This is a genomic window from Pedococcus sp. P5_B7 (genome assembly GCF_054049895.1).
The window spans coordinates 173,014-285,135 of sequence record NZ_JBFULM010000008.1; the positions used below are offsets into that span (position 1 = coordinate 173,014).

The 112,122-nt window shown below is 70.7% G+C and carries 107 protein-coding genes, 2 tRNA genes and 1 other RNA gene (2 of these 110 cut by a window edge); 68 read left to right on the forward strand and 42 right to left on the reverse strand.

All coding sequences use genetic code 11. The features are described 5' to 3' along the window. From ppsA to ACXJKD_RS17900, 3 genes are all read left to right on the forward strand, one after another. A protein-coding gene (ppsA, locus tag ACXJKD_RS17890; protein WP_457256119.1) for a phosphoenolpyruvate synthase crosses the window boundary here: on the forward strand, nucleotides 1-560 show its end. 1,885 nt of this gene lie to the left of the window's left edge; the window shows 560 of its 2,445 coding nt (coding positions 1,886-2,445); the start codon falls outside the window, past its left edge; the stop codon is at nucleotides 558-560. Nucleotides 561-750: 190 nt separating this feature from the next. Beyond that, nucleotides 751-2,292 carry a DEAD/DEAH box helicase gene (locus ACXJKD_RS17895; protein ID WP_457256121.1) on the forward strand — a complete coding sequence of 514 codons (1,542 nt, stop codon included), beginning with the start codon at nucleotides 751-753 and terminating at the stop codon, nucleotides 2,290-2,292. 83 nt (nucleotides 2,293-2,375) lie between these two features. Beyond that, nucleotides 2,376-5,525, forward strand: a complete 3,150-nt coding sequence (locus tag ACXJKD_RS17900) for an alpha-mannosidase (protein ID WP_457256123.1) — start codon at nucleotides 2,376-2,378, stop codon at nucleotides 5,523-5,525. Here ACXJKD_RS17900 and ACXJKD_RS17905 read toward each other — a convergent pair. Continuing rightward, nucleotides 5,497-7,410 carry a glycoside hydrolase family 15 protein gene (locus ACXJKD_RS17905; RefSeq protein WP_457256125.1) on the reverse strand — a complete coding sequence of 638 codons (1,914 nt, stop codon included), beginning with the start codon at nucleotides 7,408-7,410 and terminating at the stop codon, nucleotides 5,497-5,499. The genes ACXJKD_RS17900 and ACXJKD_RS17905 overlap by 29 nt on opposite strands. Nucleotides 7,411-7,634: 224 nt before the next feature. Between ACXJKD_RS17905 and ACXJKD_RS17910 the strand changes: the two genes are divergently transcribed. The 4 genes from ACXJKD_RS17910 (at nucleotide 7,635) to ACXJKD_RS17925 (ending at nucleotide 10,411) form a co-directional block, all read left to right on the forward strand. After that, nucleotides 7,635-8,825, forward strand: coding sequence for a sensor histidine kinase (locus ACXJKD_RS17910; RefSeq protein WP_457256126.1), 1,191 nt, complete (start codon nucleotides 7,635-7,637; stop codon nucleotides 8,823-8,825). Then, nucleotides 8,822-9,496: a response regulator transcription factor gene (locus ACXJKD_RS17915; protein WP_457256127.1), complete on the forward strand. Its 675-nt coding sequence runs from the start codon at nucleotides 8,822-8,824 to the stop codon at nucleotides 9,494-9,496. The genes ACXJKD_RS17910 and ACXJKD_RS17915 overlap by 4 nt, the downstream gene beginning before the upstream one ends. 117 nt (nucleotides 9,497-9,613) lie before the next feature. After that, a complete protein-coding gene (locus ACXJKD_RS17920) occupies nucleotides 9,614-9,898 on the forward strand; it encodes an SHOCT domain-containing protein (RefSeq protein WP_457256128.1) in 285 nt (94 codons plus the stop codon). Nucleotides 9,899-10,051: 153 nt separating this feature from the next. Then, nucleotides 10,052-10,411 (forward strand): SPW repeat protein, encoded by a 360-nt coding sequence (locus ACXJKD_RS17925; RefSeq protein ID WP_457256413.1) that lies wholly within the window; start codon nucleotides 10,052-10,054, stop codon nucleotides 10,409-10,411. Between the two features lie 7 nt (nucleotides 10,412-10,418). Here the strand turns inward: ACXJKD_RS17925 and ACXJKD_RS17930 are convergent, their stop codons facing one another. From ACXJKD_RS17930 to ACXJKD_RS17955, 6 genes are all read right to left on the reverse strand, one after another. Beyond that, nucleotides 10,419-10,811, reverse strand: a complete 393-nt coding sequence (locus tag ACXJKD_RS17930; RefSeq protein WP_457256130.1) for a hypothetical protein — start codon at nucleotides 10,809-10,811, stop codon at nucleotides 10,419-10,421. 101 nt (nucleotides 10,812-10,912) lie between these two features. After that, entirely contained in the window at nucleotides 10,913-11,356 is a 444-nt protein-coding gene (locus ACXJKD_RS17935; protein ID WP_457256131.1) for a DUF779 domain-containing protein, read from the reverse strand. A gap of 4 nt (nucleotides 11,357-11,360) precedes the next feature. Beyond that, nucleotides 11,361-12,884 (reverse strand): acetaldehyde dehydrogenase ExaC, encoded by a 1,524-nt coding sequence (gene exaC / locus ACXJKD_RS17940; protein WP_457256133.1) that lies wholly within the window; start codon nucleotides 12,882-12,884, stop codon nucleotides 11,361-11,363. A gap of 147 nt (nucleotides 12,885-13,031) precedes the next feature. Further along, nucleotides 13,032-14,231, reverse strand: a complete 1,200-nt coding sequence (locus ACXJKD_RS17945) for a GAF domain-containing protein (protein ID WP_457256414.1) — start codon at nucleotides 14,229-14,231, stop codon at nucleotides 13,032-13,034. 127 nt (nucleotides 14,232-14,358) lie between these two features. Continuing rightward, nucleotides 14,359-14,880, reverse strand: coding sequence for a LytR C-terminal domain-containing protein (locus ACXJKD_RS17950; protein WP_457256134.1), 522 nt, complete (start codon nucleotides 14,878-14,880; stop codon nucleotides 14,359-14,361). A 45-nt stretch (nucleotides 14,881-14,925) separates the two neighbouring features. Continuing rightward, complete coding sequence (locus ACXJKD_RS17955) at nucleotides 14,926-15,222, reverse strand: type II toxin-antitoxin system VapB family antitoxin (RefSeq protein WP_344135994.1); 297 nt, start codon at nucleotides 15,220-15,222, stop codon at nucleotides 14,926-14,928. Nucleotides 15,223-15,353: 131 nt separating this feature from the next. On the opposite strand from ACXJKD_RS17955, the gene ACXJKD_RS17960 reads away from it, so the two are divergent. Beyond that, on the forward strand, nucleotides 15,354-16,970 hold the full coding sequence (locus tag ACXJKD_RS17960; RefSeq protein WP_457256136.1) for a helicase HerA-like domain-containing protein: 1,617 nt from the start codon (nucleotides 15,354-15,356) through the stop codon (nucleotides 16,968-16,970). Nucleotides 16,971-17,084: 114 nt separating this feature from the next. Here ACXJKD_RS17960 and ACXJKD_RS17965 read toward each other — a convergent pair whose 3' ends face one another. The 5 genes from ACXJKD_RS17965 to ACXJKD_RS17985 all read right to left on the reverse strand — a co-directional run bounded on the left by ACXJKD_RS17965 (nucleotide 17,085) and on the right by ACXJKD_RS17985 (nucleotide 21,315). After that, on the reverse strand, nucleotides 17,085-18,008 hold the full coding sequence (locus tag ACXJKD_RS17965) for an AEC family transporter (protein WP_457256138.1): 924 nt from the start codon (nucleotides 18,006-18,008) through the stop codon (nucleotides 17,085-17,087). Nucleotides 18,009-18,017: 9 nt separating this feature from the next. Further along, entirely contained in the window at nucleotides 18,018-19,925 is a 1,908-nt protein-coding gene (locus ACXJKD_RS17970) for a propionyl-CoA synthetase (RefSeq protein WP_457256416.1), read from the reverse strand. Nucleotides 19,926-20,043: 118 nt separating this feature from the next. Then, nucleotides 20,044-20,589 (reverse strand): hypothetical protein, encoded by a 546-nt coding sequence (locus tag ACXJKD_RS17975; RefSeq protein WP_457256140.1) that lies wholly within the window; start codon nucleotides 20,587-20,589, stop codon nucleotides 20,044-20,046. Between the two features lie 95 nt (nucleotides 20,590-20,684). Next, nucleotides 20,685-20,772 (reverse strand) — tRNA-Ser (locus ACXJKD_RS17980). Nucleotides 20,773-20,853: 81 nt separating this feature from the next. Continuing rightward, entirely contained in the window at nucleotides 20,854-21,315 is a 462-nt protein-coding gene (locus ACXJKD_RS17985; RefSeq protein ID WP_457256142.1) for a DUF3817 domain-containing protein, read from the reverse strand. 87 nt (nucleotides 21,316-21,402) lie between these two features. Between ACXJKD_RS17985 and ffs the strand changes: the two genes are divergently transcribed. Continuing rightward, an RNA gene (ffs, locus tag ACXJKD_RS17990) (signal recognition particle sRNA small type) lies at nucleotides 21,403-21,501 on the forward strand. A gap of 121 nt (nucleotides 21,502-21,622) precedes the next feature. On the opposite strand, the gene ACXJKD_RS17995 is transcribed toward ffs, so the two are convergent. Together ACXJKD_RS17995 and ACXJKD_RS18000 are read right to left on the reverse strand one after the other, a co-directional pair. Further along, complete coding sequence (locus tag ACXJKD_RS17995; protein WP_457256144.1) at nucleotides 21,623-23,029, reverse strand: hypothetical protein; 1,407 nt, start codon at nucleotides 23,027-23,029, stop codon at nucleotides 21,623-21,625. Further along, complete coding sequence (locus tag ACXJKD_RS18000) at nucleotides 23,026-23,721, reverse strand: ABC transporter ATP-binding protein (protein ID WP_457256146.1); 696 nt, start codon at nucleotides 23,719-23,721, stop codon at nucleotides 23,026-23,028. Before ACXJKD_RS18000 ends, ACXJKD_RS17995 begins: the two co-directional genes overlap by 4 nt. Before the next feature lie 118 nt (nucleotides 23,722-23,839). On the opposite strand from ACXJKD_RS18000, the gene ACXJKD_RS18005 reads away from it, so the two are divergent. The 5 genes from ACXJKD_RS18005 to ACXJKD_RS18025 all read left to right on the forward strand — a co-directional run bounded on the left by ACXJKD_RS18005 (nucleotide 23,840) and on the right by ACXJKD_RS18025 (nucleotide 28,656). Further along, on the forward strand, nucleotides 23,840-26,185 hold the full coding sequence (locus ACXJKD_RS18005; protein ID WP_457256147.1) for a DNA polymerase III subunit gamma and tau: 2,346 nt from the start codon (nucleotides 23,840-23,842) through the stop codon (nucleotides 26,183-26,185). Between the two features lie 8 nt (nucleotides 26,186-26,193). Further along, nucleotides 26,194-26,748, forward strand: a complete 555-nt coding sequence (locus ACXJKD_RS18010) for a hypothetical protein (protein WP_457256148.1) — start codon at nucleotides 26,194-26,196, stop codon at nucleotides 26,746-26,748. A 108-nt stretch (nucleotides 26,749-26,856) separates the two neighbouring features. Further along, nucleotides 26,857-27,456 carry a recombination mediator RecR gene (gene recR / locus ACXJKD_RS18015; protein ID WP_457256149.1) on the forward strand — a complete coding sequence of 200 codons (600 nt, stop codon included), beginning with the start codon at nucleotides 26,857-26,859 and terminating at the stop codon, nucleotides 27,454-27,456. Beyond that, nucleotides 27,449-28,000: a DUF5063 domain-containing protein gene (locus ACXJKD_RS18020; protein ID WP_457256151.1), complete on the forward strand. Its 552-nt coding sequence runs from the start codon at nucleotides 27,449-27,451 to the stop codon at nucleotides 27,998-28,000. The genes recR and ACXJKD_RS18020 overlap by 8 nt, the downstream gene beginning before the upstream one ends. A gap of 95 nt (nucleotides 28,001-28,095) precedes the next feature. Continuing rightward, nucleotides 28,096-28,656 carry a hypothetical protein gene (locus tag ACXJKD_RS18025; RefSeq protein WP_457256152.1) on the forward strand — a complete coding sequence of 187 codons (561 nt, stop codon included), beginning with the start codon at nucleotides 28,096-28,098 and terminating at the stop codon, nucleotides 28,654-28,656. 70 nt (nucleotides 28,657-28,726) lie between these two features. Here ACXJKD_RS18025 and ACXJKD_RS18030 read toward each other — a convergent pair whose 3' ends face one another. Next, nucleotides 28,727-29,878, reverse strand: coding sequence for an ABC transporter permease (locus ACXJKD_RS18030; protein ID WP_457256153.1), 1,152 nt, complete (start codon nucleotides 29,876-29,878; stop codon nucleotides 28,727-28,729). Further along, the gene (locus ACXJKD_RS18035; protein WP_457256155.1) at nucleotides 29,875-30,789 is read right to left on the reverse strand and encodes an ABC transporter ATP-binding protein; all 915 of its coding nucleotides are present in this window, start codon (nucleotides 30,787-30,789) and stop codon (nucleotides 29,875-29,877) included. Before ACXJKD_RS18035 ends, ACXJKD_RS18030 begins: the two co-directional genes overlap by 4 nt. A gap of 154 nt (nucleotides 30,790-30,943) precedes the next feature. On the opposite strand from ACXJKD_RS18035, the gene ACXJKD_RS18040 reads away from it, so the two are divergent. Both ACXJKD_RS18040 and ACXJKD_RS18045 read left to right on the forward strand, forming a co-directional pair. Further along, on the forward strand, nucleotides 30,944-32,215 hold the full coding sequence (locus ACXJKD_RS18040; protein WP_457256156.1) for an aspartate kinase: 1,272 nt from the start codon (nucleotides 30,944-30,946) through the stop codon (nucleotides 32,213-32,215). Beyond that, nucleotides 32,212-33,303 (forward strand): aspartate-semialdehyde dehydrogenase, encoded by a 1,092-nt coding sequence (locus tag ACXJKD_RS18045; protein ID WP_457256158.1) that lies wholly within the window; start codon nucleotides 32,212-32,214, stop codon nucleotides 33,301-33,303. The genes ACXJKD_RS18040 and ACXJKD_RS18045 overlap by 4 nt, the downstream gene beginning before the upstream one ends. Nucleotides 33,304-33,306: 3 nt before the next feature. Here the strand turns inward: ACXJKD_RS18045 and ACXJKD_RS18050 are convergent, their stop codons facing one another. Then, nucleotides 33,307-33,828 carry a hypothetical protein gene (locus ACXJKD_RS18050; RefSeq protein WP_457256160.1) on the reverse strand — a complete coding sequence of 174 codons (522 nt, stop codon included), beginning with the start codon at nucleotides 33,826-33,828 and terminating at the stop codon, nucleotides 33,307-33,309. A gap of 139 nt (nucleotides 33,829-33,967) precedes the next feature. On the opposite strand from ACXJKD_RS18050, the gene ACXJKD_RS18055 reads away from it, so the two are divergent. Further along, nucleotides 33,968-34,822, forward strand: a complete 855-nt coding sequence (locus tag ACXJKD_RS18055) for a LytR C-terminal domain-containing protein (protein ID WP_457256161.1) — start codon at nucleotides 33,968-33,970, stop codon at nucleotides 34,820-34,822. A 54-nt stretch (nucleotides 34,823-34,876) separates the two neighbouring features. Here ACXJKD_RS18055 and ACXJKD_RS18060 read toward each other — a convergent pair whose 3' ends face one another. Beyond that, nucleotides 34,877-35,557: a hypothetical protein gene (locus ACXJKD_RS18060; protein ID WP_457256162.1), complete on the reverse strand. Its 681-nt coding sequence runs from the start codon at nucleotides 35,555-35,557 to the stop codon at nucleotides 34,877-34,879. 247 nt (nucleotides 35,558-35,804) lie between these two features. On the opposite strand from ACXJKD_RS18060, the gene ACXJKD_RS18065 reads away from it, so the two are divergent. The 9 genes from ACXJKD_RS18065 (at nucleotide 35,805) to ACXJKD_RS18105 (ending at nucleotide 45,017) form a co-directional block, all read left to right on the forward strand. Further along, a complete protein-coding gene (locus ACXJKD_RS18065; RefSeq protein ID WP_457256163.1) occupies nucleotides 35,805-36,728 on the forward strand; it encodes a M15 family metallopeptidase in 924 nt (307 codons plus the stop codon). A gap of 11 nt (nucleotides 36,729-36,739) precedes the next feature. After that, nucleotides 36,740-37,585, forward strand: a complete 846-nt coding sequence (locus ACXJKD_RS18070) for a L,D-transpeptidase family protein (RefSeq protein WP_457256164.1) — start codon at nucleotides 36,740-36,742, stop codon at nucleotides 37,583-37,585. Nucleotides 37,586-37,752: 167 nt separating this feature from the next. Further along, nucleotides 37,753-38,952 (forward strand): pyrophosphate--fructose-6-phosphate 1-phosphotransferase, encoded by a 1,200-nt coding sequence (locus ACXJKD_RS18075; protein WP_457256166.1) that lies wholly within the window; start codon nucleotides 37,753-37,755, stop codon nucleotides 38,950-38,952. Nucleotides 38,953-38,965: 13 nt separating this feature from the next. Continuing rightward, complete coding sequence (locus tag ACXJKD_RS18080) at nucleotides 38,966-40,696, forward strand: AMP-binding protein (protein WP_457256168.1); 1,731 nt, start codon at nucleotides 38,966-38,968, stop codon at nucleotides 40,694-40,696. Nucleotides 40,697-40,880: 184 nt separating this feature from the next. After that, nucleotides 40,881-42,137 carry a hypothetical protein gene (locus tag ACXJKD_RS18085; protein WP_457256170.1) on the forward strand — a complete coding sequence of 419 codons (1,257 nt, stop codon included), beginning with the start codon at nucleotides 40,881-40,883 and terminating at the stop codon, nucleotides 42,135-42,137. Continuing rightward, on the forward strand, nucleotides 42,137-42,613 hold the full coding sequence (locus tag ACXJKD_RS18090) for a hypothetical protein (RefSeq protein WP_457256172.1): 477 nt from the start codon (nucleotides 42,137-42,139) through the stop codon (nucleotides 42,611-42,613). The genes ACXJKD_RS18085 and ACXJKD_RS18090 overlap by 1 nt, the downstream gene beginning before the upstream one ends. A gap of 7 nt (nucleotides 42,614-42,620) precedes the next feature. Next, nucleotides 42,621-43,361: a hypothetical protein gene (locus ACXJKD_RS18095; protein ID WP_457256173.1), complete on the forward strand. Its 741-nt coding sequence runs from the start codon at nucleotides 42,621-42,623 to the stop codon at nucleotides 43,359-43,361. A gap of 5 nt (nucleotides 43,362-43,366) precedes the next feature. Next, complete coding sequence (locus ACXJKD_RS18100) at nucleotides 43,367-44,311, forward strand: hypothetical protein (RefSeq protein WP_457256174.1); 945 nt, start codon at nucleotides 43,367-43,369, stop codon at nucleotides 44,309-44,311. Between the two features lie 10 nt (nucleotides 44,312-44,321). Further along, entirely contained in the window at nucleotides 44,322-45,017 is a 696-nt protein-coding gene (locus ACXJKD_RS18105; RefSeq protein ID WP_457256175.1) for a hypothetical protein, read from the forward strand. On the opposite strand, the gene ACXJKD_RS18110 is transcribed toward ACXJKD_RS18105, so the two are convergent. Both ACXJKD_RS18110 and ACXJKD_RS18115 read right to left on the reverse strand, forming a co-directional pair. Continuing rightward, the gene (locus tag ACXJKD_RS18110) at nucleotides 44,965-46,098 is read right to left on the reverse strand and encodes an NAD-dependent epimerase/dehydratase family protein (RefSeq protein WP_457256177.1); all 1,134 of its coding nucleotides are present in this window, start codon (nucleotides 46,096-46,098) and stop codon (nucleotides 44,965-44,967) included. The genes ACXJKD_RS18105 and ACXJKD_RS18110 overlap by 53 nt on opposite strands. Then, nucleotides 46,095-48,047, reverse strand: coding sequence for a DUF362 domain-containing protein (locus tag ACXJKD_RS18115; RefSeq protein WP_457256179.1), 1,953 nt, complete (start codon nucleotides 48,045-48,047; stop codon nucleotides 46,095-46,097). The genes ACXJKD_RS18110 and ACXJKD_RS18115 overlap by 4 nt, the downstream gene beginning before the upstream one ends. A 58-nt stretch (nucleotides 48,048-48,105) precedes the next feature. Between ACXJKD_RS18115 and ACXJKD_RS18120 the strand changes: the two genes are divergently transcribed. Together ACXJKD_RS18120 and ACXJKD_RS18125 are read left to right on the forward strand one after the other, a co-directional pair. Next, complete coding sequence (locus tag ACXJKD_RS18120) at nucleotides 48,106-48,354, forward strand: DUF2630 family protein (protein WP_457256181.1); 249 nt, start codon at nucleotides 48,106-48,108, stop codon at nucleotides 48,352-48,354. Nucleotides 48,355-48,492: 138 nt separating this feature from the next. Further along, a complete protein-coding gene (locus tag ACXJKD_RS18125; RefSeq protein ID WP_457256183.1) occupies nucleotides 48,493-48,657 on the forward strand; it encodes a hypothetical protein in 165 nt (54 codons plus the stop codon). A 4-nt stretch (nucleotides 48,658-48,661) separates the two neighbouring features. On the opposite strand, the gene ACXJKD_RS18130 is transcribed toward ACXJKD_RS18125, so the two are convergent. Next, nucleotides 48,662-49,315 carry an MBL fold metallo-hydrolase gene (locus tag ACXJKD_RS18130; RefSeq protein WP_457256184.1) on the reverse strand — a complete coding sequence of 218 codons (654 nt, stop codon included), beginning with the start codon at nucleotides 49,313-49,315 and terminating at the stop codon, nucleotides 48,662-48,664. A 37-nt stretch (nucleotides 49,316-49,352) separates the two neighbouring features. Between ACXJKD_RS18130 and ACXJKD_RS18135 the strand changes: the two genes are divergently transcribed. After that, nucleotides 49,353-49,703 carry a DUF2200 domain-containing protein gene (locus ACXJKD_RS18135; protein ID WP_457256186.1) on the forward strand — a complete coding sequence of 117 codons (351 nt, stop codon included), beginning with the start codon at nucleotides 49,353-49,355 and terminating at the stop codon, nucleotides 49,701-49,703. Further along, nucleotides 49,693-50,049: a gamma-glutamylcyclotransferase family protein gene (locus tag ACXJKD_RS18140; RefSeq protein ID WP_457256187.1), complete on the forward strand. Its 357-nt coding sequence runs from the start codon at nucleotides 49,693-49,695 to the stop codon at nucleotides 50,047-50,049. The genes ACXJKD_RS18135 and ACXJKD_RS18140 overlap by 11 nt, the downstream gene beginning before the upstream one ends. A 38-nt stretch (nucleotides 50,050-50,087) precedes the next feature. Here ACXJKD_RS18140 and ACXJKD_RS18145 read toward each other — a convergent pair whose 3' ends face one another. Further along, the gene (locus tag ACXJKD_RS18145) at nucleotides 50,088-50,867 is read right to left on the reverse strand and encodes a maleylpyruvate isomerase family mycothiol-dependent enzyme (RefSeq protein WP_457256189.1); all 780 of its coding nucleotides are present in this window, start codon (nucleotides 50,865-50,867) and stop codon (nucleotides 50,088-50,090) included. 154 nt (nucleotides 50,868-51,021) lie between these two features. After that, nucleotides 51,022-52,062, reverse strand: coding sequence for a helix-turn-helix domain-containing protein (locus ACXJKD_RS18150; protein WP_457256191.1), 1,041 nt, complete (start codon nucleotides 52,060-52,062; stop codon nucleotides 51,022-51,024). Nucleotides 52,063-52,322: 260 nt separating this feature from the next. On the opposite strand from ACXJKD_RS18150, the gene ACXJKD_RS18155 reads away from it, so the two are divergent. From ACXJKD_RS18155 to ACXJKD_RS18180, 6 genes are all read left to right on the forward strand, one after another. Beyond that, nucleotides 52,323-53,678: an ABC transporter substrate-binding protein gene (locus ACXJKD_RS18155; RefSeq protein ID WP_457256194.1), complete on the forward strand. Its 1,356-nt coding sequence runs from the start codon at nucleotides 52,323-52,325 to the stop codon at nucleotides 53,676-53,678. Between the two features lie 162 nt (nucleotides 53,679-53,840). Beyond that, nucleotides 53,841-54,779, forward strand: a complete 939-nt coding sequence (locus tag ACXJKD_RS18160) for a carbohydrate ABC transporter permease (protein ID WP_457256196.1) — start codon at nucleotides 53,841-53,843, stop codon at nucleotides 54,777-54,779. Then, a complete protein-coding gene (locus ACXJKD_RS18165; protein WP_457256197.1) occupies nucleotides 54,776-55,591 on the forward strand; it encodes a carbohydrate ABC transporter permease in 816 nt (271 codons plus the stop codon). The genes ACXJKD_RS18160 and ACXJKD_RS18165 overlap by 4 nt, the downstream gene beginning before the upstream one ends. Nucleotides 55,592-55,612: 21 nt before the next feature. Beyond that, nucleotides 55,613-57,115 carry a mannitol dehydrogenase family protein gene (locus tag ACXJKD_RS18170; RefSeq protein WP_457256198.1) on the forward strand — a complete coding sequence of 501 codons (1,503 nt, stop codon included), beginning with the start codon at nucleotides 55,613-55,615 and terminating at the stop codon, nucleotides 57,113-57,115. Nucleotides 57,116-57,327: 212 nt separating this feature from the next. Continuing rightward, nucleotides 57,328-57,984, forward strand: a complete 657-nt coding sequence (locus tag ACXJKD_RS18175; RefSeq protein WP_457256200.1) for an NADPH-dependent F420 reductase — start codon at nucleotides 57,328-57,330, stop codon at nucleotides 57,982-57,984. 405 nt (nucleotides 57,985-58,389) lie between these two features. Beyond that, the gene (locus ACXJKD_RS18180) at nucleotides 58,390-58,683 is read left to right on the forward strand and encodes a hypothetical protein (protein ID WP_457256202.1); all 294 of its coding nucleotides are present in this window, start codon (nucleotides 58,390-58,392) and stop codon (nucleotides 58,681-58,683) included. A gap of 56 nt (nucleotides 58,684-58,739) precedes the next feature. Here ACXJKD_RS18180 and ACXJKD_RS18185 read toward each other — a convergent pair. Together ACXJKD_RS18185 and ACXJKD_RS18190 are read right to left on the reverse strand one after the other, a co-directional pair. Further along, nucleotides 58,740-58,816 (reverse strand) — tRNA-Pro (locus ACXJKD_RS18185). A gap of 117 nt (nucleotides 58,817-58,933) precedes the next feature. After that, complete coding sequence (locus ACXJKD_RS18190; protein WP_457256203.1) at nucleotides 58,934-59,878, reverse strand: metallophosphoesterase; 945 nt, start codon at nucleotides 59,876-59,878, stop codon at nucleotides 58,934-58,936. Between the two features lie 65 nt (nucleotides 59,879-59,943). On the opposite strand from ACXJKD_RS18190, the gene ACXJKD_RS18195 reads away from it, so the two are divergent. Further along, nucleotides 59,944-60,408 (forward strand): GatB/YqeY domain-containing protein, encoded by a 465-nt coding sequence (locus tag ACXJKD_RS18195; RefSeq protein ID WP_457256205.1) that lies wholly within the window; start codon nucleotides 59,944-59,946, stop codon nucleotides 60,406-60,408. Nucleotides 60,409-60,519: 111 nt separating this feature from the next. On the opposite strand, the gene ACXJKD_RS18200 is transcribed toward ACXJKD_RS18195, so the two are convergent. Continuing rightward, nucleotides 60,520-62,946 carry a transglycosylase domain-containing protein gene (locus ACXJKD_RS18200; protein WP_457256207.1) on the reverse strand — a complete coding sequence of 809 codons (2,427 nt, stop codon included), beginning with the start codon at nucleotides 62,944-62,946 and terminating at the stop codon, nucleotides 60,520-60,522. A gap of 273 nt (nucleotides 62,947-63,219) precedes the next feature. On the opposite strand from ACXJKD_RS18200, the gene ACXJKD_RS18205 reads away from it, so the two are divergent. Continuing rightward, on the forward strand, nucleotides 63,220-63,555 hold the full coding sequence (locus tag ACXJKD_RS18205) for a WhiB family transcriptional regulator (protein ID WP_457256209.1): 336 nt from the start codon (nucleotides 63,220-63,222) through the stop codon (nucleotides 63,553-63,555). Between the two features lie 205 nt (nucleotides 63,556-63,760). Here the strand turns inward: ACXJKD_RS18205 and ACXJKD_RS18210 are convergent, their stop codons facing one another. From ACXJKD_RS18210 to ACXJKD_RS18220, 3 genes are read right to left on the reverse strand one after another with little or no spacing between them, the layout of a single operon-like run. Next, a complete protein-coding gene (locus ACXJKD_RS18210) occupies nucleotides 63,761-65,041 on the reverse strand; it encodes an ArsA family ATPase (protein WP_457256211.1) in 1,281 nt (426 codons plus the stop codon). Then, nucleotides 65,041-66,042 carry an ArsA-related P-loop ATPase gene (locus ACXJKD_RS18215; protein ID WP_457256213.1) on the reverse strand — a complete coding sequence of 334 codons (1,002 nt, stop codon included), beginning with the start codon at nucleotides 66,040-66,042 and terminating at the stop codon, nucleotides 65,041-65,043. Before ACXJKD_RS18215 ends, ACXJKD_RS18210 begins: the two co-directional genes overlap by 1 nt. Before the next feature lie 9 nt (nucleotides 66,043-66,051). Further along, entirely contained in the window at nucleotides 66,052-66,810 is a 759-nt protein-coding gene (locus tag ACXJKD_RS18220; RefSeq protein ID WP_457256214.1) for an alpha/beta hydrolase family protein, read from the reverse strand. A gap of 68 nt (nucleotides 66,811-66,878) precedes the next feature. On the opposite strand from ACXJKD_RS18220, the gene ACXJKD_RS18225 reads away from it, so the two are divergent. From ACXJKD_RS18225 to ACXJKD_RS18240, 4 genes are all read left to right on the forward strand, one after another. Beyond that, nucleotides 66,879-67,034, forward strand: a complete 156-nt coding sequence (locus tag ACXJKD_RS18225) for a DUF4177 domain-containing protein (RefSeq protein ID WP_179421095.1) — start codon at nucleotides 66,879-66,881, stop codon at nucleotides 67,032-67,034. Beyond that, entirely contained in the window at nucleotides 67,034-67,510 is a 477-nt protein-coding gene (locus ACXJKD_RS18230; protein WP_056921635.1) for a RidA family protein, read from the forward strand. The genes ACXJKD_RS18225 and ACXJKD_RS18230 overlap by 1 nt, the downstream gene beginning before the upstream one ends. 16 nt (nucleotides 67,511-67,526) lie before the next feature. After that, nucleotides 67,527-68,366 (forward strand): NUDIX hydrolase, encoded by an 840-nt coding sequence (locus tag ACXJKD_RS18235; RefSeq protein WP_457256217.1) that lies wholly within the window; start codon nucleotides 67,527-67,529, stop codon nucleotides 68,364-68,366. A 106-nt stretch (nucleotides 68,367-68,472) separates the two neighbouring features. Then, nucleotides 68,473-69,312 (forward strand): MBL fold metallo-hydrolase, encoded by an 840-nt coding sequence (locus tag ACXJKD_RS18240; protein WP_457256219.1) that lies wholly within the window; start codon nucleotides 68,473-68,475, stop codon nucleotides 69,310-69,312. On the opposite strand, the gene ACXJKD_RS18245 is transcribed toward ACXJKD_RS18240, so the two are convergent. Then, nucleotides 69,293-69,970: a Crp/Fnr family transcriptional regulator gene (locus ACXJKD_RS18245; RefSeq protein WP_457256220.1), complete on the reverse strand. Its 678-nt coding sequence runs from the start codon at nucleotides 69,968-69,970 to the stop codon at nucleotides 69,293-69,295. The two genes, ACXJKD_RS18240 and ACXJKD_RS18245, sit on opposite strands and share 20 nt — an antisense overlap. Before the next feature lie 120 nt (nucleotides 69,971-70,090). Here ACXJKD_RS18245 and nth point away from each other — a divergent pair, with 120 nt between their 5' ends. Genes nth through ACXJKD_RS18260 form a run of 3 tightly spaced genes read left to right on the forward strand, consistent with a single transcriptional unit; the run spans nucleotide 70,091 to nucleotide 72,707 of the window. Continuing rightward, nucleotides 70,091-70,807, forward strand: a complete 717-nt coding sequence (nth, locus tag ACXJKD_RS18250) for an endonuclease III (protein WP_457256418.1) — start codon at nucleotides 70,091-70,093, stop codon at nucleotides 70,805-70,807. Next, complete coding sequence (locus ACXJKD_RS18255; protein ID WP_457256221.1) at nucleotides 70,804-71,496, forward strand: NUDIX hydrolase; 693 nt, start codon at nucleotides 70,804-70,806, stop codon at nucleotides 71,494-71,496. Before nth ends, ACXJKD_RS18255 begins: the two co-directional genes overlap by 4 nt. Further along, nucleotides 71,496-72,707, forward strand: coding sequence for a MarP family serine protease (locus tag ACXJKD_RS18260; protein WP_457256223.1), 1,212 nt, complete (start codon nucleotides 71,496-71,498; stop codon nucleotides 72,705-72,707). The genes ACXJKD_RS18255 and ACXJKD_RS18260 overlap by 1 nt, the downstream gene beginning before the upstream one ends. A gap of 124 nt (nucleotides 72,708-72,831) precedes the next feature. Here the strand turns inward: ACXJKD_RS18260 and ACXJKD_RS18265 are convergent, their stop codons facing one another. From ACXJKD_RS18265 to ACXJKD_RS18310, 10 genes are all read right to left on the reverse strand, one after another. After that, the gene (locus tag ACXJKD_RS18265; RefSeq protein WP_457256225.1) at nucleotides 72,832-73,743 is read right to left on the reverse strand and encodes an alpha/beta fold hydrolase; all 912 of its coding nucleotides are present in this window, start codon (nucleotides 73,741-73,743) and stop codon (nucleotides 72,832-72,834) included. A 94-nt stretch (nucleotides 73,744-73,837) separates the two neighbouring features. Beyond that, nucleotides 73,838-74,242 (reverse strand): phage holin family protein, encoded by a 405-nt coding sequence (locus tag ACXJKD_RS18270; protein WP_457256226.1) that lies wholly within the window; start codon nucleotides 74,240-74,242, stop codon nucleotides 73,838-73,840. A gap of 47 nt (nucleotides 74,243-74,289) precedes the next feature. Further along, entirely contained in the window at nucleotides 74,290-75,732 is a 1,443-nt protein-coding gene (nhaA, locus tag ACXJKD_RS18275; RefSeq protein WP_457256227.1) for a Na+/H+ antiporter NhaA, read from the reverse strand. Nucleotides 75,733-75,812: 80 nt separating this feature from the next. Beyond that, a complete protein-coding gene (locus ACXJKD_RS18280) occupies nucleotides 75,813-76,373 on the reverse strand; it encodes an NADPH-dependent FMN reductase (RefSeq protein WP_457256228.1) in 561 nt (186 codons plus the stop codon). A 70-nt stretch (nucleotides 76,374-76,443) separates the two neighbouring features. Next, nucleotides 76,444-76,923: an acyl-CoA thioesterase gene (locus ACXJKD_RS18285; protein ID WP_457256229.1), complete on the reverse strand. Its 480-nt coding sequence runs from the start codon at nucleotides 76,921-76,923 to the stop codon at nucleotides 76,444-76,446. Then, nucleotides 76,920-79,373 (reverse strand): bifunctional salicylyl-CoA 5-hydroxylase/oxidoreductase, encoded by a 2,454-nt coding sequence (locus tag ACXJKD_RS18290; protein WP_457256231.1) that lies wholly within the window; start codon nucleotides 79,371-79,373, stop codon nucleotides 76,920-76,922. Before ACXJKD_RS18290 ends, ACXJKD_RS18285 begins: the two co-directional genes overlap by 4 nt. After that, nucleotides 79,370-81,055: an AMP-binding protein gene (locus tag ACXJKD_RS18295; protein WP_457256233.1), complete on the reverse strand. Its 1,686-nt coding sequence runs from the start codon at nucleotides 81,053-81,055 to the stop codon at nucleotides 79,370-79,372. Before ACXJKD_RS18295 ends, ACXJKD_RS18290 begins: the two co-directional genes overlap by 4 nt. Then, a complete protein-coding gene (locus tag ACXJKD_RS18300) occupies nucleotides 81,055-82,002 on the reverse strand; it encodes an acyl-CoA thioesterase (RefSeq protein ID WP_457256234.1) in 948 nt (315 codons plus the stop codon). Before ACXJKD_RS18300 ends, ACXJKD_RS18295 begins: the two co-directional genes overlap by 1 nt. After that, nucleotides 81,999-82,439, reverse strand: coding sequence for a cupin domain-containing protein (locus ACXJKD_RS18305; protein WP_457256420.1), 441 nt, complete (start codon nucleotides 82,437-82,439; stop codon nucleotides 81,999-82,001). The genes ACXJKD_RS18300 and ACXJKD_RS18305 overlap by 4 nt, the downstream gene beginning before the upstream one ends. A 109-nt stretch (nucleotides 82,440-82,548) precedes the next feature. Next, complete coding sequence (locus ACXJKD_RS18310; protein WP_457256236.1) at nucleotides 82,549-83,382, reverse strand: fumarylacetoacetate hydrolase family protein; 834 nt, start codon at nucleotides 83,380-83,382, stop codon at nucleotides 82,549-82,551. A gap of 97 nt (nucleotides 83,383-83,479) precedes the next feature. Between ACXJKD_RS18310 and ACXJKD_RS18315 the strand changes: the two genes are divergently transcribed. Further along, nucleotides 83,480-83,908 carry a RidA family protein gene (locus ACXJKD_RS18315; RefSeq protein ID WP_457256238.1) on the forward strand — a complete coding sequence of 143 codons (429 nt, stop codon included), beginning with the start codon at nucleotides 83,480-83,482 and terminating at the stop codon, nucleotides 83,906-83,908. Here ACXJKD_RS18315 and ACXJKD_RS18320 read toward each other — a convergent pair. Next, a complete protein-coding gene (locus ACXJKD_RS18320) occupies nucleotides 83,874-84,731 on the reverse strand; it encodes a PaaX family transcriptional regulator (protein ID WP_457256239.1) in 858 nt (285 codons plus the stop codon). The genes ACXJKD_RS18315 and ACXJKD_RS18320 overlap by 35 nt on opposite strands. Nucleotides 84,732-84,841: 110 nt before the next feature. Between ACXJKD_RS18320 and ACXJKD_RS18325 the strand changes: the two genes are divergently transcribed. The 21 genes from ACXJKD_RS18325 to ACXJKD_RS18425 all read left to right on the forward strand — a co-directional run bounded on the left by ACXJKD_RS18325 (nucleotide 84,842) and on the right by ACXJKD_RS18425 (nucleotide 109,944). Further along, nucleotides 84,842-86,287 carry a malic enzyme-like NAD(P)-binding protein gene (locus ACXJKD_RS18325; RefSeq protein WP_457256241.1) on the forward strand — a complete coding sequence of 482 codons (1,446 nt, stop codon included), beginning with the start codon at nucleotides 84,842-84,844 and terminating at the stop codon, nucleotides 86,285-86,287. Next, nucleotides 86,284-87,540, forward strand: coding sequence for a DUF6986 family protein (locus ACXJKD_RS18330; RefSeq protein WP_457256243.1), 1,257 nt, complete (start codon nucleotides 86,284-86,286; stop codon nucleotides 87,538-87,540). The genes ACXJKD_RS18325 and ACXJKD_RS18330 overlap by 4 nt, the downstream gene beginning before the upstream one ends. Before the next feature lie 103 nt (nucleotides 87,541-87,643). Further along, nucleotides 87,644-88,156: a helix-turn-helix domain-containing protein gene (locus ACXJKD_RS18335; RefSeq protein ID WP_457256245.1), complete on the forward strand. Its 513-nt coding sequence runs from the start codon at nucleotides 87,644-87,646 to the stop codon at nucleotides 88,154-88,156. Nucleotides 88,157-88,436: 280 nt separating this feature from the next. Further along, on the forward strand, nucleotides 88,437-89,345 hold the full coding sequence (gene pucL / locus ACXJKD_RS18340; protein ID WP_457256247.1) for a factor-independent urate hydroxylase: 909 nt from the start codon (nucleotides 88,437-88,439) through the stop codon (nucleotides 89,343-89,345). A gap of 235 nt (nucleotides 89,346-89,580) precedes the next feature. Continuing rightward, nucleotides 89,581-91,509, forward strand: a complete 1,929-nt coding sequence (gene uraD, locus ACXJKD_RS18345; RefSeq protein WP_457256249.1) for a 2-oxo-4-hydroxy-4-carboxy-5-ureidoimidazoline decarboxylase — start codon at nucleotides 89,581-89,583, stop codon at nucleotides 91,507-91,509. Beyond that, nucleotides 91,509-92,003, forward strand: coding sequence for a 2-oxo-4-hydroxy-4-carboxy-5-ureidoimidazoline decarboxylase (uraD, locus tag ACXJKD_RS18350; RefSeq protein ID WP_457256250.1), 495 nt, complete (start codon nucleotides 91,509-91,511; stop codon nucleotides 92,001-92,003). Before uraD (ACXJKD_RS18345) ends, uraD (ACXJKD_RS18350) begins: the two co-directional genes overlap by 1 nt. Continuing rightward, complete coding sequence (gene uraH / locus ACXJKD_RS18355; protein WP_457256251.1) at nucleotides 92,003-92,329, forward strand: hydroxyisourate hydrolase; 327 nt, start codon at nucleotides 92,003-92,005, stop codon at nucleotides 92,327-92,329. The genes uraD (ACXJKD_RS18350) and uraH overlap by 1 nt, the downstream gene beginning before the upstream one ends. Nucleotides 92,330-92,561: 232 nt before the next feature. Beyond that, nucleotides 92,562-93,371 carry a hydroxypyruvate isomerase family protein gene (locus ACXJKD_RS18360; protein ID WP_457256422.1) on the forward strand — a complete coding sequence of 270 codons (810 nt, stop codon included), beginning with the start codon at nucleotides 92,562-92,564 and terminating at the stop codon, nucleotides 93,369-93,371. Continuing rightward, entirely contained in the window at nucleotides 93,368-94,294 is a 927-nt protein-coding gene (locus tag ACXJKD_RS18365; RefSeq protein WP_457256424.1) for a 2-hydroxy-3-oxopropionate reductase, read from the forward strand. The genes ACXJKD_RS18360 and ACXJKD_RS18365 overlap by 4 nt, the downstream gene beginning before the upstream one ends. 131 nt (nucleotides 94,295-94,425) lie before the next feature. Beyond that, nucleotides 94,426-96,204, forward strand: a complete 1,779-nt coding sequence (gcl, locus tag ACXJKD_RS18370) for a glyoxylate carboligase (RefSeq protein WP_457256253.1) — start codon at nucleotides 94,426-94,428, stop codon at nucleotides 96,202-96,204. 8 nt (nucleotides 96,205-96,212) lie between these two features. Beyond that, on the forward strand, nucleotides 96,213-97,343 hold the full coding sequence (locus tag ACXJKD_RS18375) for a glycerate kinase (protein ID WP_457256254.1): 1,131 nt from the start codon (nucleotides 96,213-96,215) through the stop codon (nucleotides 97,341-97,343). Continuing rightward, nucleotides 97,340-98,209, forward strand: a complete 870-nt coding sequence (locus tag ACXJKD_RS18380) for a fumarylacetoacetate hydrolase family protein (RefSeq protein ID WP_457256255.1) — start codon at nucleotides 97,340-97,342, stop codon at nucleotides 98,207-98,209. The genes ACXJKD_RS18375 and ACXJKD_RS18380 overlap by 4 nt, the downstream gene beginning before the upstream one ends. A gap of 16 nt (nucleotides 98,210-98,225) precedes the next feature. After that, entirely contained in the window at nucleotides 98,226-99,602 is a 1,377-nt protein-coding gene (allB, locus tag ACXJKD_RS18385; protein ID WP_457256256.1) for an allantoinase AllB, read from the forward strand. Beyond that, a complete protein-coding gene (locus tag ACXJKD_RS18390; protein ID WP_457256258.1) occupies nucleotides 99,599-100,447 on the forward strand; it encodes a bifunctional allantoicase/(S)-ureidoglycine aminohydrolase in 849 nt (282 codons plus the stop codon). The genes allB and ACXJKD_RS18390 overlap by 4 nt, the downstream gene beginning before the upstream one ends. Before the next feature lie 40 nt (nucleotides 100,448-100,487). Continuing rightward, on the forward strand, nucleotides 100,488-101,174 hold the full coding sequence (locus ACXJKD_RS18395) for a GntR family transcriptional regulator (protein ID WP_457256260.1): 687 nt from the start codon (nucleotides 100,488-100,490) through the stop codon (nucleotides 101,172-101,174). A 144-nt stretch (nucleotides 101,175-101,318) separates the two neighbouring features. Continuing rightward, nucleotides 101,319-102,869, forward strand: a complete 1,551-nt coding sequence (locus tag ACXJKD_RS18400; protein ID WP_457256261.1) for an NCS1 family nucleobase:cation symporter-1 — start codon at nucleotides 101,319-101,321, stop codon at nucleotides 102,867-102,869. Further along, complete coding sequence (locus ACXJKD_RS18405; RefSeq protein ID WP_457256262.1) at nucleotides 102,857-103,600, forward strand: aspartate/glutamate racemase family protein; 744 nt, start codon at nucleotides 102,857-102,859, stop codon at nucleotides 103,598-103,600. Before ACXJKD_RS18400 ends, ACXJKD_RS18405 begins: the two co-directional genes overlap by 13 nt. Before the next feature lie 200 nt (nucleotides 103,601-103,800). Continuing rightward, nucleotides 103,801-105,366, forward strand: a complete 1,566-nt coding sequence (locus ACXJKD_RS18410; RefSeq protein ID WP_457256264.1) for a xanthine dehydrogenase small subunit — start codon at nucleotides 103,801-103,803, stop codon at nucleotides 105,364-105,366. Then, nucleotides 105,363-107,819, forward strand: coding sequence for a xanthine dehydrogenase molybdopterin binding subunit (gene xdhB, locus ACXJKD_RS18415; RefSeq protein ID WP_457256266.1), 2,457 nt, complete (start codon nucleotides 105,363-105,365; stop codon nucleotides 107,817-107,819). Before ACXJKD_RS18410 ends, xdhB begins: the two co-directional genes overlap by 4 nt. Before the next feature lie 2 nt (nucleotides 107,820-107,821). Continuing rightward, nucleotides 107,822-108,637, forward strand: a complete 816-nt coding sequence (gene xdhC, locus ACXJKD_RS18420) for a xanthine dehydrogenase accessory protein XdhC (RefSeq protein ID WP_457256267.1) — start codon at nucleotides 107,822-107,824, stop codon at nucleotides 108,635-108,637. Then, nucleotides 108,634-109,944: a guanine deaminase gene (locus ACXJKD_RS18425; protein ID WP_457256269.1), complete on the forward strand. Its 1,311-nt coding sequence runs from the start codon at nucleotides 108,634-108,636 to the stop codon at nucleotides 109,942-109,944. Before xdhC ends, ACXJKD_RS18425 begins: the two co-directional genes overlap by 4 nt. Before the next feature lie 119 nt (nucleotides 109,945-110,063). On the opposite strand, the gene aceB is transcribed toward ACXJKD_RS18425, so the two are convergent. Beyond that, on the reverse strand, nucleotides 110,064-111,683 hold the full coding sequence (gene aceB, locus ACXJKD_RS18430; RefSeq protein ID WP_457256426.1) for a malate synthase A: 1,620 nt from the start codon (nucleotides 111,681-111,683) through the stop codon (nucleotides 110,064-110,066). Between the two features lie 138 nt (nucleotides 111,684-111,821). On the opposite strand from aceB, the gene ACXJKD_RS18435 reads away from it, so the two are divergent. Then, nucleotides 111,822-112,122, forward strand: partial view of an IclR family transcriptional regulator gene (locus ACXJKD_RS18435; RefSeq protein WP_457256270.1) — the start only. Its footprint extends 500 nt past the window's final position; only the first 301 of its 801 coding nucleotides appear in the window; it begins with the start codon at nucleotides 111,822-111,824; its stop codon lies off the right edge, out of view.

Consider the following 112,122-nt stretch of genomic DNA (forward strand, 5'->3'; position numbering starts at 1 on the left):
CCGCGCGGTACCTGTCCGACGACTTCGCCGAGTGCTTCGCCATGGAGTGCGAGGCGCTGCGGCTGGTGCGCGACGAGATGGGGCTGACCAACGTCAAGGTGATGATCCCGTTCGTCCGCACGCTCAAGGAGGCCGAAGGCGTCATCGACCTGCTCGGGCAGAACGGCCTGAAGCGTGGGGAGAACGACCTGCAGGTCGTGATGATGTGCGAGGTCCCCTCGAACGCCGTCAATGCCGACGCCTTCCTCGACCACTTCGACGGCTTCTCCATCGGGTCGAACGACCTCACCCAGCTGACCCTCGGGCTCGACCGTGACTCCGCCTTGGTGGCAGGTGGCTTCGACGAGCGCGACCCCGCGGTGAAGAAGATGCTGACCATGGCGATCGAGGCGTGCCGGGCGAGGGGCAAGTACGTCGGCATCTGCGGCCAGGGACCCTCGGACCACCCGGACCTCGCGGACTGGCTCATGGACCAAGGGATCGAGTCGATGTCGCTCAACCCCGACACCGTCGTCGAGACCTGGCTGCGCCTCGCCCGGAGGTCGCCGGAGCCCGCCTAGCCAGGTCTGGCCGAATGGGCGATTCGGGAATGAACGCCCGGGCCGATAGGGTTGCAACCACTGCGTGCGCACCGTCGTGCACGCCAGGTCGTCTGCTCCGCGCCCCAACTACTGGTTGGCGCCGTCAGCTCACAGGTTCGTGAGTGGTCCAGCATCTTCGGCCACTCCCTACTGCTGATGAGAGTTTTCCGTGTCCTCGCACACCGTGTCCTTGAACCGCGCCCCCGCGCCGCTGCCCTTTGCCGACCTCGGCATCCACCCCCGCGTCATCGCGGCCCTGAAGGAACGCGGCATCGACACGCCGTTCCCGATCCAGGCCGCGACGCTCCCTGACTCGCTTGCCGGTCGCGACGTCCTCGGCCGCGGCCGCACCGGCAGCGGCAAGACCGTGGCGTTCGCGCTGCCGATGGTCTCCGCCCTGGCCAAGTCAGGTCGTCGTCGCGCGCCGCACACCCCGCGTGCCCTCGTGCTGGTCCCGACCCGTGAGCTGGCGATCCAGGTCGCCGAGACGGTGACCCCGCTCGCCGCCGCGCTCGAGCTGCGCACCATGACCATCTTCGGTGGCGTGGGCCAGAACCCGCAGGTCTCCGCGCTCCGCCGCGGGATCGACATCGTCATCGCGACCCCGGGTCGCCTCGAGGACCTCATCGGCCAGGGCCACGTGCGCCTGGGTGACATCGAGGTCACCGTTCTCGACGAGGCCGACCACATGGCCGACCTCGGGTTCCTCCCCGCGGTGAAGCGCCTCCTCGACGCGACTCCGCGCGACGGGCAGCGACTGCTCTTCTCCGCGACGCTCGACAACGCGATCGACCAGCTGGTCAAGCGCTACCTGCACAACCCCGTCACGCACAGCGTCGACAGCGCCGCGTCGCCCGTCCCCGCGATGACCCACCACCTGTTCAACGTGAGCCGCGACAACAAGCCGGCCGTCGTGCGCGAGCTCGTTGCAGGACAAGGCCGCACGCTCGCCTTCACCCGCACCAAGCACGCCGCCAAGAAGCTGGCCAAGCAGCTCACGGCCTCGGGCATCCCCGCGGTCGACCTGCACGGCAACCTGTCCCAGGCCGCCCGCCAGCGCAACCTCGCCGCCTTCAGCGAGGGCCACAGCCGCGTCCTCGTGGCGACCGACATCGCGGCCCGTGGCATCCATGTCGACGACGTCACCCTCGTCGTGCACGTGGACCCGCCGGCCGAGCACAAGGCCTACCTGCACCGCTCGGGCCGCACCGCCCGCGCCGGCGCCGAGGGCGTCGTGGTCACCGTCAGCACCCCCGAGGAGCGCGGCGACACCCGCACCCTCATGCGTCAGGCCGGGATCAAGCCGACCGCCGTCGACGTCACCCCCGGCCACCCGGCCATCGGCGACCTGACCGGACCGGCGGCCGACCTCGTCACGCCGGCCCCTGTGGTCGAGCAGTCGAACAGTGGCAACGGCGGACGCTCGCAGCGTGGTCGTGGCGGCTCCAGCCAACCTCGCCAGCAGGGTGGCGCCGGCCGCGCCTCGGGCGGCGCCGGTCGCGCCTCGGGCGGCAGCGCTCGTGGTCGTCGCGGTGGCTCGCAGTCGTCGAGCACCGAGTCCTACCGCACCGAGACTCCGAGGTCGGGCGGCTCGCAGGGCGCCCGCTCGCAGTCGTCGCGCGGCGGCGCGCGGCAGGGTGGCGGCTCGCAGGGCACCTCCCGTTCCGGTGGCGGCATCGCCGCCTTCTCCGCGGGTCGCCGGGGGCGCTGAGCCCGCGCACGCCGGGGCACACGGCATACCGGTTGGTGTGACCCTGGGTCGCACGTCGTCCATCCGCACGCAAGGGTGGACCCATGCACGACGACACCACCCTGACGACCGGTCGCGTCACCCGCGTCCTCACCGAACGCATCTGGCCCGCGGTCCACGCGGTGTCCGTGCCGTTCACCGTCGAGGCACACACCCTCCCGGGTGAACCGGTGTCACCCTCCGAGGGCCTCGCCCTCCACTTCGAGCCGTATGCCGTGGGCTCACCGTGGGGTGCGGCCTGGGGCACCACGTGGTTCCGGTTGACCGGTGCGGTGCCGGCCGAGTGGGCTGGTCGCCGCGTGGAGGCGGTCGTCGACCTCGGGTTCGACGTGCCCGGGCCTGGATTCCAGTGCGAGGGGCTCGTCTACCGCCCCGATGGCTCACCGGTGAAAGCCGTGAACCCGCTCAACCACTGGGCGCTCGTGGCTGCGGCGGCCGACGGCGAAGAGCAGGTGGAGCTCTATGTGGAGGCGGCGTCCAACCCGGTCGTGTTCGGCCCGGTTCGGTTCAAGCCGACGACCCAGGGTGACCTGCTCACCGCATCACCCGACCTGCTCTACACCACCAGGCGGATGGACCTCGCGGTCTTCGACGAGGAGGTCCATGCCCTCGCGCTGGACCTCGACGTGTTGCTCGGGCTCCAGGCGGAGCTGCCTGCGGGACAACGGCGCAGCCGCATCCTCGAGGCCCTCGACGATGCGCTCGACGAACTCAACCTCCGCGACGTCTCCGGCACCGCGAGTGCAGCCCGGCAGCAGCTGGTCGAGGTGCTGGCCCGCCCCGCGAGCGCGTCCGCCCACCTGGTGTCGGCGGTCGGCCACGCCCACATCGACTCGGCCTGGCTGTGGCCGGTGCGCGAGACCGTGCGCAAGGTGGCCCGCACGACGGCCTCGATGGCCGCGCTCATCGACGAGACCGAGGACTTCGTCTACGGCATGTCGAGCGCCCAGCAGTACGCCTGGGTCAAGGAGCACCGTCCCGAGGTGTGGTCGCGGATCGTCGCGGCGGTGCAGTCCGGACGCTTCCTCCCCCTGGGTGGGATGTGGGTGGAGAGCGACACCGTGATGCCGTCCGGCGAGTCGATGGTGCGCCAGTTCCTCTACGGGCAACGGTTCTTCGAGGAGGAGTTCGGCCTCCGCTCGCAGGGCGTCTGGCTCCCCGACAGCTTCGGCTACTCACCGGCACTGCCCCAGCTCGTGCGGCGGGCCGGCTTCGAGTGGTTCTTCACCCAGAAGATCTCGTGGAACCAGGTCAACACCTTCCCCCACCACACCTTCCTCTGGGAGGGCATCGACGGCTCGCGGGTGCTCACCCACTTCCCCCCGATGGACACCTACAACTCCGAGCTGTCCGGAGCCGAGCTCGCCCTCGCCGACCGGCAGTTCCGCGACCACCGCATCGCGTCGGGATCGATCGCGCCGGTGGGCTGGGGCGACGGCGGAGGAGGGACCACCCGCGAGATGACCGGTCGCGCCGAGCGCCTCGCCGACCTCGAGGGCAGCCCGCGGGTGCGGTGGGAGCACCCCGACGACTTCTACGCGCGCACCCGCGACGAGCTGGTGGGGGACGACGGGCAACCTCGTCCAGGGGCCCCGGTCTGGGTGGGTGAGCTCTACCTCGAGCTGCACCGCGCCACCCTCACCTCGCAGCACCGCACCAAGGCGGGCAACCGGCGGTGTGAGCACCTGCTTGTCGAGGCCGAGCTGTGGGCCACCACTGCCGCGATCCGGACGGGCACGGCATACCCGCACGACGAGCTCGACGCGCTCTGGAAGCAGGTGCTGCTGCAGCAGTTCCACGACATCCTGCCCGGCACGTCCATCGCCTGGGTGCACCGCGAGGCGGTGGAGCAGTACGCGCGGGTCGAGCGCGCCGCCGAGGAGCTGGTGCGCGGCTCGCTCGCGGCCCTGGTCGGTGAGGGGCGTGAGCGGATCGCGGTCAATGGCGCGGGATCCGAGCGTCAGGGCGTCATAGCGGGGGCAGCGGTCGTCCGCGGAGAAGCGGGGGCCAAACCCGTGCAGGTCACCCGGGATGGTGCGGACCTCGTGCTCGACAACGGCGTGGTGCGCGTGACCCTCTCGGCGCAGGGCCTGGTCACGTCCGCCGTCGACCTCACCTCGGGACGCGACGCCATCGCGCCGGGCGGGTCTGCCGGCCTGCTGCAGCTGCACCCAGACCTGCCGAACAAGTGGGACGCCTGGGACGTCGACCGCTTCTACCGCAACCGGGTCCGCGACCTCCGCGAGGCCGACAGCCTCGAGGCATCGGTGGACGAGCGCGGCGTCGCGCACGTTGTCGTCCAGCGCACCATCTCGGCGGATTCGACTGTGCGACAAGCATTCTCACTCGCTCCGGGATCGCAGACGGTGCACGTCGAGCAGGTCACCGACTGGCACGAGGTCGAGACCTTCCTCAAGGTGGCCTTCCCCCTCGACGTGCGCGCGGAGCACACCAGCGCGGAGACGCAGTTCGGCCACCAGCGCCGGGCGACCCATGTCAACACCAGCTGGGAGGTGGCACGCTTCGAGACCTCGATGCACCGGTTCGTGCACGTCGACGAGCCCGGGTTCGGCGTCGCCCTCGTCAACGACTCCACCTACGGATACGACGTCACGCGGGACTGGGTCGAGGACGGCGCGCTCGCGACGACCGTGCGGCTCTCGCTCCTGCGGGCGCCGAGGTTCCCCGACCCCGACACCGACCACGGACCGCACACGCACCGCTACGGGCTCGTCATCGGCACCGGCCTGGAAGGGGCCGCGCGGGAGGGTGTCTGGCTGAACACCCCGGCGCGCGACGTGGAGGGCGCCCACGGGTTCGAGCCCCTCGTGCGGGTCGAGGGTCTGGGCGTCGCGCTCTCGAGCGTCAAGCTCGCGGCCGACCGGTCCGGCGACCTCGTCGTCAGGGTGCACGAGGTGCTGGGGGGCAGGGCATCGGGCTCCGTCCGCGTCGACGCCGATGTGGCGTCGGTCTCCGCGGTCACCCTCCTCGAGGAACCCCTGGGTCAGCCGGCTCGCGACGTGGCGACCGCGGATGGTCCCGGTGTACCGGCGGCCGGCGGCGCCAACTCGCCTTTTGCATGGGATAGCTCCGCGTGGTCAGGCGATGATGGCACTGCTGTCGTGGAGGTGGAGCTCGGACCGTTCGAGGTGCGGACCCTGCGCTTCAGTCGTCCTCAGCGGCAATCACCCTGAGCACCGCGTTGATCAGCCCGAGGTGGGTGAATGCCTGGGGGAAGTTGCCGAGGTGACGGCCGCTCTTGGCGTCGATCTCCTCGGCGTAGAGCCCCAGCGGGGTGGCCAGGCTGAGGAGCCGTTCGCACAGGGACCGGGCGCGCTCCATCTCGCCGACGATGGCCAGACACGACACCAGCCAGAACGAGCAGATGGTGAAGCTGCCCTCCTCGCCGGCCAGCCCGTCGTCGGTCTCCTCCACGCGATAGCGCAGCACCAGGCCGTCGTCGGTCAGCTCGTCAGCGATCGCCAGCACTGTTGCGTGCAGTCGTGGGTCGTCCGGGGGCAAGAAGCCCACCAGCGCCAACAACAGGTTCGATGCGTCCAGTGCGTCCGTCTCGTAGTGCTGGGTGAACACCCCTCGGTCGTCGGTGCCGCGCTCACAGATCTCCGCGTGCATCTCGTCGGCGGCGGTCTGCCACCGTTGGGCCAGCTCGTCGTCCTCACGTACCCGGGCGAGCTTGGCCCCACGGTCAGCCGCGACCCAGCACATGACCTTCGACGAGGTGAAGTGCTTGGGCTCGCCCCGCACCTCCCAGATGCCCCGGTCCGGGTCGCCCCAGTGCTTGATGGCCGACTCGACGAACCCGGTCAGGATCGGCCAGAGCCGCTCGTCGAGGGTGTCGCGCGACTTGGTGTGGATCCACACCGAGTCCAGGATGGCGCCCCACACGTCGAGCTGCTTCTGGTCGAACGCGCCGTTGCCGATCCGCACCGGCCGCGCTCCGTCGTAGCCCGTGAGGTGGTCGAGGAAGGACTCGGTCAGGTCCGTGGCGCCGTCGATGCCGTACATGATCTGCACGTCGTCGGACGACTCGGCGAGGTCGGCGATGAACCAGAAGAAGTCGTTGGCCTCCCAGTCGAAGCCGAGGGTGTCCAGCGCCCACAAGGCCAAAGTCGAGTCGCGCACCCACGTGTAGCGGTAGTCCCAGTTCCGTTCGCCCTTGGGGGTTTCCGGGAGCGAGGTGGTGGAGGCGGCCACGATGGCACCGGTCGGTGCATAGGTGAGTCCCTTGAGGGTCAACGCACTTCGCTCGAGGTGGGTGCGCCACGGGTGGTCCGGGAACCTTCCCCGGGCCAGCCAGTGCTGCCAGTGGTGGGCGGTCCAGACCTGTCGCCGGTAGGCCTCCTCGTAGCTCTGGGGTGCCTCGTGGTCGCTCCACGACAGGGCGATGAAGTGGGTGTCGCCCTCCTTGACCAGCGTCCGCAGGCCGGCCTGTGGGCCCTCGAAGCCCAGCCGGAAGTCGGTGGTCAGCCAGACCTTGTGGTCCTCGCCGTCGGCTTCCGCCACGGCCGAGTGGTAGCCGTCACCGGTGTAGGACCAGGTCGGTTGCTGCCGCCCGTAGTCGAAGACCGGCGTGCAGTTCATCACCAGCTGCACCTCGCCGTTCACGCAGCGGATGGTGCGCAGCAGCACGTGCTCGGCGTCGTAGTCGGTCGGCGTCCGCCGGTAGCGGTAGGAGCGCTCGGTCTCGTGGTGCCACGGTCCCATCAGCAGGGCGTCCCGGACGATGACCCAGCCGGTCGGCGTCCCCCATGAGGTCTCGAGGATCAACGTCCCCGGCAGGTATCTCCGGGCGGTGGGCACCATCATGTCCGCGGGGCCGAGCCGGAACCCCCCGGCGTCGCGGTCGAGGATCGACCCGAACACGCTCGGGGAGTCCATGCGGGGCAGGCACATCCACTCCACGTTGCCGCTCGGCGCGATCAACGCCGTCACCTGGCAGTCGGAGATGAACGCGTAGTCCGCGATCGGCGGGAAGGGCGACCGCGGGAGGTGCCACTTCGGTGGTGGCTGGTCGCCGGTCTCGCCGTGCGGCTCAGGGGTGCTGAGGGTCGAGGTCATGGCAGCTCCTCACGAGGCGCCGTCGCCGAGCGCGCGGCCCGACTCCAAGCGTCCCGCAGATGGTCGCCGTCCGCCATGGGTCGCCCGAGTGGTCCGGGGTGACAGCACGCGGCATGTCGCGTCCTGCCTCCCGCGGGCGGTGCGGGCCTACGTCCGCGGGAGTATGCCGCGCTGCCACCGTCGTGGGACGCCACGCCCTGACGGGGATGCCTACGCTGGCAGGCATGCGCGAGCCCGACGACCTGGCCTGGGGTCCCCCGTGGATGCGAGGTCCGCGGGGCCGATCCGGCAGCGCACACCCCGCCGCGCGCTACCTCCTCGCCTTCGCCGTCGCCCTGATCCAGGTCGGTGGCAGCTTCGGTGCCTCCCACGGGCAGCCCGACCGCCGCCCCCTCGACGCCCTTGCCGTCGTCCTGCTCCTGGTGGCGCCGGTGGCCATCACCGTGCTGCGGCGGCTTCCGCTGTTGGCCCTGGGGGCGACCGCGCTCGCGGCCTCGGTGTACCTCGCGCGCGGATACGCCTACGGTCCCGTGTTCCTCGGCCTCGCGATCGTGCTCGTCGTGACGGTCGTGCGTGGCCACCGGACAGCGGCCTGGTCGGGCGCCGTCGCGGTGCTGGCCGGTGACGCCGTCGGGCGCCTCGTCTTCGACTCGGCAGCGTGGTCGTGGCAGGCCATCGGCGGGCTGCTGGCCTGGACCCTGGTCGTGCTGGCCGTCGCCGAGGTCGGGCGGAGCTGGCGCGACCGGGCCGCGACCTACCGGCAGGCCGCCCGCGAGACGAGGCTGCGGCAGGCCGGGGAGGAGCGCCTGCGCATCGCCCAGGAGCTGCACGACGTCGTGGCGCACCACATGTCGCTCATCAACGTGCAGGCCGGAGTGGCCCTCCACCTGGCTGACCGGCGGCCCGAGCAGGTCGAGCCGGCGCTCGTCGCCATCCGCGACGCCAGCAAGGAGGCGCTCACCGAGCTCCGGTCGCTCATCGACGTCCTGCGCCTCGACGGCGCACCGGCCCCGCGCTCACCGGTCGCCAACCTGGCTGGGCTCGACGACATCGTCGAGCGCAGCGGCCATGCGGGCCTCCAGGTCACCAAGACGGTGAGCGGGCAGGCGCGGGCCCTTCCCGCGGCAGTCGAGCTCGCGGCATACCGGATCGTGCAGGAGGCGATCACCAACATCGTCCGGCACGCGCACGCGACCCGGGCCGCCGTGACCCTCCACTACGGTGACGAGGTGCTCTCCCTGACGATCGAGGACGAGGGCAACGGCGCAGCCGGGCTACCGAACCTCAGGCAGGGCAACGGGATCAGCGGCATGCAGGAGCGGGCGCGAGCGCTCGGCGGCGAGCTGCGGGTCGAGGCGGCGGCCGGCGGAGGCCTCCGGGTCGAGGCCGACCTCCCGACCGGCGGTCCACGATGATCCGGGTGGTGCTGGCCGACGACCAGGCCTTGCTCAGGGCCGGGATCCGGGCGCTGCTCGACGCCGAGGACGACATCGAGGTCGTGGGCGAGGCGGCCGACGGTGCCGAGGCGGTGGCGCTGGTCCGGCAGACCGTGCCGGACGTCGTGCTGATGGACATCCGGATGCCCGGCACGGACGGGCTCGAGGCGACCCGGCAGATCGCGGCCGACGAGCGCCTCTCAGGCACGCGGGTGGTCGTGCTCACGACGTTCGACCTCGACGAGTACGTCTTCGAGGCGGTGCGCATCGGGGCCAGCGGGTTCCTCGTCAAGGACACCGAGCCGGCCGAGCTCCTGCGAGGCATCCGCGCGGTGGCCGCGGGCGACGCCTTGCTGTCGCCCGGCGTCACGCGGCGCCTCATCGGCGAGTTCGCGACCCGCAGCCGCCCCCACGTGGCCCCGGCCGCGGACCGGCTCGGCGAGCTGACCGAGCGAGAGCGTGAGGTCGTCGCCCTCGTGGGCGAGGGGCTCAACAACGACGAGATCGCCCAGCGGCTCTTCCTCAGCCCCGCGACCGCCAAGACCCATGTCAGCCGGTCGATGATCAAGCTGCACGTCCGCGACCGCGCCCAGCTCGTGGTGCTGGCCTACGAGTCCGGTCTGGTGCGCCCGGGGTGGTCGCAGGAGTAGCTGCCGTCCGTGGCGTACGCCCGGGGGAGCAGCTGAGGTGCCGCCCCCTGTGGGATTCGGAAAGCGTTCTCCCGCCGAAGGATTGAGGAGTCAGCTCAATCCGACCAAGGAGTCACCATGACCACCGTCATCGCCACTGCGAACACCCTCGCCGCCCACGACCCCTCCTGGAACGGACCCGGTCCCTGGTGGCCGATCTTCCCCTTCCTGTGGCTGCTCTTCATCATCGGGATCTTCGCCAGCTTCCGCTTCTTCGGCATCCGTCGGTGGCGCCAGGTGCAGGGCTACGCCGGCACCCGCGCCGGCGAGGCCAAGCTGGCTGAGCGCTACGCGGCCGGTGAGATCGACGAGCAGGAGTACGAGCGCCGGCTCGCCACCCTCAAGCGGATGGGGTCGTCATGACCCGGACCGGAAGCGACTCGCGACAGGGCGTGCGCGCCCCGTCCTACGGAGACGGCCGAAGATAGCCAAAAGCGTTGGGCGGGAGGACAATCAAGGTGTTCGGCCCGCCTCGGATCGACGGACCGCCTTCAAGGAAAGGTGGTTGTGACCACCATGAAGCGATGGAACCATCCACAGGATCTCATTGCTCTGATCGCCGGCGCCTACGCAGCCCTCTCGCCGTGGTGGACCACCACGACTGACCGGGCGACCATGACCATGGTCGTGCTGGGTGCCGTCACCGCAGTCCTGGCTCTGATCGAGCTGTTCAGGCCGGACATGATGTCCGTCGAGGGACTCACGGTCCTCCTGGGCGCCTGCATGATCGCGGCTCCCTGGGTCATGGGGTTCAGCGGCACCCGGCCGATGGCGTGGACCGCCTGGATCGTCGGCGCGGTCGTCCTCGTGGTCGGTGCAGCCGACCTCCAGGTGACCCGGTCGCACCACAAGGGGACGATGGCGACCTCCCACTGAGGCGCCCTCAGGTGAGGCTGAGGAGGGCCAGCGCGTAGGCGCATTCGGGGTCAGGATCCGTGTAGGTCTCGCGCCCCTCCTCGGTCTCCACCGTCACGAGCCACTGCCCGTCCTCGCGACTCAGCGACACGAGCCGCTCGCCGATGAGGTCGCGCAGCTGGTCCTCGCGTGGCATCCAGAGCGCGGTGTCGAGCGTGACCGAGTCGAGGGCCCACTCCGTCGTGCCGTTGAAGCCGAGCAGGGGCTGCCCCTTGAAGGTGTGCACGTCGATCGTCAGGTGGCTGATCCAGAACACCTCGCCGACCACGTTGGGCTGGTCGATGGTGAACCGGTCGCCGGGAGCGGGTTCCCACAGCACACCGCCGTGGTTCAGGCTGCGCGACAGCTCCACCGTGATCATGCAGCGAGCCTACGGTGCGCCCCGTGGGGGCGCCGCTCCGCGAACCGGAGGTATGCCGCGCGGCCAGTGGCCCACGCGGCATACCTCGGTCTGTGGTGGCGTCAGAGCAGGTCGAAGGCGCGCAGCTCGTCCTCGCTCATCAGGCGTGACCGGATCAGGAACCGGACCCCCTCCGGCGCCTCGACCGAGAAGCCGCTCCCGCGTCCCTTGACGACGTCGACGGTGAGGTGGGTGTGCTTCCAGTACTCATACTGCGAGACCGACATCCAGAACTCGATCGGGTCGAGCAGCCCGCCCACGGTCAGGTTGTCCAGGTGGACGTCGGCGTCGCCGGTGATGAACTCGCCTTCGGGGTAACACATCGGGGCGCTGCCGTCACAGCAGCCGCCGGACTGGTGGAACATGAGCGGGCCGTGCTTCACGGTGAGGCGGCGGAGCAGGTCCGCCGCCGCACCCGTGAAGTCGACCCGGGTGAGCTGCGGGTCCGGCGCCGAGACCGAGCTGGGATCGGTGTCGGCGTCGGGGGCAGCCTCCGGTGACGTCATCGATCTAGAAGAAGCCGAGGGCGTCGGGGGAGTAGGAGACCAGGAGGTTCTTGGTCTGCTGGTAGTGGTCGAGCATCATCTTGTGGTTCTCACGCCCGATGCCCGACTGCTTGTAGCCGCCGAACGCAGCGTGCGCGGGATACTGGTGGTAGCAGTTCGTCCAGACCCGACCCGCCTTGATGCCGCGGCCCATCCGGTAGGCACGGGCGCCATCGCGGGTCCACACGCCTGCGCCGAGGCCGTAGAGGGTGTCGTTGGCGATCGCGAGGGCGTCAGCCTCGTCGGTGAAGCTCGTGAGCGACACGACCGGTCCGAAGATCTCCTCCTGGAAGATCCGCATCGAGTTGTTGCCCTCGAAGACGGTGGGGGTGACGTAGTAGCCCTCGGCGAGGTCGCCGTCGAGCACGTTGCGCTCGCCACCGGTGAGCACCTTGGCGCCCTCCTGACGGCCGATGTCGAGGTAGGACAGGATCTTCTCGAGCTGGTCGTTGCTGGCCTGCGCGCCGATCATCGTGTCGGTGTCGAGCGGGTTGCCCTGCTTGACCTTCTCCACGCGCTCGATCGCGTCACCCACGAAGTCGCTGTAGATCGACTGCTGGACGAGGGCGCGCGACGGGCAGGTGCAGACCTCGCCCTGGTTGAGCGCGAACATCGTGAAGCCCTCGAGCGCCTTGTCGTAGAACGCGTCGCTGCTCTGGGCCACGTCGTCGAAGAAGACGTTCGGGCTCTTGCCGCCGAGCTCCAGGGTGACCGGGATGATGTTCTGGCTGGCGTACTGCATGATCAGTCGGCCCGTGGTGGTCTCACCGGTGAAGGCGACCTTGGCGACGCGGTTGGAGCTGGCGAGCGGCTTGCCGGCCTCGACGCCGAACCCGTTGACCACGTTGAGCACCCCGGCCGGGATGAGGTCGCCGATCAGCTCGAGCACCTTGAGGATCGACCACGGGGTCTGCTCGGCCGGCTTGAGGACGACGGCGTTGCCGGCCGCGAGCGCGGGAGCGAGCTTCCACGTGGCCATCAGGATCGGGAAGTTCCACGGGATGATCTGGGCGACGACGCCCAGGGGCTCGTGGAAGTGATAGGCGACGGTGTTCTCGTCGATCTCCGAGCTGCTGCCCTCCTGGCCGCGCAGCACGCCACCGAAGTAGCGGAAGTGGTCGATCGCGAGGGGCAGGTCGGCGGCCAGGGTCTCGCGGACCGGCTTGCCGTTGTCCCAGGTCTCGGCGATCGCCAGGGCCTCGAGGTTCTCCTCCAGGCGGTCGGCGATCCTGTTGAGGACGAGCGCGCGCTCGGCGAGCGAAGTCTTGCCCCAGGCCGGCGCTGCGGCGTGCGCTGCGTCGAGGGCTGCCTCGATGTCCTCGGCGGTGCCGCGACCGACCTCGGTGAAGGCCCGGCCGGTCACCGGTGAGATGTTCTCGAAGTACTCGCCCTTCTTCGGCTCGACCCAGTTGCCGCCGATGAAGTGCCCGTAGCGCGGCTCGACCGTGACCTTCGAGCCTTCGGTTCCGGGGGGTGCGTAGACCGTCATCGCTGTTCTCCCAACGTCTTTGGTGGTGCCCCGCGTGTGGGGGTTGCCGTGACGGTAGGCAACGCAACGTTGCGACCACGTTGCACGCCCCCCCAGCAGCAACCTTTGCTAGCAAAGGTTGCTCGGAGACGTCGAGTCGCGGACGGGTCAGGCGCCGAGCTCGCGGTCGAGGCGCGCGATCTGGCCGACGACCAGCGGCCGCAACGGGGAGGTGTTGCCGAGGTTGGCGAGCTGGGCGGTCCACATCTCGTGGTCGTCGGTGCCCCACGCCGAGCGCGTCCAGGTCGACATCAGGTCTGGCTCACCACTGGCGAGCAAGGCGCGTCGCAGCTGGCCCTCGACGCTGCCCCGCAGCCGGCGGACCCCCGGTGAGGTCGAGGCAGGCAGCAGCGGTCCCCGATAGGTGCGCAGTGCGGCGCCGACTGCGCCCGCCGCGAGATGGGCCTCGACGGCCAGCCAGTCCGCCGTGACCTCGGCCGCGAGCCGGTAGGGCCGCGAGGCCAGCAGGTCGTCACCGAGGAGCGACCGCAGCCGGTTGAGCTCGGCCCGCAACGTCGACGACGTCACGTCCTCCTCGTACAGCAGCACCCCGAGCTCGTCGCCCGAGAGGCCGCGGGGTGCGGACGCCAAGAGGAGCAGGATCTCGCTGTGCCGGCGGCTGAGCCGCACCGTGCGCGGGTGGCCGCGACCGTCGTCCACGGTCAGCAGGGCCTCGTCGCGACCGAGGGCGTGGACGGCTGCGGTCAGCCGTGACGACGACTGGTGCGGCTGGTCGGCGCCCCGGGTGAGCAGCTCGCGCGCGAGCTCGGCCTCGGCCATCCGGGCCGCAGCCCGGACCATCGCCATCGTCTGCGGGACGACGATCTGGTCGCCCCCGGTGATGTCGAGGACGCCGAGCAGGGACGCGGTGGTCGGGTCGTGGATCGGTGTCGCGGCGCAGCTCCAGCGCTGGACGGAGCGGCGGAAGTGCTCGGCCCCGATGATGTTGACCGACTGGTCGAGGGCCAGCGCCATGCCGGGGGCGTTGGTGCCGGCGAGCCGCTCGTCCCAGTTGCTGCCCTCGACGAACCCGATGCTCTCCGCCCGCCGCAGCACGCTGGGCGTGCCGCAGACCCAGAGGAGCTGCCCGGCGGCGTCCGACACCGCCATGATCGCGTCGCACTCGCGGGCGGCCCGGCCGAGCACGTCGTCGAGAAGCGGGAACACCTGGGCCAACGGGTGTGCCTCGCGGTGGTCGCGCAGCGCGTCGGCAGGCAGCGTGATCGGCGCCTCCACGCAGTCGGCCTCCACCCCGGCTGCGGCGGACCTGACCCAGGAGTCGGCCACCTGGGCGCGCACCGCCGTCATCGGTTCCACCGCATCAGTGTGCGTGGGGCTCAGGCACCTGTCCACGGTCGTCCGGACTGGGTCAGCCCAGCGGCGACCTGCCGCGCCGAGCGGTCCGGGTCAGCGGACCGGCGTCAGCGGACCGGCATCAGCAGGTGGGGGTGGTGGCCGACGCCGCCGGCTTCTTCGGCGGGGCCGTCAGGGCGGTGAACTTCGCACCGAGGACGAGGTCGACCGAGGAGTCGGTGCGGCTGTCCTTGACCGCCTTCGCCCCCTTCACCAGGGCCAGCACCAACTTGCTGGAGGACGCCCCGGTCGGCCCGTACCGGACCTCGGCCGCCACCGTGACGTCGCGCTGCAGCGGGTCGTTGCTGACCGTGGAGATCTTGAATCCACGCTTGCGCACGTCGGCTGCCGTCTTGGCCGCGAGGCCGCTGCGCTCGGTGGCGTTGTAGACGTTCACGGTGACCTGGGCCGGTGTCTTCACGGTCGAGGTCGCGGTGCAGGTGGGCGCGGGCGACGCCTTCGCCTTGTTGCTGTCCTGGTAGTAGGAGTAGGCGTACCAGAACGCGAAGAACAGCATCAGCGCGACGACGCCGAGGGTGATGAGCGCCCTGCGGCGGCGCGCCCGGCGGGCGCGCGACGACCCCGACTCGACGACGTAACTCATGTACCCACCTCCGCCCGCGTCAGCGCGGCCCCGACATGCCTGGGGTCAGTCAAGCACGAGGACGCGCGCGTGGAGGGTAGGTCGCTGCTGAAGCGCGGCTCGCAGCGCGCGGTGCAGACCGTCCTCGAGGTAGAGCGTGCCCTTCCACTCGACCACGTGGGCGAAGAGGTCGCCGTAGAACGTGGAGTCCTCCGCGAGCAGGTGGCCGAGGTCGAGCGTGCGCTTCGTGGTGACGAGCTCGTCGAGCCGCACCATGCGCGGAGGGACGTCAGCCCAGTCGCGAGGGGTCTGCTTCCCGTGCTCCGGGTACGGACGCCCTTCGCCCACCTTCTTGAAGATCACCCCGCCACCATAAGGGTATGCCGCGTGCGCGGCCCGAGGCGTGCCCGCACGGTGGCGTGGGTCGAGGCGTCGCCGGCAGGGTCTGCCGTACACCTGCCCGGGTGCGTGGACGCGCCACTAGAGTGCCGAAGGTGACCGAGACGACACCTTCGCAGACCCCCTCAGAGCCGGCTGGCGCGAACAACGCGCAGCTCGACGAGATCCGCGCCGGGTACTCCTTCGAGGGTGGGGCCCTCCACTTCGGCGCCACCGTGATCGACGGCAAGGCGTATCCCGATGCCCCCGTGCGCATCCCGTTGTCCACCCTCAACCGGCACGGCCTGGTGGCGGGCGCGACCGGCACGGGCAAGACGAAGACGTTGCAGCTCATGGCCGAGCAGCTCTCGGGCCAAGGCGTGCCCGTCTTCCTCGCCGACATCAAGGGTGACCTCTCCGGTCTCGCGACGGCCGGGCAGGCGAACGACAAGGTCGCCGCCCGCGCGGCGGACGTGGGGCAGCAGTGGGTCGGCACGGCATACCCGACCGAGTTCCTGTCGCTGGGCGGCCTCGGCAACGGCATCCCGATTCGCGCCACCATCACGTCCTTCGGGCCCACGTTGCTCTCGAAGGTGTTGGGGCTCAACGAGACCCAGGAGTCCAGCCTCGGACTGGTCTTCCACTACGCCGACAAGAACGGCCTCGCGCTCCTCGACATCAAGGACCTCCGCGAGGTCATCGCGTTCCTCAGCTCCGACGAGGGCAAGGCCGACCTCAAGTCGCTCGGTGGACTGTCCTCGGCGACGGCCGGCGTCATCCTGCGCGAGCTCATCGCGTTCTCCGACCAGGGCGCCGAGGCGTTCTTCGGCGAGCCCGAGTTCGATACGCAGGACCTGTTGCGAACGGCCGCCGACGGCAAGGGCCTCGTCACGTGCCTCGAGCTGCCGGCCGTCCAGGATCGACCGGCCCTCTTCTCCACCTTCCTCATGTGGATGCTGGCCGACCTCTTCCACGACCTGCCTGAGGTGGGCGACGTCGACAAGCCGAAGCTGGTCTTCTTCTTCGACGAGGCGCACCTGCTGTTCAACGATGCGAGCAAGGCGTTCCAGGACGCGATCGAGCAGACCGTGCGGCTGATCCGGTCGAAGGGCATCGGCGTCTTCTTCGTGACGCAGTCGCCCAAGGACGTGCCCTCGGACGTGCTCGCGCAGCTCGGCAACCGCGTGCAGCACGCCCTGCGCGCGTTCACGCCCGACGACGCCAAGGCGCTCAAGGCCGCCGTGTCGACCTACCCGCACAGCGGCTATGACCTCGCCAAGCTGCTCACCTCGCTCGGCACCGGTGAGGCAGTCGTGACCGTGCTCTCCGAACGCGGCGCCCCCACGCCGGTCGCCTGGACCCGCATGATCGCCCCGCAGTCGCTGATGGCGCCGTCGGACGAGGCGACCGTCAAGCAGGTCATCGCCGCGTCCGCGATCGGCTCGAAGTATGCCGCGATGGTCGACCGCGAGTCCGCCTACGAGAAGCTCCAGGCCAGGCTCCAGCAGGCGCCGACGCCCGAGCAGGCCCCCGCGCCCGCTCCGAGCGGTGCCGCGACGCAAGCCAGCACGTCCAGGCCGACTCAGGCACGGCAGTCCTCCAAGCCTGAGCCGGGGATCGTCGAGCAGGTGGTGAAGTCGAGCGCGTTCAAGTCGATGGTTCGCTCGGCCGGGACGGTCATCGGTCGCGAGATCACCCGCTCGATCTTCGGCACCGCGCGCCGCTCGCGCTAGCACGCGGCATACCGGACGACCCATCCTCCACCCGTCGCCATCTCATGCATAAGGCGAGTTAGCGCCACCCGCACCGGCGCTAACTCGCCTTTTGCATGAGATAGCGCCGACGCCTCAGCCGAGGAGGGCGGCCACGAGCAGGATGACGGGGACGGCGCCGATCGTGGTGATGAGGATGGTGTCGCGGGCCAGGACCGTCGCCCGGTCGTAGCGGGTGGCGTGCACGAAGATGTTCTGGGCGGTCGGCAGCGCCGAGGTGACGACGATCGCGAGCAGCGCGTGGCCGTCGACTCCCAGCACCACGCTGGCGACGAACCACGCGACCAGGGGCTGCACGAATAGCTTGAGCGACGACGTGGTGACCAGCTCGGCCACCGAACCGGTGCGCCCGAGCCCGGGGCCCAGCCGCAACGCGATGCCGTAGGCGACCAGCATCGAGGGCACGGCCATGTCGCCGAGCAGCCCCAGTGGCGCGGAGACCATCGTGGGCAGGGTCCACCCGGTGAGTGACAGCCCGAGGCCGATGAGGGAGCCGACGGTCAGGGGATTCAGGAACGGCTTGGTCAGCAGCTGCCACCAGGACGAGCGACCACCGCGGGCATCGGCGTCGAGGAAGCCCAGGGCCACGGGCTGGAACACGAGCAGCTGGAAGAGCAGCGTCGGCGCCACGAAGGCCGCATCGCCCAGCACGTAGCTGGCAACCGGGATCCCGAGGTTGCCGGCGTTGACGTAGGACGACGAGAGGGCGCCGATGGTCGTGTCACCCATCGAGCGGTGCCAGAGCGTGCGCGCCAGCACGACGTACACGCCACCGGCGACCACCACGCCGGCAGCAGAGGCGCCCAGGTTCGCGGAGAGCACCTGGTGGACGTCGGCCCGCGAGAGCGTGACCACCATGAGGGCCGGGCTGGCGACGAAGAAGGCCAGCCGTGACAGGACCTGCTGCGCGCCGAGGTCGACGATCCTCAGGTGGGCCAGCAGGGCGCCCACGGCAATGACCAGGCCGATGGTGGTGAAACCGTTGAGGACTCCCTGCACCCCGTCAGGCTAGGCGGGCGAGGACAACACGGGTCCGAGGGTCTCAAGGACCGAGGCATCCTCGATCGTGCCGGGGACCGTGGGTGTCCTGCCGTCGGCCATCTCCCGCATGGTCTTGCGCAGGATCTTGCCCGACCTCGTCTTGGGCAGCGCGGCGACGACGTCGACCCGTTGCAGCGACGCGATGGCACCGACCTCGTCGCGCACCCGTTGCTTGAGCTCGGTGCGGATGCGCTCTCCGTCGGATTCGCCGTCGACGCCGGCCTTGAGCACCACCAGCGCCCGCGGCACCTGTCCCTTGAGGTCGTCGTGGACGCCGATCACCGCGCACTCGGCCACGGCGGGATGCCCGGCCAGTGCCGCCTCGATCGAGCCGGTCGAGAGCCGGTGGCCCGCGACGTTGAGCACGTCGTCGGTGCGACCCATCACGTAGAGGTAGCCGTCCTCGTCGACCAGGCCGCCGTCGCCGGTGAGGTAGTAGCCATCGAACGCCGACAGGTAGCCGGACACGTACCGGTCGTCGTCACCCCAGAGGGTCGGCAGGGTGCCGGGGGGCAGGGGCAGCCGGATGCAGATGGCGCCTTCCTCGCCGGCCCCGAGCTCCTGGCCGGCCTCCCCGAGGATGCGCACGTCGAAGCCGGGGGTCGGCACGGTCGGCGACCCCGGCTTGATCGGCATCGGCTCGAGCCCGCGCAGGTTCGCGGCGATCGGCCAGCCCGTCTCGGTCTGCCACCAGTTGTCGACGACCGGCACCCCGAGTCGATCGGTCGCCCACGCGTAGGTGTCGGGGTCGAGGCGCTCGCCGGCGAGGAACACCGTCTCGAGCGTGGAGAGGTCGTGACCCTTCATCAGCTCGCCGTCTGGGTCGTCGCGCTTGATCGCCCGGTATGCCGTGGGCGCGGTGAACATCGCCTTCACCCCATGGTCGGCGATCACCTTCCAGAACGCGCTCGCATCCGGCGTGCCGACCGGTTTCCCTTCGTACAGAACGGTTGTCGCGCCGGTCAGCAGAGGCGCGTAGACGATGTAGGAGTGCCCCACCACCCAGCCGACGTCGCTGGCGGTGAACCAGGTGTCGCCCGGCTCGATGCCGTAGACGTTGCCCATCGACCAGCGCAGGGCGACCGCGTGACCGCCGTTGTCGCGGACGATCCCCTTCGGCCGCCCCGTCGTCCCTGACGTGTAGAGGATGTAGAGCGGGTCGGTGGCCCCCACCTCGACGCAGTCGGCGGGCTCGGCGTCGGCGACCAGCTCGTCCCAGTCGAGCTCCTCCCAGTCGGTGTCGCGCTCGCCGACGGCGGCACGAGCCTGCTCGCGCTGCAGGACGATCACCGACTCCGGCTTGTGCGAGCTGCGGTCGAGGGCGGCGTCGAGCAGCGGCTTGTACTCGACCACTCGCGTCGGCTCGACACCACAGCTCGCGGCCACGATCACCACCGGCTTGGCGTCCTCGATGCGGGCCGCGAGCTCGGCCGGCGCGAAGCCGCCGAAGACCACGGAGTGCACCGCCCCCAGCCGGGCGCAGGCGAGCATCGCGACGACCGCCTCGGGCACCATCGGCATGTAGATGACGACCCGGTCGCCCTTGCCGACCCCCAGTGACGCGAGCGCGCCGGCGAACGTCGCGACGCGGTCGAGCAACGCGGCATACGTGATGGTCTGGTGGGTGTCGGTCACCGGGGAGTCGTAGTGCAGCGCCGGCTGGTCACCACGCCCCGCGGCCACGTGCCGGTCCAGCGCGTTGAAGCAGGTGTTGAGGGTGCCGCCGGTGAACCAGCGGTAGAACGGCGGCCGGTCGTCGTCGAGCACCCGCGGTGGGGGAGTGATCCAGTCGATCGCCTCGGCGGCCCGGCCCCAGAACGCTTCGGGGTCCTCGAGGCTCTGCCGGTATGCCGCGTGGTAGTCACCGTTGCCCATGTCGCCATCGTGGGCCACCACGCCGCGACCCGCCAGAGCGAACGGGCCACCGTGCCTCTAGCTGCCTCGTGGCCGAGCCGGTCGGGGTGATCGGCGCGGCGCCCCGGTGGTCGGTGGGTCAGTCCTTCGGGGTGCTCTGGTAGCGGATGTAGGCGCTGGAGTCGCGGTGCCACAGGCGGACGAGCGTCCAGGCGCCGACGAGGAGCAGCCCGAGGGCGAGGGTGCGCGCGAACAGCCCGGCGGTGGGCAGCAGGGCACCCGCGAACAGTCCGAGCGACAGGGGGAACAGCACGCTGGCGATGATCCGCGCCCACCGTGACCCGCGGGCCGTGGCCCGGGCCATGGCGAGCCAGATGAGGCAGCTGACGATGGCGACCGCGGTCGTCAGGCCGAGGGTGAACCGCAGCACGCCCTCGATGTCGGCGTTGGTGGCCGGCAGCTTGCCCACCGCCACCTCGTGACGGATCGCGTCGCGCAGCTGACCACGGGTGAGGAAGCCGCGCACCACCTCGAGCACCTCGAGCGCCGCACCGAACTGCATCAGGCGCACCGCGTCGATGATCGACCGTGGCGGGACCAACGGTGAGCCGGGACGCCACGTGGTGTCGTCCGGACGCCCGTCGTCGGGACTCAGGACTCCGCGCCAGTTGATCTGTCGGGCCATGCGGTGCGGCTCCTCCGGACGACGCCGGTGCCTGACGGGTCGGCCTCGTCGAGCGTGGTCGACCCGTCACGCACCCGAGCACGGGACCTGGTTTGTGGCGGAGGATAGGGGATTCGAACCCCTGAGAGCTTTCACTCAACACGCTTTCCAAGCGTGCGCACTAGGCCACTATGCGAATCCTCCGCCGAGGAGGCTACCTGAGCCGAAGCCCACCACTGAAATCGCTCCCGGATGGCCGGGTCGAGACCGCTCCGACGACGGTCGTCAGCTCGGCGACGACGGGGGCGGACCGACGAGCAGGGCCAGCAGGGTGAGGGCGCCGACCGCGAGGGCAGCGGCGCCCGCCGCGGCCACCGGTCGCGCCAGCATCCACGCCTGCACCCGCTCCGGGGCACTCTTCGGTGCCTCACCGCCAGGGGCCAGTCGCCACGGGCCGTCGAGCTGACCACGCCGCTCGGCCCGGCGGTCGAACCACACGGTCATGAAGGGCGGCACGGCGCTCGCCAGGGCGAGCACCGTGGTGCCGAGCCGCCACCGCTGGTTCACGGCGACGAAGACGGCGCCCAGGCAGTAGGCGATGAAGACCACTCCATGGACCATGCCGAAGACCCGGACGCCCAGCTCGGTCGTCTCGGTGACGTACTTGAGGAACATCCCGACGAGGAGCAGGGCCCAGGTCACCGCCTCGGCGATGGCGAGACGACGGAAGAGGTGCAAGGGGGACATCGCGTGCTCCAGGCGGTGGTCGGGCGGGTGGCCCATCGTCGCAGGACGGGGATTCGCTGAGTCGCCCGGGGCCCGTCTACACTTGTCGCAGGCACCCCGTGTGGTGGTACCTCTCCGAACTCCCCCAGGGCAGGAATGCAGCAAGGGTAGGAGAGCTCTTCCAGGTACGCGGGGTGTCCCTCTATGTCCCGACGGCTTGTGTCCCGACGGCTTATGTCCCGACGGCTTTGTCCCAACGCCGCGGGGGTATGCCGCGTGGCCGGCTCGCGACCTCGGCCGACTGGCCGAAGGGCCGGCGCCGCACGCCTCAGGTGCGGTGGCCCTCGTCGAGCAGCCTGACGCGTCGCCGCCCGAACGCCACCGCGGCATACGAGGCGAGCACGAGGACCATGAGGGCGTTCGAGGCGCTCGACCTCGTCAGCAGCGCGGTCGCGGCGACGCCGCCGATGATGGTGAGCAGCAGGGGCCGGGAGTACCAGAACGCCACCGACACCACGGCCGAACCCGGTGAGAAGAGGCTGACCGGCGGCAGCCCTCGGAACGCCGCCATCAGGTGGGCCCCGGCCACGAGCGCCACCATCGCGAGCGGCCAGACCACTGCGGCGAGGCCGGCGCCCGGCGCGGTGAGCACCACGGTGGCCCCGGACAGGAGCGCGACCACGGAGTACAGCACCGAGGGCGTCACCAGGTGGGCCAGCGCCTCCTTGCCGTAGGCGAGCCCGATCAGTGGCGGGGTGCCGGCGTTGTCGCCCTGGAGCCGAAGCCCCTCGGCCCAGGCGCCGTAGCCGAGGTAGCAGGACAGGGTCCCCACGAACGCGACGATGTTGGGCACGCCCGGGATCGTCGCGTGGGCGAGCGACCAGCAACCGGCGCCGACGAGCAGCAGGCCGACGACCAGCGCGCCGGGTGAGCGGCGAAGCCCCAGCAGGTCGCGCTCGGCGACGACGGCGACCGGACCCCTGGCGCGGAGCCGGGTTCGGCGTAGCCGGGTGGACGGGGAGGCGACGTCGAGTCGGGCCGCGCGCAGGTCGCCGGCCAGCACAGCACCACCCATCGTCACCGCCCGTGAGGACTGCGTGCGCAGCCCGACGTGGTGCAGCGCCCGCAGCGAGCGAGCGCCCCGGAGCACGGTCGAGGCACCCCGGGGTCCGGTCGGCCACGACCGCACCTGGCCCCACAGCCACGACCCCGCGAACCCGAGCCCGACCGCCAGCCCACCCAGGCTCGACGGCAGCAGGGCCCACGGCGACGACACGTCGGCGACGACCATCCCGGTGCCGATGACGGCACCGGTGAGCAGACCACCGATGAGGCAGCCGAGCAGGCTCAGCCGCCACCAGCGACGCAGCACGACTGCGCGGTCGAGCGAGCTGACGGCGATGTGGTCGAGGTAGGGGAGGTCCGGCACGACCGGCCCGCGGAGCGACCCGAGCCGGTGCCCGACGAGCCACACGGCGACGACGAGGACGCCGACGACCAGCACCCCCTGGATCCCGGTCAGGTGTCGGGAGAGCCAGGCCGGGTCGACGAACTCGAAGAAGGCCCGTGACGCCGGCACGCCGTAGGTGAGGGAGGCGATCACGGCGACGTACGCGGCATACACGACGTTGCCGTTGCCCTCCTCGGGCAACCCGCCGCGGATCACCCGACGCGCCTGGTCGAGGCGCTCCCGGTCGCTCGTCGGGCCGACTTCGCGGGCAGGCTCCGCAGTCACGGGGCGACCACGTCGATGACGCGGTCGGCGATCGCGGCCGTCATCTCGGGGTCGTGGCAGGCCACGACGAGCGCGTCACCAGCAGCCTTGCGGGCCACCAGGATCTCGGTGAGCAGGCCGCGCTTGTGGGTGTCGAGCCGCTGCTCTGGTTCGTCGAGGAGCAGCACCCGCGACGGGCGGAACAGCACCAGTGCGAGGTGGAAGAGGTGCTGCTGGCCCGACGACAGCTCGTGCGGGAACCGCTCGGAGAGGTGGTCGATCTCGAGGCTCACGAGCAGGTCGTCGGCCCGCTCGTCCGCGGTGCCGATCGCGCCGCCCCACGTGGAGTCGATGAGGACGAGGTGGTCGACGACCGTCAGGTCGCGGTATGCCGTGGGGTAGCCGATCAGCGCGGCGACGCGAGCGCGGGTGGCCCGGTCGCGTTCGTCGACACGGCCGCCGTCGAGGGTCGCGCTCCCCTCGGACGCCGCGAGCGTGCCCGCGAGGATGCGCAGGAGGGTCGTCTTGCCACTGCCGTTCTCCCCCCGGACCACGACGCACTCGCCCGAGGAGACCGCGAGGTCGATGGGGGAGAGGAGCACGTTGCCGTCGATGTGCTTGCCGACCCCGGCTGCCTCGAGGCGGATGGGTGCAGCGTCCTCGGACCCGCCGGGGGGCGGCTCGGTGGTGTCATGTCTGCGGCGCGCGAACATCTGCCTCCCTCGTCCGCGCCAGTCTGCCACCGAGGACTTCGCGGGCCCGCCGGGGCCCGCGGGAGGGGCCCGCGGGAGGGGGACGCGGATGTCCGCGGGGGCGACTAGGGTTCCCGAGGTGAGCACCGCCCTGTACCGCCGCTACCGGCCCGAGTCCTTCGCCGACGTGATCGGCCAGGAGCACGTCACCGAGCCGCTCATGCAGGCGCTGCGCACGGGCCGGGTCAACCACGCCTACCTCTTCTCCGGTCCGCGTGGCTGTGGCAAGACGACCAGCGCCCGCATCCTGGCCCGCTGCCTCAACTGCGAGCAGGGCCCGACCCCCACCCCCTGCGGCACCTGCGACTCCTGCGTCGCGCTGGCTCGCGGCGGCGCGGGCAGCGTCGACGTCATCGAGATCGACGCGGCGAGCCACGGTGGTGTCGACGACGCCCGCGACCTGCGCGAGCGCGCGTCCTACGGTCCGGCCCAGAGCCGCTACAAGATCTACATCATCGACGAGGCCCACATGGTCACCCCGCAGGGTTTCAACGCCCTGCTGAAGATCGTCGAGGAGCCGCCGGAGCACGTGAAGTTCGTCTTCGCGACGACCGAGCCCGAGAAGGTCATCGGCACGATCCGCTCGCGCACCCACCACTACCCGTTCCGCCTCGTGCCGCCCGGCCAGCTGTCCGACTACATGGCCTCGCTCTGCCAGCAGGAGGGGGTCGCCGTCGCGCCGGGAGTCCTGTCCTTCGTGACCCGCGCGGGTGGGGGGTCGGTGCGTGACTCGCTCTCGGTGCTCGACCAGCTCATCGCCGGCTCGGGCGACGAGGGCCTCACCTACGAAGGGGCCGCCGCGCTGCTGGGGTTCACCGACGCCGAGCTGCTCGACGCCATCATCGATGCGTTCGCGGCCGCCGATGCCTCCGGCGTCTTCCACCAGGTCGACCGGGTGATCGAGACCGGGCTCGACCCCCGCCGGTTCGTCGAAGACCTGCTCGAGCGCCTGCGTGACCTCATCGTCGTGGCCGCCGTCCCCGACGGGGCCTCCTCCGTGCTGCGCGGGGTGCCTGAAGACCAGCTCGAGCGGATGCGCCAGCAGTCCGCAGCCTTCGGCGGCGGTGCCCTCTCGCGGGCCGCCGACATCGTCAACGCCGGGCTCACCGAGATGACCGGCGCCACCGCGCCACGGCTCCAGCTCGAGCTGATCTGCGCGCGCGTCCTGCTCCCTGCCGCCTCCGGCGAGAGTGGGTATGCCGCGCGGCTCGATCGCCTCGAGCGTCGCCTCGACGTCGAGGGAGTGCCGTCGGCGGCACGCGCGGCCGCACCGCCCGCGTCGACTCCTGCCCCCGCGCCTGCCCCGGTGGCCGCTCCTGTGGCCGCGTCGGCTCCTGCTGCCGCGCCGGCTCCCGCTGGGGTCCCGGAGCCCGCCGCTCCTTCCTCCAGCGCCCCGTCGGACGCGAGCCACCGGCCATCGGACTCCCCCTCCGAGCAGGGTGCAGGCAGGTCATCAGACCCGGTCGACGACGAGCCAGCGGCAGCTGCGCCCGCTGCGGTGGCGCCCCAGCCGGTCGCCGAGCCCGCCGAGCCGGTGGCAGCGCCCACCGCGCCGGACGCCAGCCCGGTCGAGGATCCCGCGCCGACCACTGCGGTCGCGCAGCCGGGCGCCATCGCCGGCGGCATGGACGTCGCGGCCATCCGCCGCGCCTGGCCCGACATCCTCGGCTGGATCTTCAAGCACAAGCGCACGACCTGGACCCTGCTCTCGGAGCACGCCACCGTCCACGACTACGACGGCTCCAAGGTGGTGCTCGGCATCTCCACCGTCGGCATCGCGAACACCTTCCGCCACGGTCCGCACGCCGACCTCGTGCGTCAGGCCCTGATCGACGTCCTCGGCGTGGACGCCCGGGTCGAGGGCATCCCGACCCCCGACGCAGGGCAGTCCGCCCCCAGCGGGGAGTCCCACCCGACCGTCGTCCCGGCCAACCGCTACCCGTCCGACGACCCGGCGGTGAAGGGTGACAACCCCGCGCCGTCACGCCCGCGCGGCACCACCGATGACGGTGCGGCGGGCAGCGGAGGCGGTGCGGCAGGCGGCGGAGGCGGCACCGCGGCATACGCAGGCATCGCGGCCTCGAGCCCCCCGCCGGAGACCGGCGGCGGCTGGGCGACCGCGTCGTCGGGTCCGTCGAGCGGTCCGAGCTGGGCCACTGACGATGCCCCGGGAGGCGCGGCGCCGTCGGCCGGCACACCTGCCACGCCCGCGCCCGGTGCACTCGCCGAGCCGGGCACGGGCTCGAGACTGGCCGCCGCGAAGGCTGCGGTGGCGGCGGAGGAGCCGGCCCGCACCCCTGACACCTACGTCGCCGACGACAGCGCGGCCAGCGCCGACGACGAGGACATCGCCGAGCTCGGCGAGGTGGGCCGTCCGGTGATCGAGCGGCTCCTCGGCGGCAAGGTCATCGACGAAGGACCCTGACCGCCGCGATGAGGTCCGCCGAGCTGCTCACCCGCCCGACCTCGGCCGAGCGCTCCTCCCCGATGCCGGGCGACGAGGTGGTCGCCCCCGCCGATGTCGTCATGGACCGCGCCTGCACGCTCGACGCCCCGCCCGACGCCGTGTGGCCGTGGATCGTGCAGCTCGGCAAGCGACGGGCCGGCTGGTACTTCCCCGCGTGGTTCGAGCGGTTGGTCCCGCCCTCCCGCCGTGGGCTGCGCCGGGTCGAACCACGACACCTGGCGCTCGCGGTCGGCGACGTCGTGCCGGACTGGGGTGGTGCCGACGCGACCTTCACGGTGGTGGAGCTGGCGCCCGCCGAGCACCTGCTCTACGGGTCGACGCGGGGCCGCACCCACCTCACCTGGTGCCTCCAGCTGTCGGCCGTCGAGGGGGACCGCACCCGCCTGCACCTGCGGCTGCGACTGGCGCCGGTCAAGCACCCGTGGGTGGCGGAGCACCTGGGCGGGTTGGTCGACCGGCTCACCGTGATGGGGCTGGCCGCCGGGTTGCGTGAGCGGGTCCGGGGCGGCGACAGATCCTGAGCCAACCCCGGTAGTTCGGAAGATCCCCCGGGCCAGGACCCGGCGGTTGTTCCGAACGACGGGGCGGCGTCGCCGGCGGTGACACCCCGAGGGCATAGGCTCACGGACGTGTATGAAGGTGTGGTCCAGGACCTGATCGACGAGCTCGGCCGGCTGCCCGGCGTGGGTCCCAAGAGTGCCCAGCGGATCGCCTTCCACCTGCTGCAGGCTGACGCGATCGACGTCAAGCGCTTGGTCGAGGTGCTCACCGAGGTCAAGGCCAAGGTGCGGTTCTGCGAGACCTGCGGGAACGTTGCGGAGTCCGAGCAGTGCCGCATCTGCGCCGACCCGCGCCGCGACAGCACTGCGATCTGCGTCGTCGAGGAGCCCAAGGACGTGGTGGCCATCGAACGCACTCGTGAGTTCCGCGGCCGCTACCACGTGCTCGGCGGGGCGATCAGCCCGATCGACGGCGTCGGTCCCGACGACCTGCGCATCAAGGAGCTGATGACCCGGCTCGCGTCGGCCGAGGTCACCGAGGTCATCATCGCCACCGACCCCAACCTCGAGGGCGAGGCGACCGCGAGCTACCTCGCGCGGTTCCTGCGCCCGATGGGTCTGCGGGTCACGCGGCTCGCCTCAGGTCTGCCCGTGGGTGGCGACCTGGAGTATGCCGATGAGGTCACCCTTGGTCGCGCGTTCGAAGGCAGGAGACTTCTCGATGTCTGACGATCTGCAGGTGCTGGCCGACGAGTCGGCTGCTGACGCCCGCGCCTACCTCACGACGCTGACCGAGGTCGCGTCCGGCTCGGCCCCTGACGCCGCCATCCCCATGACCTTGCTGGCGCTCTCACAGGTGCTCGTCATGGGCGCGCGTCTCGGGGCGATCGAGGACATCGTGCCGGCCGAGCGGTTCGAGACCGACACCGTGGAGGCCGAGCTCGACCCCCTGCGCACTGGGGTGGCCAACCTCTTCGAGGGCCTCGACGAGTACGCCGACCTGGTCGACCCGGTCACCTCGACCGAGCTGACGACGGGGTCGCTGTCCAACGACATCGCCGTGGTTGCCGGCGCGCTCGCCCACGGCCTGCGTCACTACGACCAGGGGCGCATCTCCGAGGCGCTGTGGTGGTGGCAGTTCAGCTACCTGTCCGACTGGGGCGAGCGGGCGGCCTCCGCCCTGCGGGTGCTCCAGTCCCTGCTCGGCCACATCCGGCTCGACGCCGACGAGGAGACCATCTCCGAGGCCGAGTTCGACGCCCTCCACCCCTGACCCGGTTCGACGCCCGGATTAGTCCAATCGAAGGTTCGCAGCCGGGGCCGCCCAAGGGATCGTAGGCACCGCAGGGACGACTGAAGGGAAGTCCCATGAGGAAGTTGCTGATCTCTGCCTGTGGCGTCCTGGCTCTGGCCTTCACGATGGCCCTGCCGGCCCAGGCCGCACCGTTGGAGCGCGAGCACTACAGCGGCTCCGACTCCTTCGACTTCGACGACTGTGGCCCGCTCATCCACAACGAGACGACGTTCGAAGGCGTCTTCATGCTCAAGGCGCCCACGAAGCCTGGTGCGCCGCCCCGCTACTTCGACAACTACGAGGTTCACGAGGTCCTGACGGCCAACGACAGGAGCCTGACGATCGACCACAACGGTCTGTACAAGGACCTGCACGCGACGCTGGTCTCGGGCACGACGTACCGGTTCGAGGCCCAGGAGTCGGGTCAGCCGTTCGTCGTGCGGGACGACACCGGTGCCGTCCTCTTCCATGACCGCGGCGTCCTCAAGACCGCCTTCCTCGTCGACACCATGGGTGACAACGACCTCGACAACGACGTGTTCATCGAGGGCAGCTTCGAGCTGCTGGCCGACCACGGCAGCCACCCGGGGTTCTACCTCGACTTCTGTGAGGTGCTGGCCGACTACTTCGGCTGACCCCGCGAGCGATGGGTATGCCGCGTGGCCGAGGCGGCCACGCGGCATACCTGTGTCGAGCGGTGAGCCGTCAGGCGATGCGGGTGCCGTTGGGCAGGCGGCGGATCGGCGTCCGCAAGCGGCTGCCGGCCAGGACCGTCGCGCCGGCGCCGGCGACCAGCAGGAAGGCCAGGCCGTAGGGCCACACCGGGGCGGTGTCGAGGGCACTCTCCAGGGGGTCCCCGGAGTTCTCCTCGCTGAAGCCGCCGCGACTCCCCGACACATAGCCGGTGCACTCGTCGTGCACGTCGCTCGGCCCGTTGCGGGCGGCCCGCACCCCGGCGCTGATCCACCGCATCGGGGTGAACCCCATGGAGTACATCCCCTCGTCCTTGGGCGGCTGTGACGGGGCTGCGTCGGCCACCACCACGAACGGGTTGAGCGGCAGCATCCACCAGATCCGCTCGGTGTGCGCGACTGTCGCCGTGCGGGTGAAGGTCACGCAGTCGGCCCGGGTGGGCTCGGCCTGGCTCTTCTGGATCTGTTCGAGCTGCTCGGGGGTCAGGTTGGGGTCGGCGGGGTCGAAGGCCGGCGCCTGGTGCTCCTCGTACCACGAGTCCGGGACGCCGAAGACCTGCTGCTGCTCCTCCTGCGTCACCAGGAAGGCGCTGAGCCCGAACCCGATGGTCGTGCCGAAGACGAGCGCGCCCATCGTCAGGTAGGTGAGCACCGCCGAGGAGACCGGGCGTGCCGTGAGCGTCGAGAACATCAGGCCGACGGCGCAGACGACCGCGAGCACGAGCACCAGCACGAGCAGCGACAGCGCGATCCGGCCGCCGGAGATCCCGCCCTCGGCCCACGCCCACGCCAGGAACGGCAAGGCGGTCGCCAGGAACGCCAGCGCGACCACCCACGCGGACAGCAGCTTGCCGAGCGCGATGTCCCACTCCGTGAGCAGGGTCGTCTGGAGGGTGGCGAGCACGCCGTGTTCGCGGTCACCGTTCACCGAGGTCGCGGTGAGCGACGGGACGATCAGCATCGACAGGCCGAGCACGAAGAAGACGACGATGTCGTACATCGCGGAGCCGGACCTGAGGTCGGGGTCGTTGGTGGCCCAGTAGGAGAGGAAGCTGATGCCTGCGATGAGCAGCACCCAGATCCCGAAGACGATCGGCCACCGCGACGTGCGCAGGCGCTGACGCAGCTCGAGGGCGGCGATGGTCTTGATCCCGTGCCAGCTCATCGTCGGTCCTCCGTCGCTGCGAGGTAGGCGGACTCGAGGGCGCCCTGGCTCGGGGCGAACGCGATGACGCGGATGCCGTCGCCGACCAGGTCGGCCAGCAGGCGGGCTGCGTTCTCCTCGCCGGCCACCTCCACCTCGGTGAGGCCACCACCGACCTTGGTGGCAGGGACGTGTTTCTCCTCGAGCCAGCTCGCGAGCCGTTCGGGGTCGAGCGAGTCGATCCGCCACGACGCGGTGGCCGTCGCGATGAAGCCGGCGTCGAGGCTCTGCGTCTCGAGGCTGCGTCCGCGCGCCACGATGACGGCGCGGTCGGCCACCTCCTGCAGCTCGGTGAGGATGTGGCTCGAGACCAGGACGGTCTTGCCCTGGGCAGCCAGTCCTCGGAGCACGTCACGCAGCTCGATGCGGCTGCGCGGGTCGAGCCCGGATGCCGGCTCGTCGAGCAGCAGGACGGAGGGGTCGTTGATGAGCGCGCGGGCCAGCCCGAGACGCTGCTTCTGCCCCCGCGACAGGACCCGGGCGCGGCGGTCCGCGAGGTCATCGAGGTGCACGGTGTGCAGCAGCTCGTCGGCGCGAGTGCGCGCCTGGCCAGGCGCGATCCGGTATGCCGCGGCGATGGTCAGCAGCACCTCGCGCACGGTGAGCGCGTCCCAGGTGCCGAAGCCGTCGGGCATCCAGCCGATCTTCGCCCGGACCTCGGTCGGCTGGGTGACCGGGTCGAGCCCGTCGACCCGGATCTGCCCGTGGTCGGGCACCAGCAAGGTCGCCAACATCAGCAACAGCGTGGTCTTGCCGGAACCGTTGGGACCGATGAGGGCGGTGACCTCGCCCGGCTCAGCCGTGAGGCTGATGTCCTCCACGGCGAGCACGTCCCCGAATGCCCGCCGCACCCCCTGCACCTCGATGCTCATGCGCGAAGGCTAGCGGCGCGCGTCCCCCGGGACCTCCGCTTTCGTATTCACCTGCGCGTCCGGCATACGGCACTCGCGTCCCACGATGAGGACGGTAGATAGACTGACCGCCCGATCCACCCGCACTGCCCGCCGTGGTCCCAGGAGAAGCACCGTGCCCATCGTCGTCCAGAAGTACGGCGGCTCCTCGCTCGCCGATGCCGCGAGCATCAAGCGCGTCGCCAGGCGGATCGCCGAGTCGAAGAAGGCCGGCAACGACGTCTGCGTGGCGGTCTCGGCCATGGGCGACAGCACCGACGAGCTGCTCGACCTCGCCAACCAGGTGAGCCCGCAGCCACCCCCGCGCGAGCTGGACATGCTCCTCACCGCAGGCGAGCGCATCTCGATGGCGTTGGTGGCCATGGCGATCGCCGACCTCGGCTACACCGTGCGCTCCTTCACCGGCAGCCAGGCGGGGGTCATCACCGACTCCAGCCACGGCAAGGCGCGCATCATCGACGTCACCCCGGGCCGCGTCACCGACGCGCTCGACAAGGGGCACATCGTCATCGTGGCCGGGTTCCAGGGCGTCAGCCAGGACACCAAGGAGATCACCACCCTCGGTCGAGGGGGCACCGACACCACCGCCGTCGCGCTCGCCGCTGCCCTCAACGCCGACGTGTGCGAGATCTACACCGACGTCGATGGCGTCTTCACCGCCGACCCGCGAATCGTCCCGTCCGCCAAGAAGATCCACCGCATCTCCAACGAGGAGATGCTCGAGCTGGCGGCCTCCGGCTCCAAGGTCCTGCACCTGCGCAGCGTCGAGTACGCCCGCCGCTTCGACATCCCGATCCACGTCCGCAGCTCCTTCTCAGCGAAGGAGGGCACCATCGTCACGGACAAACCAGCTGAAGGAGACACCGTGGAAGCCCCGATCATCGCCGGTGTCGCACACGACCGCAGCGAGGCCAAGATCACCGTCGTCGGAGTCCCGGACCACCCGGGCAAGGCTGCCGCGATCTTCCAGACCTGCGCCGACGCCGAGATCAACATCGACATGATCGTCCAGAACGTGTCGGCGACCGAGACCGGCCTGACCGACATCTCGTTCACCTGCCCCAAGACCGACGGTCAGACCGGCGTGCACGCCCTGAAGAAGGTCCAGGAAGCGGTGGGCTTCGCGTCCATCCAGTACGACGACCAGATCGGCAAGCTGTCCTTGGTCGGGGCCGGCATGCGGTCACACCCCGGTGTCTCCGCGACCTTCTTCAAGGCGCTGGCCGACACCGGCGTCAACATCGAGATGATCTCCACCTCGGAGATCCGCATCTCGGTCGTGACGCGGGCCGACGTGCTCGACGACGCCGTCCGAGCCGTGCACTCGGCGTTCGGGTTGGACTCCACGGAAGGCGAAGCCGTGGTCTACGGAGGCACCGGCCGGTGACCTCACTCGCCTCGAAGGCCCCGCGCCCGACCCTCGCCCTGGTCGGTGCCACCGGAGCCGTGGGGGCGGTGACCCAGCAGGTGCTCGCGATGCGGGCCGACATCTGGGGCGAGATCCGCGCCGCCGCCGCGCCCGAGGACGCCGGCACGGTGCTCACCGTCTGCGGCCGTGAGGTCGTCGTGCAGGAGCTGTCGCCGGAGTTCTTCGACGGCGTGGACATCGCCCTGGTCGACGTGCCGCCTCCCGTGGCTGCGCACTGGGCGCCCATCGCTGCCGCGCGCGGCGCGGTCGTCATCGACAACAGCTCGGCCCTGCGTGGCGACCCCGACATCCCGCTGGTCGTGCCCGAGGTCAACCCGCTGCAGATCCGCAACCGGCCCAAGGGGATCATCGCCAACCCGGGCGCCACGACCCTGACGATGATCGACGCCCTCGGGGTGCTGCACGCCGGGTGGGAGCTCACCGAGCTGGTCGTCGCCTCGTACCAGGCCGCCTCAGGAGCGGGTCGCGTCGGCATGGCCCGGCTCTACGACGAGCTCGAGGTCGTGGCCGGGCACCGCGAGCTGGGACACCAGTCCGGCGACGTGCGTCGACTCATCGAGCACGAGCTCGGCACGATGTCGCCCTTCCCGGCGCCGCTGGCCCTCAATGTCGTGCCGTGGATCGGCACCGCGGCCGAGGACGGCTGGACGTCGGAGGAGCTCAAGATCCGCAACGAGACGCGCAAGGTGCTGGGGCTGCCTGACCTGCGCGTCTCCGCCACCTGCGTGCGCGTGCCCGTCATCACCACGCACTCGGTTGCGGTCCATGCGACGTTCGCGCGACGCATCGACGTCGCCGAGGCGCGTCAGGCCCTCGTCGAGGCCCCGGCAGTGGTCGTGCTCGACGACCCCGGCAGCCTGGAGTTCCCGACGCCGTCCGACATCGTGGGCTCCGACCCGCGGTTCGCCGGGCGCCTGCGACAGGCGCTCGACTTCCCGAACACGCTGGACTTCTTCATCTGCGGCGACAACCTGCGCAAGGGCGGCGCGCTCAACATGGTGCAGGTCGCCGAGCTCGTGGCGAAGGACCTGGCCGTCGTCCGCTGATCCTCAGTCGTCGAGGGTGGCCCGCAGGCCTGCCTCGCCCACGGAGAGCTGGAGCCTGCCCTTCGCGGGCAGGTCGACCACGGCGCAGCCCTTGAGGATGTCGACCTGGGGCGCCTCGACCAGCCGGCACACGGTATGCCGTCCGGTCGCCGTGAGCGTGAACGTCCCGTCCGCGTCGATGGTGGCCAAGGTCCCTCCGGCGCGGGTGACGTCGTCGTGCAGGACGCGCCCGCCCACGTAGGGCAGGTCACCGGTGCTCGGCACGTCGAGGCCGGCCCCGGAGAGGAACCCCAGGAGGGCGTCGTCCCCGAAGGCCGCGACCCAGCCGCCGCCGAGCGGTCGGTCGCCCTTGCCCGTGTCGTCGACCGCGACGACCTTGCCCTCGAGGCGGTCCGGGCCGCCGCACCCCGCGAGGGCCGCCACCGGGACGGCGAGCAGGACGGCCGTGGCAGCGCCGACGAGCCGGCGGCCTCCCGGGGCTCGGACGGGCAGCGCTCGCGCGGGCGTGCGGTCGGAGGCGGTCATGGGGCGACATCCTCGCGCACGGCCGCCCCGGCGATCACGGCTCGGTGACGAAACGGGTCGTCAGCGTGTCGCTTGACCTGTGACAGATGCGACTGATGTGACTATTGGGACTCGACGGAGCACGAGCCAGGGGGCAGCCATGAAGGACGAGAACCTCACACCGACGCAGCTGTGGCGCAAGCACCGGATGCGCCAGGTGATGCTGTTCGTCACGATCCCCGGCGTGATCCTCGGCACCGCGAGCATCACCGCTGCCTACTCGGCCGGGTGGATGACGCCGCCGGCTCCGAAGCCTGTGTGCAGCCCCGTCGTCGTGCCCGCGCCAGCGAGGGCGTCGTTCACCGTGAACGTCATGAACGCCACTGGCCGCACCGGCGTCGCCGGGCAGGTCGCGTCCGGCCTGGGCAAGCGGAAGTTCACCGTCGGTGGCATCAGCAACGCCCCCGAGTCCTGGTACGTCACCCAGTCGGCGGTCGTGCACCACGGACCCGACGGTCTCGATCAGGCCCTGCTCACCGCGTCCCAGATCCCCGGCGCGAAGCTCTTCGCCGACTCGCGCAAGGGCACCTCGGTCGACGTCGTCGTCGGGCTCGCCTACAAGGACATGGTCGCGATCCCGCCCCGGCTCAAGCCGATCCCGAGCGAGGTCAAGGTCAACGTCTACAACACCACGTACAAGACCGGGCTGGCCAAGACCGTCGCCGACGACGTCGCGGCCCGCGGCTTCAAGGTGAAGGACGTCTCCAACGACCCCCAGCGCACCATGCAGCTCGGCACCGCCGTGATCCGCTACGGCGAGCAGGGCGACCTCGCGGCAGCCCTGCTCAAGGGCCACGTGCCGGGCGCGCAGCTGGTGAAGGACGACCGCCTCGATGCGACCCTCGACCTCGTCATCGGCAACGCCTACACCGCGCTGACCCCCACCAGCGATCTCCCTCCCCTGCCGCCCCGTCCCAAGCAGCCGACGCCCACCATTGCCCGACCCTGCACGTGACACTCGTGCGGGTTGTTCTGTCGAATGGTTGGGGCGCGCTCCGATGGCGTGGGTTCAGATGGCCTGGATGACCGACTGGAGCAGCCGGTCCCAGTGACCTGTCGCAACCAAGCCGGCGACGATGAGCAGCAGTGCCCCGGTGCCCCCCTGCAGGCCCCGACTGACCTGACCGATGAATGTGCGTATGCGCGGCAAGCTCATCAGACCGAGCAGGACAGCGCAGAGTGGAGCGACCACACCAAGCACATAACTCGTCAGAACGAGGCAGGCAAGGCCGAGGGAGTGGATATGTGATGCAGCGACAACGCCCAGGCCCACCGCGGGACCTGCGCACGGTGTCCATCCGACGCCCACCGCCAGTCCGGTCAGGAGTGGCACCGCTCGGCCCCCTGCTCGTGCTGCTCGGTAGGTCAGCGTGCCCCCGCGGTTCGGCAGGACGCCAAGGACCAGGAGCCCAGCAAGCGCCAGCAAGGCGGCGGGGACCAGCGACCAAGGCGGCCGGAGCAGTGACACACCCGTCGAAAGCGCCGCCCCCACGGCCACCACGGCAGCCAGGCCGAGGGCAATGGATGATGCAAACACCACCACCGCGATGACCTTGGACCATCCGGTGCGCGGATCGGCGGAATAGGTCTTCGCGACCACCGCGAGCAGTCCAGGAACGACAGGCAGCGTGCATGGTGACAGGACGACCAGCGCTCCCGAGAGAAAGGCGAACGCTGCCGGGGTCAGCACCGGGATACCGCTGTTCGACCTTGGGCCATGGCAGTCACCAGTCCAACTTCTGCTCAACGCGTGTCTCCGTGAAAGGACTCGCTACCCGTCAGGACGTCGAACTGCGATGTTGATGACGCGAGGTCTTCGTCTTGCGGGTGTTACTCGGTCGAGCCTGCTGCCGGCGCCCACTGGGTGACCAGCTGTTGAGAGCGCGGCGCGCCCGGACTGGATTCGAGGGGGACGAACAGGGCACAGTGGGTGCCCGATGACGCCTCGCCCTGTGTATGCCGTGCCCCTGGTGTCCCTCGTGTGTCTCGCCCTCGCGGCGTGCGGGGGTGACCCGGGCGGCTCCGTCGCCCCCACCTCGGTGGCCACCACCACCCCGAGCGGCGCGACCACCACGGCCACGTCCACGACTGCGACGACCAGCCGGACGACGAAGCCCTCGACGACCACGACCACGACCAAGGCCGCGCCGCGCAGCACCACCGTGGCGCCACCGAAGCCCAAGCCGGTCACTGCACTCGCTCCCGTGCCGCGGGCCGGGGCCGAACCGACCGTCCGCTTCCCGAGGAACGAGCCCGCTGTCGGCTCGGGGGCCAACGCCTCGATCGCGCGGGTGCCGGACTCGGTCTGGAACCGCATGGTCGGGGTCTCGTGGACCCAGGGCTGCCCGGTCGGCCGCTCCCAGCTGCGCTACGTCCGCGTGAACTTCTGGGGCTTCGATGGCAAGCGCTCGCGGGGCTCGCTCGTGGTCAACGCATCGATCGCCGACGAGACCGCCGCAGCCTTCGCCCGGCTCTACTCCCTGCAGTTCCGGATCCGTCAGATCAAGCCGATGGACTCGACGTGGGGCAAGAACCCCAAGGGTCCGGGGGCCAACGACTACGCCGCGATGGAGGCCGACAACACCTCTGCCTTCAACTGTCGCTACGTCGGCGGGGAGGAGGCCAGCAAGGTCTACAGCAAGCACGCCTACGGCACGGCGATCGACGTCAACGACTTCGAGAACCCCTATGTCGCTGACGACGGCACGGTCTACCCCGACCGCTACTGGCTGCACCGTCGCGGCCCTGCTCCGGGGGTCTTCTCCTCCAGCGGGAGCGCTGCCGTGCGGGCGTTCACGAGCCAGGGCCTGCGCTGGGGCGGGCTCTGGAACAACCCCGACTACCAGCACTTCGACCGATGACCCGGCGACCGATGACCCGGCCCCCGACGACCCGGCTGCGGCTCCAGCTGGTCGGCGCGCTCGGCGTCGCAACGGCCCTCGTGGCCGGCTGCGGTGGGGGCGACCCCGAAGCAGCCGCCCCCACGTCTGCCACGACCGCAACCACGCCCTCGTCGACCACCACGAGCGCGACGACCACGAGCACGACCACGGCGACGACCACGACCAGGCCGGTCCCCAAGCCCAGCACGAGCACGCGCAAGGCGACCCCCACGTCGAGGCCCAAGCCGAGCCCGAAGCCCACGTCCAAGCCCACCGGCGCGACCTGCACGGTGCCGTCGGGGGTCAGGGCGGCGCAGGTCGTCCTCGTGACGTCGTCCGGCTCCAGCGCGACCGTCCGGGCCTGCCGCCGCACCTCGAGTGGCTACGTCCGCGACCTCGGTCCCTTCTATGGCCACGTCGGGCGCAACGGCGTGAGCTGGTCGAAGCGCGAGGGCGACCTCAAGACCCCCGCCGGCACCTACCCCCTGCGCGGCGGCTTCGGCGCCAGGGCCAACCCGGGCCTGGCCCAGGGCTGGTTCCGCGTCGACAGCAACGACGTCTGGGTCGACGACAGCCAGTCGAGCCTCTACAACACCCACCAGCGCAAGCCGGTCTCCGGTCGGTGGGACTCGGCGGAGAACCTGCTCAACACACCCGCCTACAACTACGCCCAGGTGATCGGCTACAACGAGTCGCGCACGCCGGGCAAGGGCTCGGCGATCTTCTTCCACGTCGACACCGGGGGTGGGACCGCGGGCTGCGTCTCGCTGCCGACCTCGTCGCTCCTGGCGGTGCTCCAGTGGGAGCGCTCGGGCGCGGTCATGTCGATCAGCTGAGGCTGGTCGCGCCCCACTCCGACGCTGATCCATGCAAAAGGCGAGTTAGCGCCGCAGAGGGGCGGCGCTAACTCGCCTTTTGCATGAGATAGCGCCGGGGACTCGGCTGAGCCCCACTCCTGAGACCACGCTGGCAGCGCCACCCCCGACACGGCAGAGTGGGCCGCATGACCCTGAAGACCGTCGCCATGCTCACCGCCGGTGGCCTCGCCCCCTGCCTGTCCTCCGCCGTCGGCGGCCTCATCGAGCGCTACTCCGAGGTCGCCCCGGACGTGCGGATCATGGCCTACCGCAACGGGTATGCCGGCCTGCTCACCGGTGACTCGGTGGAGGTCACCGACGAGGTGCGCGCCACCGCGCACCTCCTGCACCGGTTCGGTGGCAGCCCGATCGGCAACAGCCGGGTCAAGCTCACCAACGTCAAGGACTGCGTCAAGCGCGGGCTGGTCAAGGAAGGCCAGGACCCCCTCCACGTCGCGGCCGAGCAGCTGACCCGGGACGGCGTCGACGTCCTGCACACGATCGGCGGTGACGACACGAACGGCACGGCAGCCGACCTCGCGGCATACCTGCACTCCAACGGCTATGAGCTGACTGTCGTCGGGCTGCCCAAGACGATCGACAACGACGTCATCCCGATCCGCCAGTCGCTCGGGGCGTGGACGGCCGCCGAGCAGGGCGCGGTCTTCGCGCGCAACGTGATCGCCGAGCATTCCGCCAACCCCCGCATGCTCATCGTGCACGAGGTGATGGGGCGCAACTGCGGGTGGCTGACGGCGGCCACGGCGCTGGCCCACCACCAGTGGGTGCAGGGCACCGAGTTCAGCGGCTGGCTCGAGAACTCGCCCGAGCGCTGGGACGTGCACGGCGTCTTCGTGCCCGAGCAGCCGCTCGACATCGACAGCGAGGCGAAGCGTCTGCGCACCGTCATGGACGAGCTCGACGGCGTGAACCTCTTCGTGTCCGAAGGTGCGGGCGTCAGCGAGATCGTCGCCGCGATGGAGGCGGCCGGGCAGGACGTGCCGCGCGACCCGTTCGGCCACGTGCAGCTGGACAAGGTCAACCCGGGTGCGTGGTTCGCGAAGCAGTTCGCCGACCAGCTCGGCGCCGACAAGGTGCTCGTCCAGAAGAGCGGCTACTTCTCCCGGTCGGCTGCCGCGAACGACGCCGACCTCGCGCTGATCCGGGACTGCACGACGTATGCCGTGGACGCGGCGCTGCGGGGCGAGTCCGGGGTGGTCGGCCACGACGAGGACCAGGACGACGCGCTGCGGGCCATCGAGTTCGACCGGATCAAGGGCGGCAAGGCCTTCGACCCCACGACGGACTGGTACACCGCCCTGCTTGCCGACATCGGCCAGTCGTAGCAGGGTCGGGCGCATGGCACCCACCTGGCCCAGCCCCGTTCACCGCGCCCCGGGACCCAGCACCGCGGCATACCGGGAAGCGCGGGACACGCTCGTCGCACTCTCCGGCCAGCACGACCGCGCGGTGCGAGAGTTCCGTTGGCCCGACGTGGGGGAGCGGTTCAACTGGGCGGTCGACTGGTTCGACGCGATCGCCCGGGGCAACGACGCGACCGCCCTCTGGATCGTCGAGGAGGACGGCAGCGAGCGCAAGCAGAGCTTCGACGAGATCGCGACCCGGTCCGACCAGGTCGCCGGCTGGCTCTCCGGGCTCGGGGTGGCCAAGGGCGACCGGGTGCTCCTCATGCTCGGCAACCAGCTGGAGCTGTGGGAGGCGATGCTCGGGGTGTTCAAGCTGGGCGCCGTCGTCATGCCCACCACGACCGCCCTCGGGCCGGCCGACCTGCGCGACCGCGTCGACCGCGGCGTCGCGAAGGTCGTCGTGGCCAACGCCTCCGACGCGCCCAAGTTCGACGAGGTGCCGGGCGACTACCTGCGGGTGAGCGTCGGCGAGGCGGATGGCTGGCACACCTACACCGATGCGTATGCCGTGCAACCGCTGCCCTTCGAGACGGTCACGGCACCCAGCGACCCCATGCTCGTGTACTTCACCTCAGGCACCACCAGCAAGCCCAAACTCGTTGAGCACACCCAGGTTTCGTACCCGGTGGGTCACCTCTCGACGATGTACTGGATCGGCGCGAGGCCGGGTGACGTCCACCTCGCGATCAGCTCGCCGGGCTGGGCCAAGCACGCGTGGTCGTGCTTCTTCGCCCCGTGGATCGCGGAGGCGACGATCTTCGTCTACAACTACACGCGGTTCGACGCCGGGGCGCTGCTCGACCAGATCCGCCGGGCCGAGGTGACGACCTTCTGCGCCCCGCCGACGGTGTGGCGGATGCTCATCCAGGCCGACCTCAGCGGGGGCAAGGGTGAGCTGCGCGAGCTCCTCGCCGCCGGGGAGCCGCTCAACCCCGAGGTCATCGCCCAGGTCGAGCGCGCGTGGGGCCTGGTGATCCGTGACGGCTACGGGCAGACCGAGACGACCCTGCAGGTGGGCAACATCGCCGGCGAGCCGCTCAAGCCCGGGTCGATGGGCCGGCCGATGCCGGGCGTCCCGGTGGCCCTGGTCGACCCGCTCACCGGCGAGCTCGCCGACGAGGGGGAGATCGTCCTCGACCTGTCGAAGCACCCGGTCAACCTCATGACCGGCTACCTCGGCGACGACGAGCGGCAGGCCGACGCGATGGCCGGCGGTTACTACCACACGGGCGACGTGGCCCAGCGGGACGCGGACGGCTACATCACCTACATCGGCCGCACCGACGACGTGTTCAAGGCGAGTGACTACAAGGTCTCGCCCTTCGAGCTCGAGAGCGTGCTGATCGAGCACCCGGCGGTCGCGGAGGCGGCCGTGGTCCCGGCTCCCGACCCGACCCGGCTGGCCGTGCCCAAGGCCTACATCGCCCTCGCGCCGGGCTGGGAGCCCGACGCGGAGACCGCCAAGGCGATTCTCGGCTACGCCCGAGGCCACCTGGCGCCCTACCTGCGGGTGCGAAGGATCGAGTTCTTCGAGCTGCCCAAGACGATCTCCGGGAAGATCCGGCGGGTGGAGCTCCGCGAGCGCGAGCAGCACGCCTTCGACGGCGGGACCTCGCTGTCCGAGGAGTTCCGCGACGACCAGTTCCCCGACCTGTTGTCCTGACGCCGCGGCGCGCGATCCCAGTCTGCCGAGGGCATTCCGGCCATTACGGGCATCTGGGTGCCGGTGGTCGTGGTTGGTCTCAGTGGATGGTCGTTGAGGGCTTTCGAGGCCGTTGGACCCCGAGTACCGTGAAATCGGCGGTCCGCCGGGTCCGCTGGGGTACCAGAGCGGGCCGGGGCTGCCAGTGCGGACTTACCCATATGCCTTTCACGTCGCCCTCGACGGCAACGGACTGAACGGTCTCGAGGGCCGGGCGGGCGTGTGCCTGTTCCACTACGACCCCGTCACCGGCGACCACGCCTACAAGGTCACCTACTTCGGCGGAGCGTCCGGGGGGCACGCCCCGAGCGTCGACCCGAGCCGGCGAATCGGCTTCCTGGGCAACACCGGTCAGCACCTGCTCTTCTACGACCTCGCGACGCTGGAGGAGGCCGACCGGGTCTCGACGCTGCGGTTCGAGGTGCCTGACACCACGATCAAGGGAAGCACCCACCTCGTCTGGCTCGACGACACCCAGTTCGTCACCTCGATCGGCGAACACCTGTGGAAGTTCGACGTCAACCGCCTCACGAAGGCCGAGCAGGTCGCGCCGCACGGGCTGAAGATCCCGCACGCGATGAAGCGCACCGCCTCCGGCCGCTACATCGTCTACGGGGGGATGGACCACCCGAGCCGCGGCGTGGCCAAGGAGGTCGGGATCCTCGACACGGTGACAGGGGAGGTCCGCCGGATCACCCTGCCGACCACCTGCTGGCACGTCGTCTGCCACCCGGTACTCGACGTCTTCTACGCGATCTCGTTCAGGGTCAACGCTGCCGACCGTTCCGACTACGAACACTGGGGCATGGCCTGGTTGCGCCAGTACGCCTTCGAGATCGACGCCGAGGACGGTCGGGTCGTGCGTCACTGGGCGGCCGATCGCGACCTGCCGGCCCACATCAACTCCGACGTGACGATCTCCGACTCCGAGCTGATCTTCTGCACCGGTGGCAGCCACACGGTGGTCTTCGTCGACCTGCTCACGCTGAGCCGGCACCGGCTCATTGACGAGCACCCGGGGGCGCTCGAGAGCCTCGCGCTCACCCGTCAGTCGGCCAGCACCGTCGCGGAGTCGGTCATGCGCGGCAACTTCTTCAGCAACTCCAACCTGTATGCCGAGTCGTTGCGCGTGAGCCGCGGCGCGCTGGTCGACGGCATCTACGCCTGCCAGCTCTCGGCCGACCAGACCCTGCTCTTCACCGCGAACCGAGGGCAGAACCACATCACCGTCTACGACTACCCGTCCCTGGAGGTCCGCGACCGCATCGTCATGCCGGAGCTCCAGGAGTTCGACCCACGGTTGGCCGCCTGGGGTGACCCCCGGCTTGGGTTCCACCACTCCTACCTCGTCAGTCCCGACCCGTCCTCGTCCGACGCACCCAGTCCCGCAGGAGCTCTCTGATGGCCGACTACACGATCGACACCACCGTCTTCGGCGGGAACACGTTCAGCTCCGACGTCACCGCCGACGTGACCTCGACCCTCGCCGGGCTCGACACCATGAAGCTCACCCTTGCCGGCGGCACGACGAACACGAACAACGGCGAGAACACCGTCCACAGCGACGCCACCATCACCCTCGAGCCGGTCACGACGACGTCGACGGTCAACACGACGTCGAGCCTCGAGTCGAGCTCCGACGTCACGTCCAACTCCACCGTCGCCACGACGTCGAGCGTCGACCTCAAGCCGGTGGCGGTCGACACCTGCGTGCGACTCGAGCTCGGTCCACCACCGGCCACCGAGGTGTGCACGCCCTACGAGCAGACGTGGGGGTGGTCGGTGCTCGGCCTGGAGCTGTTCGCGCTCACCGTCCGTGGCAGCGCGACGGCCCACATCCGGCCCGAACACCACGGCCCCGTCGTGATCGACGGGTGAGCGCGTCATGACCACCGGCCGTCGCCGACCAGCCGCCGCCTCCGCAGGTGGGGGCGCACGCAAGGCTGCCAAGGCATCCGCCGCGAAGTCCCCTGCCACCAAAGCCCGTGCGACCAGGGGTGCCGCGGTCGACCCGGCGTCTCCCGATGCCATCGTGCTGACCGGTCCGCCGGGACTGCTCAGGGCGACCGTCTCGGTCGAGAACGCCGTCGACCAGCGTGTCGCCGTGCGGGGACTGACCCTGCACCGCACCGGGCAGCAGGCCCTCTCGGGTGCCGGCGCTGCGGTGATCGCCCCGGGGGCCACGGCCCAGGTCCCGGTGTCCTTCCGCCTCGAGCCCGACACCCCGCCGGGTGAGTACCCCGCGGAGGTGGAGGTCGGCGGCATCCGTCGGGAGGCGGTGCTGCGGGTCGAGCCCGACCTCTCGATGCACGTCTCGCCCCGACGGGTGCTGGCAGAGGTGGGCAGCACGGCCGTCACGATCACCGTGACCAACGACGGCAACCTCCCGATCCCGCTGGCTGCGGTCGTGCGCGCCCGCACCGACGACGGAGGGCCCGACCCGGGCCCCGACGTCACCCTCACCCTGACCGACGCGACCACGGCCACGCCGGGCACCACCACCACTCTCCGGGGCAGCCTCAGCGTCCCCGAGGACCTCGACCCCACCCGTCGGCACCTCGCCCGGGTCCCCGTCGGCACGGCCGACCTCGACGTCATCATCCTGCCTCGCGACCCATCGGAGTGATCACCATGAGCACCACCGCACCCGAGTACCTCACCTCCCTGCGCGACGGCTTCGCCGACGCCGTGCAGCAGTGGATGGACCAGTCGACGACCGCCTGGGACCAGTGGCAGCAGGCCTGGTCGCCGGTCGTCGAGGCAGCCGGGCTCGGTATGCCGGGTGGCACCGGCGCGGCCGCGGGTCGCAGGTCGAAGGGTCGAGCCGACCGCGGCCATGACCATGGCCACCACCACGAACACGGGCACGACCACCGGCACGGCGAGAAGGGGTGCGGCTGTGCGGGATCCGGCGGTTGTCGCGAGCACGGCCACGACCACTCGGGGAGGGGCCGCCACGGCCAGCACGACTCCGGCCACCACGGCCAGCACGACCACCAGGGCTGCGGCTGTCACGACCAGTGCGGATGCGGCGACGTCTGCGACTGCTGCGTGCCCGCGGCGGACGTGATCGTCCGCGCCCGGGCCGGTGAGGTGCGCGTGGTGCCCTTCCTGCTCCACAACCCGTGGCGCCGCGAGCGCGAGGTCTCCCTCGAGGTCGGGCCCTGGCACGGCTGCGACGGTGACGACCTCGAGATCCGCGCGGTCCTGGAGGAGGAGAAGGTCGTCCTGAAGCCGTGCGAGGACCGGGTGGTCAGGCTGCTGATCTCGACCCGGGGCGACGGCTCGTCGACCAGCAGGTCTGCCGACGTGGTCGACAAGCAGGAGCCGAAGGACCCGGCATCCGACGCGCCCAGCAAGCCCGCCAAGGCAGCCGCTGCGGCGACTGCGGTGCGTGAGCCCCTGGACGTGGTGGTCAGCTCGAGGAGCCGGACCGGCGACGTCGACTCGTGCGTGAGTGCCTACGCCGACGTCCGGTTCGAGGGCTGTGCGCGCCCGCAACGGGTCGCCGTGGTCGTGCTGCCCGCCGAGTGCGACGCGGTCGACGTGGGGTGTGACTGCGGATGCTGCTGCTAGGAGGAGTGTCATGACGGAGACGAACAGCACCGACGAGACCCTGGCCCGGATCACCGAGCTGGCGCGCCAGGCCCTGCAGTCGCAGTCGACCCTGGCCAAGCAGTCGTTGGAGCTGGGCCGGGCAGCCTTGTCGGGCGATGTCGACCGGTCCACCACCAGCAAGGCCTACCTCGACGCCGTGAGCCGCGAGGGCGCGCGCTACTGGCGTGAGGCAAGCGCCCTGGGGATCGACTACGCCAGCGAGCTCATGGCGCTGGGCACCCGCAGCGCGGCCCGGATCATCAGCGATGCATCCGCCGCAGGGGGGACGAGGGTGGGTCGCGGCACGACCGCCTTCCGCAACGGTGCTCCCCCCGCGCCACCCGCCGAGCCGGACGACGGGGTCAGGCGCTCGCGGGTGCACCTGCGTGCGGCCGTGGGGCAGACGGCCCAGGGCACGGTCACGGTGGTCAACCGGCATCCGCGCACCCGTCGGGTCGAGCTCGAGCCGAGCGACCTGCGCGACGCGACCGGCACCGTGGTCGCGCTCAGCCTGGAGGTCGACCCCGAGCACGTCACCATCCCGGCCGGCGAGGAGCACCAGGTCCGGCTCACGGTCGACCTCGAGGAGGCGGTCGTCCAGCCCGGCCAGCAGTACGTCGGGAGCGTGACGGTCAGCGGCGGCGACGAGGCCATGCTGGAGGTGACCGTCGAGGTCGCGGACTGACCTCCTCCGGATCCGCCAGTGGTGCGGCGACCAGGTCTCGGGCGGCGCGCACCTCGGGGTGCAGGCGCAGTCCTTCGCGCGCCCATCGGGGCAGGTGGGGGCTCACCGCCAGCCACGCCAGTGAGGCGGCCACCGACGCCCGGGCCGGCCGCGCGGCATACCCCAGCGCTTGGGCCCTGGTCGAGGTGTACCAGTAGAACCGGCCCACGGTGGAGGCTTCGTCGCGGGTGGTCAGGGGGGTGGCGTCGCGCAGCTGCGCCCACCACTCGGTCGCTGCCGAGACGGCCCACGCGCTGCCGGCGTCCATCTCGGCAAACGGGCCGGGGAGCCCGGCGAGGTCGGACACGAGGGTGTGGAGCATGCGCCAGCTGACATCCTCGCCGCCGAGCAGGTAGCGCTCGCCGGCCTCCCCGCGCTCGAGCAGGCACAGGTGGCCTGCACCGACGTCCCGCGCGTCGACGACGTTGCAGCCGCCGGGAAAGGTGCTGCGGGTCGGGTCGAGCAGGTAGCGCAGGACGATGGCGTTGCTCGGCGCGAGCCGCGTGAAGGGTCCACCCAGGACCACGGTGGGCAGGGCCAGCACGACCTCGAGGTCGAGCCGGCGACCGGTCTCCAGGGCGATCTCCTCCTGGGCGACCTTGCTGGCGTAGTAGGCCGGCGCTGGCTCGGACCCGAGGCGGTCTAGCTCGGAGCGGGCGCGGGGGAGCAGGCTCGACCCGCGGGTGACCGACGACGACGTGACGACGGCCCGCGAGACCCCGGCCGCTGCGGCTGCTTCGAGGACGGCCCGGGTGCCGTCGGTGTTCACCTGGTCGACTTCAGCGGCCCGCGAGTCACCGAAGGCGTAGACGGCGGCGCAGTGGACCACGGCGTCACACCCCTTCATCGCGCTGCGCAGGGCGGTCGGGTCGGTGAGGGCCGCGGTCACCGCGGGCACGCGGTGGACCCCGACCCGCACCTGCGTCCTGCGGTGGTCGGGGTCGGGCCGCGCGATCGCGAGCACCTCGTGGCCGGCGGCAAGGGCAGCCGCCACCACCTGGCCACCCACCATGCCGGTCGCGCCGGTCACGGCGACCTTCACCGCGCACCCCGGACGTGGCGGAAGCCGTGGGCGTCGACCTCGGGACCGGTCGTCCTCGCCGCACCAGTGGGGCCGTCGAGGTCGGGGCCCGCCGGGCGGTCGCCGAGCCAGTCGGTGACCGCACCGAGGACGAGGTCGAGCGCCTGCGTCAGGAGGGGTTCGGTCGGGTCCATGGGAGGTCGTCCGATCCGGAACTCGCGACCCTCGAAGCAGGCCTCCAGGTTGTCGAAAGTCGTCGTGAAGAAGCGTCGGTAGGCCTCCTCCAGCAACGGGTTTCGCAGCTCGGGCACGGCGGCGAGGTCGATGCCCGCCCAGGTCGGGGGTAGCGCGAAGAGCTGCCGCCCGCGCACCACCACCAGCGTGCCCGACGGCGTGCGCGTGAAGGTCAGGCTGCCATCGTCGAACTCCGCAGAACCATTGGGGCTGCTGACAGTTCGCCAGGTGAGGCGGTGCCGGTCGGCGCTGCGCTCGACCAGCTCGACCTTGCAGACGTCGATCGGCTCGCCACCCCAGGCGGCGAGGTAGTTGGGTTGGGGCAGGTAGAGGTTTCGCTCGGCCTGGCGCGTGCGCGTGGTGCCGCCCGAGGACGCCGACGAGACCGTCACCCTCCGACCGCCGAGGTAGTCGGCCATCAGGCTGATGCCCGCGGCCACGTCAACCCGGGCCACCCACTCGTCGAAGTCGGCCCGGACCTCGCGAGCCACCTCGAAGACGGTCGCCCCGTCCACGAGCCGCCAGCGCATCCCGTCGCCGTTCTCCGGCATGCCTTCCACCATCGCGTCGAACGCGGCGAAGAACGTCGGCAGCGCGTCATAGGCGCTGACCGGGTATGCCGCGGGGTCGAAGCCGAGGGGCACCTCGCGCCGGTCGACGGTGTCCTTGTCGACCCCGGTGGACCAGGCCAGCGCGCCCTGTCGGGCGGCGCCGACGCCACCGAGGACGGCCGTGAGGGGAAGGTGCCCGGCAGGGTCGTCCGCGGCGACGACGAGCGGCGTGAGGACGGCGCGCACCGTCGACAGCACCGGGTCCGAGGCGGTGCCACCCTCGTCCGGTCCGCCCGTGGCCGCGCTGAGGACGCGGGCGAGACGCGGCTCGGCGGCCACCGCCCGCGCCGCGGCACGCGACAGCGGATGGGCCGCGCGGGCGCCCTCGAGCTGCGTCAACCGCCCCTCGGTGCGCCCCGTGGAGGGACCGACGACGAGCAGCGCGCGCTCGAACAGCGGTGACGTCGACCGGTCCTGACCCAGGAGTGCCGCGATGGTGCCGTCCGCCGCGAGCAGGTCGTTGGCCACGACGAGCGTGCGGCTGTCGAGGGGCTGGGCGAGGCGGCCACCGTCCGGTCCCACGCTCGCCTCGAGGGCATCGACGACGACGAGCGTGGGCGGGAGGTGGCTGAGCAGGTCGGCCGCGACGTCGGCGGCTTCGGCGCCGGCCACCTCGGGAGCCGCGCCGAGGAGCGTCGTGAGGCACGCGGCATACCCGTCCGTCAGGTCGGTGACTGCACGGCCGACGACCACCCGCGTGGGCGACTCGACCCACGCCCGTGACGCGGGGTGCCCAGACAGGACACTCGTGTCCGGCACCGGGGCGGCGACGAGGTCGCTGCCGAGGTCGACCACGTCGTACGCGGTGCCGGTCGCGGTGCGGCCCGTGAGACCGGCCAGCCGCGCCAGCTCCTGCACCGAGTGGTGCCCGCGGTCGCGGTCGTAGGCGTGCACGGTCGCACCGACGACAACAGGGCTACATCCCTTGTCCTGCAACAGGTCCACCACCGCGTGGACGACGGCGGCGGCGACCGGTGTCGGCTGGCGCAACCGCACCATCACGACCGCGGCCCCGGAGAGCTCCGGGGCGAGGGCGGAGACCGCCGGGCCGAGGGCGTCGACCGCCCCACCACCGACCACGATGCAGGCCAGCGGGTCCCGGCTCGGCACGCCGCGGGGTGCCACCCGTCCATGTAACCAGCGCGCCCTCGCGAGCGACAGGGGGCGATGTCATAGTGAGGAGGTGGCCGACGACATCGACATCCAGCAGCACATCAAGGGACTCATCGACGAGGAGCACGGCCTGCGCAGCAAGCTCGGCGCCGGCGAGATCAGCGTCGACGAGGAGAACCAGCGCCTGCGCAGCATCGAGGTCGAGCTCGACCAGTGCTGGGACCTGCTGCGACAGCGTCGGGCCAAACGCGAGTTCGGGGAGGACCCGGCTGCCGCAGAGGTGCGTGACGCCGGCACCGTGGAGAACTACCGGGGCTGAGCCACCCGCCGTTCACCCGGCGTTCGGCGTGGCGGACTGGACACCTCGGTGAGGAGTTCTACCCTCGAAGGAGGCCGGAACCCGACACAAGAGTTCTACCCTCGAAGGAGGCCGGAACCCGACACAAGGGGGTGCGCCATGCGCACAACACTTGCCCACCTGCACGTCCCTCACCCACACGTCGCCCACCACGAACCGACGTGGTGGCTGGGCCACAGCCTCGTGGCCGTCGCGACCGCCGCACTGATGATCTACGGTGCAGCCGTCCTGCTCGTCCTGGCCGGGGTGCTCCTCTTCGCCTGACGCCTCACCAGCGTCGGTCGACCCACTCCTGGAGGTGGGGCAGCTCGTGCCCGATCACGGTCGAGTCGCCGTGGCCGGGGAGCACCACCGTGTCCTCGGGCAGGGTGAACAGCCGCGTGCGCACCGACTCGATGATGGTGTCGAAGTCGCTGTAGTCGTGGCGGGTGGCTCCCGGACCACCCGGGAAGAGGGTGTCGCCCGTGAAGACGACCCCGAGCGTCGGGGCGTGGAAGCAGCACGACCCCGGCGTGTGGCCCGGGGTGTGGATGACCTGCAGCTCGACGTCGCCGACGGTGAGGACCTGGCCGTCGGCGAGGGCGCCGTCGGGGGTGACGGGGTAGAGCTCGTCCCACAGGAAGCGGTCGTCCGGGTGCAGGTGCGCGGGCGCGCGGGTGCCGTCGCAGACCTCTCCCACGGCGTCGATGTGGTCGAAGTGACCATGGGTGATGAGGACGCCCTGCACGCGCTGCTCGCGCGGGATCGACTTCACGATGGCGCGGCCGTCGTGGCCGGCGTCGATGACCAGGCACTCCTTGTCGTCGCCGATCACCCAGGTGTTGTTCTCGAGGGTCAAGGCTCCCTCGGGTCGGTCGAAGGTGCCTGCGGTGACGATGCGCGCGACGCGCACGCCGCCCGGGGAAGGTGCGATGTCCGGCATACCCCCATCCTCACCCATCGCGGCTAGGCTCGCGAAGGTGAGCCGGATCTTCACGACGAGCGTCGCCGCGGTCTACCCCCACTACGTGAACAAGGTGGCGAAGAAGGGCCGCAGCAAGGCCGAGCTGGACGAGGTCATCGAGTGGCTGACCGGCTTCGACGAGGCGTCGCTGACCCGCCACCTCGAGGGGGAGACGACCTTCGAGGACTTCTTCGCGGCGGCCAGCCTCAACCCCGACGCCTCGCTGATCACCGGGTCGATCTGTGGCATCCGGGTCGAGGACGTGGAGGACCCGTTGATGCAGAAGATCCGCTACCTCGACAAGCTCGTCGACGAGCTGGCCAAGGGCAAGGCGATGGACAAGGTCCTGCGCAGCAGTGGCAGCTGAGGCCTCGTCGGCCGCCACCGAGCCCGGCCTCTTCGTCTACGGCACGCTCGCTCCTGGCCGCCCCAACGCGCACGTGATGGACGGCATGGTCGGCACGTGGGACCCGGCCACCGCTCGGGGCGACCTGCTGCCGGACGGGTGGGGTGCAGCTGCTGGCTACCCCGCGATCGTGCTCAAGGACGACGGACCGGAGGTGCCGGGGTTGCTGTTCCGCTCGGAAGACCTGCCGGCGCACTGGGACCGGCTCGACGAGTTCGAGGGCGAGGGCTACGACCGCGTGCTGACGACCGTGCACCTGCACAGCGGTGCGGATGTGCGCGCCTTCGTCTACGCCCTGCGCCGGTAGCGTCGCCGCAGTCGGTCTGGCCCCAACGCGGTGCGTCGTCAGTCGCCCGGGATCCACTCGACGAGGCCGTCGAGCACGGCCCGGTCGCCAGTGATCTCCAGTGTCTCCAGCGGGATCCGGCCGTACATCGTGAGGACGATCTCGCTCGCCGAGGCCAGGCCCGTCATGGTTGCCGCGTCCTTTGCGCCCCCGTCAGGAAGGCGGGCGAAGCGGGCGCCGTCGGCGTCGAGCTCGAGCCGCCAGGCGGGGCCCTCGGTCGACACGTAGTCGAGCGTCGCCGGCTCGTGCGGCCAGGCGTACGTGGTGGCGTTGCAGGAGGAGAGGAACTCCTCGACGCCGTCGACTGCCGCTTCGTCAGGTAGGGGCTGCGGAGCGCCGAGGGCGACCTGGGCGTCGTAGGTGTGCACCGCCACCTCCTGCAGCTGGTGTCGAGCCACGGCACCAGCAGTGAGCGGCGACTGCGACTCGTCCCACCAGGCCCAGCACCCGCGGTCCGGTCCGGCCGCGCGCAGGGCGGAGTCCAGCTCCGCGACCGAGTCGGCCAGCCAGGCCTGCAGGGCCGCACGGTCCCGGGGCGCATCCGCGCCATCCCCAGGGGCCGTGCCCGCCGGTCGCTCGTCGGACGGGCCGACGGCCACGATCGTCGCCCAGCGCTGTCGCCCTTGGCCGATGTGCTCGGCGAGGTCGAACAGCGTCCACCCCGGGCAGGTCGGCACCGGCACGTCGAGATCGGGCGCCGCGGCCACCAGGGCGAGGAAGGCGGTCGATCGCTCGTCGATCAGTCGCAGCAGGTCGGGGAACTCCGGCGTCGTGTGCACCCCGGCTGTCTACCAGCCCGCGACGGCCGTTGGATACCGAGTTTCGCGCCGGTCGGTATGAAGCTCGCGCCTTTCGATCCTTTCTTGCCGCGCACCAGGGTGCAGCAGCGCCCTGGTGCGCCACCAGCCGGGTATGCCGCGTGGTCAGGCGCGGTCAGGCGTGGTTGCCGGCGGCGATACGTGCGCGCAGGCCGAGGCTGAACACTTCGGCGGGCGGCTTCTGCGACGACTCGAGCCTGCGGTAGGCCGTGGGGGTCGCGCCCACCTCCGCGAGGAACTGGCGGTTGAAGTTGGCCATGTTGCGGTAGCCGCTCAGCTCCGCCACCTGGGCGATGGAGGCGGGGGTCGTGTCGAGGAGGCGGCGGGCGTGCGCGATGCGCAGCTTCTTGACCATGTTGCTGAACGTCATGCCGGTGGCGCTGCGGAAGTACTTCGAGAACGTCGGCTCCGACATGTAGGCGAGCTTGGCAGCGGTGGAGAGCCGGATGTCGTCGGTGAGGTTCTCGAAGATGTAGGCCAGGCCGGCCTCGACGGCGTTGAGCGAGTTCGGGTCGGTGGGGCGACCGAGCCACTCGCTGGCCACGACCTCACGCTCCTCCTGCGGGGCGCGCGCGAAGATCGACAGCAGGCGGAACAGGCTCGCCACCTGCTGCGTGCCCTCGGTGTGGACGACCTCGAGGATGTTCTCGGCGGCGCGCCAGGCGGTGGCGCCCGAGAAGACGATGCCCCTCGCCGACTGGGCGAGGACGTCGTCGATCTCCTGCAGCTCGGGGATGAGCCGCATGCACTCACGCACCCACTCGTCGGTGAACTGGATGACGGCGTCGCGGTCGGGGGCGACCTGCCCGGGAGGCAGGTCGCTCACCCAGTCGTGCGGGAGCAGCGGGCCCATGATGCTGACGTGTCCCGGGGCGAACGTGCCCACGTGGTCGCCGGCGATGAAGCTGCCGTGGGTCTTGGTGATGAGGTGGATCTCGTACTCGGGGTGGGCGCCCCATCCACAGATCTCACTGGGGAAGTCATGGGTGAGCGCCCGGAAGGCGTGCTGCGGGTGAGGGGGGATCACCTCGCGACGGGGGGCGGCTGGGTAGGGGTTGCCGGGGCGGTGGGCCGAGTGGAGCTCGACCACGTCCGGGGGCGCGAAGCCCGCGAGGGGGCGCCTCGGCGTGCCCGTCGACTGATACGAAGTCCTCACCTCCATCTGCTCCGCCGTGGGGTCAGACCCGATTGAGACCTCAGTGTGCCGCACGGATGCTCAGGCGTGAAGTGCCCTGCTCAGATGAGCGGAATGGGAAAGTATCGAAAGACTGGCGAAGGCGTCATTGTCCGGTCGCCTGCGTCGCGGCCACGCTGAACTCATCCCGGCACCGCGGCCAGGACCAGGTGAGCCCACCTCGTCCCCTGCGGACGGCGGGACCTCGAGTACCAAAGGCTCACCTACCAAAGGAGTTAGGCATGCTCTGTTCGAAGCGCGCCCTGACCGCGGGTGCGGGCGTGGTGGCAGCCGCGCTCGCCATGGCGGCCTGCTCGTCGGGCAACGTATCCAGTGGCGGCGGCGGAGGCGACGGCAAGAACGTCACCCTCAACCTGGCCACCGTGAACAACGGCCAGATGAAGGACATGGAGAAGCTCAAGGGGGAGTACGAGACTGCTCACCCCGGCACCAAGATCAACTTCCAGGTGATGGAGGAGGGTGACCTGCGCGCAGCGGTCACCGCCGACGTCGCCAGCAAGGCCGGCCAGTACGACATCGTCACCATCGGCGCCTACGAGACCCCGCAGTGGGGTGCGAACGGCTGGCTGGTGGACCTGACCGGGYCGCTCAAGTCCGACGCGGCCTACGACGTCGACGACCTCCTCGCGCCGGTGCGCGAGGCGATCTCCAACGACGGCAAGCAGTATGCCGTCCCGTTCTACGGCGAGTCGTCGATCCTCATGTACAACAAGGAGATCCTCGACAAGGCGGGTGTCACCCTCTCCGCCAACCCCACCTGGCAGCAGGTCGCGGACGCGGCCAAGAAGGTCAACACCTCCTCGCGGGCCGGCATCTGCATGCGCGGCAAGCCCGGCTGGGGTGACCTCTTCGCGCCGCTCACCACGGTCGTGCAGACCTTCGGTGGGAACTGGTACGACACCAGCTGGAACGCCACGGTCAACTCGCCCGAGTGGAAGCAGGCGGTCACGTTCTACAAGACCCTGCTCGACACCTCGGGTGAGAAGGACCCGGTCTCCTACTCCTTCAACGAGTGCCTGACCGCGCTCAAGGAGGGCAAGGCCGCCATGTGGGCCGACGCCTCCGTGGCTGCCTCGATGCTCGAGGCCGACGACTCCCCGGTGAAGGGCAAGATGGGCTATGCCCATATGCCGGTCGACAAGACCAAGGAGTCGGGCTGGCTGTGGAGCTGGAACCTCGCGGTCCCGGCGACCACGAAGAACAAGGACGCCGCGATCGACTTCATCAAGTGGGCGACGAGCAAGGACTACCACAAGCTCGTCGGCGAGAAGCTCGGCTGGTCCCTGGTGCCCCCGGGTGCCCGCCAGTCGACCTACGACCTGCCGGAGTACAAGCAGGCTGCCGCGGCCTACGCGCCCATCACCCTGGACGTGATGAAGTCGGTGAACCCCAAGCAGCCGGGCGTGAACCCGCAGCCCTGGGTCGGTATCCAGTACGTGTCGATCCCTGAGTTCCAGGACGTCGGCAACCAGTGCGCCCAGCTGATCGCCGACTACCTCGCCAACCGCGGCACGGTGGACGACGCACTCGGCAAGTGCCAGGGCATCGCCAAGAAGGCGGGCGACGCACACAAGTAGTGCCTGCCCGGTCCTCCGGGACGTCCGTCCCGTCTCGCACGGAGGAAACGGACAGGGTGCCGGGGTCGCGACTCGCGCACGACCCCGGCACCACCCCAGGACCGCCCACCGCCTTACCCCCGTCCACCCCACATCCCGCCCATTGCAAGGGGGAGTTCCCTCATGGCTGTCACCGAGCTCGACACCGTGGTCGCCGAGACCGCCACCGACAAGCGGCGCGTCAAGACCACCTCGAAGGAAGTGTGGACCGCACGGTGGCTCCTGCTGCCGGCCGTCATCTTCCTCATCCTGCTGACCCAGATCCCGTTCCTCACGACAGTCGGCTACTCGACGATCCGGTGGAACCTGCTCTACCCCAACGACCGTGGCTTCACCTGGTTCAAGAACTACGGGACGGCGCTGTCGTCCGGTGACCTGTGGCCCTCGATCGTCGCGACCGTCGTCATCACCGCGTCGGCCGTGATCTTCTCGCTCCTGTTCGGCATGATGTTCGCGCTCCTGCTGAACCGTCCGTTCCACKGGCGGGCGCTGGCCCGCACGCTCATGATCACGCCGTTCCTGATCATGCCCGCGGCCTCCGCGCTGATCTGGAAGTACTCGATGTTCGACACGAACATCGGCATCCTCAACTGGCTCTCGCGCACGCTGCACCTGCCGGTGGTCTCGTGGAGCACCGAGCACCCGCTCCTGGCCGTGGTCATCGTCCTGACGTGGGAGTTCACGCCGTTCATGATGCTCATCCTGCTGGCCGGGCTCCAGGGCCAGGACACGGGAATCCTCGAGGCGGCCCAGGTCGACGGCGCCGGCCCGTGGCGCACCTTCACGTGGATCACGTTGCCGCACCTGCGGATGTACGTGGAGATCGGCGTCCTGCTCGGCGCCGTCATCATCATCCAGGTCTTCGACCCGATCGCGATCCTGACCAAGGGCACCGGCGGGACCAAGACCCTCGCCTACCTGCTCTACGAGCGCGCCTTCATCGGGCTCGACGTCGGTCAGGCCGCGGCATACGGAGTCATCACCGTCGTGCTCACGATCATCGTGGCCACGGTCGCGCTCCGCACCCTGTTCAAGGTCTTCATGGCTGGAGGAAGTCGATGACACGCACTGCCCGGGGAGGCCTCGTCACCGCACTCACGTGGGTGCTCGTGCTGGTCTTCTTCTTTCCCGTCTTCTGGATGATCATCAACGGTTTCAAGCCTGAGTCGGTCGCCTCGTCCATCAACCCGAAGGTCTTCTTCAGCCCGGTGACCACCGGCTACCGGCTCGCGATGGACCGAGGGATGAAGGGCTACCTGCTCAACTCGGTCACCGCGTCGGTGACCGCGACGATCATCGCGGTGGTGCTCGCCATCCCGGCTGCGTACGCGCTCAGCATCCGGCGGGTGAAGAACGTCGAAGGTGCCCTGTCGTTCTTCATCTCCACCCGCTTCATGCCGATGGCCGCGGTGGTCCTGCCGCTCTACATCATCCTCAAGAACCTCGGTCTGCTCGACAACATCTACATGCTGGCCGTCGTCTACGGCGCGGTGAACCTGCCCGTCACGGTGTGGATGATGCGGTCGTTCTTCCTCGAGGTGCCGTTCGAGATCGTGGAGGCGGCCCGGGTCGACGGGGCCGGCCTGTACCGCGAGATCGTGCGGATCGTCCTTCCGCTGGTGCTTCCCGGCGTTGCCGCGGCGGCGCTGATCAGCTTCATCTTCAGCTGGAACGAGTACTTCCTCGCCACGCTGCTGACGAGCAACGCGGCCCGGACCACGCCGCCGTTCCTCGGCAGCTTCGTCGACGGACGTGGACAGTTCCTCGCGGTCCTCTCCGCGGCTGCGACGATCGCGGCGCTGCCAGTCATCCTCGCCGGGTGGGTCGCGCAGAAGCAGCTGGTGCGCGGGTTGTCCATGGGCGCCATCAAGTAACCGACGGCCAGGACTACTTCCGTGACACACGAACCCACCGTCCACCACCGTGCCGCGGCCGGGGCGACCCTGCTCCCCGTCGTGCCCGAATGGGTCTCCCAGCCCACCTATGACCGTTCGCAGGTGACGGCCTCGATCGTCCACTTCGGCGTCGGCGGCTTCCACCGGTCCCACGAAGCCGTCTACCTCGACACCCTGATGAACCAGGGTGAGGCGCTCGACTGGGGCATCTGTGGGGTCGGCGTGCTGCCGCACGACCGTCGCGTCATCGACACCCTCGACGCCCAGCGCGGCCTCTACACGTTGATCGTCAAGCACCCTGACGGGAAGTGGTCCGCCTCGGTGGTCGGCTCGATCGTGGAGGTGGTCTTCGCGCCCGCCGACCGCGAGTACGTCGTCGACCGCCTGGTCGACGAGCGCACCCGGATCGTGTCGATGACCATCACCGAGGGCGGCTACCTGGTCAACCAGGAGACGGGTGACTTCGACGCGGACGATCCCGACATCAGGCTCGACCTCGAGCCGGATGCGGTGCCGCACACCGTCTTCGGCTACGTCGTCGCCGCCCTGGCCCGGCGCCGCGCCGAGGGTCGCGAGCCCTTCACGGTGATGAGCTGCGACAACCTGCCCGACAACGGCGACGTCGCGAAGCGGATGATCTGTGCCTTCGCGCGGCTCAAGGACCCCGACCTGGCCGACTGGATGGAGTCCAACGTCGCCTTCCCCAACAGCATGGTCGACCGGATCACGCCGGTCACGACCGAGCAGGACATCGAGCGGCTCACCGACCAGTTCGGCGTGACGGACCTGTGGCCGGTGGTCTGCGAGCCGTTCAGCCAGTGGGTGCTCGAGGACAACTTCACCCAGGGGCGTCCGCCGCTGGAGGGCGCCGGGGTGCAGCTGGTCGAGGACGTCGTGCCCTACGAGCTGATGAAGCTGCGGCTGCTCAACGCCAGCCACCAGGCCATGTGCTACCTCGGCTACCTGGCCGGGTACCGGTATGCCCACGAAGTCTGTCAGGACCCGCTCTTCGTCCGCATGCTCGCGACGTTCATGGAACAGGAGGCCAGCCCGACCCTCCAGCCGGTGCCGGGCGTCGACCTCGCGGAGTACCGGCGCCAGCTGCTCGAGCGGTTCGCCAACCCCGAGATCCGTGACCCGCTCACCCGGCTGTGTGCCGAGTCCAGCGACCGCATCCCCAAGTGGCTGGTGCCGGTCATCCGCCACAACCTCGGCAACGGTGGCGCGGTCGACGTCTCCGCGCTGATCGTGGCGTCCTGGGCCCGCTACGCCGAGGGCACGGACGAGCAGGGCAACCCGATCGAGGTCGTCGATCGCCGCAAGGACGCCGTGGTCGCCCGAGCCGCGCGCCAGCACGAGGACCCGTGCGCGTTCCTGCGCGACCCGGACCTCTTCGGCGACCTCGCCGACAACCCGCGCTTCACCGAGGCCTACACCCGCGCCCTCACCGACCTGCACGAGCGCGGTGCCGTGGCAGCCACCGAGGCTGCCCTCCAGTCCTGACCCGGCCGACCAACCGTGACGCAGGTCGGCCGGGTCAGCCCCACAGTGCACCGAGGGCTGGCGTCCCACCCCGATGCCGGTATGCCGCGGGCAGGGCAGGCTGCGCGGAAGCGGACCGACGCGCCCGGGCATAGAACGTCGCGGAGGTGCGTTGCGCGACGAGATGGACGCACCCGTCCACCTCGCGCGCAGCCTTGCACCCAGGAGTCACCATGAAGATCGCAGTCCTCGGCACCGGCAGCGTGGGGCAGGCCCTCGCCGGCCGCCTCCTCGAGCTCGACCACGACGTCGTCGTCGGCACCCGCGACCCCGACACCACCCGCAGCCGCAGCGAGTCCTTCGGCAGCTGGCTCGACGCCCATCCCGCCGCGAGCCTGGCCACCTTCGCCGAGGCCGCCGCAGCCTCAGAGCTGGTCGTCAACGCGACGAGTGGCCCCGGGGCCCTACCGGCCCTGGAGTCCGCCGGCGCCGACAACCTGGCCGGCAAGGTGGTCATCGACATCTCCAACCCGCTCGACTTCTCAGCCGGGTTCCCTCCCACCCTCTTCGTCAAGGACACCGACTCGCTCGCCGAGCAGATCCAGCGCACGTTCCCCGAGGCCCGCGTGGTCAAGACCCTGAACACGCTGACCGCCTCGCTCATGGTCAACCCCGCGGACCTCGGCGCGGACTCGTCGGTCTTTGTCTCGGGCAACGACGAGGCGGCCAAGGCGACGGTCACCGAGCTGCTCCAGAGCTTCGGTCACACGGACGTCATCGACCTCGGCGACATCACCACCGCGCGTGGCCCGGAGATGCTGCTCCCCGTGTGGCTGCGGCTGATGGGCGCCCTGGGCACGTCGTCGTTCAACTTCAAGATCGTCCGCTGACGGGCCGACTGTCCGTGCGAGGCGGATGCCTCGGCTCGACGGGCGGCATCACTGGCTGGGGTCAGGCTCATGCCCCGCGAGAAGCCGAACCCGCTCGTGGCGCTCGAGGGCTGCGGCGGCTAACATCACTCCTGGCGCCTGCCCGGACCCGCAATCGCCACTTTCGATGGCGCAGGTCCGGGTCCAGCAGCGTGGCTCGGGGAGACCAAGCCGTCCGGTCGTCGTCTGGCACCACAGGGGAGCTGGCGGCGTCGACCGAAAGGCAGTGCCCCTGCGTCTCGACGCGGGGGCACTGCTGTGGCTGAGGGCCTTCGGTGCATCCCCCGATGAGGGAACATTCGGCGTAGTGTCAGGCATGCCGCGTTGGGATCCGCTGGGTCCGCGCCGAGTTGAGGTCGTCCCGCCATGAAGATCGACACCGCCACTGCCGTCCCGGCACCGCGACGTTCCTTGGCCGAGATGGCGGACGACGTCCGCGTGGCACGCGAGGAGGTGGCCGCACAGCGAATGTCGCCAGTGGTCCAGGCCAGCTTGTTGTCGGCCCGTCAGGAGCTGCTGCGCGTCATGCAGGTCTACTCCGATGAGCTGATCGCACGCCGGCTGCCGGTCCCGCCACAGCTGCGCGACGACCTGCGCCTGCACCGTGACATCCGACGCAACCCCGGCAGTGACTGGCATCGGAGGGGCGGGGCCCTCTAGGGCGGCCCCGAACGCGACGAAGGCCGGTCCGGCTGACGCCGGTCCGGCCCTGTGTCTGGTCGGGGTGACAGGATTTGAACCTGCGGCCTCTTCGTCCCGAACGAAGCGCGCTACCAAGCTGCGCCACACCCCGTGGCAATCGCCACCCACGCCAGTTCGACGGGAGCAGCGACAGTGAAGGATAGCCCACCCGACCCGGCCACTCCCAATCGGTATGCCGCCTGCGCGGCCCACGCACGCAGGCCTGGGCTCAGGAGCGCGGCACCAGGGTGAGCAGGGTGGCCTCTGGGCGGCAGCAGAACCGCACGGGCGCGTAGGGGGACGTGCCCAGCCCGGCCGACACGTGCAGCCACGCGGCGTCCGCGGGGGCGTCGGACGACGGGGCCGACCCCGCCCCCGGCCACCAGCGCGAGACCCCCTTCGCCCGGTTGGTCGGCAGGTCGCAGTTGGTGACCAGCGCGCCGTAGTAGGGAAGGGCGAGCTGGCCGCCGTGCGTGTGACCGGCGATCAGGAGCCGGGCGCCGTCGGCGGCCATCGGGTCGAGCACGCGCTGGTAGGGGGCGTGCGTGACGCCGATCGTCACGGCGGCGGATGTCGAGGCCGGGCCGGCCACGGCGGCATACTCGTCCTTCCGGATGTGGGCGTCGTCGGTGCCGACGAGCTCCACCTCGGCCCCGCCGACCGACAGGGTGGTGCGCGCGTTGTCGAGGTCGACCCAGCCACCGTCGCGCAGGCCGGCCCGCAGGTCCTCGATCGGCAGCCGCACCCGCCCGGGCGGGGCATGGGCGTGGCGCCGGGTCAGGTAGCGCGCAGGGTTCTTCGGCACCGGCGCGTAGTAGTCGTTGGAGCCCATGACGAACACGCCGGGAAAGGCGAACAACGGCTCCATCGCCTCGAGCGCTCCCGGCACCGCATCGAGGGCCGCGAGGTTGTCGCCGGAGTTGACGACCAGGTCGGGCGACAGCGCGGCGAGCCCACGCACCCACTCGATGCGGCGCCGTTGGCGGGGCACGAGGTGGAGGTCGGAGACCTGCAGGACCCGCAGGGGCGGCGACCCGGGAGCCAGCACCGGCACGGTGAACCGGCGCAGCGCGAACCAGTTGCGCTCGACCACGCTGGCGTAGCCGACGCCCGCCACGCCCAGCGCGGCGACACCGGCGACCGTGCCCAACGCGGCGCCCAGGGGAGTGTTCATCCCCGCCATCCTTGCAAACCGGATCTCGGTGGGTCGGACCACCACCCGCCTGCGAGACTGGGGCCATGACCCAGCAGAGCCTCAAGGCCACCGTCCAGAGCGACCTCACCGACGCCATCCGTCAGCGTGATGCGGTGCGGTCCGGCACGCTGCGCCTGGCGCTCACCTCCATCACCAACGAAGAGGTGTCGGGCACGCAAGCGCGGGAGCTCAGCGACGACGAGGTGCTCAAGGTGCTGGCGAAGGAGGCCAAGAAGCGCAAGGAGGCCGCGACCGCCTACGCCGGCGCAGGGCGTCCCGAGCTCGCCGCCAAGGAGGAAGCCGAGCTGGCGGTCCTCGAGGCCTACCTGCCCGCCCAGCTCTCCGACGACGAGCTCACGACCATCGTCGCCGCCGCGATCGAGCAGACCGGGGCGACCGGTATGCCGCAGCTCGGCCAGGTCATGAAGGTCGCCCAGGGCGTCGTGGCCGGCCGCGCCGACGGCGGACGCGTGGCTGCCGCCGTGAAGGCGGCCCTGACCAAGGGCTGAGCCTGCCGTGGGTGAGCTGAGCTGCAGTGGGGTGAGCTGCCCACGCGGCCGGCTCCGCGGCATACCTGACAGTCGAAGGGCCCCCACCGATGGTGAGGGGCCCTTCGACTGTCACCGAGGTGGTGGCGGACCCTTGGTCTTGGTCGGCTTGGGGTCAGGCGTCTTGGTCGGATCGGGCTTGGGCGGCGGGTTGAAGCCGCTCGAGGTGTAGAGGCCGATCGTCGACCCACGCAGCGCCGAGCCGCTCGGGTTGGTGTAGACCACGATGCCTTGCGGGTAGCCGCTGTTGGCCTGTCCGGCGACCTGCACGAGGAAGCCGGCCTCCTTGAGCCTGGCGGTGGCCTCTGCGACGGACATGCCGCCGACGAAGGGCACCGAGATGCGGTCGCCGTTGACGATCTTGTTGCTCGGGTCGTCGAACTGCCGCTCGGGCAGGCCGTTCGACGCGTTCTCGATCAGGTTCTTCCAGATCGGTGCGGCGATGTCACCACCGAAGACGCCCCTGTAGTAGCTGCCCCCGAGCTGGATGCCGTTCATCCCACGCTGGGAGTACGGCGTGCCGACCCACACAGCCGCGGCCCGCTGCGCGGTGTAGCCGACGAACCAGGACTCGACATGCTTGTCGGTGGTGCCCGTCTTGCCCGCTGCCGGGCGGGAGCCGAGCTTGGCCCGGCTGCCGGTGCCTTCCTTGATGACGCCCGTGAGCAGCTCGGTCGCGCCCTTGGCGACGTCGGGGTCGATGACCTGCTTGCAGGTGGTGGCACCGATCTTGAGCGGCTTCCGGTCGGCGGTGGTGATCGACAGGATCGGGTTCGGGGGGCAGTACTTGCCGTTGTTGGCGAGGATCGCGTAGGAGCTGGCCAGCGTCATCGGGGTGACGTCACCGGTGCCGAGGACGGTGCTGGCGTAGCACGGGAGGTTGGTCCCCGAGCCGGTGTGCAGGTGCATCTTCGTCATCGTGTTGAGCACGTTCCTGGTGCCCAGCTTGAAGGTCAGCGACGCGAAGGCGGTGTTGATGGAGTCGGCAGTCGCCTTCTTCAGCGGCAGCGGCTTCCCGCCGATCGCGTAGTCGTTGTGGATCGTGTAGGGCCCGCCCGGGGCGCAGGAGCCGATCTCCTGCGGGGTGTAGACCGCGCCCTTCGTGGTGCTGGCGAACTTCGACGGCACCGTGCCGTTCACGGGGGTGCCGGTCTCGAGCGCGCGCACGATCGCGAACATCTTGGCGGTCGAGCCGAACTGGAAGCCCGCCGTGCCGTTGTACTTCTCGTCGACGTTCCAGTTCACCTCGGTGTAGCCGTAGGCGTTCTGCTGGGCCTTCGTCGTCGGGTACTTGGTGTTCTGCACCATGGCGAGCACGCGGCCGGTGCTGGGCTCGATGATCGTGCCGGCGCTGCCGACCATCCTGGAGTAGCCCGCCTTGGTCTTGTCCTTCGGGTCCTTCCCCATCGCGGTGTTGGCGAACGGCACCCGCTTGGTCAGGTCCTTGAGCGACTGCTCCTGCACCTGCGGGTCGAGCGTCGTCTGGATGGTCAGGCCGCCGCCGGTGATGTTCTTGATCCGCTCCGGGCGGGTCTTGCCGAGCACGTCGAGAGCATGGTTGTCCATGTCCTTGAGGTACTCCATGACGTAGTTGCAGAAGTACGGCTCGGACGACGCGGCGCAGTTGCTCAGCGGGTTCTTCAGCTTGAGCATCTTCTTGACCGGGATGGCCTTCGACGCCTTGAGCTGCTTGGCCGAGATGATCCCGAGGGCGTACATCCGGTCGAGGACCACGTCGCGACGGGCCTGGGCCTTCTCGGGGTAGTTGCGCGGGTCGGTCCGGCCCGGGTTCTGCACGAGGCCGGCGAGCAGGGCCGCCTGCGGGATGTTCAGCTTCGACGCGCTGACGCTGAAGTAGTGCTGCGCGGCCGCCTCGACGCCGTACGCGAGGTCGCCGTAGTAGGCGAGGTTGAGGTAGCCCTGCAGGATCTGGTCCTTGGTCATCTCCTTCTCGAGGGTGACCGCGTACTTGATCTCCTGGATCTTGCGTGCAGCGCTCTTGCGCACGGCCGCCTGCGCGGCCTCCTCGTCGTTGTTGCGCAGTGCGTTCTCCTGCAGCGTCAGCTTGACGTACTGCTGGGTCAGCGTGGACGCGCCCTGGACGTCGCCGCCCTGGGCGTTCGACGCCACCGCGCGCAGGATGCCGCGGGGGTCGACACCGCCGTGCTCGTAGAACCGGCTGTCCTCGATCGCGATCTGCGCCTTCTGCATGATCGGCGCGACCTGCTTGAGGTTGACGATGATGCGGTTCTCCTGCTGCGGAGTCGCCAGGATCCCGCCCCGCGCGTCCTTGATCGTCGACTGCTGCGACAGCTGGGTGGCCGTGAACTCACCCGGCAGGTCGTCGAACATCTTCACGCCGGAGGTCGCTGCGCTGCCCGTGGCGCCCACCGCGGGGATCAGCAGACCGGCCGTCAGCAGGCCCATGACCATCGCCGTGGCGACGAAGGCTCCGAGCAGGCTGACGACATTTCCCAGGTTGGTGGCGCGTCCTTGCATGCCGACAGGGTAACTGCCGAACCTTGAGCAGCCCGTTTCCCGCGACTACGGATGCGGAATGGGGTGTTTGCGCCCGGTTACGGCCTAGTTTTCGCACCGCCCGTTGGAGCGAGACGAGATGGCTCGGAATGACTAGTCCCTTTGGTCATGCCAGAACTACACGAATGGGCCATGTCGTCGGAGTGCCTTCAGTTCCTATCGTTTCCACACGTCGATACGGACATAAGACGCACGGTGAAGCGTCTGAAGCAGGAGTATCTGGAGGCACTGAGAATGACTATCGCACCGGAGCGGCCGAACAGCGGGCCTGCGGGGACCGTGTGGATGGATGACTGGGCCCCGTTGGGTTCCTGCTCCAAGTCAGACCCTGACGCCCTCTTCGTCCAGGGCGCGGCCCAGCAGACCGCCAAGGTCGTCTGCCAGCGGTGCCCCGTCATCGCCGAGTGCCTGGCCGACGCCCTCGACAACCGCACCGAGTTCGGCGTGTGGGGTGGGATGACCGAGCGCGAGCGTCGGGCCCTGCTCAAGCGTCGCCCCAACATCACCTCCTGGGCCGCCCTGTTCGCGCAGGCCCGCAACCAGACCCCGGCCGAGGCCGAGAGCGCCTGACCTCCTTCACCTGAGAACGCCGCGGCTCCCGCGGACCCCCCGACGCAGTCCCTGACCCATCCCCCGCGGGTCAGGGACTGCGTCGTGGGTCTCCAGCCGGGGGATCGGGAGGCCTCACCCGAGAAGGTTGACCTTCACCCCGGAACGATTCCGGGGTGAAGGTCAACCTTCCCCCTAGACCCGATAAAGGTGGGGCGGGTGGGGTTCAGGTGGGGGTGGTGGCGGTGAGGGCGGCGGCCACCTCGCGGAGGCCGTCGAGGTCGTGGATGTCCTGGGCCGAGGCCGGCACCTCCACCACGGGTATGCCGGGGTGTCCGGCCGTGAACCGCGCCGCCAGCCGCTCCTGCCGGTCTGCCGTCTCCGCCAACGACGCATGCAGGCGCAGCAGCCCTTCGGTGGTGGCGGCCGTGGTCGACCGGGTCTCCGCGTCGGCCAGCTGGTCGGCCGCGGCCAGGGCTCGGGAGGCCGTCAGGGACGGTGCGGCCACGCGCTGGATCCGGTTCACGACGAGCCCGGCGAGCGGCATACCCTCCTCGTCGAGGCGACCGGCGAAGAACGAGGCCTCGCGCAGCGCGTCGCGCTCGGGCGCGGCGACCACGACGAACGCGGTCTCGGGGGCCTTGAGCAGCGCGTAGGTCTGGTCGGCGCGCTCGCGGAAGCCGCCGAACATGGTGTCGAGGGCGGCCACGAAGGTCTGGACGTCCTGGAGCAGCTGCCCGCCGAGCACCCTCGACAGGGTGCTGGTGACGACGTTGACCCCGACGCTGAACACCTTGAAGCCGGCCCGACCGCCGGCCTTGGCCGGTGCGGAGAGCAGCCGGATGAACCGCCCGTCGAGGAACGAGCCGAGCCGCTTGGGGGCGTCGAGGAAGTCGAGCGCGGACCGCGACGGGGGAGTGTCGACGACGATGAGGTCCCAGCGGCCGGCCCGCCCGGCCTCGGCGCGGAGCTGGCCGAGCTTCTCCATCGCCATGTACTCCTGCGTGCCCGCGAAGGAGCTCGAGACCGCTTGGTAGAACGGGTTCGCGAGGATCTGGGCGGCCTTCTCGGGGGTGGCGTGCTGCTCGACCACCTCGTCGAAGGTGCGCTTCATGTCGAGCATCATGGCGTCGAGCGAGCCCCCCGGGTCCCCGGTGCCGCCCGGGTCGCCGGTGCCGCCCGGGTCGCCGGGGCCGCCCGAGTCACCCGAGCCGCCCACCCCCGCCACCGGTCGCGGGGTGTTGTCGAGCTCGGTGAGCCCCAGCGACTGGGCCAGCCGACGGGCCGGGTCGATGGTGAGGACGACGACCCGACGCCCGTGCTCGGCCGCCCACAGCCCCATCGCGGCGGCGGTGGTCGTCTTGCCCACGCCACCAGCACCGCAACAGACGACGATCCGCGTCTCGGGGTCGGTGAGCAGCGCGGCGAGGTCGAGCCGCGCGGTGGCGGGGCGAGCATCGGACTTCGCGGAGGCCTTGGGCCTGGACGAGCGGGTGCGGGGCGGCATCAGACCATCCCCTGCTCGGTGACGGCCTGGGCCAGGACCGTGATGCCGCCGCCCTCGGTGCCCTCGGCGAGCAGTGGCAGCCGCACGGTCAGCCGACCCTCCTGCGCGAGGATGGCGTCCTGCTCGCGCTCGAGGGCGATCCGGTCGGCGTGGTGGCCGGCGTCGGCCAGCAGCCCGGCGACCATGCCGTCGGTGACCTTGACCCCGACGGTGGTGAGGTCGGCCGCGACGCCGTTGGCCAGCCTCGCGTTGCGGGAGCGCCGCACCGCCGACAGCGCCTTGTCGGTCAGCAGGGGGTCGCGCAGCTGGTTCACGACGATCGCGCCGAGGGGGAGGTCGGTGCGGCGCAGCTCGGCCAGCGCGTCGACGGTCTCCTGGACGGGCATCTCCTCGAGCAGGGTCACCACGTGCACCGCAGTGGTGTGGCTGCGCAGCATCCGCGTGATCGAGTCGGCCTGCGAGCGGATCGGGCCCACCTTGGCGACGTCGGCGACCTCGGCGTTGACGTTGAGGAACCGCACGACCCGGCCGGTGGGTGGGGCGTCGAGCACCACGGCGTCGTAGGTCGGGGCGGCCGGGCCCTTGCCGGACCGTCGTCCAGCCGCCTCGTAGATCTTGCCGATCAGCAGCACGTCGCGCACGCCGGGCGCGATCGTCGTCGCGAAGTCGACCGCGCCGAAGCGATCGAGCACGGTCATCGCCTTGCCGACCTTGTAGAACTTCTGGAGGTACTCGCGCAGGGAGTCCTTGGCATCGACCGAGATCGCCCACAGCTGGCCGCCGCTGCGGTCCTGCAGGATCCGGGTCTCGGTGTGACCCAGCGGTGGCACGTCGAACGTCTGCGAGATCCCCTGCCGGTCCTCGACCTCCGCGAGCAGCACCCGCTTGCCCTGTCGGGTCAGGGCGAGGGCCAGGGCCGCGGCCACCGTCGTCTTGCCCGTGCCACCCTTGCCGGTCACGACGTGCAGGCGGACCTTCGACAGGTCGGGGGCCTCGGGCATGACCTCAGCCTAGGAGGCCAGCAGGTCCACGGCCTCGAGGACCCGGGCGAACGCCGGGTGCTCGGGGTCGATGAGCCCGTAGTGGCCGCCCTCCACGGGCGTGAGGCGCACGTTCGGCGCGTGGTGGGCCGCGGCATACCGCTCGCTCAGCTCGAACGGCACCACGTCGTCGTCGCGCGCATGCAGCAACAACGTGGGTATGGCGGGTGGGAGCCCCGCGGGGTCGGCCGCGGCATACGCCTCCGGGACGTCGGCCGGCCGGCCGCCGAGGAACGTCGTGATCGCGTCGCCGCCCACGCCGTTCGCCACGCCGTGACCGAGGTCGACGACTCCGGCGAGGCTCACGACGCCACGTATGCCGTGCGCCCACGACTGCGCCGCGGCCCAGGTCACCAGCTGGCCGCCGGCGGAGTGACCGACCAGGACCCAGGGCTGGTCGAGATCGGGGTCGCGGCGGACCGCGGTGATGCCGTGCGCGACGTCGTCAGGGGTGCCCGGCCACCCGCCACCGGGCATGCCGGGGCGGCGGTACTCGAGGACGGCCGTCGGGTAGCCGGCGTCGGCGAAGGCCTGCGCCTGGCGGCCGGCGTGGGCGCGGTCGTACTCCGGCCGCCAGAAACCGCCGTGGACCACGACGACCGTGAGGCTTCGCGTGACGCGCTCGGGCAGACGCACGTCGTAGACCTGGGCGGGGTCGTCGCCGTAGGTCGTCGTGCGGGTCGGCGGGCCGGCCCGCTCGTCGAGCACCTCGATCGGGTCACGGGCCATGCGGCCATCCTGCCAGTGGTGGCTAGGCTGCAGGGCATGAACCTCGAGCCCCTGACACCCTGCCCCTCATGAACAAGTGGGAGTACGCGACGGTGCCACTCATCGTCCACGCGACCAAGCAGATCCTCGACCAGTGGGGCGAGGACGGCTGGGAGCTCGTCCAGGTCCTCACCGGTCCTGACGGCAACGGTCTGGTCGCCTACCTGAAGCGGGAGAAAGCCTGATGAGCGCAGTTGAGGACCGTCTGGCCGAGCTCGGCCTGACCGTGCCCGAGGTCGCCAAGCCGGTGGCCGCCTACGTCCCGGCCATCCAGGACGGGCGCCGGATCTACACGTCGGGCCAGCTCCCCATGGTGTCCGGGGCGATCGTGCAGACCGGCAAGGTCGGCGAGGGCCACGGGCTCGTGCCGCCGGAGGACGCGAAGAAGCTCGCCGAGATCTGCGCGCTCAACGCGATCGCCGCGGTCAAGAGCATCGTCGGCGACCTCGACAAGGTGACCCAGGTGGTCAAGCTCGTCGGGTTCGTCGCGTCCGACCCGGCCTTCACCGGTCAGCCCGGCGTCATCAACGGCGCCAGCGAGCTGATGGGCAAGGCCTTCGGCGACGCCGGCATCCACGCCCGGTCGGCCGTCGGGGTCGCCGTGCTGCCGCTGGACGCCCCCGTCGAGGTCGAGATCGTCGTCGCCCTCGCCGACGAGTAGTCCCGGGGTGGTCCCGGTGGTCAGGCGCGAGTTCCCGATCGCCGACTCGCCGTCGCTGCGGGCCAGGGCGGACTCCTGGCTGAGTGCGCCCGACCCGTCGGGACCGGTGACGCCCAAGCGCGCCGCCACGGTGATGTTCGTCCGTGACGGTGGCGCGGGCGTCGAGGTCTTCATGCTGCGACGGGTCGCGACGATGGAGTTCGCGCCGCGGATGATGGTCTTCCCCGGCGGCGGGGTCGACCCGCGCGACGCCGATGCGGCGCTGCCGTGGGCCGGCCCGAGCCCGGCGGAGTGGGCCGACCGGCTCGAGGTCGACGAGCCGACCGCCCGCGTGCTGGTCGCTGCGGCCGTGCGTGAGGTGTTCGAGGAGTCCGGCGTGCTGCTCGCCGGACCGTCACCCGACGAGGTGATCTCCGACGTCAGCGGCGAGCACTGGCACGAGCAACGGCGTCGCCTCCTCGACCGCGAGGCGTCGCTCTGCGAGGTGTTGCAGGAGCACGGGCTGGTGCTGCGCTCCGACCTGCTCGGCTACCGCGCCCACTGGATCACCCCCGAGTTCGAGTCGCGTCGCTACGACACCCGGTTCTTCAGCGCCGCCGTGCCGCAGGGGCAGCGGGCCGACGACGACACCACCGAGGCCGACGTGGCCGACTGGGTGCGACCGGCCGACCTGCTGGAGGCCTGGCGCGATGGACGGGCGCTGATGCTGCCGCCCACCATCGTGGCGGTCGAGGAGGTGGCCGCGGCGACGTCGGCGGCGGCGTTCATCGCCGAGTCGCCGGTCATCGCGCCGGTGCAGCCCGAGCTGGTCGACACCGGCGACGGCCTGGTGATGCGGGCAGACCTCCCGCGATGACTGAAGCAACCTTTGCTAGCAAAGGAAACTCGCTGACGGACAGCTTGCAACCTGTCCGCGAACGAGGAACGTCTGCTAGCAAAGGTTCCTCGAGGGGTGGGTGGGGATGACTCCCGCGCAGGCGCCCGAACCCTCGGCGGCGTTCGGCGACTGGCACGGCGGGCAGGTCACCGAGCGGGCCCGCTGCGTCCTGTGCCCCAACCCGAGCCCGATGACCCTCGACGGCACGAACACCTGGGTGCTGCTCGAGCCCGGCTCGACCGACGCGGTCGTCATCGACCCGGGCCCCCTCCACGAAGGCCACCTCCGCGCCGTCGTCGACGCGGTCACCGCTCGGGGCGCCCGCGTCGCGCAGACCATCCTGACCCACGGCCACGCCGACCACGCCGAGGGCGCGAGCCGGTTCGCCGAGCTGACCGGCGCCCCGACCCGGGCCGTCGGTCGCGGCCACGACGACCTGGCCGACGGCGACGTCGTCACGACCGGTGGCCTCGACCTGCGGGTGGTCGCCACCCCCGGCCACACCGCTGACTCCCTGTCGTTCGCGCTCGCCGCCGACCACGCCCTCCTCACCGGCGACACGGTCCTGGGCCGCGGCACCACGGTGGTCGCGCACCCCGACGGTGAGCTCGCGGCATACCTCGCGTCGTTGGAGCGGATCGCCCAGCTCACCGGCGACGGGGAGGTGACCGCGATCCTGCCCGGGCACGGGCCGGTCGTGCCGGACGCGTCGGCGATGGTCGCGTTCTACCGCACCCACCGCGCCGAACGGCTCGAGCAGGTGCGGCAGGCACTCGCGGACGGGGCGGCCACGTCACCCGACCCGGTGCAGGCCGTGGTCGAGAGGGTGTATGCCGACGTGCCCCGCGAGGTCTGGCCGGCGGCGGCCCAGAGCGTGGCGGCCCAGCTGGACTACCTCAGGAAGGTCAGCGGGCGCGGCGCTTGAGTCGCTCGACGTCGAGGAGCAGCACCGCGCGCGCCTCGAGTCGCAGCCAGCCACGGCTGGCGAAGTCGGCGAGCGCCTTGTTGACCGTCTCGCGGGAGGCGCCCACCAGCTGGGCGAGCTCCTCCTGGGTGAGGTCGTGGGCGACGAGGATGCCCTCCTCGACGGGCCGGCCGAACCGGGCGGACAGGTCGAGCAGCGCCTTCGCGACCCGGCCCGGGACGTCGGTGAAGACGAGGTCGGCGAGGTTCTCGTTGGTGCGCCGCAGGCGCTTGGCCAGCGCGGCGAGCAGGACCTTGGCGACGCTGGGACGGCCCTCGAGCAGGCCGTTGAGGTCGTCGTTGCCGATGCCGAGCAGCTGGGTCTCGGCCACGGCGGTCGCCGTCATGGTGCGCGGGCCGGGGTCGAAGAGGCTCAGCTCGCCGAACATCTCACCGGGGCCGAGGATGGCGACGAGGTTCTCGCGGCCGTCGGCGCTGCGGCGCCCGAGCTTCACCTTGCCCTCGCGGATGACGTAGAGCCGGTCGCCCTGGTCACCCTCCGTGAACAGCACGTCGCCGCGCTCGAGGCGGGTCTGCGTCATCGAGGCCATCAGCGTCGTCGACGCCTCGTCGTCCAGCGCTGCGAACAGCGGGGCCTTCTTCACCACGTCGTGATCCACGGGCGACAGTGTGCCACGTCGGATGTCTGCCCCGCCCCGTAGTCTGTGCTGGTGTCTGGAGCTCCCGCGCGCGCTGCCGGCGACGAGTCCCCCGTCGCCCTGACCCGACGTGCCCGGCGGATGTACCGGATGCTCCACGAGCACTACCCCTACGCCCACTGCGAGCTCGACTTCGACACCCCGTTGCAGCTCCTGGTGGCGACCGTGCTGTCCGCCCAGACCACCGACGTGATGGTCAACAAGGTGACGCCGCAGCTGTTCGCGCGCTACCCCGACGCCGCGGCCCTCGCCGGAGCCGACCGCGAGGAGCTGGAGACGCTGCTGAAGCCGACCGGCTTCTTCCGGGCCAAGACCAACTCGGTCATGAAGCTCGGCGCCGACCTGGTCGAGCGTTTCCACGGTGAGGTGCCGCCGCGGATGAAGGACCTCGTGACCCTCCCCGGCGTCGGCCGCAAGACCGCGAACGTCGTGCTCGGCAACGCCTTCGACATCCCCGGCATCACCGTCGACACCCACTTCGGCCGGCTGGTCCGCCGGTTCGGCTGGACCGCCGAGGACGACCCGGTCAAGGTCGAGCACGCCGTCGGGGCGCTGATCCCGCGCAAGGAGTGGACGATGCTGTCGCACGTCCTGATCTTCCACGGCCGTCGCACCTGCCACGCCAAGAAGCCCGCCTGCGGCGCGTGCCCCGTCGCCCGGTTGTGCCCCTCCTACGGCGTGGGCGAGACCGACCCGGTCAAGGCCGAGAAGCTGCTCAAGTTCGAGCTCGCCCCCGGGGCGACCAACCCGTATGCCGCGGCGTCGGGGACCGACGTGACCGGGACCGCCGCGCCGTGACCGTCGCTCGTCCCGCCTGGGTCGACCGCGCCCGCGACGCGATCGCCGCGGCCGACCGGGGCTACTTCGAGACGTTCGCCCCACCCCCGGAGGGCGGTCGGCGCTCCAGCGTGATGATCCTGTTCGGCCCGTCCGAGGGTGGGGGCGAGGACGTGGTGCTCACCGAGCGCGCCCACACCCTGCGCACCCAGCCGGGCGACATCTCCTTCCCCGGCGGCAAGCGCGAGCCGTCCGACGCCTCCGACGCTGCCGCTGCCCTGCGCGAGACGCAGGAGGAGGTCGGGATCGACCCCGACACCATCGACGTCGTGGCCGAGCTGCCCGACATCTACCTGAGCCCGCGCCAGTTCGTCGTCACGCCGGTGCTCGGGTGGTGGCGCGAGCCGAGCCCGCTCGACACGGTCGATCCGACCGAGGTGCATCGGGCCGTCCGGGCACCGCTGGCCGACCTGCTCGACCCGGCCGCCCGCTTCACGGTGTCCCACCCGAGCGGCTACCGCGGGCCGGGGTTCGAGTTCGACGGGCTGTTCGTGTGGGGGTTCACGGCGGGACTGCTGTCCGCTGTGCTCGATTTCGGTGGTTTGACCGTTCCGTGGGACCGTAGCCTCGAGCGTCCGCTTCCTGCCCGCTACCGGCCAGGGGGTTCGCAGGACGCGCTGACCCGGACCGCGACGGAAGGCCGAGCCTGATGTTCCTCGGACTGACCGTCCTCGACTACCTGCTGATCCTGCTTTTCATCAGCTACGCCTTCACCGGGTTCCGGCAGGGTCTGGTGGTCAGCGTGTTGTCGCTCGCCGGGTTCCTCACCGGGGGTGCGCTCGCGATGTGGCTGATCCCGTTGGGGATCGAGCACTGGACCGAGCTGGAGTCCTCTCCCCTGCTGCGTTCGGTCGTGCTGATCGCCGGGGTCTTCATCCTGGCGTCCAGTGGGCAGGCGATCGCTGTGGCGATCGGTGGGTCGTTGCGGTCCAAGCTGAAGATCAAGCCGGCCCAGTGGTTCGACGCCAGCCTGGGGGCCGTCGCCGTCGTCCTGTCCGCGGCCGTGCTCGTCTGGTTCATGGCCGGCGCCCTGCGTGGCGGCGCGCCGGCCCCGATCGCCAAGGCCATCGGTGAGTCGCGCGTGCTGCGCGCCATCGACAGGGTGGTGCCCCCGGGCACGTCGCGGCTCTTCGCGTCGTTCCGCGAGGTGCTCGACCGCGAGGGCTTCCCGCGCGTGTTCGACGGTCTCGAGAGCGAGCGGATCGCGCCGGTCGCTCCTCCGGACCCCTCCGTCGCCCAGACCGCCGGGGTGCGGCAGGCCGCGGCCTCGGTCATCAAGATCACCGGGGTCGCCGATGCCTGCAACCGTGGACAGGAAGGCAGTGGCTGGGTCGTCGCCCGCGAGCGCGTGGTGACCAACGCCCACGTCGTCGCCGGCATGGACACCGCCACCCTGCGCATCCACGGCACCGGACGGTCCTACGTCGGCCGCGTGGTCATCTTCGACGCCAAGCGCGACCTGGCTGTCCTCGCGGTGCCCGGTCTGCCTGCCGACCCGCTGAGCCAGGGGCCCGATCTGGCCCGGGGCGACAGCGGGGTCGTCGCGGGCTTCCCGCTCGACGGTCCCTACCGGCTCGACGCCGCCCGGGTCCGTGAGGTCGTCAACGCCCGGGGCTCGGACATCTACGGGCAGCCCGGCACCAGTCGCGAGGTCTACTCGCTCTACGCGCAGGTGCGTCCCGGCAACTCCGGTGGCCCGCTGCTGTCGACCGACGGCCGCGTGGTCGGGGTCGTCTTCGCCAAGTCGCTCGACGACCCCAGCACCGGGTACGCGCTCACGATGGACGAGGCCAAGCCCGTCCTCGACGCCGCGTCCAGCGCCTCGACCCCGGTCGACACCGGCGCCTGCGTCGCCGGCTGACCCACGCGGCATACCCCTCTCCCGTCCCGACTTCGGGCCAGCGGTGTGGCACGCGGGGGCGGAAACCTGTTGCTGATGCGGTATCAGTGGCCAGAGGTCGCGGGAGGGGAGGGCCGGCGGAGGGTCAGCGGAGGGTGGCGAGCCAGTCGAGCAGGTGCTGGTTGACCACATCGGGCGCCTCTTCGGGCAGGAAGTGGCCCGCGTTCGGCACGAGGTGTCGGTCGAAGCGGCCGGTCACATAGGCCGCCGAGCCTCCGGCCGTGTCGGCCAGGACCGCCCCGTCGTGCTCACCGTGCAGCTGCAGCACCGGCAGGCTGATCGGCGTCTTCATCCGGGCGGCGAACTTCCAGCCGTCGGGCCGCACCTGGCTGCGCACCACCCAGCGGTAGTACTCCGCCGCCGAGTGCGCCACGAACGGCAGCGCCATGGCGTCGGAGTAGATCCGGGCCTCCTCGGGCGAGGGCCAGATCCCCTCGGGTGAGGCCCACTCCCGCAGCAGCCGCTGGACGTACCCGCCGTGCACGGTCATCTGCCGCTCCGGGACGAACGGTCGTTGCAGCCCGCCGAGGTAGGCGTTGGCCTTGAGCTGACGCGGGTTCGCGAACGACGCCTTCCGGAACACCAGCGGGTGGGGCATCGACAGCGAGGCGATGGCCCGGGTCACGGTGGGCTGCAGCGTCGGCATGCTCCACGCGATCCAGCCACCCCAGCCGTGGCCGACGACCGCCGCGCGCGATCCCCCGAGCGAACGCAGCACGGACGCGACGTCGGTCGCCGAGGTGCGGGTGTCGTACCCGCGCGGCGGCTTGTCGGACGCGCCGTACCCGCGCAGGTCCATCGCGCACGCGCGGTAGCCCGCCTCAGCCAAGGCTGCCATCTGGTGCCGCCAGGCCCACCAGAACTGCGGGAAACCGTGCAGGAGCAAGACGATCGGGCCCTCACCCTGCTCGGCGACGTGGAAGCGCGCGCCGTTGGCGGCGACGAAGCGGTGCTCCCACGGGCCCTCGATGAGGGCCATCGAGGCGTCGAGACTCATGGCTGGGTATGCCGTTCGGCTGGGTGTCGGTGGATGGGTCCCGGGTCGCGCTGGCCGGGTGAGGGCACGGGTCCTGGTGAGGGCCCGGTCCGGGTCAGGACGCTGACTTGACGGCGGTGACGGTGTCCTGCGCGTTCTTGATGGTGCGCTCCGGCTTGCCCTTGATCTTCTTCATGCTGTTCCGTCCGACGAGAGCAAGGATCGCGGCGACGAGGAACAGCAGCCCGGTGGTGATCAGGTAGCCCGCCCACTCGGGGAGCCAGATGTCGATCACGGCGACGATGGTGTGGAACAGGAAGATCAGCCCGAGCAAGGCGACGAAGGCGGCCGCCGCGAACATCCCGGCTCCTGCCCCGGCCCGCTTGGCGTCGGCGGCGATCTCGGCCTTGGCCAGGGCGATCTCGCTACGGACGATGGTCGAGACGTCGTGGGTGGCATCGGCCACGAGCTGTCCGATGGTCCGTTCGGTGCCGTCGCTGTTCAGCTGGTTGGGAGCCATGCGCCTCACCTTCGCTTCCTCGTGTCCGGTCTGCCGGCTTCCCAACCCTAACGGCGTCGTTGGTCGTCCACACCCGTGACCTCGTCGGATGCTGCGTCGGGGGCCGCGGAGAGCGCTGCACCAGGCAGGGCAGCCGGTGCCGCACCCGGTGCCGCGACGGACGTCTCGAAGCAATCGGGGATGCCGTTGCCGTCGTCGTCGCGCGACTCCAGCTCCCAGAGCCTCCGATAGACCCGGTTGCGGGCGCGCAGCACCACGGTGGCCAGGACCGCGGAGGCAAGCGAGCCGACCAGGACGGCCAGCTTGACGTGCTCGTCGCGCGGGCTGCCGGCGCCGAAGGCGAGCTCCCCCACGAGGAGCGAGACCGTGAACCCGATGCCGGCCAGCAACGACAGGCCCACGACGTCCCACCACGCGAGGTCCTCGTCGAGCTCGGCCCGGGTGAACCGCGCGAAGACCCAGGTGCCGCCGAACACCCCGACCAGCTTGCCGAGCACCAGGGCCAGGACCACAGCGAGCGCGGCCTCGTCGGCCACGCTGTCGCCGAACCCGCCGCCCACCACTCGCACCCCCGCCGCGAAGAACGCGAACACCGGCACCGCCACCCCGGCTGACAGCGGTCGCAGCCGGTGCTCGAACCGTTGCGCCACATCGACGTCGGCGGCCAGTGGGCTCACGGCGGGCACCCGTGACACCCGGGACGCCCGTGGCCGCGGCTTCACCGGCACGACCAGCCCCAACAGCACGCCGGCCACCGTGGCGTGGATGCCCGACGCGTGCACCAGCCCCCACGTGACGGCGGCGAGGGGCAGCAGCAGCCACCAGTGCGCCACCCGCCGCTGCACCAGCGCCGCGAACAGCGCGAGCGGCACCAGCGCGAGCACGAACAGGGGGAGGTCGAGGCTCTGCGTGTAGAAGACCGCGATGATCGTGATCGCGACCAGGTCGTCGACGACCGCCAGCGTCAACAGGAAGCTGCGCAGCGCCGACGGCAGGTGGGTGCCGATCACCGCCAGCACGGCCAGCGCGAAGGCGATGTCGGTCGCCGTCGGGATCGCCCACCCGCGCAACGCATCACCCTCCGCGCCCAGGAAGGTGACCGTCACGGCATACCCGAGGGCAGGGAGGGCGACGCCGCACAGGGCGGCGGCCACGGGAAGAGCGGCCTTGGCCGGGGTGCGCAGCTCGCCGACCAGGAACTCGCGCTTGAGCTCGAGACCGGCAACGAAGAAGAAGAGGGCCAGCAGGCCGTCGGCCGCCCACTGCCCGAGGGTCAGGTCGAGGTGCAGCGCAAGGGGGCCGAGCGTGGTGTCGCGCAAGCCCGCGTATGCCGCGTGCCACGGTGAGTTCGCCCAGGCCAGGGCGGCGACGGCCGCCACGAGCAGCAAGGCGCCCCCGACCGTCTCGGTGCGCAGTGCCCCGGCGACGTGCTGCGCCTCCTGCCACGTGGTGCGGGCGAAGAGGCGGGGCCGCAAGGGGTTGAGGCTCATGGGTTCCTCGGGGGTCGGCAGCGGGCACAGACGTCCGCGGACGCCGCCGACCAGACTTCCCGGCTCACCTGCGGTCCATCCTAGTCGTGGGCGACGGTGGGGGCTGTGGTGCGCGCCTTGGCGCGGAGCTCCTCGAACATCGCGGCGAGGGCCTGGTCGTCGGCCTGGCTCGCACTCACCACGCCGTCGAGGGTGAGGGTCTTGTTGAAGGCCAGCCCGGGACCGTCGACCACCGTCATCTTGACCCGCTCGAGGGTCTGGCGCAGCGCCGACTTGGCGTAGCTCGCCCCGTGCCAGCCGTAGCCGACGCACCCGACGGGCAGTCCCTCCCACTCGGCGTAGAGGTAGTCGATGGCGTTCTTGAGGGCCGCGTTGTAGCCGCGGTTGTACTCGGGCATGACCAGCACCAGCGCGTCGGTCGCCAGCATGGCCGCGGACCACTGGCGGGTGTGCTCGTGGGCGTAGTGGCCGTCCGCGGGCTGGCCGGGCTCGTCGAGGAAGGGCAGTCCGCGCTCGCGCAGGTCGTGGACCCTGACCTCGAGGTCGGCAGGCACCGCGTCGAGCACCCACTGCGCCACCCGGTGGCCGATCCGGTGCGGACGGGTGCTGGCGATGATGACGGACACGCGTGGGGCAGCCATGGCGGAAGCCTAGGCCGGGACCGGGATGCCGTCGGGGTGCGCCCGGTCAGCGGTCTCGGCTAGCGCTGTGTCAGCCGGCGGTGAGGCGCTCGACCCACTCGGCGGGCCACGGCGCGCTGGTGGCCCGACCCGGACCGCTGCGGTCGAGGTGCACGGTGACATAGCGACCGCGCGCGGCCCGGACCCGCGGGGCGTGCTCGAACTCCTCGCCCCAGACCTCGAACCCGAAGGTCATCGACGAGGTGCCGAGCTCGACCACCGAGACCGTCGTCGTCACCTCCTGGCCGAAGTAGAGCGGCGCCTCGAAGTCGGCCTCGTAGCGAACGCGCGGGGCGACGGGGAAGTAGCCGTCCATGCCGTGTGCCCGGGCGAGCGCGGCCTCGGCGGCCTCGACCAGCCGGATCACGGTGCTGTTGTGGTAGATCCCGGCGGCGTCGGTGTCCACCCACTCGATCCGCGACCGCAGCGTCTGGGTCGCGAGGACGGTGGGTGCGCCCCGGTCGTTCCCGTCGTTCCCGTCGGTCCCGTCGGCCCCGCGTGACGGGGTCACGCGGACACGGGGGCGGGGGTCGGCGCCGCGGCCTCGGCCGCGCCGGGACGCCAGCGCAGGTGCACCTCGTCCTCGGTGCCCTCGCGCAGCAGTGCCAGCCGCGGCGGGATCTTGTCGGTGCGCGACGTGGGGGGTCGGCGCCGGCCGGCCTTCCAGGGGTCCGGCCATTGCGCCGCCGGTCCGGAGTAGTCCTGCTCGGCGGCGGCGTGCAGGGTCCACATCGGGTCGTAGAGGTGGGTCCGGCCGAGGGCGCACAGGTCGGCCCGCCCTGCGAGCAGGATCGAGTTGACGTCGTCGTGCGAGGAGATCGCGCCGACCGCGATGACCGCCACCCCGGCGGGGCGGGCGACCTCGTGACGGATCCGGTCGGCGAACGGGGTCTGGTAGGACCGCCCGAAGGCCGGCTTCTCCTCCTTGGTGACCTGTCCGGTCGAGACGTCGATGGCCGCGGCGCCATGGGCGATGAAGGCCCGCGCGATCTCGACACCGTCGTGCTCGGTGTTGCCGTCCGGCATCCAGTCGGTCGCCGAGATGCGCACGGTGACGGGCACGTGGTCGGGGACCGTGTCAGTCACGGCGTCGAACACCTCGAGGGGGAAGCGGAGCCGGTTCTCCAGGGAGCCGCCGTACTCATCAGTGCGGACGTTGGAGATCGGCGACAGGAAGGAGGACAGCAGGTAGCCGTGCGCGGCGTGCACCTCGACGAGGTCGAACCCCGCCTCGACACCACGTCGGGCCGCGGCGCGGAAGTCGGCGACGACCTGGTCCATGTCGGCGCGGGTCATCTCCCGGGGCAGGTGGCAGTCCTCGCCGTAAGGGAGGGCCGACGGTCCGACGACCTCCCAGTTGCCTTCGGGCAGCGGCTCGTCCATGCCCTCCCACATCAGCTTGGTCGAGCCCTTCCGGCCGGAGTGCCCCAGCTGGAGCCCGATCCTCGCGGTGCTGCGCTCGTGCACGAACGTCACGACCCGCGCCCAGGCGTCGCGCTGCTCGTCGGTCCACAGCCCCGGGCACCCGAGGGTGATCCGGCCCTCGGGTGACACGCAGGTCATCTCCGACATCACCAGGCCGGCCCCGCCGAGGGCCTTGGACCCCAGGTGCACGAGGTGGAACTCACCCGGCAGCCCGTCGACGGCGGAGTACATGTCCATCGGGGAGAGGACGACGCGGTTCTTCAGCTCCAGGGGACCGATCCGCACCGGCTGGAACATCGCCGGGGCCAGCTCGTCGGGCTCGACGGCTGCGGCGCTCGCGCCCGAGCCTTCCGCACCGGCCGCACCGGCCGCACCGGCACCGCGCGCGAACGCGCCCTGGATGCGGGCGGCGAACTCGGTGTCACGGTGCTTGAGGTTCTCGAAGGTGATCCGGCGTGAGCGGGTGAGCAGGTTGAAGACGAACTCGTCGGGGTCCTGGTCGGCGTACATGCCGATGTTCTCGAACCACTCGAGGCTGGCCTGGGCCGCGCGCTGGGTCGACTCGACGACCGGCTTGCGCTCTTCCTGATATGCAGCAAGGGCTTTCGGCACGGACTGGTGCTCGTGCAGGCAGGCGGCCAGGGCCAGCGCGTCCTCCATCGCCAGCTTGGTGCCCGACCCGATGGAGAAGTGCGCGGTGTGGGCAGCGTCGCCGATGAGGACGACGTTGTCGTGGTGCCAGCTGGCATTGCGCACCGTCGTGAAGCTCAGCCACTTGGAGTTGTTGGTGAGGATCCGGTGCCCACCGAGGTCGTCCGCGAAGATCTCCGCGACCCGCTCGACGGCATACTCGTCCGACACCCCGGGAGGGAACACCTCGTCCTCGGTGCGGTCGAAGCCGGCCCGCCGCCAGACGTCCTCGTGCATCTCCACGATGAAGGTGGATCCCTTGTCGGAGTAGGGGTAGCCGTGGATCTGCATGGTCCCGAACTCGGTGTTGCGCACGATGAACTGAAAGGCCTCGAAGATCAGGTCGGTGCCGAACCAGATGTACTTGTTGTGGCGCGGGTCGAGGCTCGGCCCGAACGCGTCGGCGTACTGCCCCCGCACCTGGGAGTTGAGGCCGTCGGCGGCGACCACGAGGTCGTGCGACGCGCGCAGCTCGTCAGCGCCGGGCGCCACCGTCCGGTAGTGGACCTGCACCCCGAGCTCGGCGACCCGAGCCTGCAGGATGCGCAGCAGCTCCTTGCGACTCATCGCCGCGAAGCCCTGGCCACCGATCGTCGACGACCGGCCGTCGATCGCCACGTCGATGTCGGTCCAGCGGGCGAACTGGCTCTCCATCGCCCGGTAGATGGTGGTGTCGGCGCTCTCGATGCCGCCGAGGGTCTCGTCGGAGAAGACCACCCCGAAGCCGAACGTGTCGTCCGGGGCGTTGCGCTCCCAGACGGTCACCTCGTGGCTCGCGTCGAGCTGCTTCATCAGGGCGGCGAGGTAGAGGCCGCCGGGGCCTCCGCCCACGATCGCGATCCTCATGGGGTCGACTCCTCTGCGGGGTGGGGCTGGGTCAGGTCGCGGAGCTTGAAGTGCTGGAGCTTGCCGCTGGTGTTGCGTGGCAGCTGGTCGACGAAGCGGACCCGCCGGGGGTACTTGTAGGGCGCCAGCGTCGCCTTCACGTGGTCCTGGATCTCGCGGGCCTTGGCGGCGTCGCCGACCACGCCCTCGCGCAGCACGACGAACGCGCTGACGATGGAACCGCGCTCGGGATCGGGCTCACCCACGACGCCGGCCTCGACCACGTCGGGGTGGCCGTCGATGGCGGCCTCCACCTCCGGGGCCCCGATGTTGTAGCCGGACGACACGATCATGCTGTCGGTGCGGGCCCGGTAGAAGAAGTAGCCGTCCTCGTCCTGCACGAAGGTGTCGCCGGTGACGTTCCAGCCGTCGACGACGTAGGCGTGCTGCCGGTCGTCGTCGAGGTAGCGGCACCCGACCGGCCCGATCACCGCGAGCCGGCCCTCCGTGCCGGGGGCCACCGGCTGGTCGTCGGGGCCGAGGATCGCGGCGCGGTAGCCGGGAACGGGTTTGCCGGTGCTCCCCGGGCGGATGTCCTCGCCCGCGGCCGAGATGAAGATGTGCAGCATCTCGGTGGCGCCGATGCCGTCGACGATGGCCAGCCCGAGCTCGGAGCGGATGGTCTCCCACACCTCCTGCGGGATGTGCTCGCCGGCGCTGACGGCGATGCGGAGTCCCTTGAGCCTGGGGAGGTGGCCGGCCTTGATGATCTGCTTGTAGGCCGTCGGGGCCGTCGCGAGGACCGTCACCCCGTGCTCCTCCACGACCTCGGCGAGCTGGGCCGGCGTGGCCTGCTCGGTCACCAGCGCGCAGGCGCCGGCGCGGAGGGTGAAGACCACGAGCATGCCCAGCCCGAACGTGAAGGCGAACGGAGCGGTGCAGGCCACGACGTCGTCCTCGGTGAGCCGCAGCGTGTGGCGGCCGAAGGTGTTGTCGATCGACAGGATGTCGCGGTGGAAGTGCGTCGTGATCTTGGGGACGCCGGTGCTGCCCGAAGTTGGACCGAACAGGGCGACGTCGTCGGCGGCGGTGTCGACGGCGGCGTAGTTGAGTGTGGCAGCGTCGCCGGACTTCGTGGCGCAGCGAGCGGCCAGCAGGTCGTTCGGCCCTCCGTCGCCATACGGCACGACGACGAGGTCGGGCGCCACGGTGTCGCGGACCTCGATGGCGTCGACGACCGAGCGGAGGTCGACGAGGGCGATCGACGGTTTCGTCTTCACGACGATGGGGCCGAGCTCGCGGGCGCGCAGGGCCGACATGGTGGTGACGACGACACCGCCGGCCTTCAGGATGCCGAGCCAGGCGGCCACGGTCCACGGGTTGTTGGGCGAGCGGAGCAGCACGCGGTTGCCCGGGACGAGGCCGAGGTCCTCGGTCAGGACGGCGGCAATCTGGTTGACCCGGAGCAGCAGGTCGCCGTAGGTCCAGACCGTGCCGTCCGGGGTGCGCAGGGCGGGCCGGTCGGCACCGTGCCGCGCGATGGTCGCATCGAGCAGCTCGACCGCCGCGTTGAGCCGCGGTGGGTACTGCAGCTCGGGGGTCGTGAACTCCAACGTCGGCCAGTCGCCTGCCGGTGGCAGGTGGTCACGCGCGAACGTGTCGGTGTAGCCGCTCGGGGAGAGCGCGGCGGGCGAGCTCGACATCACTGACCTCCGGTGGTGGCGCGGATCATGCCTTCCTGGACGACGGTCGCGAGGTGCTCGCCGTCGGGGGTGAAGAAGCGGCCGAGGCCGACACCGCGACCGGAGTCGGCGGCCACGGCCTCCTGTGCGTAGAGCAACCAGCCGTCGAGGGCCCCGGGTGCCGGCTCGCGGTGGAACCACATGGCGTGGTCGAGGCTCGCGGTGACGAGCCCGGGCTGGGCCCAGGGCAGGTCGAGGACGCGCAACACCGGCTCGAGGATCGTGTAGTCGCAGACGTACGCCAGGACGGCGAGGTCGCGCTGGGCGTCGGTGAGCCCCTCGACCGGCCGTAGCGCGTCAAATGGCTTGACCCACAAGGCCTGCTGAGGCGTGCGGCCGCCGTCGACCTCGAGGTAGACCGGGCCGGGCAGGTGCCGCATGTCGAAGCTGCGCCCGCCGGACCAGTACTCCTTCGACTCCGCTGTCATCGTCGAGTTGCCGCCCGGCTCCCGGTCGAGCAGGTATGCCGCGGAGCTGGGCAGCGCGTCCGGTGCGGCGACGTCGGCAGGCGCCGACGCGGCATACCGTCCCCCGGGCTCGCCGGCGGCGAAGCTGGCGAGACAGGTGTACGCGGCCTTGCCGTTCTGGAAGGCGCGAACCTGGCGGGTGGCGTAGCTGCGGCCGTCGCGCAGCACCTCGACCTCGTAGGTGACCGGCGCGCCGATGTCGACGGGGCGCATGAAGTAGCTGTGCATCGAGTGCATGGTCTTGCCGTCGGTGACCGTGAGCATCGCTGCCGCGGCGGCCTGCGCGACCATGTCGCCGCCATAGGCCTTGGGCCACGGACAGGGTTGCGTCGTCGCGGTGAACGCGACGTCGAAGTGCTGCGCCGCAACGGTGTTGAGCTCCAGCGCTCTGGTGACGATCTCCGAGGTCGGCGCCTGCGTCTCGCCCGGGGTGCTCGTCACGGGCGGTCCGCCCAGTGGCGCAGCTCGTCGTCAGAGACTTGGGGGAGGTTGACGACGATGTTCTCCGGCGTGCGGGTCGTCATCCAGGTGAGCGGGTTGTTGCGGTCGAGGTTGCACTCGACGTGCGGCATGAACGGCGGCACGAAGACCCAGTCGCCCTCGGTCAGGTCGAGGTAGTCCTCGAACCGCTCGCCGAAGTAGATGCGGGCCCGACCCGAGAGGACGTAGCCGCCGGTCTCGGCCTCGCCGTGGTGGTGCGGTGCCGAACGGTAGCCGGCCTCGTTGCTGACCTTGCCGAACCACAACCGCGTCGCCGGGGTGTGCTGGATGCTCACGCCCGAGATCCGGCTGGCGCCCTCCGACTGGCCGGTGTCGCCGACCTCGAGCCCACCCCGGGTGACGACCGGGACGACGAGGCCGCTGGCGTCGGCGTACATCGAGTTGTCACCCTCGAGCTGGTACTTGCTGAAGTCAGGTTCCACGGGTGGCTCTCCTTCGTCGGTCGCGGGCAGGTGCGGTCGGGCAGGTGCGGTCGGGCAGGTGCGGTCAGGTGGCGGTCAGGCGGGGTTTGGTCAGGCGGATCGTGTTGCGTAGCAGGCCGATCCCCTCGATCTCGGTCTCGAGGACGTCGCCGTCGGCGAGAAACCGCTTCGGGTCGCGGGCGACGCCCACACCACCGGGCGTGCCCGTGAGGACCAGGTCGCCGGGGCGCAGGACCGTGAAGGTCGAGATGTAGGCCAGGAGGTCGGCGGAGTCGAAGACCAGGGTGGCGGTGCTGTCGCGCTGCACCTGCTCGCCGTTGACGCGGCAGGTGATGGTCAGGCCCTGCGTGGGGTCGACCGCGTCGGGGGTGACGACCACGGGGCCGGTCGGGGTCGAGTCGTCCCAGGCCTTGCCCTGGAACCACTGCAACGTGCGGTACTGCCAGTCGCGCACGGACACGTCGTTGGCCACGGTGTAGCCGGCGATGGCGGCTGCGGCCGTCGTGCGGTCGGCGTCACGGATCGTCGCCCCGACCACGACGGCCAGCTCGGCCTCCCAGTCGACGTCGGTGCCGGCGGGGAGGCAGACGTCGTCGACCGGCCCGACGAGGCTGTCGGCGTACTTGACGAACAGCGTGGGGTGGCTCGGCAGGTCGCGTCCGGTCTCGAGGATGTGCTCGCGGTAGTTGAGCCCGCAGCAGATCACCTTGGCGGGCTGGGGGAGCGGGGCCACCGGCTCGGCACCGGACAGCAGCTTGCCCAGCGGGGTGTCCGGGCCGAGGGTGCCTCCCGCGGCGAGGTGGGCGGACAGGTCGGTGGCCGGGAGGGCCCGCCAGCCGTCGGCGGTGCGGGCCGCGGCGTGCGTGGTCCCCTCGTGGGCGACGGTGCCGAACTGCATATAGCGAGATTTTCACGATCGTCGCCAAACGTCAATAGATGGGCTAGGCTCGAAGCACGCCCAGCCCGATCCGCGCCGGCCACACCTTGGAGGTTCGATGTCCCAGCCGCTGACCCCCGTGCCCGTCAACCCCGCGTCCCTGGCCGCGCCGAGCGGCTACTCGCACGGCACGCTGAGTGGCAACACGCTCTACCTCGGCGGGCAGACCGCCCTCGACGCGCAGATGCAGATCGTGCCGGGCGGCATCGTCGAGCAGTTCCGGCAGGCGTTCTCCAACGTCCTCGCCACCCTGGCCGAGGCCGGCGGCGTCCCCGAGGACCTCGTGAGCATCACGATCTACCTCACCGACATCCCCGACTACCAGGCCCACGGGCGCGAGATCGGCCGCGCCTGGCGCGAGCTGGCCGGCCCCGTCTACCCCGCGATGGCCGGCATCGGCACGACGGCCCTCTGGCAGCCCGAGGCCCTGATCGAGATCGTCGGCGTCGCAGTCATCCCGGACGAGCGGCTCCGGCCTCAGCGGTGACGAAGTCGTGGGCCGGGCCCGCGAGCAGCCGGTGCAGGGCGAAGAACGTCTCGGCCGCCCTCGTCCCGGACCACGAGTCCGGGAGCAGGTCGGCCGGCAGGCCGGGGTCGAGGTAGGGCAGCCGCCGCCACGCGGTGAGCGCCCGGATGTAGTCGGCGAACGCCTGCGGCCCGGGCTCGACCGTGTCGTGCGCAGCCCACTCCGTGCGCGCCGGCTCGTGGGCGTCGAGGAAGTCCGTGTAGAGCTGCCCCAACGCATCGAGGTCCCACCACTGGGCGACCTTATCGGCGGGGTCGCCGAAGGCGACGTACTCGGCGCGGAACAGGTCGACGTACAGGTCGAGCCCGTTGGCGACGAGCACCTCCCGCGCGTCGTCGGCGAGGTGGCCGGGAGCGATCCACACGCCGGAGGACACCGTGCCGAAGCCGAGCCAGGCCAGCCGGGCTCGCAGGGCGTGCCGCTTCTGGCGCTCGGACTCGGGCACCGAGAACACGACGACGACCCAGTCGCGCGACTGCGGCTCGGGGCGGGCGAAGATGCGGCGGTCACCGACCTCGAGCACGTGGCGGGCGTACTCCGACAGGGCGTAGCCGGCCATGCCGCCGCGGCGCTCGGAATCGACGATGCCGCGCCGCTTGAGCCTCGACAGCGACGAGCGCACGGCCTGGTCGTCGACCCCGGCCGCGGCCATCAGCCGGATCAGGGCGCTCACGCTGATCCAGCCGCCGAACTCGCGGACGTAGAGCCCGAGCAGGGTGACGATCAGCGCGCGCGGTGGCAGTGGCCCCCGCTCCGTGCCACCGTCGAGCTCGGTCGTCGTCACGAACGCAATGTATCCGTCAGCCGGTCGAGACTTGTCCTTGACGCCGACCAGTCCTAAAGTTCCGTTTCACAGAACTTGAAATCCGTATCGTGGAAGATTGAGGTCGAGTGATGTCCGCACCGAGCCCCGGATACTCCATCACCGTGCGCGCCGACGCGCCTGCCGCGATCGACACCACTGGGGTCCTCGCTGCCGCGGTCGCTGCGGCGGGAGGGGCGCTCACCGCCCTCGACGTCGTGGAGTCGCACGGCGACAAGCTGGTCGTGGACGTGACCTGCAACGCCTCCGACGCCGACCACGCCGACCGGATCACCGCGGAGATCGCGGCAGTCCCCGGGGTCACGGTCCGCAAGGTCAGCGACCGCACCTTCCTGCTGCACCTCGGCGGCAAGCTCGAGGTCGTGCCCAAGGTGCCGCTGAAGCACCGCGACGACCTGTCCCGCGCCTACACCCCCGGGGTGGCTCGCGTCTGCCTCGCCATCGCGGAGAACCCCGAGGACGCGCGCCGCCTCACCATCAAGCGCAACACCGTCGCCGTCGTGACGGATGGCTCGGCGGTCCTCGGCCTCGGCAACATCGGCCCCGCCGCAGCCCTCCCGGTGATGGAGGGCAAGGCTGCGCTCTTCAAGCAGTTCGCCGGAGTCGATGCCTGGCCGGTCTGCCTCGACACCCAGGATGTCGAGGAGATCATCCTGATCGTCAAGGCGCTCGCCCCGGTCTACGGTGGCGTGAACCTCGAGGACATCTCCGCGCCCCGCTGCTTCGAGATCGAGCGGCGCCTGCGTGATGAGCTCGACATCCCCGTCTTCCACGACGACCAGCACGGCACCGCCATCGTCACCCTCGCGGCACTGCGCAACGCGCTGCGCGTCGTCGACAAGAAGCTGGAGGACGTGCGGATCGTGGTCTCCGGGGTGGGTGCCGCCGGACACGCCATCATCCGGCTGCTCGACGCCCAGGGGGCCACCGACATCATCGGCTGCGACCGCCGCGGTGCCCTGGACCCGGAAGCGGACCACGCCGACGAGTTCCGGGGCTGGATCGCCCGCAACACCAACCCTTCCCGCACGACGGGGACGCTCAAGGAGGTGCTGCGCGGGGCCGACGTCTTCATCGGCGTCTCGGCACCGAACCTCCTCGATGGCGACGACATCGCGGGCATGGCCGAGAAGGCCATCGTCTTCGCCATGGCCAACCCCGACCCCGAGGTCGACCCCGTCGCGGCGAGCCACCACGCCGCCGTGGTCGCCACGGGCCGGTCCGACTACGCCAACCAGATCAACAACGTGCTGGCCTTCCCGGGGTTCTTCCGGGGCCTGCTCGACGCCGGCGCGCGGGACATCACCGACGAGATGATGATCGCCGCAGCGTCGGCCATCGCCGACTGCGTCCACCCCGACGAGCTCAATGCCAGCTACATCGTGCCGAGCGTCTTCGACGCCAACGTCGCACCAGCCGTGGCTGCTGCGGTGCGACACGCAGCCGGAGGGCGGCACGCCGACCCGGCCGCCCGGCATACCGGCTCCGCCGCCAGCAGTGAGGCGTCGACCCGATGACCGTGGACCTGGCCGCGCTGGGCAGCGCCCTCGACGAGCGCCTGCGGGATGCGGATGCCGAGCTGACCGCGCGGTTCCCCGGCGAGCGGCCGGTGCGCCAGCCCGTCCACACCGTCTACGTGCCGGCCGACCGCTACGACGCCGAGCTGGTGGGCCGGTGGCAGAAGGAGGCGGTCGCTGCCCTGGACGAGCACGGTGGGGGCGCCGAGGGCGTCGCGGAGGCCTTCGGGCTGCCCGATGGCCTCGCGGCGGACCTGCTCGAGCGGGTGCGCGCAAAGCTCGACCGCGAAGCCGTCGAGGACCTGCGGATCGACTTCGAGGACGGCTACGGCGCGCGGTCCGACGACGAGGAGGATGCAGCCGTGGACGCCGCGGCCGCGGCTCTCCTGCACGCCGTCGACACCGGGAACGCGACTGCCTTCAACGGCATCCGCTTCAAGAGCTTCGAGGCGCCGACCCGGCGGCGGGGGCTGCGCACGTTCGCCCGGTTCGTCGAGGCCGTGACCCGCGACGGTGCGCTGCCGGAGGGGTTCGTGGTGACCTTCCCCAAGGTCACGTCCGTCGACCAGGTCGAGGCGATGGTCGTCGCCTGCGAGCAGGTCGAGCAGGGCGTCGGGCTGTCGCCCGGGGCGATCCGGTTCGAGATCCAGGTCGAGACCCCGCAGGCGATCGGGGGGCCCGACGGCACCGCGCTGGTGGCCCGCATGGTGCACGCCTCGGCGGGCCGCTGCACCTCCCTGCACTACGGCACCTACGACTACTCCGCCTCCTGCGGCATCGCCGCGGCCTACCAGTCGATGGAGCACCCCGCCGCTGACCACGCCAAGGCGGTCATGCAGGTCGCCGCGGCCGGCACCGGGGTGCACCTGTCCGACGGCTCCACCAACGTGCTGCCGGTCGGCGACCACGACCAGGTGGTGGCGGCCTGGCGGCTGCACGGACGCCTCGTGCGACGCTCGCTCGAGCGCGGCTACTACCAGGGCTGGGACCTGCATCCAGCCCAGCTGCCGAGCCGGTTCCTCGCGACCTACGCCTTCTACCGCGAAGGCCTGCCCGTGGCCGGCCAACGGCTGAAGAACTATGTGGGACAAGTGGATTCGGGGGTCATGGACGAGCCCGCCACGGCCCGTGCCCTGTCCGACTTCGTCGTCCGCGCGCTCGACTGCGGCGCCACCGACGAGCAGGAGGTGCAGGCCCTGACCGGTCTGGACCGTGCTGCCATCGACCGCTTGGCCCACCGCTCGCCCGCCTGACCGCCCCGTCCGCCTGACCGCCCCGTCCGCCGCGGCGGCGCTGACTGCGCCTCGCTGACTGCGCCTCGCTGACCTCCGCGGGCGACGCGGGTAGGTTGGCCGCATGCGCGTGCGGGTGGAGTTCACGACCGAGCCGTTCCACGGCGAGGACGACCAGCTGCCCTCCCACGTCACCGCGTCCGCCGACGCGCTCCGGTATGCCGGGTTGTCACCCGACCTGGGACCGCTCGGCACGTCGGTCGAGGGCGAGGCCGAAGTGGTCGTCGACGCAGTGGCCGTGGCGCTCAAGGAGGCGCTGTCCCACGGCGCGACCCGGGTGACCCTCACCCTCGGTGACGTGGACGCGGTCACCGCCAGTGCGCCTGCGGCTGGTGCCACGGACTTCACCGACGGGCTGTCGCGCCTCATCGCCGACGTGGAGCGCGAGCTCGGGGGTTCGCTGGCGACCCTGCCACGCGCCGAGAAGCAGCACGCGGTGCGGCTGCTGGAGGAGCGCGGGGCCTTCGAGATGCGCCGCAGCGCGGAGACGGTCGCGGAGGCCCTGGGCCTGACCCGCTTCACCGTCTACAACTACCTCAACCGAATCCGCGACTCCGCGGCCGAGCCCACCGGCTGACGCGGCATACCTCGGTGGTCTTTGGTGCCGCGAGAGCCCAGCTCGGGCTCCGGGCGGCCGCGAGCCCGAGAGCTGGGACCTGGGCGACCGCTCGTCGCACGCCCCTGAACTTCACCACCCTGATTTTCAACAAAGTGTTGACTCGGTCACAACGCGGCGTTTATTGTTCCATCATTCGTAAACGGGTTTCCACCATTCGGAAGACCTCCGGATCTCCTGGAAGCCACCGCGCACCCACTGCCGACCCACCCCAGGGTCGACGGGCACCGCAAGGAGCACCATGAGCTTCGTCCTCGGACCCAACCAGTACGGCAAGGCGGAGAACCGCGTCGTCCGCGTCTACCGCGACACCGCCCGCCACGAGATCCGCGACCTCAACGTGTCGACCGCCCTGCGCGGCGACTTCACCGAGGCGCACACCACCGGTGACCAGGCCAGCGTCCTGCCCACTGACACCCAGAAGAACACCGCCTTCGCGTTCGCCAAGGAGCACGGCGTCACCTCCCCGGAGGACTACGCCCTCACCCTCGGACAGCGCTTCCTCGACGTCACCCCCGCCGCGACCGCCAGCCGGATCGAGGTCGAGGAGTACGCGTGGGACCGCATCGAGGTCGGGGGCACCGGCCATGACCATGCGTTCGTGAAGCGCGGCGGCGAGGTACGCACCACGGTCGTGACCCGCGACCGCAGGGGCGACGAGCCGCGCGCCTGGGTCGTGTCCGGCGTGAAGGACCTCGTCGTCCTCAAGTCGACCGGCTCGGAGTTCAAGGGCTACCTCAGGGACGAGTACACGACGCTGAAGGAGACCGACGACCGGATCCTCGCGACGTCCCTCGTGGCGCGCTGGCGCTACGAGTCCACCGAGGGCGTCGACTGGAACAAGTCGTTCGACGACGTGCGGTCGCTCCTCCTCGAGACGTTTGCGACGACCTACAGCCGCGCGCTGCAGGAGAGCCTCTATGCGATGGGCTCGGCCGTGCTGTCCGCCCACCCCGAGGTCGCCGAGATCAAGTTCTCCGCCCCCAACAAGCACCACTTCCTGGTCGACCTGGCCCCGTTCGGGCTGGACAACCCGGGCGAGGTGTTCATCGCCGCCGACCGTCCCTACGGGCTGATCGAGGCCACTGTCCAGCGTGAGAACGGCTCGGACGCCGGCGACGCCTGGCTCACCGTGCCCGGATTCTGCTGACGCACCAACGCACCACCGCACCACCGCACCACCGCACCACCGCACCACGATCTGACCACCGCCCGCGTCGCTTCGCAGCTCCTCGCAGGGAACCCCGACCGGCCGGTCACGACGTCGAGCACGCCGTTCTCCCGCACGCCTTTCTCCTGCACCCCCTCCTGCACGCCCTCCTGCACCCCCTCCTGCACGCCCTCCTGCACCCCCTCCTCCCGGAGCCTCCCGAAAGGTGCCTGTCATGAGCGCAGCCACCGCAACACCCCAGTCCCAGCGCGCCTCCCGCCACCCGGTCGACGAGGTCCTGCCGATCCCGAAGCTCGCGATCTACGGCTTCCAGCACGTGCTGGCGTTCTACGCCGGCGCGGTCATCGTGCCGATCCTCCTGGCCAGCGCCATCGGCCTGTCGACCCAGGAGCTCATCCACCTCATCAACGCCGACCTCTTCACGTGCGGCATCGCGTCGATCATCCAGTCCATCGGGTTCTGGAAGGTCGGTGTGAAACTGCCTCTCCTGCAAGGGGTCACGTTCACCGCCGTCTCGCCGATGATCGCCATCGGCATGGCCGCGGGCGGTGGCACCGACGGCCTGCTCGTGATCTACGGGGCGGTGATCGTGGCGGGTCTGTTCACCTTCCTCGTCGCCCCCTACTTCAGCCAGCTGATCCGCTACTTCCCGCCGGTCGTGACCGGATCGGTGATCACGATCATCGGCCTGGCGCTCCTGCCGGTCGCGGCTGCAGACGCCGCCGGTGGCGCCGGCCCGACCCTCGACCCCACGAGCGGCCGCAACCTCGCCTACGCCCTGGGCACCCTCGCCCTCATCGTCGCGATCCAGCGGATCTTCAAGGGCTTCATGGCCACCGTGGCCGTCCTCATCGGCCTGGTGGTCGGCACCGTCATCGCCTGGATCCTCGGTGACGCCCACTTCGACTCGGTGTCGGGCTCGGGCTGGATCGGGGTCACCACGCCGTTCCACTTCGGCTGGCCCAGGTTCTCGGTGGCCGCGATCATCTCGATGATCGTCGTCATGCTCATCACCGCCGTCGAGACCACGGGCGACGTGTTCGCGACCGGTGAGATCGTCGAGAAGCGGATCGGCAAGGACGACATCGCCCGCGCCCTGCGCGCCGACGGCCTGGCCACCACGATCGGTGGGGTCTTCAACTCGTTCCCCTACACCTGCTTCGCCGAGAACGTCGGCCTGGTGCGACTGACCCGGGTCAAGAGCCGCTACGTCGTCGCAACCGCCGGGCTGATCATGGTCGTCATCGGCCTGATCCCCAAGGCCGGTGCCATCGTGGCCGGCATCCCGCACCCGGTGTTGGGTGGGGCCGCACTGGCGATGTTCGCGACCGTGGCCGTGGTGGGCTTCCAGACCCTGTCGCGGGTCGACTTCCACGACCACCGCAACGTCGTCATCGTCGCCACCGCGGTCGGCCTCGCGATGTACGTCACCGCGCAGCCCGACGTCGCCAAGGCGGTCCCGGACTGGGCTCAGATCATCCTCGGCTCGGGGATCACCCTCGGCTCGATCACCGCCATCGTGCTGAACTTCCTCTTCCACCACATCGGGTCCAACCGTGGTCCGGCCGTGGCCGGCGCGCCGGGCTCCCTGGTGCGCCTCAGCGAGGTCAACCAGATGTCGCGCGAGGACTTCGCCGACACGTTCGGCAGCCTCTTCCAGGGGCCGCGCTGGGTGGTCGAGCGGGCCTTCGACTCGCGGCCGTTCAGCGACACCAGCGACTTGCGGCGGGCCTTCCAGGAGGCGCTCTTCTCGGCCAACGAGGACGAGCAGCGCCAGTTGATCGACTCCTACCCCGACCTCGGCGCCGACAGCGTGGCCGAGGGTGACGAAGGGCCCGACTCCCTCCGTGACCAGTCCTCGCTCGGCCTCACCCGGCTCGACGAGAAGGGCCACGGCGAGCTGGCCGAGCTCACCTCCCAGTACCGCGACCGGTTCGGGTTCCCCCTCGTGACGTGTGTGCGCGACCGCGACTCCTTCGACCAGGTCGTGCGCACGGGCTGGGAGCGGCTCAACAACTCCCAGGCGCAGGAACACGCCTCGGCACTCGTGGAGATCGCCAAGATCGCCGGCTACCGGTTTGATGACCTCGTGGCCGACGCCAATCCGATCCACTCCGCCCGCACCCGCTTCGTGGAGGGTTGATGACCCTCGAGCGCCTCAACACGCTGCCTGCGTCGGAGCTGGAGGAGCAGCTGACCGCGTGCCTCCCGGTGCCCWGGTGGGTGGCCGCCGTCCGCGACGGTCGACCGTATGCCGCGTGGCCGGAGCTCGAAGCGACCGCCGGCGCCGCCGCCCAGCACCTCGACGACGAGGAGCTGGAGGCGGCGCTGGCCGGGCACCCGCGGATCGGTGAGCGGGCTGCGAGCCGGCACCACAACGTGGCCGCCAGTGCGCGCGAGCAGGCCGGGGTGGACCCGGCCGATGCCGTGGTGGCCAGCGCGCTCGCAGCGGGCAACGCGGCATACGAGGCACGCTTCGACCGGGTGTTCCTCATCCGGGCCGCCGGTCGATCCGCTGCCGAGATCCTCGCCGAGCTCGACCGACGGCTCGGCAACGACGACGACGCCGAGCGTGAAGAGACCGTGACCCAGCTGCGCGAGATCGCGCTGCTCCGACTCCGACAGGTGGCCTTCTGATGGGAACCCTCAGCACGCACGTCCTCGACACCAGCCTCGGCAAGCCCGCCGCCGGCATCACCGTGGTGCTGGAAACCGTTGACGCCCAGGCGATCGGCGACGGCATCACCGACGGGGACGGTCGTATCGGCACCATCGGGCCGGAGCGGCTGGAGGCCGGCGACTACCGGCTCCGGTTCGCCTCGGGTGGGTACTTCGCGGCGCGCGGCGTCGAGGCCTTCTACCCGGAGGTGGTGGTGGTCTTCACCATCGCCGACGCCGACCAGCACTACCACGTGCCAGTCCTGCTCAACCCGTTCGGCTACTCCACCTACCGAGGGTCGTAACCATGGCGACCGCCGTCACGGCCGACGAGCAATCGCTTGCGGCACAGGCGGTCTCATGGGGGGAGCGGTGGTTCGCGCGACACCGCGACGCCTCCGGATATATCTCCGCCACGCGCTGAGACGACCGCCCGTGCGGTCTTGACGCTCGGGCGGAATGACGCTTACTCTCTCACTAATCGGAAAAGCAATTCCACAATACGGAAATGAAGGAGATATCGTGACGGACCACGGACTGCGTTACGAGGTGAACTGCTCGATCCTGTTCACCGAGCTGCCGCTCCTCGAGCGGCCCGCCGCCGCGAAGGCCGCAGGCTTCGACGCCGTCGAGTTCTGGTGGCCCTGGCCCGACCAGCCGGCGCCCGGTGACCGCGAGGTCGATGCCTTCGTCGGCGCCATCGAGGACGCGGGGGTGCAGCTGGTGGGCCTCAACTTCTTCGCCGGCGACCTGGCCGGTCCTGACTGTGGAGTCCTCTCCATCCCCGACCGCGTGCAGCAGTTCCGTGACAACGTCGACGTCACGGTCGGCATCGGCGAGCGGCTCGGCGTCGGGGCGTTCAACGCCCTCTTCGGCAACCGCGTCGAGGGCGCGTCGGCGCAGGAGCAGGACGAGCTCGGCCGCGAGTCGATCGCCTTCGCCGCCAAGGCTGCAGACCGCATCGGGGCGACCGTCCTCGTCGAGTCGGTCAGCGGTCCCAAGCCCTACCCGCTGCGCACCGCGGCCAACGCCGTCGCGGTCGTCGATGACGTGCGCGCGACGGGCGCGAGCAACGTCGGCTTCCTCCTCGACCTCTACCACCTGGCCGCCAACGGCGACGACCTCGACGCCGCCATCACCGCCTTCGCCGACCGCACGGCACACGTGCAGATCGCCGACGCCCCCGGACGCGGGGAGCCCGGCTCCGGAGGCCTCGACCTGCAGCGCCACCTCGGCGCGCTCGCCGAGCGCGGGTATGCCGGGTGGGTGGGTCTGGAGTACAAGCCCACCACCGCGACCACCCCCGAGAGCTTCGGCTGGCTGCCGCGCGAACGCCGCGGCGCCTGACCCACCCCAGTCACACCAGCACGACCACCAAGGAGCACGACATGACCACCATCGCCTTCATCGGACTCGGCATCATGGGCAGCCCCATGGCTGTCCACCTCCAGGCTGCCGGGCACGACGTCATCGGCTACAACCTGCATCCCGACAAGACCCAGCCGCTCGTGGACGCCGGTGGCACCGCAGCGGCGTCGGTCGCCGACGCCGTCCGCGACGCCCAGGTGGTCGCGGTCATGGTCCCCGACAGCCCCGACGTGCAGGACGTCCTGCTGGGTGAGGACGGCGTCTTCGCCAACGCCAAGGAGGGCACCCTGGTGATCGACTTCTCCAGCATCCGCCCCGACGTGACCGTCGACCTCGCGAAGGCCGCTCAGGACAAGGGGTTCCGGCTCCTCGACGCTCCGGTCTCCGGCGGTGAGGCGGGCGCCAGGAACGCCGCCCTGTCCATCATGGTCGGTGGCTCGGCCGACGACTTCGCCGAGGCCAAGCCGCTCTTCGACGCGGTCGGAAAGACGATCGTCCACGTGGGCGGCAACGGAGCGGGGCAGACGGTCAAGGCCGCCAACCAGCTCATCGTGGCGGCCAACATCCAGGCCCTGGCCGAGGCGGTCGTCTTCCTCGAGGCCTATGGCGTCGACCTCGGCCCTGCCCTCGACGTGCTCGGCGGCGGGCTGGCCGGCTCCAAGGTGCTCGACCAGAAGCGCGACAACATGGCGAAGAAGTCCTTCGAGCCGGGCTTCCGGATCGACCTGCACCACAAGGACCTCGGGATCGTGACCAGTGCCGCGCGTGAGGCCGGGGTGGTCGTACCCCTCGGCGGGCTCGTGGCCCAGCTGATGGCCTCGGCCCGTGCGAACGGCGACGGCGGCCTCGACCACTCGGCCCTCCTGCGTGGCGTGCAGCGCCTCTCCGGGCAGACCACCTGACCCTCCCCGAACGTCCCTGAACCTCCCGTCCCACCCGACCTGCTCTCCCCGTTCGAGGTAATCCGCTACCCAGATCCGGCAGCGGATTACCTCGAACCGGGGAAAGTGGGGCCAGAACCAGGAGCACCACCATGGCACGCATGACTGCGGCCCAAGCGGCCGTCGAGATCCTCAAGAAGGAAGGCGTGACGAACGTCTTCGGCCTGCCCGGAGCCGCGATCAACCCCTTCTACAAGGCGATGAAGACCAACGGCGGCCTGCACCACACGCTCGCCCGCCACGTCGAGGGCGCCTCCCACATGGCTGAGGGCTACACCCGGGCCAGGGCGGGCAACATCGGGGTCTGCGTCGGCACCAGCGGTCCCGCCGGCACCGACATGATCACCGGGCTCTACTCGGCCAGCGCCGACTCGATCCCGATCCTGTGCATCACCGGCCAGGCGCCGGTCGCCAAGCTGCACAAGGAGGACTTCCAGGCCGTCGACATCGCCTCGATCGCCAAGCCGCTCACCAAGATGGCCGTCACGGTCCTCGAGCCGGCCCAGGTCCCCGGCACGTTCCAGCAGGCATTCCACCTGATGCGTTCGGGACGCCCTGGCCCGGTGCTGATCGACCTGCCCATCGACGTCCAGATGGCCGAGATCGAGTTCGACGTCGAGACCTACGCGCCGCTGCCGACCTACAAGCCGGCCGCCACCCGCCCCCAGGTCGAGAAGGCTCTCGACCTGTTGGCGGCGAGCGAGCGACCGCTGATCGTCGCGGGTGGCGGGATCATCAACGCCGACGCCGCCGACCTGCTGGTCGAGCTCGCCGAGCTGACCGGTGTCCCCGTCATCCCCACCCTCATGGGCTGGGGCACCATCCCCGACGACCACGAGCTCAACGCCGGCATGGTCGGTCTGCAGACCAGCCACCGCTACGGCAACGCCACCATGCTCGAGTCGGACTTCGTCCTGGGCATCGGCAACCGCTGGGCCAACCGCCACACCGGTGACGTCGAGATCTACACGAAGGGCCGCACCTTCGTGCACGTCGACATCGAGCCGACCCAGATCGGGCGGGTCTTCGCGCCCGACTACGGGATCGTCTCCGATGCGAAGGCGGCGCTGCAGCTCTTCGTCGAGGTGGCGCGCGAGCGCCGCGAGGCCGGTCGCCTGGCCGACCGCACCGCGTGGGCGCAGTCCTGCCGCGACCGCAAGGCGACCATGTGGCGCAAGACCAACTTCGACGTCACACCGATCAAGCCGCAGCGGGTCTACCAGGAGATGAACCGCGCCTTCGGCAAGGACGTCCGTTACGTCTCGACGATCGGCCTGTCCCAGATCCAGGCGGCCCAGCTGCTGCACGTCTACAAGGACCGGCACTGGATCAACGCGGGGCAGGCGGGCCCGCTCGGCTGGACGGTCCCGGCCGCGCTGGGGGTCGCCACGGCGGTCCCGGACGAGACCGTCGTCGCCCTCTCCGGCGACTACGACTTCCAGTTCATGATCGAGGAGCTGGCGGTCGGGGCGCAGTTCAACATCCCCTACATCCACGTCCTCGTGAACAACGCCTACCTCGGCCTGATCCGACAGTCCCAGCGCGGCTTCGACATGGACTACTGCGTCCAGCTGTCGTTCGACAACATCAACAGCCCCGAGGTCGCCGGCTACGGCGTCGACCACGTCAAGGTCGTCGAAGGACTGGGCTGCAAGGCGATCCGCGTCTTCGACCCCGAGGAGATCCACTCCGCCCTGGAGAAGGCGAAGGCCATGGCGCAGGAATACCGCGTGCCGGTCGTCGTCGAGGTCATCCTCGAGCGCGTCACCAACGTCTCGATGGGTCTGTCCATCGACGGCGTCACCGAGTTCGAGGAGCTGGCCGCCGGCGGCGCCGACGCCCCGACCGCGCTCTTCGCCAACCTGGACTAGGGCTGTCGATGCCCCGCGTCCTGCTCGCCCCCGACAAGTTCAAGGGCACCCTGACGGCCGCCGAGGTCGCGAGGCACCTGTCGAACGGCCTGCGCTCGGTCCGGCCCGACGTCGAGGTGGTCGTCGTCCCCGTCGCCGACGGGGGCGACGGCACCCTCGCCGCGGCCGTTGCTGCCGGGTTCACCCGGGTGTCGGTGCGGGCCACCGGCCCGACGGGTATGCCGTGTGACTCGGCCTACGGGGTCCGCGGCAGCGAGGCGGTGGTCGAGCTGGCCGAGGTCTCGGGGCTGGCGCAGCTGCCGGGCCGCCGGACCGCGCCGCTCACGGCCACGAGCAGGGGCACCGGCGAGCTGATCGCCGCTGCCCTGGACGCGGGCGCGCGTCGGGTCGTCGTCGCCATCGGCGGGAGTGCGTGCACCGACGGCGGGGCTGGTCTGCTGCAGGCGCTGGGCGCCACGATCCACACCGCGACCGGCGGTGAGGTCGCAGGAGGCGGGGCTGCGCTGCTCGAGGCGAGCCGGCTCGACCTGAGCGGACTCCACCCCGGCCTGGCCGGGGCCGAGCTGGTCGTGGCCTGCGACGTCGACAACCCCCTGACCGGCGGTCGTGGGGCCGCAGCGGTCTACGGCCCGCAGAAGGGCGCCGGTCCCGGAGACGTCGAGCTGCTGGACTCCGCGATGACCCGCTGGGCCGACCTCGTGGGGCGGACCACCGGCGCCGACCGACGGGACGAGCCAGGGGCCGGAGCCGCAGGAGGGGTCGGCTTCGGGCTGATGGCCGTCCTCGGCGCGACGACCCGACCGGGGGCCGAGCTCGTGTTCGAGCTGACCGGCCTGCCGGACGCCGTCGCCGGAGCCGACCTCGTCGTGACCGGCGAGGGCTCCCTGGATGCCCAGACCCTGCACGGCAAGGCCCCTGCGGCCGTGGCCGCGCTGGCCCGCGACAAGGGTGTACCCGCCGTCGCGGTGGCCGGTCAGGTCTCGCTCACGCCTGCCGAGCTGGGAGCGGCAGGCCTGCACGCGGCATACGCGCTCGTCGACGAAGGCGCCACTCGGCAGGAGGCGCTGGACGCGCCCGGGCCACTGCTGGAGCGGATCGGTGCGCGCATCGCGCGCGAGCACCTGGGCGGTGCGCGGTGAGGTTCGCCAGGGTCGGTCCACCCGGGGCCGAGCGCCCGGTGGTGGTCGCCGACGACGGCGCGCTTCTCGACCTGTCGACCGTGACGCAGGATGTCGACGCCACCTTCCTCGGCAGGCTCGACACGGTCGAAACCACTGCGCTGCACCGCCTCCCGGGTGGTGGCGACCTGCGTTTCGGTGCCCCCTTCACCCGTCCCGGCAAGGTCGTCGGCATCGGGCTCAACTACCGCGACCACGCCGCCGAGGCCCGCGTGCCGCTGCCCACCGAGCCGGTCGTCTTCCTCAAGGCGCCGACCTCGGTGTGCGGGCCGACCGACGACATCAGGATGCTGCCGCAGTCGGTCACGACCGACTACGAGGTGGAGCTGGGGGTCGTCCTCGGCTCGCCGCTCAAGGACGAGCGCGACCAGGCCCGAGCCCTGCGGGCTGTCGCCGGCTACGTGTTGGCGCACGACGTCTCCGACCGGGCGCTCCAGCTCGAGCGCGGCGGCACCTGGACCAAGGGCAAGTCGGCCGACACCTTCTGCCCCGTCGGGCCGTGGCTGGTCACCCCCGACGAGCTCGGTGACCCCTCCGACGTCCGGCTGCGAATGTCGGTGAACGACACGCTGCGGCAGGACGGCTCGACCGGCGACATGCTCTTCTCCGTCGCCGAGCTGCTCTGCTACGTCAGCGGGATCATGACGCTCGAGCCGGGCGACCTGGTCATCACCGGCACCCCGGCGGGAGTGGCCATGGGCCAGCCGGAGCCGCGCCCCTACCTGCGCCACGGCGACGTCGTGTGCGCGGATGGCGGGGTGCTCGGCACCCAGCGGAGCCGGGTCATGGACCATGCTCGTTCCGCCGCGCCGGCAGCGGCGAGCTGAGGCAGGGATTACGGTCATGACAGGTTCGGTGCACGGCTCCGGGAAGAGGTCTGGTGTGACGGCAGAGGTGGTCCTGCGGGCGAGGCGTGCCGTCGTCGACGGCGCGGAGATCGCGGTCGCGGTCTCCGTCGCGGACGGACGGATCGTCGCGGTCGACCCCTACGACAGCGAGGTGCCCGGCGCCCGCGTGGTCGAGCTGGCCGACGACGAGGTGCTGCTCCCCGGCCTGGTGGACGCCCACGTCCACGTCAACGAACCCGGGCGCACCGACTGGGAGGGCTTCGCCAGTGCCACCCGCGCCGCGGCGGCCGGTGGCGTCACGACGATCATCGACATGCCCCTCAACTCGATCCCGCCGACCACCACGGTCGCCGCGCTCGAGGAGAAGCGGGCCGTCGCGCGCGACCAGGCCTACGTCGACGTGGGGTTCTGGGGCGGTGCCGTGCCCGGCAACCTGCCCGACCTGCGTCCGCTCCACGAGGCCGGCGTCTTCGGCTTCAAGTGCTTCCTCCTGCACTCGGGCGTCGACGAGTTCCCCCACCTGTCGGCATCCGAGCTGCGCGAAGCCCTGGCGGAGACTGCGACGTTCGACGCGCTCGTCATCGTGCACGCCGAGGACGAGCAGACCATCGATTCGTCACCCCAGCCGCACGGCCAGGGGTATGCCGGGTTCCTGGGTTCGCGTCCCAAGGAGGCCGAAGAGCGGGCCATCGCCGAGGTGATCGACGCGACCCGCGAGACCGGCGGGCGGGCGCACATCCTGCACCTGTCGGACGCCGACGCGATCCCGCTGATCGCCCGGGCCCAGGCCGAGGGCCTGCGACTGTCGGTCGAGACCTGCCCGCACTACCTCACCCTCGACGCCGAGGAGATCCCCGACGGCGCAACGCAGTTCAAGTGCTGCCCCCCGATCCGCGAGCACGACAACCGCGACCGGCTCTGGGCCGGGCTCGCGAGCGGCGTGATCCGGACCGTCGTGTCGGACCACTCGCCGTGCACCGAGGACCTCAAGCGGTTCGACTCCGGCGACTTCGGCGAGGCGTGGGGCGGGATCGCCGGCCTCCAGCTCGGCCTCCCCGCCGTCTGGACCGAGGCCCGCGAGCGAGGACACTCACTCGTCGACGTCGTGCGCTGGATGGGAGTGGGGCCGGCCGACCAGGTGGAGCTCGGCGACCGCGGGCGGATCGCCGTCGGCGCCACGGCCGACCTGGTCGTCTTCGCCCCCGACGAGTCGTTCACCGTCGACGTCGCCTCCCTTCGACACAAGAACCCCGTGTCGGCGTATGCCGGCCGCACGCTCACCGGGGCGGTGCGCCAGACCTGGCTGCACGGCATACCGGTCGACATCGAGGCCGACCCGCGCGGTCGGCTCCTGACGAGAGGACAGCGATGACCACCCCCCGCTACCCGACCACTCCTTACTACGTCCCCGCCGGCGGCCTGCCGCCGCAGACGCAGCTGACCACGGACCGGGCGGTGTTCACCGAGGCGTATGCCGTCCTGCCGCGGGGGACGATGACCGACATCGTCACCAGCAACCTGCCGTTCTGGGACGCCACACGGCTGTGGGTCATCGCCCGGCCGCTGTCCGGTTTCGCGGAGACGTTCTCGCAGTACATCGTCGAGGTCTCGCCCGGCGGCGGCTCCGACCGGCCCGAGGCGGACCCTGGCGCCGAGGGCGTCCTCTTCGTCGTGGCGGGCGGGCTGACCCTGACCCTCGGGGATCAGACGCACGAGCTGGGTGCGGGCGGCTACGCGTTCCTCCCACCGGGCCAGGAGTGGACGTTGCACAACCGCGGCGACGCGACGGCGACGTTCCACTGGATCCGCAAGGCCTACCAGGTCGTCGACGGGATCGACGTGCCCGAGGCCTTCGTGACGAACGAGGCCGACGTCGAGGGTGGCGAGATGCCCGGCACCGACGGGGTCTGGACCACCCAGCGGTTCGTCGACCCGAGCGACGTGCGGCACGACATGCACGTCAACATCGTCAACTTCGAGCCGGGCGGGGCGATCCCGTTCCCCGAGACCCACGTGATGGAGCACGGCCTCTACGTCCTCGAGGGGAAGGCGGTCTACCTGCTCAACAACGACTGGGTCGAGGTGCAGGAGGGTGACTTCATGTGGCTGCGCGCGTTCTGTCCGCAAGCCTGTTACGCCGGTGGTCCCGGTCGGTTCCGTTACCTGCTCTACAAGGACGTCAACCGCCACGCGGTCCTCAGCCGTCAGCTCGTCTAGGTGGGCATGATGGTCCTGTGACGGGTCGAGGAGTGCGGCGATGACACAGCCCAGGCGGCAGTCGGGCATCGTCAGCCTGCTCACCCGTGAGGACGCCTATGTCTCCGGCCCGCAGGTGCTCTCCGAGCTGCGTCGGGTGATCGCCTCGGGTGCCGTGCCACCAGGCAGCCCGATCCCGCTCGACGACGTGGCGGCCTTCTTCGGGGTGAGCCTGATCCCCGTGCGTGAGGCACTCAAGACGCTGCTCGGTGAAGGGTTGCTCGAACACCAGCCCCGGCTCGGCTACACGGTCACCGCCCTGTCGCAGACCGAGCTCGACGAGCTCTACGTCGTGCGCGGCGCCCTCGAGGCGGCCGCGCTCGAGGTGGCGGTGCGCCAGTCCGCCCCAGCCGACCATGCGCGCGCCGCCGCCATCCACGAGGCCCTCGACCGTGCCGTCGCCGCCGACGACGCGGCCGCCTTCCAGCGGGCCAGTCGCGACTTCCACGAGGCCCTGCTGGCGCCCTGTCGCATGCCGCGGCTCCTGCACATGCTCGACATCGCCTGGAACCTCACCGAGCCCGTCCAGACCATGATGCGCACGACCGAGCAGGACCGGGCCGGCATGCGCGAGGACCACCAGCAGATGCTCGACGCGTTCGTCGCGCGCGACGCCGAGACCCTCAAGGCGGTCGCCGAGGCACACCACGACCGGCTCACGGCATGCATCGCCCGCATCGGCAGCTGAGCTCCCGGCGCCACCGGCTGTGGAGCTGTTCGACGGACGGCTGGATATACCCAGATATACGGTTCAAAGCCTTCTGTGCCAACGGATCCGCTCCTAGCGTTCTCCGCAAGCATCCGCGGTCACGCGGTGGACAAAGGAGTCCGGATGAGCACCACTGAAAAGCCCTTCGAGACCGAGGAAGCGGCCGCTGCGGCGGGGTTCGCGACCCACCACGGGGAGCACGACCACGGCGCCGGCGCAGGTCTGATCAAGCCGTCGTACGACGAGCGCCTGACCAACGAGGACCTCGCTCCGCTCAAGGAGCAGACCTGGTCCTGGTACAACATCTTCGCCTTCTGGATGTCCGACGTGCACAGCGTCGGCGGCTACATCACCGCCGGCAGCCTCTTCGCGTTGGGCCTCACCAGCTGGCAGGTCTTCGTGTGCCTGATCGTCGGCATCACGATCGTGCTGTTCTTCTGCAACCTCGTCGCGAAGCCCAGCCAGCGCACCGGTGTTCCCTACCCGGTGATCTGCCGGTCGGTCTTCGGGGTGCTGGGCGCGAACATCCCCGCCATCATCCGAGGGCTGATCGCGGTGGCCTGGTACGGCATCCAGACCTACCTCGCCTCGGCCTCGCTCGACATCCTGCTGGTCCGCATGTGGCCGGGGCTCGAGCCGTACGCCGACGTGAGCCAGCACGGGTTCCTGGGCCTCTCGACCCTCGGCTACGCGACGTTCGCCGTGCTCTGGGTGGCTCAGGCGGCGGTCTTCTGGACCGGCATGAACACGATCCGCAAGTTCATCGACTTCGCCGGACCGGCCGTCTACGTCGTCATGATCGCGCTCTGCGTCTACCTCCTGTCGAAGGCCGGCTGGAGCGTCAATCTCAACCTCTCCGACCACGAGCTGTCGGGTGGCAAGGTCTTCACGACGATGCTCGCCGCCACGGCCCTGGTCGTGTCCTACTTCTCCGGGCCGATGCTCAACTTCGGTGACTTCTCCCGCTACGGCCGCACCTTCCAGGCCGTGAAGAAGGGCAACTTCTGGGGACTGCCGATCAACTTCGTCTTCTTCTCGCTGCTGACCGTCCTCACCGCCGCGGCCACCCTGCCGGTCTACGGCAAGCTGATCACCGACCCGGTGGAGACCGTCGGCCACATCGACAACACCTTCGCCCTGGTCCTCGCGGCGCTGACCTTCACCACGGCCACGATCGGCATCAACATCGTCGCCAACTTCGTCTCGCCGGCCTTCGACTTCTCCAACGTCAGCCCACAGAAGATCAGCTGGCGGATGGGCGGCATGATCGCCGCGGTCGGCTCGGTGCTGCTGACGCCGTGGAACCTCTACAACAGCCCCGAGACGATCCACTACACGCTCGACACCCTGGGCGCCTTCATCGGCCCGTTGTTCGGCGTCCTCATCGCCCACTACTACGTCGTGCACAAGCAGCGGGTCTGCGTCGACGACCTGTTCACGATGGACGAGTCCGGCGCCTACCACTACAAGCGGGGCTACAACCCGCCCGCGATCTGGGCCACCGCGCTCGCCGCGGTCGGCGCCCTCGCCGCAGTGTTCGTCCCCGGCATCAACCGGTTCGACGACTACTCCTGGTTCATCGGCTGCGGGATCGGTTTCGCGGCCTACGCGCTCCTCGCCCCGCGGATGGGTGTCAGCGACAGCCCGCTCGACGCGAAGACGTGCGTGAAGTGACCGTCCACCTCACCGTGGTGAACCCGAACACCACGACGTCCATGACCGCCCTCATCGAGGCGGAGGCGCGGCGGGTGGCCGGCCCCGACACCGTCATCACGGCTCGGACGCCGTCGATGGGGCCGGCCTCGATCGAGAGCCACTACGACGAGGCGCTGGCCGTGCCGGGGCTGCTCGAGGTCATCCGCGAGGACCAGCAGGCGGACGCGTTCGTCCTGGCCTGCTTCGGGGACCCCGGTCTGGACGCCGCCCGGGAGGCGGCGTCCAGGCCGGTCATCGGCATCGCCGAGGCGGCGATGAAGACCGCCTCGCTGCTGGGGCGGAGCTTCTCGGTCGTCACCACCATGAGCCGCACGGTGGGCCGGGCCTGGGACCTCACTCGCACCTACGGACTGGAGCGTCAGTGCGCCGGCGTGCACGCGTGCGACATCCCCGTGCTCGAGCTCGAGGAGGACCGCGACCGCACGTATGCCGTGATCCTCGCCTTCGCGAAGAACGCCCTCGCGGCCGACGGCTCCGACGCGATCGTGCTCGGGTGCGCCGGGATGGCGGGGCTTCCCGAGCTGCTCACCGAGCAGCTCGGGGTGCCGGTCGTCGACGGCGTCGCGGCCGGGACCCTCCTCGCCGAGAGCGTGGTGCGTCTCGGGTTGCGACCCTCGACGCACGGCGAGCTCGCCCCGCCGCCCCCGAAGGCCTTCACCGGGGTGCTGCAGGGCTTCGGCCGCGCCTGACCCGACCGTCCAGTGCGCGGAATGGTCGGCGGAAAACCCTTGATTCAACAGTTTGTTGAGATCTATCCTGCTCGGGAATGAACGACAGGGCCGTCGTTCGGCATGGATAACCGGCGGACCCACTCCTGTCAGCAACCATGCCCCTTGGCGGTGACGCCTGGGGGATGATGGTCCCCAAAGACGGGGCGACGGGAGTCACCATGGTGTCAACCAACACTCACGCTGTTGACGAGCACAGTGTCTTCGGCGAGCACAGTGTCACGGTCAACGGCGCGCCCCGCGCGCTCGACGGCACCGACCCGAGCACCACGACCCTCGACTGGCTCAGGGCCCAGGGCCTGACCGGCGCCAAGGAGGGCTGCGCCGAGGGGGAGTGCGGCGCCTGCTCCATCATGGTGGCCCGCCCCACCGAGGGCTCCGGCACCCAGTGGACCGCGGTGAACGCGTGCCTGGTGCCGGTCGCCGCACTCGACGGCCAGGAGGTCGTCACCTCCGAGGGCCTCGGCCGCCCCGACGCGCTGCACCCGGTGCAGCGCGAGATGGCCGTCCGCGGCGGGTCGCAGTGTGGCTACTGCACGCCGGGGTTCATCTGCAGCATGGCCGCCGAGTACTACCGCGAGGGTCGTTGCGCCCCTGCTTCGGTGGCCCCCGACCCGTCGCAGAACGGTCACGAGGCAGCATCGGCAGACGCCCAGGGCCACACTGCCAACGACCCGGGCGTCGCGCCCGACCACGAGCACGGGCCCAACGGCTTCGACCTGCACGCCCTGTCGGGCAACCTGTGTCGCTGCACGGGCTACCGACCCATTCGCGACGCCGCCTACGCCCTCGGCGAGCCTGCCGACGACGACCCGTATGCCGCGCGGCTGGCCGCCGCCCCGCCCGCCGCCCGCGCCACGCGGCTCGACGGCCCCACCGGGACGTTTGCCCGCCCCGGAGACCTCACCGAAGCGCTGTCCCTGTTGGCTGAGCACCCCGACGCCGTGTTGGTCGCCGGGTCCACCGACTGGGGGGTCGAGGTCAACATCCGCGGTGCCCGCACTCCTTTCGCGATCGGCATCGACCGGCTGCCGGAGCTCCGGACCCTGTCGGTCGGTGACGACTCGGTCGAGATCGGTGCCGCCCTCAGCCTGAGCGAGGTCGAGCGGGGTCTGGCTGGGCGAGTCCCGTTGCTGGACCAGATGTTCCCGCAGTTCGCCTCCCGGCTGATCCGCAACGGCGCGACCATCGGCGGCAACCTCGGCACCGGATCGCCCATCGGCGACACCCCGCCCGCGCTGCTCGCCCTGGAGGCGGTCGTGGTGCTCGCCTCCACCGACGGGGAGCGCGAGGTGCCCCTGGCCGACTACTTCACCGGCTACCGACAGACCGTCAAGCGCGAGGGTGAGCTCATCCGGGCCGTGCGGATCCCGTTGCCGCTCAGCGAGGTCACGGCGTTCCACAAGATCGCCAAGCGCCGGTTCGACGACATCTCCAGCGTGGCAGTCGGCTTCGCGCTCGACCTGCGCGACGGCATCGTCGCCAAGGCGCGGATCGGCCTCGGGGGCGTCGCCGCCACCCCCATCCGCGCACTGGCCACCGAGGCCGCGCTCGAGGGCCGGGCCTGGCGTGCCGACGTCGTCCGCGAGGCGGCTGCGGTGATGCGCGCCGAAGGCACGCCGATGGACGACCACCGCGCCAGCGCGGCATACCGCACGGCGACACTCGGCACGGCGCTCCTCAAGCTGCATGCCGAGACCGCGACGCAGCAGGAGGTCGGAGCATGAGCGCCCTGTCCCAACGCCCTGCCAATCCCGTTGTCGGGCAAGAGATCCCGCACGAGTCGGCGTCGCTGCACGTGACCGGTGAGGCGCTCTACACCGATGACCTCGCCGTCCGCACGCACGGCATCCTCCACGCCCACCCGGTGCAGGCACCGCACGCCCATGCCCGCGTCACCCGGCTCGACACGGCACCTGCGCTGGAGGTCCCCGGCGTCGTGCGGGTCCTGACGGCCGACGACGTGCCAGGGGTGAACGACGCAGGGGTCAAGCACGACGAACCGCTCTTCCCGTCGGAGGTCATGTTCTTCGGTCATGCCGTGTGCTGGGTGCTCGGCGAGACGCTCGAGGCCGCCCGGCTGGGGTCGCTCGCGGTCGAGGTCGACTACGAGCCGCTGCCGTCACTGGTCACGGTGCACGAGGCGATCGAGGCGGGGAGCTTCCAGGGCGGCCAGCCGCACATGGAGCGAGGTGACATCGAGGCCGGGTTCGCCGGAGCGGCCCATGTCTACAGCGGCGAGTTCGAGTTCGCGGGGCAGGAGCACTTCTACCTCGAGACGCACTGCTCGATCGCGCTCGTCGACGAGAACGGCCAGATCTTCGTCCAGAGCTCGACCCAGCACCCGACCGAGACGCAGGACATCGTCGCCCACGTCCTCGGCCTGCCCAGCCACGCCGTCACCGTCCAGTGCCTGCGCATGGGCGGCGGCTTCGGTGGCAAGGAGATGCAGCCCCACGGGTATGCCGCGATCGCCGCCCTCGGCGTGACGCTCACCGGCCGTCCGGTGCGCCTGCGGCTCACCCGCACCCAGGACATGACCATGTCGGGGAAGCGGCACGGGTTCCACGCGCAGTGGCGGGTCGCCTTCGACGACAACGGCTTGCTGCAGGCGCTCGACGCCACACTCACCTCCGACGGTGGCTGGAGCCTCGACCTCTCCGAGCCGGTGCTGGCCCGGGCGCTGTGCCACATCGACAACGCCTACTGGATCCCCAACGTGCGGGTGAACGGGCGGATCGCCAAGACCCACAAGACGTCGCAGACGGCCTTTCGTGGGTTCGGCGGGCCGCAGGGCATGCTGGTCATCGAGGACATCCTCGGCCGGTGCGCGCCGCAGCTGGGCATCGACCCGATCGAGCTGCGGTCCCGCAACTTCTACGTCGACGGGCAGTCCACCCCCTACGGTCAGCCGGTCCGGCACCCCGAGCGCGTCGCGACCTGCTGGGAGCAGGTGCTCACGACCGGTGACGTCGCGGCGCGCAAGGCCGACATCGCGGCATACAACGCCTCGCACGAGCACTCCAAGCGCGCCCTGGCGATGACGCCCGTGAAGTTCGGGATCTCCTTCAACTTCACGTCCTTCAACCAGGCCGGCGCCCTCGTCCACGTCTACAAGGACGGGTCGGTGCTGATCACCCACGGTGGCACCGAGATGGGCCAGGGCCTGCACACCAAGATGCTCCAGGTCGCGGCCACGACGTTGGGCGTGCCGTTGTCGACCGTCCGGCTCGCGCCGACGCGCACCGACAAGGTCCCGAACACCTCGGCCACCGCAGCCAGCTCCGGGGCGGACCTCAACGGTGGGGCGGTCAAGGACGCCTGCGAGCAGATCATCGAGCGCCTGCGTGCCGTCGCCGCCGGCCGGCTCGGGGTGCACCCGGCCGACGTGCGGTTCACCGACGGACACGTGGGCAAGGTCGGCGGCGCGGAGTCCGTGCCGTGGGCCGAGCTCGTCAACCGGGCCTACTTCCAGCGGATCCAGCTCTGGGCCGCCGGCTTCTACCGCACCGAGGGACTGCACTGGGACTCGTCGACCATGCACGGGTCGCCGTTCAAGTACTTCTCCTACGGCGTGGCGGCCAGCGAGGTCGAGGTCGACGAGTTCACCGGCGCCTACCGGCTGCGGCGCGTCGACATCGTGCACGACGTGGGCGACTCGCTGTCGCCGCTGGTCGACATCGGGCAGGTCGAGGGTGCCTTCGTCCAGGGTGCCGGCTGGCTGACGCTCGAGGACCTGCGCTGGGACGAGTCCGACCGGCCGTCGCGGGGTCGGCTGGCCACCCAGGCGGCGAGCACTTACAAGCTGCCGAGCTTCTCCGAGATGCCCGAGGTCTTCAACGTGGCGCTGCTGGAGCGCGCCCACGAGGACGGGGCCGTCTACGGCTCCAAGGCAGTCGGCGAGCCGCCGCTGATGCTCGCGTTCTCGGTGCGTGAGGCCCTCCGCGAGGCGGCTGCGGCCTTCGGTCCGGCGAGGACGTCGGTCGACCTCGCCTCGCCGGCGACCCCTGAAGCCGTCTTCTGGGCGGTCCAGGAGGCTCGTGGCGGCGCCGAGCCCCCGCACATGACCGCGATGGTCGAGGGCGCGCCGGGCGTCGTCCCCGACCAGCCCGACGCCGACGCAGCACCCCTGCGGCCGCGCTCCGAGCAGGCCGCCCAGCCGGCCAGGGCGGGGACCTGACCATGGAGTGGGTGTCTGCCGTCGAACGGTTGCGGCGGGAGCGCCGGCCGGGTGTCCTCGTCACGCTGACCTCGGTGCGCGGACACTCGCCGCGCGCGGCCGGGGCCAAGATGGTCGTCGGTGTGGCTGCGACCTGGGGCAGCATCGGCGGCGGCAACCTCGAGGCGACTGCGGTCGCCCGTGCGCGCACGATGCTGGCCGAGGGGGCGGCTGCTCCGGAGCAGATCGCGTTGTCCCTCAACGACAAGGCGCCGGTCGAGCACGGACAGCAGTGTTGTGGCGGCGAGGTGCAGGTGCTCCTCGAGCCGCTCGCGGTGGTGCCCGCGGTCGCGATCTTCGGGGTCGGCCACGTCGGCCTCGAGCTGGCCCGCATCCTCGCCCGTCACGACCTCGAGCTCCACCTGGTCGACTCCCGCGCCGACCAGCTCACGTCCGACCGCCTCGGCGTCCTCGACGACTCGACGGCCCGGGTGCACGTCCACCACGCACCGGTCCCCGAGCTCGTCCTCGGCCAGGTGCCCCGGGGCACGCACGTGCTGGTCATGACCCACGACCACGCCGAGGATGCTGCGCTCTGCGACGGCGCCCTGCGCTGCGAGCACCTCGGGTCGATCGGGCTCATCGGCTCGTCGGCCAAGTGGTCGCGATTTCGCCAGCGCCTTGCCGCAGAGGGACATTCGGACGCGGACCTCTCGCGGATCCAGACCCCGATCGGGTCGGCGCACCTGACCGGCAAGGACCCGGCCACCATCGCCCTGAGCGTCGCGGCCGACCTGGTCCGCGTGTTCGAGTCCGAGGCGTCGAAGGTGGCGCGATGACGCTCTTCCGGGCCACCGTGCTCGACACCCCCGAGAACCCCTTCGAGGGAGGGGCGCTGCGCGCGCAGGACGACTGCGGGCTGCTCGTCGAGGGTGGGGTGGTCGTCGCGCGCGGCGACTTCACTGCCTTGCGTGCCGAGCACCCTGACGAGGATGTCCTCGACCTCCGGGAGGGCATGGTCCTGCCCGGGCTGGTCGACACGCACGTCCACTTCCCGCAGGTGCGGGTCATCGGCGGTCTCGGGATGCCGCTGCTCGACTGGCTCGACCAGTGCGCTCTCCCGGAGGAGATGCGGCTGGCCGACGTCGACATGGCCCGTGGCGTGGCGAGGGACTTCGTCACCGGGCTCGCGGACGCGGGCACCACCACGGCCCTCGTCTTCGGCTCGCACTTCGCCTCGGCGGTCGACGTGATGTTCGAGGCCGCCGACCTCTGGGGGCTGCGGGTCACCACCGGCCTGGTCAGCTCCGACCGGATCCTGCCCCAGCCGCTGCTCACCACGCCCGAGCGGGCCTACCAGGAGTCCCGCGACCTCGCCTCGCGCTGGCACGGCAAGGGACGCCTCCGGTATGCCGTGACACCTCGCTTCTCGCTATCGGCCAGCGACGCGATCCTCGAGTCCTGCGCCGCGACGTTCGGCGAGGTCGACGGCTCCTGGTTCACCTCCCACGTCAACGAGAACACCGCCGAGGTGAAGGAGGTCGCCGAGCTCTTCGGCGGGGCCTCCTACGTCGACACCTACGACCGCCACGGACTCGTCACGCCGCGCTCGGTGCTGGCCCACAACGTGCACCCCACCGACCCCGAGCTGGCAACGCTCGCCGCGCGGGGTGCTTCGGTCGCGCACTGCCCGACCAGCAACTCGGCGCTCGGCAGTGGGCTCTTCCCCCTGCGACGCCACGTCGAGGCCGGGGTGCAGGTCGCCATGGGGTCGGATGTCGGTGCGGGCACTGGCTTCTCGATGCTCAAGGAGGGTCTGCAGGCCTACTTCATGCAGCGCCTGCTGGGCGACGAAGGGCTGCCCCTGACCTCGGCGCACCTCCTCTGGCTGTGCACCTCCGCCGGCGCCCGAGCCCTCGGGCTCGACCATGAGGTGGGCGACCTCTCGGTGGGCAAGCAGTTCGACGCGATCTGGCTGCTCCCCGAGGCGGGCGACCCCCTTGCCGTGGGTCTCGGCAACGCCAAGTCGGCCGACGACGCGCTCTCCAAGGTGTTCGCGCTCGGCACGACGTCCGACATCGGTGGCGTCTGGGTCGGTGGCGACCAGATCGCTGCCGGGCGTTGGCGGATGCCCCGCCGCACCTGACCCCCTTCGGTCGTCTCCAGCAACCTTTGCTAGCAAAGGAAACTCGTTGACGGACACCTTGCAACCTGTCCACGAACGAGCAACGTGTGCTAGCAAAGGTTGCTCGCGGGGGTGGGGGGTCAGGCGCGCTCGGCCTTCAGGACCTCGGCGTAGGCCGGGAGCGTCAGGAAGTCGGGGAAGTCGGGGTCGAGCGCACACTCGACGAACAACCTCCGCGCGGTCTCCAACGCATCCCGCGCGGTCTCGTCGTCGCCGACCGACTCGACCAGGTCGGCATACTCGCTCTCCACCACCTCGTCCACGAGCTCGCGGGTGACGGTCTCGCCCGAGGCGAGGGTGGCTCCGGAGTTGAGCCACTGCCAGATCTGGCTGCGCGAGATCTCGGCGGTCGCGGCGTCCTCCATGAGGTTGTGGATCGCGACCGCGCCGTTGCCGAGCAGCCACGCCTGGAGGTACTGGATGCCGACGGAGACGTTGCCCCGGAGGCCATCCAGCGTCCGGTCACCCGGGGTGGAGGCCGCATCGAGCAGGTCGGCTCCGGTGACCGAGACCTCGTCGCGCTGCTTGGCGAGCTGGTTGGGGGAGTCGCCGAGCACCCCGGTGAAGATCTCCTTGCACAGCTCGACCATGCCGGGGTGCGCCACCCACGACCCGTCGAAGCCGGCCCCGACCTCGCGCTCCTTGTCGGCCCGCACCTTGGCGAAGGCCGCTTCGTTGACCGAGGGGTCCTTGCTCGGGATGAAGGCCGCCATGCCGCCGATCGCGAATGCCCCGCGCTTGTGGCAGGTCTGGACCAGCAGGTCGCTGTAGGCCTTCATCATCGGCGCGTTCATCGTCACGGCATTCCGGTCGGGGAGGGTGAACGACGGCCCGGAGTCCCTGAAGTACTTGATGATCGAGAACAGGTAGTCCCAGCGACCGGCGTTGAGCCCGGCCGCGTGGTCGCGCAGCTCGTAGAGGATCTCGTCCATCTCGAAGGCCGCTGGGATCGTCTCGATGAGCACCGTCGCGCGGACCGTGCCCTGCGGGATGCCGAGGGACTCCTGCGCGAACGTGAAGACGTCGTTCCAGAGCCGGGCCTCGAGGTGGGACTCCATCTTGGGGAGGTAGAAGTACGGGCCACTCCCGCGCTCGATCAGCTCGGCGGCGTTGTGGAAGAAGTAGAGGCCGAAGTCGACCAGCGCGCCGACCAGCGGACGACCGTCGAGGGTCAGGTGCTCCTCGTCGAAGTGCCAGCCGCGGGGGCGCGGCACGATGACGGGGATGCCGCCCGGGTCCTTGAGCTCGTAGTGCTTGCCCTGCGGGGTGGTGAGCTCGATGGTGCGGCGGACCGCGTCGTAGAGGCTGACCTGCCCGCCGATGACGTTTTCCCAGTGGGGGGTGTTGGCGTCCTCGAGGTCGGCGAGCCACACCTTGGCGCCGGAGTTGAGGGCGTTGATCGCCATCTTGCGCTCGGTCGGACCGGTGATCTCCACCCGGCGGTCGGCGAAGTCGGCGGGCGCAGGAGCGACGGTCCAGTCACCCTCGCGGACCTCGCGGGTCTCGTCGAGGAAGTCCAGACGCCCGGTCCTGGACACCTCCGCCCGACGCGACCGGCGGGCCTCGAGCAGCTCGTCGCGGCGGGCCCCGAACCTCGCCTGCAGCTCCCCGAGGAACGCCAGCGCGGCCGGAGTCAGGATCTCGGTGCTGCGCTCGACCTCGTGGGGTGCGTCGACGACGACGGTGGGCACGGAGTGCATGGTGGGCGTGGTGGGCTGGGACATGCGCATCCTCGGGAGAAGTCAGTGGTGTCGCGTGCCGCGGTGGCGGCCTACGGACTAGGATTGTTCCATGATACGAAATCTTCTTCTCATTCGGGAAGGACTGGGGAGAGATATATGAGCACGGAACCGACCGTCGAGGACGGGTCGATGCCCCCCGCGAGGACCGGTGGCGGTGTGCAGTCGCTCGAGCGCGCGTTCGCCATCCTCGAGACGATGGCTGACGCCGGCGGCGTGATCAGCCTGTCGCAGCTCGCCAACGACGCCCAGCTGCCGTTGCCCACGATCCACCGGCTGGTGCGGACGCTCGTCGACCTCGGCTACGTCCGCCAGGAGGCCTCCCGTCAGTACTCGCTCGGGCCACGCCTCATCCGCCTCGGGGAGACGACGTCGCGGATGGTCAGCCGCTGGGCTCGCC

Coding starts and splice junctions, on each gene's coding strand:
- ACXJKD_RS17900 (WP_457256123.1), top strand. CDS start 2,376: ATGCACGACGACACCACCCTGACGACCGGTCGCGTCACCCGCGTCCTC.
- ACXJKD_RS17905 (WP_457256125.1), bottom strand. CDS start 7,410: ATGACCTCGACCCTCAGCACCCCTGAGCCGCACGGCGAGACCGGCGAC.
- ACXJKD_RS17910 (WP_457256126.1), top strand. CDS start 7,635: ATGCGCGAGCCCGACGACCTGGCCTGGGGTCCCCCGTGGATGCGAGGT.
- ACXJKD_RS17915 (WP_457256127.1), top strand. CDS start 8,822: ATGATCCGGGTGGTGCTGGCCGACGACCAGGCCTTGCTCAGGGCCGGG.
- ACXJKD_RS17920 (WP_457256128.1), top strand. CDS start 9,614: ATGACCACCGTCATCGCCACTGCGAACACCCTCGCCGCCCACGACCCC.
- ACXJKD_RS17925 (WP_457256413.1), top strand. CDS start 10,052: ATGAAGCGATGGAACCATCCACAGGATCTCATTGCTCTGATCGCCGGC.
- ACXJKD_RS17930 (WP_457256130.1), bottom strand. CDS start 10,811: ATGATCACGGTGGAGCTGTCGCGCAGCCTGAACCACGGCGGTGTGCTG.
- ACXJKD_RS17935 (WP_457256131.1), bottom strand. CDS start 11,356: ATGACGTCACCGGAGGCTGCCCCCGACGCCGACACCGATCCCAGCTCG.
- exaC (WP_457256133.1), bottom strand. CDS start 12,884: ATGACGGTCTACGCACCCCCCGGAACCGAAGGCTCGAAGGTCACGGTC.
- ACXJKD_RS17945 (WP_457256414.1), bottom strand. CDS start 14,231: ATGACGGCGGTGCGCGCCCAGGTGGCCGACTCCTGGGTCAGGTCCGCC.
- ACXJKD_RS17950 (WP_457256134.1), bottom strand. CDS start 14,880: ATGAGTTACGTCGTCGAGTCGGGGTCGTCGCGCGCCCGCCGGGCGCGC.
- ACXJKD_RS17970 (WP_457256416.1), bottom strand. CDS start 19,925: ATGGGCAACGGTGACTACCACGCGGCATACCGGCAGAGCCTCGAGGAC.
- ACXJKD_RS17975 (WP_457256140.1), bottom strand. CDS start 20,589: ATGGCCCGACAGATCAACTGGCGCGGAGTCCTGAGTCCCGACGACGGG.
- ACXJKD_RS17985 (WP_457256142.1), bottom strand. CDS start 21,315: ATGTCCCCCTTGCACCTCTTCCGTCGTCTCGCCATCGCCGAGGCGGTG.
- ACXJKD_RS18000 (WP_457256146.1), bottom strand. CDS start 23,721: ATGTTCGCGCGCCGCAGACATGACACCACCGAGCCGCCCCCCGGCGGG.
- ACXJKD_RS18010 (WP_457256148.1), top strand. CDS start 26,194: ATGAGGTCCGCCGAGCTGCTCACCCGCCCGACCTCGGCCGAGCGCTCC.
- ACXJKD_RS18020 (WP_457256151.1), top strand. CDS start 27,449: ATGTCTGACGATCTGCAGGTGCTGGCCGACGAGTCGGCTGCTGACGCC.
- ACXJKD_RS18025 (WP_457256152.1), top strand. CDS start 28,096: ATGAGGAAGTTGCTGATCTCTGCCTGTGGCGTCCTGGCTCTGGCCTTC.
- ACXJKD_RS18030 (WP_457256153.1), bottom strand. CDS start 29,878: ATGAGCTGGCACGGGATCAAGACCATCGCCGCCCTCGAGCTGCGTCAG.
- ACXJKD_RS18035 (WP_457256155.1), bottom strand. CDS start 30,789: ATGAGCATCGAGGTGCAGGGGGTGCGGCGGGCATTCGGGGACGTGCTC.
- ACXJKD_RS18050 (WP_457256160.1), bottom strand. CDS start 33,828: ATGACCGCCTCCGACCGCACGCCCGCGCGAGCGCTGCCCGTCCGAGCC.
- ACXJKD_RS18055 (WP_457256161.1), top strand. CDS start 33,968: ATGAAGGACGAGAACCTCACACCGACGCAGCTGTGGCGCAAGCACCGG.
- ACXJKD_RS18065 (WP_457256163.1), top strand. CDS start 35,805: ATGACGCCTCGCCCTGTGTATGCCGTGCCCCTGGTGTCCCTCGTGTGT.
- ACXJKD_RS18070 (WP_457256164.1), top strand. CDS start 36,740: ATGACCCGGCCCCCGACGACCCGGCTGCGGCTCCAGCTGGTCGGCGCG.
- ACXJKD_RS18075 (WP_457256166.1), top strand. CDS start 37,753: ATGACCCTGAAGACCGTCGCCATGCTCACCGCCGGTGGCCTCGCCCCC.
- ACXJKD_RS18080 (WP_457256168.1), top strand. CDS start 38,966: ATGGCACCCACCTGGCCCAGCCCCGTTCACCGCGCCCCGGGACCCAGC.
- ACXJKD_RS18090 (WP_457256172.1), top strand. CDS start 42,137: ATGGCCGACTACACGATCGACACCACCGTCTTCGGCGGGAACACGTTC.
- ACXJKD_RS18095 (WP_457256173.1), top strand. CDS start 42,621: ATGACCACCGGCCGTCGCCGACCAGCCGCCGCCTCCGCAGGTGGGGGC.
- ACXJKD_RS18100 (WP_457256174.1), top strand. CDS start 43,367: ATGAGCACCACCGCACCCGAGTACCTCACCTCCCTGCGCGACGGCTTC.
- ACXJKD_RS18105 (WP_457256175.1), top strand. CDS start 44,322: ATGACGGAGACGAACAGCACCGACGAGACCCTGGCCCGGATCACCGAG.
- ACXJKD_RS18125 (WP_457256183.1), top strand. CDS start 48,493: ATGCGCACAACACTTGCCCACCTGCACGTCCCTCACCCACACGTCGCC.
- ACXJKD_RS18130 (WP_457256184.1), bottom strand. CDS start 49,315: ATGCCGGACATCGCACCTTCCCCGGGCGGCGTGCGCGTCGCGCGCATC.
- ACXJKD_RS18165 (WP_457256197.1), top strand. CDS start 54,776: ATGACACGCACTGCCCGGGGAGGCCTCGTCACCGCACTCACGTGGGTG.
- ACXJKD_RS18175 (WP_457256200.1), top strand. CDS start 57,328: ATGAAGATCGCAGTCCTCGGCACCGGCAGCGTGGGGCAGGCCCTCGCC.
- ACXJKD_RS18180 (WP_457256202.1), top strand. CDS start 58,390: ATGAAGATCGACACCGCCACTGCCGTCCCGGCACCGCGACGTTCCTTG.
- ACXJKD_RS18190 (WP_457256203.1), bottom strand. CDS start 59,878: ATGAACACTCCCCTGGGCGCCGCGTTGGGCACGGTCGCCGGTGTCGCC.
- ACXJKD_RS18195 (WP_457256205.1), top strand. CDS start 59,944: ATGACCCAGCAGAGCCTCAAGGCCACCGTCCAGAGCGACCTCACCGAC.
- ACXJKD_RS18200 (WP_457256207.1), bottom strand. CDS start 62,946: ATGCAAGGACGCGCCACCAACCTGGGAAATGTCGTCAGCCTGCTCGGA.
- ACXJKD_RS18205 (WP_457256209.1), top strand. CDS start 63,220: ATGACTATCGCACCGGAGCGGCCGAACAGCGGGCCTGCGGGGACCGTG.
- ACXJKD_RS18210 (WP_457256211.1), bottom strand. CDS start 65,041: ATGCCGCCCCGCACCCGCTCGTCCAGGCCCAAGGCCTCCGCGAAGTCC.
- ACXJKD_RS18215 (WP_457256213.1), bottom strand. CDS start 66,042: ATGCCCGAGGCCCCCGACCTGTCGAAGGTCCGCCTGCACGTCGTGACC.
- ACXJKD_RS18220 (WP_457256214.1), bottom strand. CDS start 66,810: ATGGCCCGTGACCCGATCGAGGTGCTCGACGAGCGGGCCGGCCCGCCG.
- ACXJKD_RS18225 (WP_179421095.1), top strand. CDS start 66,879: ATGAACAAGTGGGAGTACGCGACGGTGCCACTCATCGTCCACGCGACC.
- ACXJKD_RS18230 (WP_056921635.1), top strand. CDS start 67,034: ATGAGCGCAGTTGAGGACCGTCTGGCCGAGCTCGGCCTGACCGTGCCC.
- ACXJKD_RS18240 (WP_457256219.1), top strand. CDS start 68,473: ATGACTCCCGCGCAGGCGCCCGAACCCTCGGCGGCGTTCGGCGACTGG.
- nth (WP_457256418.1), top strand. CDS start 70,091: ATGTACCGGATGCTCCACGAGCACTACCCCTACGCCCACTGCGAGCTC.
- ACXJKD_RS18260 (WP_457256223.1), top strand. CDS start 71,496: ATGTTCCTCGGACTGACCGTCCTCGACTACCTGCTGATCCTGCTTTTC.
- ACXJKD_RS18265 (WP_457256225.1), bottom strand. CDS start 73,743: ATGAGTCTCGACGCCTCGATGGCCCTCATCGAGGGCCCGTGGGAGCAC.
- ACXJKD_RS18270 (WP_457256226.1), bottom strand. CDS start 74,242: ATGGCTCCCAACCAGCTGAACAGCGACGGCACCGAACGGACCATCGGA.
- nhaA (WP_457256227.1), bottom strand. CDS start 75,732: ATGAGCCTCAACCCCTTGCGGCCCCGCCTCTTCGCCCGCACCACGTGG.
- ACXJKD_RS18280 (WP_457256228.1), bottom strand. CDS start 76,373: ATGGCTGCCCCACGCGTGTCCGTCATCATCGCCAGCACCCGTCCGCAC.
- ACXJKD_RS18290 (WP_457256231.1), bottom strand. CDS start 79,373: ATGAGGATCGCGATCGTGGGCGGAGGCCCCGGCGGCCTCTACCTCGCC.
- ACXJKD_RS18295 (WP_457256233.1), bottom strand. CDS start 81,055: ATGTCGAGCTCGCCCGCCGCGCTCTCCCCGAGCGGCTACACCGACACG.
- ACXJKD_RS18305 (WP_457256420.1), bottom strand. CDS start 82,439: ATGTACGCCGACGCCAGCGGCCTCGTCGTCCCGGTCGTCACCCGGGGT.
- ACXJKD_RS18310 (WP_457256236.1), bottom strand. CDS start 83,382: ATGCAGTTCGGCACCGTCGCCCACGAGGGGACCACGCACGCCGCGGCC.
- ACXJKD_RS18315 (WP_457256238.1), top strand. CDS start 83,480: ATGTCCCAGCCGCTGACCCCCGTGCCCGTCAACCCCGCGTCCCTGGCC.
- ACXJKD_RS18325 (WP_457256241.1), top strand. CDS start 84,842: ATGTCCGCACCGAGCCCCGGATACTCCATCACCGTGCGCGCCGACGCG.
- ACXJKD_RS18330 (WP_457256243.1), top strand. CDS start 86,284: ATGACCGTGGACCTGGCCGCGCTGGGCAGCGCCCTCGACGAGCGCCTG.
- ACXJKD_RS18335 (WP_457256245.1), top strand. CDS start 87,644: ATGCGCGTGCGGGTGGAGTTCACGACCGAGCCGTTCCACGGCGAGGAC.
- pucL (WP_457256247.1), top strand. CDS start 88,437: ATGAGCTTCGTCCTCGGACCCAACCAGTACGGCAAGGCGGAGAACCGC.
- uraD (WP_457256249.1), top strand. CDS start 89,581: ATGAGCGCAGCCACCGCAACACCCCAGTCCCAGCGCGCCTCCCGCCAC.
- uraH (WP_457256251.1), top strand. CDS start 92,003: ATGGGAACCCTCAGCACGCACGTCCTCGACACCAGCCTCGGCAAGCCC.
- gcl (WP_457256253.1), top strand. CDS start 94,426: ATGGCACGCATGACTGCGGCCCAAGCGGCCGTCGAGATCCTCAAGAAG.
- ACXJKD_RS18375 (WP_457256254.1), top strand. CDS start 96,213: ATGCCCCGCGTCCTGCTCGCCCCCGACAAGTTCAAGGGCACCCTGACG.
- allB (WP_457256256.1), top strand. CDS start 98,226: ATGACAGGTTCGGTGCACGGCTCCGGGAAGAGGTCTGGTGTGACGGCA.
- ACXJKD_RS18390 (WP_457256258.1), top strand. CDS start 99,599: ATGACCACCCCCCGCTACCCGACCACTCCTTACTACGTCCCCGCCGGC.
- ACXJKD_RS18395 (WP_457256260.1), top strand. CDS start 100,488: ATGACACAGCCCAGGCGGCAGTCGGGCATCGTCAGCCTGCTCACCCGT.
- ACXJKD_RS18400 (WP_457256261.1), top strand. CDS start 101,319: ATGAGCACCACTGAAAAGCCCTTCGAGACCGAGGAAGCGGCCGCTGCG.
- ACXJKD_RS18410 (WP_457256264.1), top strand. CDS start 103,801: ATGGTGTCAACCAACACTCACGCTGTTGACGAGCACAGTGTCTTCGGC.
- xdhB (WP_457256266.1), top strand. CDS start 105,363: ATGAGCGCCCTGTCCCAACGCCCTGCCAATCCCGTTGTCGGGCAAGAG.
- xdhC (WP_457256267.1), top strand. CDS start 107,822: ATGGAGTGGGTGTCTGCCGTCGAACGGTTGCGGCGGGAGCGCCGGCCG.
- ACXJKD_RS18425 (WP_457256269.1), top strand. CDS start 108,634: ATGACGCTCTTCCGGGCCACCGTGCTCGACACCCCCGAGAACCCCTTC.
- aceB (WP_457256426.1), bottom strand. CDS start 111,683: ATGCACTCCGTGCCCACCGTCGTCGTCGACGCACCCCACGAGGTCGAG.